This window comes from Pseudomonas sp. AL 58 (assembly GCF_036348395.1).
GTDB lineage: Bacteria > Pseudomonadota > Gammaproteobacteria > Pseudomonadales > Pseudomonadaceae > Aquipseudomonas > Aquipseudomonas defluvii.
On the sequence record NZ_JAZBQR010000003.1, the window covers coordinates 1 to 112,979 of the forward strand.

Genomic DNA, 112,979 nt, shown 5'->3' on the forward strand with positions numbered 1-112,979 from the left:
CCGCTGGTGGTGACTCTGGCCAACGGCCAGACCATTACCATTCCGGTGGGTGAGTCCTCGGGTTCGGTACCGTTCACTGCACCGAACAACGTTCACAACACCAACGCGCCGCTGACCAACAGCATTACCAATGTTGAAGGTGGTAACTACGAAAAAGTAGAAGCTGTTGGTAAGCCGTCCACGACTGTCACCGATGGTCCTGGCACCCAGGATTCGACTGGCCTGAGCGTCAGCGCAACTGGCGAAGTGACTGAAGGCGGCAAGATCGTCTACACCGTATCGCTGACCAACCCGGCCGGCACGGAAATGAAGGTGACCCTGAGCAACAACCAGGTCGTCACCATCGCCGCCGGCGCGAAAGAGGGCAGCATCACCGTTGATGCTCCAGCCGATGACGTCTACAAAGACGGCGAAACGCTGAACGTCACCATCACCGGCAGCACCGGTGGTGACTTCGAAAGCCTGGTGACCAGCCCAGATGCGGCAGTGACCACGGTGACCGACACCATCGACACCACCACCGTGACCCTAACGGCAGAGCCAAGCGTGGCTGAAGGTGGCGTTGTCACCTACACCGCGTCGGTCAACGCCCCGGTTACCGGCACCCCGCTGGTGGTGACCCTGGCCAACGGCCAGACCATTACCATCCCAGTGGGTGAGTCCTCGGGCTCGGTGCCGTTCACTGCACCGAACAACGTTCACAACACCAACGCGCCGCTGACCAACAGCATTACCAATGTTGAAGGTGGTAACTACGAAAAAGTAGAAGCCGTTGGTAAGCCGTCCACGACTGTCACCGATGGTCCAGGCACCCAGGATTCGACTGGCCTGAGCGTCAGCGCAACCGGCGAAGTGACTGAAGGCGGCAAGATCGTCTACACCGCGACCCTGACCAACCCAGCGGGCACCGAAATGAAGGTGACCCTGAGCAACAACCAGGTCATCACCATCGCCGCCGGTGCGAAAGAGGGCAGCATCACCGTTGATGCTCCAGCCGATGACGTCTACAAAGACGGCGAAACGCTGAACGTCACCATCACCGGCAGCACCGGTGGTGACTTCGAAAGCCTGGTGACCAGCCCAGATGCGGCAGTGACTGTCGTCACCGACACCATCGACACCACCACCGTGACCCTGACGGCAGAGCCAAGCGTGGTTGAAGGTGGCGTTGTCACCTACACCGCTTCGGTCAACGCCCCGGTTACCGGTACCCCACTGGTGGTGACCCTGGCCAACGGCCAGACCATCACCATCCCGGTCGGCGAGTCCTCCGGTTCGGTGCCGTTCACCGCGCCGAACAACGTTCACAACACCAACGCACCGCTGACCAACAGCATCACGGACATCAGTGGCGGCAACTACGAGAAAGTAGAAGCCGTTGGTAAGCCGTCCACGACCGTAACCGATGGTCCAGGCACGCAGGATTCGACTGGCCTGAGCGTCAGCGCAACTGGCGAAGTGACTGAAGGCGGCAAGATCGTCTACACCGCGACCCTGACCAACCCGGCCGGCACCGAAATGAAGGTGACCCTGAGCAACAACCAGGTCATCACCATCGCCGCCGGTGCGAAAGAAGGTTCGATCACCGTTGATGCTCCGTCTGATGACGTCTACAAAGACGGCGAGACGCTGAACGTCACGATCACCGGCAGCACCGGTGGTGACTTCGAAAGCCTGGTGACCAGCCCAGATGCGGCAGTGACTGTCGTGACCGATACCATCGACACCACTACCGTGACCCTGAGCGCTACACCCAGCGTGGCCGAAGGTGGCGTTGTCACCTACACCGCGTCGGTCAACGCCCCGGTTACCGGTACCCCGCTGGTGGTGACTCTGGCCAACGGCCAGACCATCACCATCCCGGTGGGTGAGTCGTCGGGTTCGGTACCGTTCACCGCACCGAACAACGTCCACAACACCAACGCACCGCTGACCAACAGCATCACGGACATCAGTGGCGGCAACTACGAGAAAGTAGAAGCCGTTGGTAAGCCGTCCACGACCGTAACCGATGGTCCTGGCACCCAGGATTCGACTGGCCTGAGCGTCAGCGCAACCGGCGAAGTGACTGAAGGCGGCAAGATCGTCTACACCGCGACCCTGACCAACCCTGCCGGCACGGAAATGAAGGTGACCCTGAGCAACAACCAGGTCATCACCATCGCCGCCGGTGCGAAAGAAGGTTCGATCACGGTTGATGCTCCATCCGATGACGTCTACAAAGACGGCGAGACGCTGAACGTTACGATCACCGGCAGCACCGGTGGTGACTTCGAAAGCCTGGTGACCAGCCCAGACGCGGCAGTGACTGTCGTGACCGACACCATCGACACCACCACCGTGACCCTGAGCGCTACACCAAGTGCGGTCGAAGGCGGGCTTGTTGTGTACACCGCAACCGTGACTTCGCCTGTAACCGGTACCCCGGTCACTGTGACCTTGGCTAACGGCCAGACCATCACCATCCCGGTGGGTGAGTTGTCGGGCTCGGTACCTTTCACTGCGCCGAACGATGTGATCAATGGCCACGAGCCGCTGACCAACAGCATCACTGACGTCAGTGGCGGTAACTTCGAGGCGTTGGTTCCTGATGGCAAGTCTGTGACCACCGAGGTCACAGACACTATCGACAACACTAACCTGATTTTGAGTGCGACCGGCTCTGTGGCTGAAGGTGGCAATATCACTTACACCGCATCGCTGAGCAATGCGGCGGATACCCCGGTCACCGTGACATTGTCCAACGGCAAGACGATTGTGATTGCCGCAGGTGAAACGTCAAACAGCATCACCATCGCTGCACCTTCTGATGATGTGCATCTGGATGCAGGGAACGTCAGTGCGTATATCACCGGTGCCACCGGCGGTAACTTTGAGAACCTGTCTTACACCCAGACACCAGCGGTCACCAAGGTCACCGATACCATTGACAGCACCACTGTCAGCATTACCGGCACGAACTCGGTCGTTGAAGGTGGCACTGCCACTTACACCGTGTCGCTGAGCAATCCGCCACTTACGGATGTCATCGTCAAGTTGAGCTACAGCGGCACCGCGGCCAATGGCTCCGACTTCACTGGTGTTGCAACGGTGGTCATCAAAGCGGGCTCCAGCAGCGCAGACTTCAGTATCCCGACCATCAAGGATGCGGCCACTGAAGGCACCGAGAGCTTCACCGTCAAGATCGATTCGGCCAGTGGTGGTCGGTTCGAGAACCTGGTGGTTGATAGCAACGCGGGCAGTGTTACCACGCAGATCTTTGAGCCTGCGCCGATTCTCGACCTGGATGGCAACAACTCCAGTGGCTCGACCGGTGCTGACTACAACGTGACCTTTACTGAAGGTACTACCGGCCCGGGCGTTTCGATTGGCGACGTCGACGTGAAAATCGCCGATGTCGACAGCGACTTCATGATGGGCGCTACTGTCACCTTGACCAACCGTCAGCCAGGCGATCACTTGAACCTGGGTAACAGCGTCAACGGCATCTCCATCAATGCCAACAGCACGGATGGCCAGGTCGTGTTGACCTTGAGCGGTAAGGCGACCCTGGAGGATTACATCCAGGCAATCAAGAACATCAGTTTCACCAACAACTCGGACGACCCGAGCACCACACCACGGGTGATCACGGTTACCGTCACCGATGGCGTCAATACCTCCAACACTGCGACTACGACAGTCAATGTGACGGCGGTCAATGATGCGCCGGTTGCGGCAGGCGGCGCTGTCACTGGTAGTGAAGATGCACCGCTGACTCTGAATTGGAGTGACTTCAATGTTTCCGATGTGGACAGCGCGCTGTCCAGCCAGGGTATTGTCATCACCAAACTGCCGGCCGATGGTGTCTTGCAGTACAAGGATGGCTCGACCTGGAAGACCATGACCGACAGTGATCTCGGCAAGGTCTTCAGCAAGGCTGACATCGACGCCGGCAAGCTGCAGTTCATGCCGGACAAAAACGAGTCAGGCTCCGATGCCTTCAGTGGCAATGGTGTAGGCGACCAAAAGGCCGACTACGCGCAGATCCAATACAAGCCAACTGACGGCCAGACTCAGGGCAGTGAAGCCACGCTGAAAGTGGACATCACCCCTGTAGCAGACAAGCCAGACCTGACCATCGGCGGCAATGGCGTGGCCTCGACTGGCCTGATCAAGGAAGTCTGGAACAACCTCGGTGGTTTGGGCACCAGCGGTAATGGCGCCGATGCCGCAACGCTGAAGTCGGTGATCGATGCCGCGGGCACGCCTAACAGCACCACGATCGCCACTGATGTGGCATCGACCGGCAACGTGAGCCCAGGTGTCGCCACGAAAGTGTCGGGCCTGATCTACCTGGAAGCTGGTAGCACCTACACCTTCAAAGGTGTAGGTGATGACAGCTTGGCAGTGTCGATTGGTGGCAATACCGTGGCTAGCACGACCTGGGGCGCGGGTGGCCAGCTTAATGGCAGCTTCTCACCGACCAAGAGCGGTTACTACACCGTTGATATCTACCACTACAACCAGGCGGGCCCGGGTAGCTACGACGTCAACCTGTCAGTCAATGGCGGCACGGCTGTCGACCTTAGCAGCGCGGGCGTTCCGATCTACACCAGTACTGCGGACCTGACCAACGCCGGCGTTACCCTGTCTGATCTGCACGGCAGCAACGGCGATGGTTACTACGATGGTTACAAACTCAACGAAGGCGCTGAGAACGGCACTGTCAAACTGTCCTCGATCAACACTTCGTTGACCGATACCGATGGTTCTGAGGTGCTGAGCGTCAAGCTGGGTGGTATTCCAGCCGGCTCGGTACTGAGCGATGGTGCAGGCCACACCGTGACCGTCGGTGCTTCCGAGGTGAACGTCACCGGTTGGAACCTGGGCAGCCTGAGCATCAAGCCGCCAGCGTACTACCACGGTACTTTCGACGTTAAAGTCACCTCGACTTCGACCGAAACGGCCAATGGCAGCACTGACTCCCGCGATGGCACCATCAAGGTGACCGTGTATGAGGACAAATACGCTCTCAATAACGGCACCGAAAATAATGACAACTTGTCGGGCACTGACAATAACGACGTTATCGTGGCTGACATCAACGGTCTGCATGTTGTCCAGGGCCAGAACTACAACCTGGCGTTCATTGTCGACACGTCCGGGAGTATGGGTTCATCCGGTATTGATGCCGCACAGAAGGCATTGCAGAACGTGTTCACGACGCTGACCAACAGTGTCAAAGGCGCAGGTGCTGGTGTCGTCAACATTCTGTTGGTGGACTTCTCTGAGCAGGTCAACACCACTATTTCCGTCAACCTCGCCGATAGCTCGGCTCTGACTACCCTGACGGCGGCCCTGCAGAAGTTCTACGCAGGTGGCAACACCAACTATGAGGACGCTTTCAAAACTACGGCCAACTGGTTCCAGACGCTCAAAAACACGGGTGTTACAGGCGAAAACCAGACGTTCTTCATCACCGATGGACAGCCTAACCGGTTCCAGAGTGGTGAGCAGACGGACCCAACGTTCCGGGGATCTTCTTATACGTTGGATGGTGTCCTGGGTTCGTTGAACTACAAACTGGGCGATGTTTTTGACAAGAAGATGGTTGGTGATTACAACCGAATCACGATTGATGCTCAGGGCAACCTCAAGGCCGAGTACTGGACGGGGAAAAAGTGGAGCGCAGACAGCAATGCCTCTGGCCAATTGCATGCTGAGGGCAACGGTACCTATGAACTGTCGTACGTAGCCCAAGAGTCTTGGTATAACAGTGGCGAAACCTACACCAACTCACATGACAGTTATTTGCTGCTTGCCAACCTGTCCAAGGTTGAGGCCATTGGTCTCAAAAGCGGGATTAGCGAGACCGCCCTGGCTCCGTACGACAGTGATGGCAAACCGCAGACCAACATTGACCCAAGCAAACTGGCTGAAGCGATCCTCGGGCATACCGAAGCCACTCAGCCGGGTAACGACACAGTCAACGGTGGTGACGGCAATGACATCCTGTTTGGTGATCTGGTCAGCTTCGACTCGATTACCGGTAACGGTGTCGAGGCCATCCAGGCGTATATCGCGCAGAAAACCGGCCTGAGCCTGGCGGATGTCGATGGCCGCGTAGTGCACCAGTACATCGCTGAGCACACTAGCGAATTCGACGTGTCGCGCACCAACGATGGCAATGACAACCTGTTGGGAGGTGATGGCAACGACATCATCTTTGGTCAGGGCGGTAACGACACCCTTGACGGTGGTAAGGGCAACGACATCCTGTTCGGTGGAAGCGGTACCGACACCTTGATTGGCGGTGAAGGTAATGACTACCTGATCGGCGGCAAGGGTGATGACATCCTGACCGGCGGTAGCGGTGCCGACACCTTCGTCTGGAAGGCCGGTGACGTGGGTAACGATGTGATCAAGGACTTCAAACCTGCCGAAGGTGACCGTCTCGACCTGAGCGATTTGCTGCAAGGCGAGAAGGGCAGCACCATCGACAATTACCTGAAGCTCACGACCGTCGATGGTGTTTCTACACTGCAGGTCAGTTCCGAAGGCAAGCTCAATGCCGCCGGTGGAACGGCCAATGCCGATGTCACCATCAAGTTGGAAGGGGTGAACTGGTCGAACACCACGATCAACTCGTTGATCTCCGGTGCAGACCCGACCATCAAGATCGATCACTCCAACAGCTAATGCCTGTGCCAGCGGCAGCCCTACCCGGGTTGCTGCTGGCCTCGGGCCTTTCCCTATACCGTCTTCGCGGCGCATACTGGTGCGCCGGGCGCTACTGCTCGGCGGGCTTGGCCTATGCTGCTGATGGCGGATATGGACTGACACACACGAGGGGTACCCCATGTTCTACGTGCAACGCGATGCACAGGGCCAATTGCTCCGGGTAGAAGCTGCCGCTTATGCCGACGCTACGGAAACCTTGCCAGCCGACAACGCGGAAATTCAGAAGTGGTTTGCTGACGACGTGCTGGAAGGCAGCCTTCAGCAACTCAAGCAAAGCGACCTGGACATGATCCGGGTACTGGAAGACTTGATCGATGTGCTGACCCGCAAAGGGCTGATCAGCATCACCGACTTGCCAGAAGGCGCCCAAGGCAAGCTGCTGGGGCGCTCCCAGGCACGTATCGCCCTGGGAGGCCTGACCCGCCTGTTGGTCGACGATGAAGACGACGGTGCAGGGCTGATCTGAAATCAGCCCTCGGCTTCAGTCTCCGCGAATATAGTGTTCCAGTTGCTGGATGAGGTCTGCTTGTTCCGCAATGGCTGCCTTGACCAGGTCGCCAATCGACAGCAGGCCCAGCAGCTCACCGTTCTCCACCACCGGCAGGTGACGCAGGTGGCCGTCGGTCATCATGCTCATGCAGGTATCGATGTTCTGATGCGGCCCTACCGTAATCACGGGCGCACTCATGATTGCGCTGACCGGTGTGCCCACCGATGAACGCCCCTTCAGTACCATCTTGCGCGCATAGTCGCGTTCACTGATTACGCCGACCACTTTGCCGCCTTCAACGACGGGCAAGGCACCGACGTTCTTTTCAGCCATCACCCGCAGCGCATCAAGCACCATCTGGTCAGGGGCAATAGTGTGAACCTGCTGATGCTGCTGGGACTTCAATTTCAGGAGCTGTGCCACGGTTTTCATAGGGAGCCCTGCCAAGTGGTGGTAGTGACGATCGATAGCTAAAGAATCGTGCAGTAATCACCACAGGGCAAGGTTGAAAGCGGCATTGGTCCGATTGAAAAGCGTCATTGGCGTAGAGTTCGGATCGTCGGCAGGGCGGTCATTCACAACGTACGCCACTCGACACTTCCAGGCTGGCTTCTTGCAGTGCTGCAGCCACGGCTGCCGCATCATTGGCTGTGTAGACACGGCCGCCGGTATTTTCGGCCGCGCAGTTCGAGCCCGTACTGGCACTGATGTTGACGACATTGATCCGCAGTCGCGGCTGTGCCTGGGCTATCTGACGGGACACCTTGCAGACGCTTTGGCCACAGCTGTCGCTGCCGTCGACAAACATCACAATCACCCCGTCGCGGTCACGACCGTTCATCTGCCGGGCTGCCGCTTCAAGGCTGATGCCCAACCCGGTACCGCCCTTGGCATCGAGTTTCTGGATCAGCTCTGTGAGTTGTGGACGTTTGTCTCGGTCGAATACGCCATGGTCCAGTGGTGCGCGGCAACCGTTGAACGTCACCAGACGCATGTCTATGTCTTTGTCCAGGTTCTCCACCAACGTGCCGAGTGAGTTCTTGGCGACCTCCATACGCGTGACCCGTTGTGGGCCTTTGGACGCAAGGTAATCCTCCAGCAGCGGGACTTTTTGCAGCAGGTCGATGTACCACGGGTCACTTTCTTGTTTGACCCGAATACGGCTGTCCATCGAGCCTGAGGTATCGAGTACCACGGAAAACTCGGCGGCCTGTGAAGGGGTACCTGGAACGCAGGCAAAGGTAGGGCGTCCTGGTGCTACCCACCATTGGTGGATTGAAGGCCACCACGCGTACATCCACCAGAGCGCTGCCAGTAGCAGTAATCCCAGTAACCAGGGCCACATGAGCCAGCGTCGAGGTGGAGACACCGTGCGTGGTGCCGGGGCCGGTTTCGGGGCCGCAGGTTTGGTCGGTGCAGTGACTGGAGCCGGTTTCGGCTTGTGAGCTACAGAGGGAGTCTGCAGCGGGGCCGGTTGCTGACCCCAGCGCACCACCAGTGGCTCGCCATTGACGCTGTAGAGATTGTCGAGGTCGGGTGCCCCGATCAGGCCGCGCAGAGCCTTGGCCGCCTGCTCCTGACCCCGCCGTTCCAGCTCCAGGGCCAGGTGACCCACTGAGGTCTGGCGTTCTTCATAACGCATCAACAACGCTGCCTGCTGTTCACGGTTCAACGTGGCGTAGAGGTGTGGCTGCCCGGCAAGCGCTGACCACCACTCCAGCGCGCCACCCTTACCTTGGCGGGGTATGGCATAGAGGTGAGCAATAGTTGGCGGAAAGTGCTGGTGAATCAACGCTACCGTCTGATCCAGAGCCTGTGCGCTGTCCTGGCTTGCGTGGGCATCGCGGGTTACCCGTTGCATACGTTCATTCCTTACAATCAACAGGCATTAGTCACAATTGGCGCTGCCGGAAACCTCTTGGCTGGCGTCTTGCAGGGCCTTCGCCATTTCCACGGCATTGTTTGCTGAATACACCCGGCCACCGGTGCTGTCAGCGATGCAACTGGCCAGGCTGTTGTTGCTGATGTTGACCAGGTTGACCCGCAACCGTGGTTGTTCTCGGGCAATACGTTGCGCCACGTCGCAAGCGTTTTGGCCACAACCGTCTGCACCATCGACGAACATTACGATTACCCCGTCGCGGTCACGACCATTCATCGTGCGCGCTGCGCTTTCCAGGCTTGCCGTGAGTGCAGTGCCATCGTTGGCCACGAGGCCTTTAATGCCTTGGATCAAGGCCGGGCGTTGGGCAAGACTGAACTGGCCATGGTCGATTGGCGCGCGGCAGCCATCAAAGGTCACGATGCGCATGTCGATGGCCGGGTGCAGGTCGTTCACCATCTGGCTCAACGCGCTCTTGGCCACGTCCATGCGTATTGGGCCTTGGGTTATCCGGGCCAGGCGCTCAGGGTCGGCTCCGTCCTCTTGACCAAGGGTGAAAAACCATTGCTCGTCCTCGAGCGTGGCATCCACGCTCAGTTGCATTGAGCCGGAGGTATCGAGGACTACGGAAAACTCAGGGGGTTGTACCTGTGGGTCTTTAACGCAGGCGAAGTGCTGCGGCTGGGGTGTATTCAGCCAACGTTGCAGGTAAGGCCAGCCAATCCACAGCGCGAGCAGTAGCGATAGCAGCAAGAGTAATGGCAGCAGGAACCAAGGCAACCAGATCCACGTTCGCCGACGCACAATTGGTGCGGCTGCTTGCGGAGTAGGGCCTGGTGCAGGCCTAGGTTCAGGGTCACCCCAGCGCACCAACAGCGGGTAGCCATTGATGCTGTAAAGGTTGTCGAGGTTCGGCGGCCCTACCAGTCGCCGCAGTGCGCTAGCTTCTGTGCCCTGGCCGCGACGTTCCAGTTCGTTGGCCAATTGCGTGACCGCGTCTTGGCGCTGCGCATAGATCTCCAGCAACGCCTGTTGCTCATCGGCGTTGAGTTCGCGGTACTGGCGTGGCTGTCCGGTCAGTTCCGACCACCATTCACGGGCGCCATCGGCGCCTTTTCGTGGCACCGCATAGAGGTGAGCAACGCTGGGTGGAAAATGCTTGGCGATAATCGCTACGGTGTGTTCGAGCGAGGCTAAGCCGTCCTGGCTCGTGCTGGCATCACGGATAACCCGTTGCATGAGGATGTCCTGAAAAGGACCGGCAGCCGAAGCTGCCGGTTATAGGCTTACTCGTAACCGAGGCTTAGCTGGAGGCGACTGACCTGCTGCTGCAGAGCTTTCAGCTCTTGTTTGCGGGCCTCGACCTGGGCGGCGTTGGCCGTGTTGGCAGGGGCGTTCTGCGAGGCTTTCATCCGCTGTTCAAGGCCCGCAATCTGCTGTTGCACGTCGCGCTTGTTGGCATGCCGGGCCTTGAGCGTTGCCAATAGACCATTGAGCGACTTTTCCAGGCTAGCCTGCTGACGTTGTACGGTTGCCAGGTCCTGGCGGGTCGACGTCTGCTGCGCGCTGAGCTGAGCATACACGTCGTTGAACTGACGGTTCTGCTCACGGGCATCGACCAAGGCCTGCTCGCTGTTGCGCACCTGCTCACTGTAACCACCGCCGTAGTCGCAGTTGAGCTTCTTGATCATGCTGACGTCGCTGTCGGAGGCATTGCACTGTGACGCAGTAGTAGCGCATCCGGCCACTGAGAGCAGGGCTAGAACGCAAAAGCTGAGGCGTAGGTACATAGCGTGCTCCTTAGCCCAGGGTAATTGCCGAGCGCTGGCTGTAGAGGCCGTCGACCTCCTGCTGCAGGGCAACGACCTTGTTGTTCATCTTGGCAATTTCTGCCTCGACCTTCTGCACCTCAGCCTGATTGGCGCCGCCTTCTCGCTCAAGCTTGGCGACCTTCTCAAATTCGGTGACACGGGCTTTCATGTTGTTTACGTCTTTGCGCATCAAGGCAATGTTGCTGTCGATGGCGGCAACGTCTTGCTGAGCCTTGGCCTTGTTAACCGTCTTGGCTTGAATATCGCGTTGCAGGGCGGCGATTTGTTGCTTGTCGTCGTTGATCACGCGCTGCAGAGTGTTGGTCCGCTCGGCAACCTTGGCTGTTTCCTGTTGAACATCGGTGGTCATCATCGTCAGGCGCTGGTTGGTGTCGGAGTACTGGGCACGACGCTGATCCAGGTAGTAGTTGGCGCCCATGGCCACGCCACACGCGGCAAGGCCGGCGACGATGGCGCAGGTAGCTTTGTTGCTCGAGTTCGACAGGGTGCAGGCGAGCACGCCACCGGCTGCGGCGACAGCACAGGCCTGATAGCCCGAGGTGGTGAAAAACTTGGCATCGTTGCCGGAGGTCAGCCGTGGGTCTGCGTTGCTGCTTCCACCCAACATTGAGCTACCGGTACCAGCACAACCGCTCAGCACCAGGCTGACTACTACCATCACACTGACCCAAATCCGGGAGATGCCTGCTTTATTGGTATTCACGTTCGCGTTCCTTGACTCGTTGTTGATCAGAGGGTTACGGCCTTGCAGCTGTTGAGCCAGGCTGCAGTGTCGATTTTCTGGGTTTTGAGGAATTCGGCCTGGTTAGCCCAGTGGGTACGTAGGTAAGGCATTAGCTCCTTCAGGTTCTTGTTGGCCTTGAGCGTGCCCTCCAGCACCGGCACTTGCGCTTCCAGCAGGGGCTTGCCATAGAGCGACCCGGACTCCACCAAAGAGCTGGCGTAGTAACGGCTCAGCTTGTGCAAGCGCGTGCTCTGTTCTTCGAGCTTGGTTTTGCGCATGCCGCAGGTGGGGTCTTCTTCGCCGGCCTTGCAGTTGCTGGCATAGTTCTTCTGCAGGAAGTCGAGGTACTGGCCGTCGTCGAGCATCTTGGTACAGAGGAAAGCGCCGAGGTTGAGGCTGGCGCGGATCGCCTGATCGCGAGCTTCCTGCTGTTGCTGGTTGCTCGCCCGCAGCTGGTTTTCTACGGTCTTGAGCTGGTCTTTCAGGCCTTGGTCATCAACCTTCGAGGCGAGGTCTTCCAGGGCTTTCACGGTGCCTTTGTCCTTGGCGTGTCCGGTGGGTTCATCGCCGCCCAGCTTCTTCCAGCTACTCTCAATACTGCTGACGCGTTCGCGAGAGGTCATCGTGGGCGACACTAGCACCAAGCGCATGCCTGTGGTTTTGCTGGTCACCGGGCCTTCGGCGTTGTAGTACGGCTCTTCTTCACGCAGCGCCGTGCGTAGCTCGCCCTCGGCAGTCAGGTAGTTGCCTCCGCGCACCACATAGCCGCCGGCCTGCCCGTGCTGGCGATCCAGTTTGTTCAAGTGAAAGGGTTCAAACATCATCTCGCTGGCGTTGCCAAGCATGTCGTGCAGGCCCAGGGGGTTTGCTTTGAGCAGCCCGCTGAGCTGCAGTTTGCCGTTCGACGACTGGGCGCCAGCAAACCATTCGTAGGCATTCAAACCCTCGGGCATCGGGTAGCGAGCATCGCGAAACTCAGCGGTACCGACCTGCAGCCCACCGCGCGCTGCGTACTCCCATTCGACCTCGGTGGGCAAGCGCAGAAAGCCCTGGGCGCCATCCTCCTTGGGCAGTTTTGCGGCAGCATTGGCGCGCAACCAGCGGTTGTATTTATCGGTTGCTTGCAGTGCATCGAGCCAGCTCAGCGACACCTCCGGCAGGCGCAGCTTGTTCGACGGCGTCGGGCAGGTTTCGTCCGTCAATGCACGGTATTGCAACTGCGTCATTTCATACTTGGCCATCAGGTAGTAGCGCGATTTCTCACCTTTCGCGCTGGTGAAACTACCGGCGATAAAGGCGGGTCGGGTCTGCTCGACATAACCCCACTCGGCACTGTCCTGGCCAATGTTGATTGGGTAGTCGTCTAATGGTCCGGCCAGAGGGATCAGCACCTTGCGAAACACCATCGACCCTTCGCAGGGCATGGGTAGCACTACATCGTCGGTGTCGGGCATGGGGTTATAGTGTTTCTCCTCCCAGGCCGCAGCCGAGGCTTGCATCAGGCAGCCGAAACTCAGGGGCAAGAACAGTAGACGGCCGTAGGCTTTAGAGCTCACGCAGACTCTCCGCAGGTTGAATTCGAATGGCTCGCAGGGCGCCGATCATGGCGACCAGCGCGGCGACTAGGAACGCGAGGAGCAGGGCGGTCAGGCCGTGCCCAAACGTGATGTGGCAGATGAACGTGCCAGTAGCCTGGCTGCTGCCCAGCAAGTGATCGAACAGTACGCTGCCAGCAAAATAGCCAGCGAGGCCGCCGATGTAACCCACAGCGCTGAGCAGCAGTGCCTGCAGCACCACATAGCCGGCCACGGCAAGGCTGCCGAAGCCCAGCAGGCGTAATACTGCGAGGTTACGGCGTTTGCGGTCGATATTGGCCAGGAAGGCACCGACCAGCGAGGCGATGCAACCGATCAGTGCGGCACCGGCAATCACCCCAAAGATCAGCCCCAACACATGGTTGATCGCCTTGACGCTATCGATCTCAGCGAGACGACTGCTGGTTTCCACATGTTGCTCGTTGAGCCAGCGCTCCAACGCTTCGACGTTGTCGATGTCTTTGGCATAGACCCTGGCCCGGGCATAACCAACCTTCACGCTGTCCAGCAGTTGGCCGCTGGTGCTGCCCAGGATCGGCACGCGATAGCCGTCACGGAAGTACTCTAGGTCGAGCAGCAGTTCGGGGCTGACAAAGGCTGCAGGGCGGGTAAAGCGTGCGGGCTCCAGCACGGCCTGCACCTGCAGTGTTTGCTCGCCGCGTTCGTTGACACCGTCCAGACGGCGGGCGACGCGAAGCCGAATGTTGTCGCCGGCCTTGGCGGCCAGGCGTTCAGCTGTACGGGCACTGAGAATGACCTGGTTGCCTTGTACTGCACTCAAAGGCGTGTTGAGTAGTGGGTCGCCGGCTTGGGTGGGAATAATCTCGATGTTATCGGCAAAGCGCCCACGCTCGCCCTGCAGGTCGGCCTGGGTGTTCAGCGAGCGAGTTTGACCAATGGCAAAACCGACTTCCGGGCGCTGGCGCAAGCGTTCCAGCCAGTCGAGGTCGTAATGGCTGCTGCTGAGCATCTTCACTTCAAGGTTGCGCGGGTCGCTCAGCAGTTCCTGTTGCAGTTGGCTGACCACGCCATGCTTGAGCCCGAACAGCAGCAACAGGGGGGCGATCACCGCCATTAGCGAGGCTGCCATGCACAGCGAGACCTTGCGGTCATGCCAGAGATCGGCCACCGAAAGCTGCATCAGCAGCCCCAGCTGTTTAAACCAGGGGTTCAAAGCGTGTTTCTCCTTCCCCATTCACTGCGCACAGTCGCGGTAGGCCGAACTGATCGATCAATGCCCAGTCATGGGACACCACCAACGCGCTGAGGCCCAGCTCGTTGACCAGGCTCAGTAGCAGCTCGAACAGGCGCTGAGCATTGTGTGGGTCCAGTGCGGCGGTGGGCTCATCGGCCAATAGCAGCTGTGGCTCGTGGGCGATGGCGCGCACACAGGCCACGCGCTGGCGCTCACCGATGGACAGGGACTGCGGGTACTTGTCGAGCAACGGCTCAAGGCGCAGGACTTCAATCGCTTTCTCGACGGCACGACTGCGGCTGGAGAGGCCGAGTAGGCGCCGTGGTAACTGGATGTTGTCGCGTACCTTGAGAAACGGCAGAAGGCCACCGTTCTGCAACACGAAACCGAGCTGTCGGGAGCGTAATGCGGCCAGCGCCGGCTGCTGGTTCTCAGCCAGCAACTGGCGTACATCCACCGCCTCACGTCCAAGGCGATAGTGGTTCAGTTGCTGAGGCGCCAGGAGCAAGCCGATGGCTTCCAGCAGGGTGCTCTTGCCGCAGCCGCTCTCGCCGGTAATGGCACGAATTTCACCGTGCTCCAGATGCAGCTCATTGAGCCGCACCCGATGAGCCTGGGCGCCTTCCCCGCGCGCTACCAACAGTCCTTTGATGTCAAGCATGGGGCTCAGGGCATCATTTCGAGCGGTACCGGATAGACGTTATCGCGGCTATCACTACCGGGTGCCAGTGCAACCCAGCGGTCCACGTCGGCGTTGTAACGCTGGTAGTGGCGCAGCTTGGTACTCAGGCTGCGGATAAACTTCTCCTGAGCAAGGCCGTCCCAGCCTTTCCAGGTTTCTTCATCCAGGTTCAGCACGTCGCTGTGGTACGGCAGGTCTTCCAGGTACTCACCCAGCACGCCCAGGTCCGCAACACGGGTGTTGGCACCCTGTTTCAGTTGGTTCGGGTCGGCACCCATGGTGGCGGCTACCGAGCGCAGGCGGGTAAACATCTCGCTGGGCGAGATCATGCCTTCGTTGGCTGCGTCCAGAATCTGCTTGAGTACATCGCTCAAGTCACTGAGCTGAGCTTTGGTCAGCAGCACACGCACATCGGTGGTCGGCAGGTTCTGCTTGATCAGGTCACGGTCGCTGATCCAGGCCTGGAACACGGGTGGTGCTTTGGTTCCGGTGGTTTTACCGAGATAGGCAAGTTGCATGGCATGGCCGATCAGCGCGGCGTCTTCGAGCATTTTCTTTTCGCTCGGATCGGCTTTGGCGTTGGTTGCACTGCCAATGGCGTCTTCGCCCATGTAGGCCGACTTTACCTGTTGGGTAATGGCGGCGGCGAGGCCGTCCACCTTGCGCCCGAATGCATCCACATCGCCAGCGTTAACCGGATAGTAGAGGGAGGTGTTGGTTCCCGGGTAATTCGACAGCGCCCGGTACTGGGCCTCGGCGCTGCTGTGGTTCTTGGCACCGCTTGGGGTTTTCAGGTGCAGGGTATAGAGGGCGACACCAGGGTTGCTGGCCTCGATCTTCACCTGCTCCGCGCCCAAACCAGTACCCGACAGTTTGTCGCTACCGTCGATGGCGCCTGCATCGGTGATCAGCACCACATAACGGGCGCCGAACTGGCTCCAGTCGACCTTGTCCACCGCGTGCATGACGCCGGAGTAGGCGTCTTCGTCGAAGGTGCTGCTGGAGACCTTGGCCTGTTTCAGGTCAGCGACCTTGGCCATGAAGTCGGCACCGTCTTTGACGGTGTTGGGGTCGGCGTACATTTTACTTACGTACTCCAGGCCTGGTACCGCCTTGGTACTGGAACGGTAAGCGACCAGGCCAAACTTGACCTGCTGACCGAGGTTTTCCTTCTCGATCTGCTCATATACGCGCTTGATCGCCTCACGGGTGCGATCAATGTATGGGTCCATGGAGATGGTCGAGTCGATGACGAACACCACCGCCGCGCTGAAGGCCTTGAGTTGGGTCTTGGCATTGCCTGGCGTATTCGCATTCGCCGCAGCGCTACTGCTGGCGTCGGCCTTGCTCACCGAGGCGACATTGAGGATTCGTGTACGGAAACCTTCCTCGGTCATCACTTCTTCGCCACTCAACACCGGCAGCAGGTAGAAGTTCTTCTGCAGGTCGATGAAGTATTCCGGCTCCTGAGCCAACACGCCGGGCGCCTCGCTGCCTTTCTTGAGCTTCGCCCGCAGTGGTGCGACATGACTGACCGGATCGGGGGCGTCCAGAATACCCTCGAGCTGATTGCGCTCCTTGAAGAACAGCAGGCGGTCGCGGTTGGCAGGGTTGGTGAACGCCAGCGTGAGCTGCATTTTCCACTCAACAGTACACTCGCCCGGTAACCAGCCGATGCTCTTACCCTGGGTGTCGGGGCCAACCCGCAACCATTCTCGGTTGTCGACCTGAGCCCGTTCATACACGTAAAAACGGCTGAACGCGGGTTGGGCTGCGCCGCTGGAAGCACCTGCTGCGTCGCTGAGCTGGCAGCTTGGCGTGGTCAGGACGCGTTGAAACAGGGTTTTCTTACCTGCTTGCAGCAGAGGCGTGTCCGCTGCTTGCAAGGCCGGGCTGAGACTCAAGGCCAGCAAGGCAGCCGTCAATCCGCGCAGACGCATACTCATTGTTTGAGCTCCTCAAGACGCGCCTTGGCATCGGCATTGTTCTCGTCGAAGCTAAGGATGGTCTCGTACCAGTAGGCGGCAGTGGCGTTGTCAGGTGCTTTGAAGCACTCGCTGGCCTGGTGGTATTTGGGGTCATATTCGTGGGCGTAGGCTGTGGCGATCTGGACGTCGCCGCCCTGAGCGCGGTTGGCGTACAGGCGCTGGGCGACGCCGCACGTGCTGTTGGCCTTGGCGACGTTGATCACTTCCAGCAGCGCAGTGCTGTCCGGCGCCTGCTGGATGCAGCTCTGCACGAAAGCCAGTTCCGACTGGCTCTTCATGCTTTCCAGCGTGCAAGGCTGCGCGGTTACTGCGGGCTCGACCTGTGCAGGCTTTTCCGGCTCCGCAGGCTTGGGTGCGGCAGGTTCCGGTTGCTGTTTTAGCCACCACCAGGCGCCTGCCGCGATAGCTGCCAGTAGTACCAATAGCAGTACTGGCAACAGCCAGCGGTTCTTTTTCGTCGGCGTTGTGGCTGCCAGAGCTGGCGCCGGGGTAACCACTTCAGGCTCTGTCAGGGGGGCGGCCTGAGCGACCGTCGTCGCCTGGGACGGCGCCTGCTCCTCTACCGGCGCAGTTGCCGGTACCTCCAGCGTGCCGCTGTTTGCGTTTGTCGGGGTGCTCCCTTGCGACAACGAATGCTGCAGGTCCTTGGCCAGCCGCAGTACGGTTTCCTCGCTCAGGCCCGAGCCCTTCAGTTCAATGCGGAACATGGCGTTGTTGCTGAGTTCCAGCAAGGGGTCGAGTAGCTCCGGCCCAATTCGGGTCTCGAAGGCTTGTGCGTCGTCTACGGTTTCCAACTGAGTAATTTGGAACCAGTAGGGGCTGCTACTCCACTGTGCTTCCTTCTGCAGGAAATGTTGGCTTTGGCTGCTTTGTACCGAAAACTCGAGGTTGTCGGTGGTTTCGCTCCAGCCACTGACTCGAACGCGCGCGTGGCCTGGAACGTTGCTGCTCAGTGACAGCACGTCAACTCTGATACCCATGGATTAACTCGCTTCAAATGTGTTCAGCAGGACGGCCAGTTGGCGTCGCTGCTCGGTGGTAATTTCGGGGTCGGCGCCACTCTTGGCGTTTTCCTGGGTAAGCCAGGCCAGCCCCGACAACCAATCCACCAAATAAAGCTGCTCTTGATGCGAGGGCTGTTCAGGCAGCACGGGCAGTTCGCCAACAGCCACCGAGCGGTAGAAACTGAACAACGGCTCGCGAGCACCCAACAGGCTGTTGGGGCGTGCGCTTACGGGTTTGCTCAGCAGGCCGAACCAGGAGATGAAGTCGCGCATTACCAACTGCACGGCCAACACCTGACGCTGCACCATCTGATCGCGGCGGGTGCCGCTTTGGGCGCGACGGGTCACGGCTTCGTCCAATTCTGTGAGGAAGCTCGGGCTACGCACGGCGCTGATCAGCTCCTCGGTGAGGCTGTCGACCACGCTTTTGTTCAACCGCAGGCTGTTGAGCAGCAGTGTGCGTGAACCGAGCTCGCGCATATGCTTGATCCAGGCTTTTAGGGCCGCCCGGGCAAAGCGTTGCTCTGAGGTGAGTCGCCGTGTCAGCGGCTTCGCTGGCGCTGCTACTGGCTCTGCGGCGGGGTTGGCAAACAGGTTGCCAAAATTGATCGCAGGGGCCTTGTTGGCCGGGGCCTTGGCGCTATGCTCCGGCTCTTGTTCTGCATCGTCGTCCAACCCGTCGATGTCATACACACCGCCCAGGTACAGCTCGCGCAATTCGTCGACCGGCAGTTGGAGCTCATGGATCAACTCGCCCAATACATCGGGATCAGCGCCCAACTGGTTGAGGAGCATCTGCGCCTTTTCGCGCTTCTTCTCCAGCACTTTCTCAAAGTCTTCTTCACGCCAGGCGTACAGGCCGTTTTCAAGCAGCTCTGTACGGCACTCTTCCAGTTGCTCTTCGATCCGGGTGAGCTTGAAGTCGATGTTGGCAACGCCCTTGAAGCTGCTGCTGAAACGGCTGATGCCGCCATCATTGAGCTCGAGCATGGCTTTCCAGGCGGTGCCTGGGTCTTTCACATGACGCTGCACAGAAGGGCTGGCGGCGAAGCACTGGCCCAATTGTTCCAGGCGCTGCGTATGTCGATCAGTGAATGCGGTTTCTTCGCCGGTGCCAGCGTCACGCTCGATAAAGGCCGTGTCCAGGCGAGGCTTGCGTACCAGATAGGTGTTGTTGAACGGAGTACTTGCCCAGTCCTTCATCCACTCCTGGGTGCCGAAACGCTCGATCATCGTCAGTTTCATCATGTTCTCGCAGCCTTCGGGCAGTTGCCCTTCGCTCAGGCCGAGTGTGTTGCTGATGAAACCGTCGAGCATGGTCAGGGCCCAGATCAGGCCTGGCTCACGCTGGCCGCGCTCTTTCGGCGTGCGGCCCTGGGTGCGGTGAATCCAGCGGGTGAGCACTGGACCAACACTGACCACTTCGCTTTGCTTGAACGAGCTGGTGCAGAGCACCAGGGCATTCATTTGTTGCGAGTCGGTGTAGCGCTCAAACAGGTAGGCGACCTTGCCCCGCAGGATCAGGGTCGAGGCCGGATTGACTTGCTCGACTGCATCCGGGTCGGCCGCATCCTCGATGCGCAGCAGTTTCTGCCGGGTGCGATAGCCTGGGAAGTCGAGCAAATCGACTTCCTCTACGACCGGGTCTTGCGGACGATTGATCAGACGGAAGGTCATCTCAGCAGTCAGTGCGGCGAGTTGGGCGATGCTCAGGCCCACGCTGCTCTGCAGTTTGCCGTCGCACAATGGCAACACGTTCACCGGCAGGTCGCGATTGGTGCCCAGACGCCCGAGGATATCGACGTTCATGATGCTGTTGGCTTGGGTGTAGACGCCGTTGTCGTCTTTCACCAGTACGCTCAAGGGTGCGAACACGGTCTCGGGGAAGCCCATTTTGTGCAGGCCACCGACCAGTTGTTCGTAGACCTCGGTGAGCAGGTGTTGCTCGCCCCATAGCACAGAAAACAGCTTGGCCCGCTGACGGTAGTTCAACCGTGGTGCCAATTTCATTACGCGCGGCCAGTAAAGCTCACTGAGCTTGCGCACGGACTTTTCGTAGTTGCCTTTCAGGTAGTCCCACAGGGCCACTACATCGTCGGCGGTGACCCCAGGTTGTACCTGTTCATGCTCCTGGCCTTCGAAAGCCTTGAGCACATCCTGAATGCGGGCGTCAGTGAAGGTGTAGTCGAGCTTTTCCTGGTCAAAGTCCTCGAACCAGGCGTTAGCCAGAATCTTAGCCACTTCGATTTCACTGAACAGCTTCAGTTCTACCGGAAAATTGGCATCGGGGCTTGGTTTGGCCCAGCGACTGAAGCGTGTCACAAGCCCTGTAGCCTCTTTGCCGAGGCCAGTGGGGTTTACGTGCTCGATGAAATCAAGGGTCTTGCCGCCGAAGTCGGTTTCCAGGCGGCCACGGCTGTCGGCTGCCAAGGCGGAAATCAGGTACGACTTGCCGGCCTGAGACAGGCCGAAGAAACCGATCACCATCGGTGTGCCGGCGGCGCGCTGCAGGTCTTTGGCTCGGTTGCGTGCCTGGTGCAGCCGGAGGTTGAGGGCATCGCCCTCGGCCTCTACGCTGGCGGCGTTGCCGCGCACCTGTTGAATCCACTCCAGCGCTTCGTTCGCACCTTTGTGAACGGCACCCCAGGCACCCATCAGCTGCTGTTGCTTTGGCGTTAGATTGCTCATTTTCCTTTGACGTTCCCGCTGTCGAGCCAATAGTCACTGTCACTCAGGCTCATGGTCGGCATGGTATTGAGTGAGAGCTCAAGATCCCTTTCAAAATCGAAATCGGCATCCTGGATATTCGATTGCAGCTCAGCGATGACCAGCTTGTCGCTGATCAGGCCCTGCTCCAGCAGTTGGTCCGAAGGCTCGTCCACGGCCAGACGAATGCGCAGCACCGGCGTTTCACCGCCCTTGCCGATGGCGCTTGAGAAGTTACGACTGCCTCTGGCGGTAAAACGCAGCGTGTAGAGTGGCGATGCGGACCAGCGCTCGGCGGCCAGTTGGCGGTAACCCAGGTGCATGTCGCCGCGCATTTCCAGCCACGGCGTACCGCGTTGTTCACCTTCGCCCACGATTGGCAGTTGAATGCGGCCTTTGTCGGAGGTCAGGTTGTGGTAGAGCACGTCACCATGTTTGATAGTGCCGGCGTTATCAATCTGGCCGAAGTGCTTGATGGTCGAGTACGGTTTGAGTGCTGCCGTGCGGAAGTAGAAGTTCGGCACACTGTGCTTGGAGCACAGCAGGCAGATCATTGCTCCCACCGAGGCGGTACTTTTCGGGTCGTCGATCAGGCCGTTTTTGTGGAACGGGTACCAACCACCAGTACGGTAGTTCTGCAGTGGCAGAATGCGCCCCGGTGGCAGTGGCAAGCGCTGGCGAATGAAGGCTTGAATGCCCGGCAGGCGCGACGGGCGGCCGGTCAGCAACAGTGCGTCACAGGGGTAGTGGAAAATCACTTCGCACAGTTCGGCGAGGATCTTGGTGATGTTGATCTGGCCACCGAGGAACGCCGTATGTACCTGTTCGAGGTCAAAAGCGATAGGGGTTTTCAGCAGGTCCAGGGTGCCGTCACGGCCAACATCACGGCGCACGGCGGCATACACGTACTCCAGCACGCTGTCGTTGACAACAGCATCGCCCAGTACTTCTTGCCATGAGCGCTCAACAACCTCCACTGGGGTTTCGGGGTCGTACTGCTCATAGGCTTTGAGCAACGCCAGACCCAGCGGCATGAACACCTGCAGGTTGAGCTGCTGACGCAGAATCCGCTCCTGGGCGCTGGCATCGCCGTTGCCGCACAGGCGCGACATCAGGGCATCCGGGGCATATACCCCGGCGTTCTGCAGCGCCTGCTTGAAACTGGGCAGGATGAACTCTTGAATGACGTCCAGGAGGATGTCGTCGCCCGCGATCTTGAATCCGTCGCGGAAGCGCTGGCTGGGCACAATGTGTACGTTACTGCCTGTGCCGCCGTTGCTGCCACGGTCCAGGTGGTAGTCGGTGATCACCAGATCCGTGGTGCCGCCACCAATGTCGATGGTGGCCAGGGTGATCTGCTCGGTTTCACTTTTGTCCGGGCGCGCCAGGGCGGCGAAAAACTCTTCCGGGTGCCCGGCGAAGTTCTCGTTGACCTCGTTGTACAGGTACACCAGTTGCCCGCAGCTGGCCTCGTCCCATTCAACGCGAATGCTCGGCAGCGGTGTGAGCGGCTTGACCGACTTGTCCTTGAACGGGTTGCTCTCGCCCTCATGCCAGCCAAGACTCTTCCACACCAGGCCGACGGCCTCGTTCATACGGTTGTTGAGGATGCTGCGTTCGGCCTGCGGCATGCCTGGCGGTACGGTGAGGGTGATGCTATTGAGCTGGCGCGGTACCCGCGCATGGCCCTGGCGTGAACGCTGGGCCGGGCTGTTGATCTGCGACAGCGCCTGGGTGACCACTTCGGCCAGCATGAACGTCATCAGGCTGCTGCGGGAATAGCGCGGTGTGAACACCGGCATGTCGTTCTTTGGCGGCAGGTACAGCGCCTGGCCGAGGTCGTTGATCAAGTGCGAGAAAGGTGCGGCGGTCGCCAGCGGCTCCTTGTCGGTTTTGACATACGAAGCGTTGAAGCGCCAGCCATGACCATAGGCCTTCTCATCCCACAGGTAACGTTTCGGGCTGGACAGGCCGGTGGAACCTTCGGTGCCGCGACGGCGGCTGGCCAAGCGTCCGGCCTCGCCGCCGACACGGGCAATCGTGGCCCACTGGAAGGCATTGTGACGGCCGCTCTTGACCGAGAAATGGTCCTTGCCGAAATAGGCCTGGGCAAATTCGACGCGGCTCTCAAAGGCCTGGTTGTAGATCTTCTCGGGCTCACTGAGGTCGCGCAGCTCCAGCACATAGTTGTGCTTCATGCCCGAACCCGACTGGCCATGATCTTCGATCAGAATGCCGCAGGTGCGTGAGTTGCCGACGTCCAGCACCAGGTCCACCGGAATCGGGCGCACAACGCCCAAGGCGTCATTGGCGACGACCTTGATCTCGGGGATTTCGACCTTGGGCTTTTCTGTGCTCTGCTCTGCAGGTGTCGGGCGGCGCAGCAGGCTCAGCAGGTTCAGGTAATGCCCGAGGTGGCGGTTGCCCTTGAGGTCTTTGTCCAGGCGCTCGCGGGTCCAGTCTGCACGGGCTTCGGCATACAGCTCACTGAGCCACTCGCGGATCCAGCTGTGAGTCAGGAACCAGCCGTACTCGCGGGCGCTGCAGGCGATCTTGAAGGCTACACCAGAGCGCACGTCTTCTTCGTTTGGCGCCAGGTAGGCGGTGCCGCTGACGGACGGCATGATACGGCTGTCAAAGGCTAGCGTGAGACGGTGCGTATTGCCGTCAATATCGGGCTCGGCCAGTTTGATCAGGCGCATCCGCGACCAGTTGTTCGGCCCCTCGTCGAAGCGATAGGGCGGCATGAAGCGCAGAAACGGAATGGGCAGCCAGATGCCGTCAAACAGCTTCAGGCTTTCTTCCATGCTCAGTCGGAAGTGGTTGTCTTCGCTGGAGTCGAACTCTACCGGCACGACTTTGTCGGGCTCCGGTTCGTAGAAATCCTTGTATTCCTTGGACCACAACAGGCGCGTAGGTACCAGACCGTTGTTGAGCTGCACGAATTTGCCGGCTTGCTCGCCATCTGGGCCCAGGCGCAGGGCGAAGTCCATAAACTGAATGCCGGTATCGCTGATCAGCGTGACCGTTTCTTCGAACTGGGTGATTTCAGGCAACATCTTCTGCGCTTCTCGTGTTATTGGCCGGCTTGCTTCATCAGCATCGGGAACGCTTCGGTGCCGTAGCTACCGCTGCAGTCGGCGATGTGCTGGGCGCCTGGTTTACAGTTCACTTGGGGCAGGTCATAGCTGCTGCCATCGGCACAGGCGGCCTGACCATCGCTATTGATCGACAGATTGCCGCCGTTCATTGCCGCGACCACCGGAGCGCTGCAACGCACGCCGTCAGAGCGGCTGACCGTGGCGTTACCTTTGCCGTCCTGGAAGTCATATTTCAGACGCAGCGGCTTACCGGTGCCGACTTCCTGGATGCCGGCACCGCTCCAGTCGCCGTTGAGGAAGTTGGCCGTACCGTCTGCGGCATCTGCAGGAATACTCAGTAGCGGCGAAGGCTGGGTGCCTTCCGCAAGCGCCGGTAGTTGTGTCGATGGGGCGTTGGCGGGTGCCCCTGCGCTTGCGGGCGGCGTTTGTGCCGCACCGGTAGATGCCTCGTCCGGCGCTGCTGGTGGCGCAGTGGTGGGCTCCGGCGCGGTGTTGGCGGCGGAGCCTGTACCGGCACCTTCATTGGCTGGTGCAGCTACGCTGCCTGGCGCGGTATTTGGCATGCCCACTGTGCTGCCAGAAACGTTCAGCCCGTTACCCGCTGAGACTGCGCCGCCGGGCAGGGTGACGCCGGGTTGCCCATTCAAGGAGGGCACATTCATAGACGGTACTTCAACCTGCGGCATACCTGGCAAGCCTGGCAGTGCAGCGTTGGGCAGGCAGCCACGCAGGCCAAACAGCAGTAACAGCAGGAGCAACAGCAACAACGGCAGTAACCACCACCAGCGGCGCCACCAGGATGGCTTGGTTGCCTGGCTGAGCAATGGTGCTGCGGCGGGTGCCGCCAGCGGTGCGACCGGTGCTGGTGGTGCCGGCTCGGCAACTTTGGCTGTGCTTGGGTAGAGGCAATGCAGTGGCTGGCGGCTGCGCTCGGCACCCGCGTGGACGAAGCCCCAGAACGTCAGGACTGGCCGACCATCAACCAGGTACACGAAATTCTCGTCGGGAAATGGCACCACGCAGGTCAGCAGCTTGCCGAACACCGTCCGATCACCCTGAGCGCCTGGCTTGCTACCGGGAAGCGGCTGACCGTTGGCATCCAGGCCCAGCAGGTCATTGCTGAGCTCATCGATCTTGCGTTGCAGCACTTCCAGTTGAGCACGGGCGGGTGCCCGTTCTTCTTCGGTTGCGCTGCTCCAGGGGATTACATCACCCGGCCGATCGCTGTACCAATCGATGGTACTGCCGCGCTCGTCGGTTTGCGGAATGGCGAGGTGCTCGACCAGTTCAGGTTGGTCGGGGTTCTTGCGGCGGATAGCCTCGCGCAATTGCAGCGCTGCCCGGTACACCGGTTGGCCTGTTTCTCCTAGTGCGGTGAAATCTTCACTTTTGCCGCTACGTAGCAGTACTCCGCGCATCATCCCTACCTTGATCACTCATCCATAAGTATTTGAGTGCCCCATTGATGGCACTCAAAAAGTGCAGCCACACTAACGGCAAACTCGACACGCCGTCAATTCAAATGGGTGGCAAAGTGCTATTGGCTTGTCTAATGGGTGATTTCACGCTGGAGGGCACGTTTTTCGCGGCCTGGCGCATCCCGGCAGTGTGCTAGCGTGATCGTGTGGCGTGGATCGCCGCGGTCCATAAGTGCCTGTAGACTGCCCGGCATACCCTCTGGTTGACGGTTACGGTTTTCCGATTGTCAGGTCGTCTGTAGATGGCCTTTTCATTGATGCAGCATTAAAAAGGGATAGACGATGAGTCTCTGGGATGAGCTGAAGCAAAAAGCTGTCAACGCCAACCCTGAATTGGCCGCCAAGGCTGCTCAGGCACTGAACAAAGCCAAGGACCTCGCCGTTGAAGCAGGGCAGAAGGCCGCGCCGGTGCTGAAAGAAGCCGGTGAAAAGGCTGCGGCCTATGCTCAGGAAAAAACACCGGTGCTGAAGGCTCAAGCACTCAAGGCCATTGATGATGCCAAGGTTCGGCGCGCCGAACTTCAGGAGCAGGCCAAGCACGACAAAGCCGCCCGCGATGAAATGATCCGGACCATGTACGACATCAGCCTGTCACCCGAAGATGTGAACTTCATCGACGAACCGTTCAACCACTATGGGCGCCAGTTCTACTTCTTCGTCGTGACCGGGCAGGTACTGGACACCCAGAAGCGTAACCAGGTGCACTTGGCCGCTGGCCACTCGCATCACTCCAGCGGTGGTTATCTCATTAATGGCTACGGCTCGACCGGGAGTAGCTCGTCATCGTCCTACGTCAGCAGCCGCAACGTACAAGAGCACGAGTTCTGGGTGAAGTTGCGCGATGGAAAAGAGGCCTGCTTCCAGTTCGCTGACAAGGCCGTGCGGATACGCGAAGGCCAGGACATTACCATGCTGTTTGTTCGAGCGGCGCAGAGCCAGACCGGGGAAATGGTTGCGCTCTACAACCACAGCTCCGCTGAGAATTTCATCATTGCTGCCCCGGCGGAGATCAATCAGATGTTCAACATCTATACGGTTGAGCCCGGTTTCTTCAACAAGAGCGAAGTACTGAGCACGCGTAATCGGCTGCTGATGGAGCTAGAGCGGCGCCTGCAGCAACTGTGCACTTATTCGGCCATACATGGCAAAGCGGCAATTCAGGCCCAGGCGATTGAAGGCGAGCACGAAGCCTGAGTATTGCCCTGCATGAGGTTGCCTGTTTATACAGCGCCTGCACCACTGGCAAGTCGGGTTTCCACTGGTACCCCCAGCATGCATTTCATCCGCCACTCGAATGCCAGGGTCAGGCAGATTGCGGCGCATGCCAACCCCAATGCCAGGCCCCACCAGACACCGACGGCTCCGCCGTCGAGCGGGAAAGCGAAAACCCAGGCGGCAGGTGCACCAATCAGCCAATAGCAGACAAAGCCAATCAGGAAGGTGGTCTTGGCGTCCTTCAGGCCGCGGATTGAGCCCATGGCAATGGTCTGGGTGCCATCGAACAGCTCGAACCAGGCGGCAACCATCAGCAGGCTGACCGCCAATTGAATGACTTCAGCGAACGCCGGATCACCCTGGTCGAGGAACAGCCCGACCAAGGCTTCTGGCAGCAGCCAGAACAACACTGCAAACGCCAGCATCAGCGAGGCGCCAAATCCGATCCCGACTCGCCCGGCATGCCGCGCAGCATGCAGGTTATCGGCACCAAAATGCAGGCCGACCCGCATGGTCACTGCATAGGACAGCCCTGCCGGGATCATGAACGCTGTTGAAACGATCTGCAGGGCAATCTGGTGTGCTGCCAGCTCGGTACTGCCCATGGTGCCCATGCACAGCGCCGCAAAGGCGAACAGCCCGACTTCTACCGTGTAGGTGCCGCCAATCGGCAGGCCAAGCCGCCACAACTCGCTCAAGGCTGGCCAGGATGGCCGGCTCAACCGGTGGCGGATGGCATAGGCGTCATAGGCTGGGTGCCAATGAATATGCAGGGCCAGCGCCACCGCCATACCGGTGGCGACGATGGCCGTGACCAGCCCGATCCCTACCAGCCCGAGTTTTGGCAGGCCGAACAGGCCTTCGATCAGCGCATAGTTGAGCAGGAAGTTGAGCACGGTACCGACCAGGCTGATGACCATCACCGGCGCCGAGCGCCCCAACGCACTGGTGAAACCGCGCAAGGCCATAAAGGTCAGGTAGCCGGGCAGGGCGAAGGGCAACAACAGCAGGAACTGGCTGGAGGCCTCGACGTTGTCTGGTGTCTGGCCGAGCAGCAACAGCACCGGCGACAGGTTCCACAGCACCAATGCGGCAACCAGTGCCATCACCCAACCCAGCCACAAGCCCGCCTGGGTCAGGCGCGTGGCACCTTCGGTATCGCCAGCACCCTTGCGAATCGCGACTAACGTGCCGACAGCGGCAATCACCCCCAGGCAGAAAATCGACACGAAGGAATAGCTCGCGGCACCCAGCCCGCCCCCGGCCAAGGCCTGCGGGCTGATCCTGGCCATCATCAGGGTGTCGGTCAGCAGCATCAGCATGTGTGCCAACTGAGAGGCGATCAGCGGCCCGGCCAGGCGCAGCAACGCCTTGAGTTCTTTAGATGGCACGGCTTGCATGATGATCGTCCTGTTCTCGGGCAAGGTAAGGTGAAGCCATTGATTCTCGTGCTTTGGACGATGCTGCACAAAAGGATAATAACGATCATTGGCATGATTAAAACTCATGCGAGTAAGATCGCTCATCACGTATCGGGGTGTTGTCGGGAGCAGGGTCATGTCACGTCGTTTACCGCCGCTGTATGCACTACGGGCATTCGAGGCAGCCGCCCGGCACAGCTCGTTCACCCGGGCGGCACAGGAGCTCTCGATTACCCAGAGTGCCGTCAGCCGGCACATTCGTACGCTGGAGGATCACTTCGCTTGTCGACTGTTTTTACGCAATGGCCGAACGTTGCAGCTGAGTGAAGCCGCCCGCTTGTTGTTGCCCGGCGTGCGTGAGGGTTTCGCTGCACTGGAGCGGGCTTGCAACACGCTGCGCAGTGAAGACGACATCCTGCGCATGAAAGCGCCATCAACCCTCACCATGCGCTGGCTACTGGCTCGTCTGAGCCGCTTCCGTCATTTACAGCCCGGCAACGAGGTGCAACTGACCAGCGCCTGGATGGATGTCGATCATGTGGATTTCAATCAGGAGCCGTTCGATTGTGCGGTGCTGTTGAGTGATGGTCATTTTCCCCCGGACTGGGAGGTCAACCGTCTGTTCTCCGAGCTGCTGGTACCGGTCGGTTCGCCAGAGCTGCTCAATGACGGCCCTTGGGACGCTGAACGGCTGGCGTCGGTAGAGCTGTTGCACCCGACCCCGGACAAACGCGACTGGCGCAGTTGGCTGGCCTGCATGCACCTCACCGAGCAGATCTCACTCAAGGGCGGTCAGGTGTTCGACACACTGGAGTTGGGCATGATCGCTGCGGCGCGTGGTTATGGCGTATCGATGGGCGACCTGCTGATGGTGGCCGAGGATGTGGCCCAGGGGCGTTTGAGCTTGCCCTGGCCGACGGCGGTGGCCAGTGGTCTGGATTACTACCTGGTATGGCCGAAGACCCGTCCCGGTGGCGAGCGGCTACGACGGCTCAGCGACTTTCTGCAACATGAAGCCCAGGTCATGAACTTGCCGGAAGTGCAGGTACTGAATGCGCTTGAGGCGACGCATCCAGGCTGACCCGTATCGCTGGCAAGCCTGCCCCCACGAAGGGTGCAAGTAGGCGATCTTCGTGGGGGTAGGCAAAGCCGCTCAGCGGTTTACAACGAGGCCAGGTTCAACGCCTCGGCGCAGGCTTGCAGCGAGCGACGCTCACTCTGTGCGTACAGCGCCAATTCATCCTGGACCGACTTGCCCAGTGCCTGCTCGAACGCCTCGCGGTTGGCGTTGCTGCCGTACTGGCTATGGCTGTCATCACCCAGGTTGGACTGGAAGATGCCTGCGGCACTGACCGGCAGAAAGTCCTCGTAGACCAGCGCTTCAAAGTGAATGTGCCCAGCGTCAATCAGCGCGTCCAGCGAGGTCGGTCGTTGCGCGGCATCACGTGCGGCCATGCCCTTTTCAGTCGGGAAGTAGCGGAAGTAGGCCAGGCCTTGTTGACGCATTTGCCCCAGATCGTCCGGGAAGGCCTGGAACTGTTCTGCCAACAGGCTCATGTAGCGCTCAGCGTTCGCTTCTGCGGGGACACCACCTAGGCTTTCGCGTGTGGCATCGAGCAGGCGGTCATACAGTGCGCGCCCTTTGGGCGTCAGTGCGGCGCCGCGTTGTTCAATTTCACCGAAGCGGGCGGTATGGCTGCCACCTGCCGTGGCGTCCTGATCACTGAAGGCAACCTGCTCCTGAAGTGCCTTGAAGCTGGTCTGGCGCAGCAGGATCGGGCAACGCCGGCGTGGTGGGCCTTCGATGACCGCCTTGGGTGGAATGCCCTTGGCCGGCATGCCGACCTGAATGGCGTCGATGTCCAGTGTGCGCGGCGTCAGGTGGTTGATGTGCGGGCCTTTGAAGGCCACCACATCAGCTATCAAACGGTGTTGATCATGCAACTGACGGTACTGCTCGGCGGTGACCGTGGCGGTGTTGTGCCAACGGAAGGTATGCAGTGCCTGCTCGACGAATTCACGGGCATCGACGTCGTTCAGGCCGCCATCACGCTCGAACTGCTCGATCAGGCTCAGCGCTCGCGGGGTGAAGATCTGCCGTTTGGCGAGGATGCCGCGGGCCAGTTCGCGCAACTGCGGGTTGTCGATCAGTTCCAGGCGCAGCAGCGAGGTAAAGACGCGGAACGGGCTGATATGCAGCGACTGTTCGTGGACGGCCCGAAAGGCTGTGGAATGCACTGGCACACCGGCAGGGCTGAGGTCGTAGTAGCCCACCGGCTGCATGCCCATGACTGCGAACAGGCGACCAATGGTGGCCAGCTCTTCAGCCGTGCCCACGCGGATGGCGCCGTGGCGCTCCTGGTCGAGGCGTTCGATTTCGCCGGTCCAGCGCAGGGCTTCGGCGATGTCGGGATGCTGTTGCATCACCTGGTGATTGGTCTCGCTCACCAACTCCAGCAGTGTGCCGTACAGCGGCACCTCCTGTTTGTACATCTGCGACATGGCGGCCGAGAACTGTGCGCGAATACTATCCGGGCTGACGAAATCTTGAGCGGTCATCGAAAGCTTCCTGGTGAAAAGTGCAGGCTTACATGAAAGCGAGGAATGCTGTTCCGACACAAGCGAAAAAAAGTCGAGCCATCATTCCTGAAATTCAGGAAGCGTTGGCGCTCACACGTGTTCGCGAATCCACTCCACCAGGCTGCGTACCTTGGGCACTTCTGCAGCATGTTCGGAGAACGCCAGGAAATACGCGCCGTTGCTTTTCATCGCGTGCTGCCAAGGGACGACCAGCTTGCCCTCGGCCAGCTCCTGAGCCACCAGATAGCGTGGCACCAACGCCACGCCACAACCAGCCTGGGCGGCACTCAGGCACATGTAGAACGTATCGAAGCGCGGCCCGTGATAGCTGTTCGCCGAGTGCAGGTCCTGCTCAAGGAACCACTCGTGCCAGGCTTCGGGGCGCGAGGTGGCTTGCAGCAGCACCAGGTCGGCCACTTCACTGGCATCGTTCAGGGTGCGCCCTTGCAACAGCTCTGGCGAGCAGACCGGCACCATCTCTTCGCCGAACAGTTCGATACAGGTTGCGCCGGGCCATGTGCCCTGGCCAAAGAAAAACACCACATCGGCATTACCCTGAAGCAGGGCAAAGGGCTCCATCTCGTTGCGGATATCCAGGTGAATGTTCGGGTGGCGTTTGCCAAAGCCCTTCAGGTTCGGGATCAGCCAGCGCACGCCGAAACTTGGCTGGGTGGCGACCTTGAGCACCTCGGTCTGTTCGCCATAGGAGAGGATGTAGCGGCTCGACATGTCGACCTGGGTGAGGATCTTGTTCACTTCGGCCAGGTACAGCGCGCCGGCCGGCGTCAATTGCAGACGTCGCCGTATACGCAGGAACAGGTGATGGCGCAGCATGTCCTCCAACTGCGCCACCTGTTTGCTGACGGCGCTTTGGGTCAGGTGCAGCTCTTCGGCCGCGCGGGTAAAGCTCAAATGACGGGCGGCAGCTTCGAAGCATTGCAGGGCGGCCATCGAGGGCACGAGGCGTTTGGACATGGTGTTCTCGTTAATCATTACCTGGCGGAATGATGTGCTGAGTAAAGGTCGTTTGTTGTGCCAGAGTGATCGGATTAATACTGACCTCCGTCATTGAAATCAACTACTCATCGTATGCAGGAGAACAAAAATGGTTGATGGACTGCTTGATCGCCTGGGTGTACCGGCCAGTGCCTACACCAATGGCAACCATCCCATTCACACCCCCATCGATGGCAGCGTCATTGCCTCGGTCCACCTGGAGAGCAAAGCCCAGGTCGTGGGCAAGATCGACCAGGCTGAAAAAGCCTTCCAGGCCTGGCGCAATGTCCCAGCGCCACGCCGTGGCGAGTTGATTCGTCTGTTCGGCGAAGTGCTGCGTGAGCACAAGGCGCAGCTCGGCGAACTGGTGTCTGTCGAAGCGGGCAAGATCACCCAGGAAGGTCTGGGTGAAGTACAGGAAATGATCGACATCTGCGACTTCGCTGTTGGCCTGTCGCGTCAGCTGTACGGTTTGACCATCGCATCCGAACGCCCAGGCCACCATATGCGTGAAACCTGGCACCCGCTGGGTGTGGTCGGCGTGATCAGCGCGTTCAACTTCCCGGTTGCAGTCTGGGCGTGGAACACTGCGCTGGCCCTGGTCTGCGGTAACGCCGTAGTCTGGAAACCGTCGGAGAAGACGCCGCTGACGGCCTTGGCTTGCCAGGCCCTGTTCGAGAAAGCCCTGAAAGCCTTCGGCGATGCACCGGAAGGCCTCAGCCAGTTGATCGTTGGTGACCGTGAAGCGGGCCAGGTACTGGTCGACGACCCACGCGTACCCTTGGTCAGCGCTACCGGCAGCACCCGCATGGGCCGCGAAGTCGGCCCACGTGTGGCCGCGCGTTTCGGTCGCAGCATCCTCGAGCTGGGCGGCAACAACGCCATGATCCTGGCGCCAAGCGCCGACCTGGACCTGGCTGTGCGCGGCATCCTGTTCAGCGCCGTTGGTACTGCCGGCCAGCGTTGCACCACCCTGCGCCGCCTGATCGTGCACCGCTCGATCAAGGACGAGGTGGTCGCACGCGTCAAAGCCGCCTACGGCAAGGTACGTATCGGCGACCCACGCAAGGACAACCTGGTAGGCCCGCTGATCGACAAGCAATCCTTCCAGGCCATGCAGGACGCCCTGGCCCGTGCCCGCGACGAAGGCGGCACGGTATTTGGCGGCGAGCGCCAACTGCAGCAGGACTACCCGAACGCCTACTACGTGGCCCCGGCCATTGTCGAAATGCCGGCCCAGAGTGAAGTCGTGCGTCACGAAACGTTCGCGCCGATTCTGTATGTGCTGGCCTACGACGAGTTCGAAGAAGCCCTGCGCCTGAACAACGAAGTGCCACAAGGCCTGTCCTCGTGCATCTTCACCACCGACCTGCGTGAAGCCGAGCGCTTCCAGAGTGCAGCCGGCAGTGACTGCGGCATCGCCAACGTCAACATCGGCACCAGCGGTGCAGAGATCGGTGGCGCTTTCGGTGGCGAAAAGGAAACGGGCGGTGGCCGTGAGTCGGGTTCCGATTCCTGGAAGGCCTACATGCGTCGTCAGACCAACACCGTGAACTACTCGCGTGAGCTTCCGCTGGCGCAGGGTATTGTGTTCGACTGATAGCCACTCAGGCCCTCGTCGCCGGTAACGCCTGCCTCTAATGGGCGCAGGCCTTGCCGGCGATGGGGTTTCCACCGACTAAAAAGATCAATAAAGCGGAGCCGACCATGACCGACCTGCGTCAAGAGTGTCTATGGGAGTTCGTTACACCGGCGGCGGCCCCGTCTGCCGAGTTGAGCGCGGACATCAAGGCCGATGTGTGCATCATCGGCGGCGGTATTACAGGTTTGTCCGCTGCGATCCATTTGCTCGAGCAAGGCAAGCGCGTGGTGCTGCTGGAGGCCTGGAAGATCGGCCACGGCGGCTCGGGACGCAACGTTGGCCTGGTCAACGCAGGCACCTGGATTCGTCCGGATGACGTTGAAGCGACCCTTGGCCAGCACCAAGGCAGCCGCCTGAACAAGGTACTCGGTGAAGCGCCGGCCGAGGTGTTTGCCACCATCAAGCGTCTGGGCATCGATTGCCAGGCCCGTAACGAAGGCACGCTGCACATGGCACACAATGCCAACGGTGTGGCCGATCTCGAGGCACGGCATGCCCAATGGAGCCGCCGTGGTGCCGACGTCGAGCTGCTCACCGGGGCTCGTTGCCAGGAATACTGCGGTACCGACAAGATTTCCGCCGCGCTGCTCGACCGCCGCGCCGGCACCATCAACCCGATGGGTTACACCCGTGGCCTGGCTGCTGCCGTGGCGCGCCTGGGCGGGCAGATTCATCAGCAGTCCGCAGTTCAGGGGCTGGAGCGCGAAGGCAGCGCCTGGCGGGTCAAGACCGCCAAGGGTTCGGTCTGCGCCGACAAGGTCATCATCTCCACCGGTGCCTACACCGAAGGTGACTGGACCGACCTGCAGCGCAACTTCTTCCGTGGTTACTACTATCAGGTGGCCTCGGTGCCGCTGACCGGTGCCGCAGCGGACAACGTGCTCAAGCATGGTCAGGGGTCCTGGGATACCCGCACCGTGCTCAGCAGCATTCGTCGTGACGATCAGGGCCGTCTGCTACTGGGCAGCCTGGGGCGGGTCGACAACAAACCGACCTGGTTCATCCGCAGCTGGGCCGACCGCATCCAGAGCCATTACTTCCCGCAACTGGGCAAGGTTGAATGGGAAATGCACTGGACCGGTTGTATCGACTTCACCCCCGATCACCTGATGCGGCTGTTCGAGCCGGCCCCGGGCATTGTGGCGGTAACCGGCTACAACGGGCGTGGCAACACCACCGGCACAGTGATTGGCAAGGCGTTCGCCGAGTACCTGCTCAAGGACAACCCGGACGAGCTGCCGATTCCATTCTCGCCGATGAAACCGGTGACGGGCGCTTCGCTGCGTACCGGCTTCTACGAGACCGGGTTCTCGCTGTACCACGCCGGCCAGTGCCTGCGAGTCGTGCTTTAGTGCGGCTTTAGCCAGCTCAGGAAGCCGCCTTTCTTGACCGCAGCCGGTCGCTGTAACAACAGCGACTGGCTGGCTTGCTGACGATGGCGCTGCAACTTGCTCAGCGCGCTTTTCACCTCTTCGCGTTGCTCCAGGCAACTGCGTACGGCGGCTTTCTCGATTCGGTAGAGCAGGCAGTTGGTCAGGCTGCGGAACTCCGCATTGGAGTCGTTACCGTCCAGCAGGCCCTCGGCACCGAGAATTTCCCCCGGCCCCATCCGTCCGGCTTCGACACTGCGCTCCCCGTCGCGAATTGACGCCGAGACCACCCCCGTACCGATCACCAGCAGGTAATCAGAGGCCTCATTGAGCCCCAGAATCACCTGATCGGCCAGGTACTCAACCGGCATCATGCGTTGGCTCAGGCTGTCCTTTTCGTCATCACTCAGCGAGCGAAAAATACGCACATCTTCCAGCAAACTGCGCTGACGGCTCCAGGGCTTGGGCACGGCGTCCGGGTTCCAGTTGACCCCGGCGGCTTCCAGGTGGCGGTGGGCGAGGTCGAACAGGTAATTGCGCACGTCGGTTTTCTTGTCCATGGCCGCGACGAAACCACTGGCCTCGTACTCCACCGACTCCAGGCTGACACTCTTCACCGTGGCCTTGGCTTTGGGCATGGCGAGCAGGGCGCTGGTGCCCTGCAGGGCCTTTTCCAAGGCATCGAGGACGCGTCGCGGGCGAATCTGCGAGGGCACCACGACACTGATCGATACTCCGTGAACATCGTTCGGGCGGCTGAAGTTCAACAGCTTGGCCTTGGCCGCCACCGAGTTCGGAATCACCGCCATACTGCCGTTGGCCGTGAGCAAACGGGTTGCGCGCCAGTCGATATCCAGCACCTTGCCTTCGGTGCCGTCGATCGAGATCCAGTCATCGATTTGATAGGGCCGTGTGGTGTTCAGCACAATGCCGGAGAACACATCGCTCAGGGTGCTCTGCAAGGCCAGGCCGACGATGATCGCCATGGCGCCCGAGGTGGCCAGCAGGCCCTTGACCGGCAACTGCATGACGTAGGCCGCCGCCGCAACGATAGCGATCAGGAAAATGACCGCTCCCAGCACATCCTGCAACAGCCGGCCGGTATGCCCGCTGCGAGCAATCAACATCAACCCGAGCACCACCGTCAACGTACGCGCGGCGAACAGCCACCAGACGATCTCCAGCACGGTTGCCAGTAAATTGCGCGGTGCATCCTCAACCCAAGGGGCCGGTTGCAGTGGGCTCATCCCTGCACTGATCAACACCCAGCTGAACAACAGAAACGCCAGCAAGCGTGCCGCCGTACGCGCATTGCGCCGCTCCGCCGGAATCGCGCGCCAAAGCAGCAGGTCGATCAGCAGCAGGGTCGTGCCGATCAGCAAGGGCCAGTTGTGGATAAGTTCAAACATGCGTGTCTCGGCTCGGTGAGCTGCTGAAAGTAAAGAGCAGAATCCGGGGAAATCCAGAGCGATCTGGGGGAAGCTTGCGTGCGAGAGCATCCGTGAGGTATCTGGCGGTGCGCGGTCTTTGTATCGCTACCAAGCGCTCGCCTTACTGCGTTGCCGGACGATACTGCAGGGCTTCGGCCAGGTGTGTGCGGCTGATCTGTTCGGCCTGCTCCAGGTCTGCGAGGGTGCGTGCGACTTTGAGCAAGCGGTGGGCCGAGCGTAATGACAGGGTCAGGCGTTCACAGGCGCTTTCCAGCCAGCGTTCGTCGGTTGTGGATAACGGGCAATGCATGCGCAGGCCGGGCAGGTCGAGGAAGGCGTTGGCGCAGCCTTGGCGTTGTTGCTGCAGTGCGCGGGCGGCGGCGACCTGGGCGGCAGCGTTGGCGCTGTTGTCGTCACTGTGGACGGTTGGGGCCAGCGCCGTGGCTTCGCGGGCAACGGTCAGGTGCAGGTCGATACGGTCCAGCAGCGGGCCGGAGAGTTTGTTGCGGTAACGCTGGACCTGCTCGCTGCTGCAGCGGCAGCGCCCGTTCGGGTCGCCCAGGTAGCCGCAGGGGCAGGGGTTCATCGCCGCCACCAGTTGGAAGCGCGCCGGGAAACGGATTTTGTCACGAGCCCGGGCGATCACGATTTCGCCCGATTCCAGGGGTTCGCGCAGCACCTCAAGTACACGCCGCTCGAACTCCGGCAGTTCATCGAGAAACAGCACGCCATGATGGGCCAAGGTGATTTCACCGGGTTGCGGTCGGCTGCCACCGCCCACCAGTGCCGCCCCCGAGGCCGAGTGATGTGGGTGGCGAAACGGGCGCTGCGGCCAGCTGTTCAGCGGTACCGGGCTGGCCACCGACTGGATCGCCGCGACCTCCAGCGCTTCCCGCTCGTCCAGTGGTGGCAACAGGCCGGGCAAGCGGCTGGCGAGGAGCGTCTTGCCGGTGCCGGGCGGGCCGCTGAACAGCAGGTTATGCGCCCCGGCTGCGGCCACCAGCAATGCGCGTTTGGCGGCAATCTGGCCTTGCACTTCACTCAGGTCGGGGTAGGGCCGGCTTTGCAGGATCAGGCCGTTGGCGCGGTAAGGCGAGAGCGGCTCCTGAGCGTTGAAATGCCCGACCAGTTCCAGCAGGTGTTCGACGGCGAATACGGTGAGCCCGGAGGCCATGCAGGCTTCTTCGGCATTTTCCTTCGGCACCACCAGCGCCCGTCCGGCATCGCGTGCGGCCAGCGCTGCTGGCAACACACCCTGCACCGGGCGAATCGCCCCGGACAGCGCCAGTTCGCCAAGGCACTCCACGTCATGCAGCGCCATGATGGGGATCTGCCCGTTGGCAGCGAGAATGCCTAGCGCGATGGCCAGGTCGAAGCGTCCGCCATCCTTGGGCAGGTCGGCAGGGGCGAGGTTGAGCGTGATGCGTCGGGCAGGAAACTCCAGGCTGGAGTTGAGTATCGCACTGCGTACCCGGTCTTTGCTTTCCTTGACCGTGGCTTCGGGTAGCCCAACCAGGGTGAGCGTGGGCAGGCCGTTGGCCAGGTGCGCCTCGACGGTAACGGCCGGGGCCAGCACGCCAACCTGGGCGCGGCTGTGAACGATAGCAAGAGACATGTTCGCTCCATGATCAGTACGGGGCCGCGTCCTGCGGCTAAGGCAAGGATAGTGGGGCAGGGCAGGGATGCCGGAGGTAGAGTGATGCTGGAGATTGCGGGGCAGGTAGCGGGTCACGTCTGATACTGGCCCCGAAAAACAAAGAAGGCCATGCATTACTGCATGGCCTTCATTTTTTAAGCGTACCAAGGCGCTACTTTTTGTGTAGCTCCCACGCATCGGCAAACGGCGCCGTGCCTTTGTCGTATGGCTTGAACAGGGTCATGTAGAGCAAGCCGAAGACGATCACGACGGCGGCGGTCAGCAAGATGCCGTAGTTGCTGTACCAAGGCGCCTCCGGGGTACGTGGCCAGGACATGTTGGCGACCGCCAGCAAGCCGTAGACCAGCGCCAGGATGTTCACGATCCAGCCCCAACCGCCAAGGGTGAATTGACCTGCTGGTTTCCAGCCGCGGATTCGAGCGAACAGCGCCCCGCCCACGATCATCTGGAAGGACAGGTAAATGCCAATGGCTGCGAAGCTGACGACGATCGCGATGGCGTTCTCCAAGAAGAAGCCTGCGCAGACGATGAATGCCGGGATCACACCGCAGGTGATCAGTGCAGCCGTTGGCACACGTGTCGTCGGCGAAAGACGCTTGAGTACATTGCTGCCCATGACCATTTCGTCCCGTGCAAAGGAGTAGAGCAACCGGCTGGCGGCAGCCTGCAAGCTCAGTACGCACGACACGAAGGAGATGGTGATGACCGCAGTCACGACGCGCCATCCGGTTGGCCCGAACGCATTGGCCATGATGGTGGACATCGGGTCTTTGTCATCGCCCGAGAGCACCTTGGCGATGTCCGGGACCGCCAGAATCAGTGCCAGTGCCGCAAAAATCGCGGCACCACCACCAATGTAGATGGTCATGCGCATGGCCTTGGGAATGCGTTTGCTCGGGTTGGGGGTTTCTTCCGCGACGTCGCCGCACGCTTCAAAGCCGTAGTAGAGGAACATGCCTGCCAGCGATGCGGTCAGGAATGCGGGCCAGTAGCTGCCGTCGATGCTGATGTCGAAGGTATTGAACAGCACCGAGAACGGCTGGTGACGCTCGAAGATCAGCAGGTAGCCACCGATGACAATGGCGCCCAGCAGTTCGCAGATAAAGCCGAACATGGCCACTTTTGCCAAGAGGCTGGTCCCGCTCAGGTTCAGCACGGTGGCCATTGCGGTGAGCGCCAGTGCGATCAGGGTGTTGGTCACCGGGCTGGGCTCGAAGCCCAGCATGGCGGCTATGTAGGGCCCTGCGCCCAGCGATACGGCAGCAATGGTCACGCACAATGAGACGGAATAGATCCAGCCCACCATCCAGGCCCAGCGCTTGCCCACCAGGCGACGCGCCCACGGATAGACGCCACCTGAGATCGGGAATTGCGAAACGACTTCGCAGAATATCAGGCACACCAGCATTTGCCCGAGACCGACCAGTAAGTACGACCAGAACATTGGCGGCCCGCCCGCCGCCAAACACAGGCCGAACAGCGTATAGACGCCGACCACCGGGGAGAGGTAGGTGAAGCCCAGGGCAAAGTTTTCCCAGAGGCTCATGCTTCTTTCAAAGTTGGACGTGTAGCCAAGCGCCCTTAACTGGGCGGCATCGCTATCAGCCATGGAAAATTCAGAGCTGTTCATGTTGTTGTCCTGAAAAGTGTGTCCTGCCGGCTGTTTTTGCTGTTGTCTTGCTGCCTTACAACTTGATCCAGGTGGCCTTCAGTTCGGTGTACTTGTCGAAGGCATGCAGCGACTTGTCACGGCCATTGCCCGACTGTTTGAAACCACCGAAGGGCGCGGTCATATCGCCGCCGTCGTATTGGTTGATCCAGACGCTACCGGCGCGCAAGGCCTTGGCGGTCAGGTGGGCTTTGGAGATATCGGCGGTCCAGATGGCCGCGGCCAGGCCGTACGGGGTGTCATTGGCGATCCGGATGGCATCGTCGACGTTGTCGAAGGCGATCACCGACAGCACGGGGCCAAAGATCTCTTCCTGAGCGATCTTCATGGCGTTGCTGACGCCGTCGAAGATGGTCGGTTCAACGTAGGTACCACCGGTTTCCTGCAAGATGCGCTTGCCGCCGGCTACCAGTTTGGCGCCCTCGGTATGGCCCGACTCGATGTACGAGAGCACGGTGTTCATCTGCTGGGTGTCGACCAGCGCGCCAACGGTGGTCGCCGGGTCCAGTGGGTTGCCTGGCTTCCAGTACTGGAGGGCCTCGATCACCCGTGGCAGGAAGGCGTCCTTGATCGAACGTTCTACCAGCAGGCGCGAGCCGGCGGTGCACACTTCGCCCTGGTTGAAGGCGATGGCCGCGGCAGCAGACTCGGCAGCGGCTTGCAGGTCCGGGGTATCGGCGAAGACGATGTTCGGGCTTTTGCCGCCGGCTTCGAGCCAGACGCGTTTCATGTTGGATTCGCCAGCATAGATCATCAGTTGCTTGGCGATTTTGGTTGAGCCGGTGAACACCAGTGTGTCGACATCCATGTGCAGGGCCAGCGCCTTGCCGACGGTGTGGCCGAAGCCTGGCAATACGTTCAGCACGCCCGCCGGAATGCCGGCTTCAATCGCCAGCTGGGCAATGCGAATGGCGGTCAGCGGTGATTTTTCCGAGGGTTTGAGGATTACCGAGTTGCCGGTGGCCAAGGCCGGGCCCAGTTTCCAGCAGGCCATCATCAACGGGAAGTTCCACGGCACGATGGCAACCACGACACCGACCGGTTCGCGTGTTACCAGGCCCAATTGATCATGGGGGGTTGCTGCCACTTCGTCGTAGATCTTGTCGATCGCTTCGCCGCTCCAGCTCAGCGCTTGCGCTGCTTGCGGCACATCGACCGCCAGTGAGTCGCTGATCGGCTTGCCCATGTCCAGGGTTTCCAACAGCGCCAACTCGTCGGCGTTGGCCATCAGCAGGTCGGCGAAGCGCACTATGATCTGCTTCCTGTCCGCTGGCGCCATGCGCGACCAGACGCCAGAATTGAACGTGGCGCGAGCAACGCTGACAGCATGGTCGGCGTCGGCGGCCGTGCAACTGGCGACTTTGGTCAGCAGTCGACCGTCGACCGGGCTCAGGCAGTCAAACGTTCCGCCTTCGATCGCGTGGGTGTATTCCCCACCGACAAAGGCCCGCCCTTCTATCTTCAGTTCTCGTGCCCGGGTTTCCCATGTGCTTAGCGTTGGATTCGTCATGATCTGCCATTCCTCTGTGTCGATGCCAATGGCCCCTCAGCGCTATCGGTGAGTCGCGGAGTCGGGCTGCCTAGTAAACATTTAAAACCATATCTTATGAATTTGAGCCTGCCAATTGACCTGTCGTTTTTGCCTAAAAACGACATTTGAGCGACTGATTTTTGTTTGGCTTGTGCATTCCTGTTGAGTTTTTAAGCCGATATGGCTAAAAGAAAACTGGTTTCATATTTTTAGCGGCGAGTAGATGACTCAACTGAACAAAGTGAACCGCCTGTCCCTGTTGCAAGTCAGCCAGGAGGGCAAGCCCGAGGAAGTGGCTCGCCGACTGATCGAGGTCATTGAGCTGGGGCTGATTGGCGAGGGTGAGCAGTTGCCTAGTGAGAGTGAACTGGCGACGCGCTTCGGCGTGGCGACCGTGACATTGCGCGACGCGTTGGCGATTTTGCGTCAGCGGGGTGTTGTTGCAACCAAGCGCGGCAGAAACGGCGGCAGTTTCGTCTGTGCCCCTGTGGAGGTTTCCGATGACTTCCTCAAGGCCAGGCTCAGTGCGATGAGTTCGCTGGAGCTTCGCGACCTGTGCGACGAGCAAATCGCTATTTCGGCTACTGCCGCAGGCTTGGCGGCCAGCCGATCTACCAGTGCCCAGCATCAAAGGCTGGAGCATTTCGTGACGGCGCTCCAAGAGGCCACGACCCGAAGCGAGCTTCGCCGGGCGGATGCACGATTTCATATCGAGGTTGCGGTTGCTGCGCAGTCGGTGCGATTGACGCACGCAGAAATGCGCCTTCAGTCCCAAATGGGCGAGTTGCTATGGATTTCTATGGCGGACGCTCACAAGAGTACGGTCATTGCGGAGCACCGGGCGATCCTGCAAGCCGTGATGGCCGGTGAGTCTAATCTGGCCAGTGCGCTGACAGAGGCTCATGTCAAAGAGGGCATAAAACGCCTGATGGATTTGCGCTACGCACTGCTTGAGCTGCAAGAGGCTACATCACCATGATCACAGTCGAACAAAACGAAGAGCTTCATCAGTGTGCCCAGCGATTGGAAGCGATCTTCTGCACCCTGTTCGAGCAATTGAACAGCTTGGCCGGGGAAGTGGTAACGGTCTGGGAGGCGCTGGATGCCGAAGGGCGGAAGCCGACCTCCAAAGACCTCGCTTTTCTTCAGGCGACCATTGAAGCGCGGCTGTTGGCAAACGACAGCTATATCCACGGGACGGGGGTGGTGCTGGAGCCGGGCGAGCTTGCGGACCAAGAATTGTTTCTTGAGTGGTTCTACCGCCCTTCCAGCGGCAAAGTCGCCCCGATGATGCTGAACTTCAATCGTCAAAGCGAGAGCTTCTACAATTATCAGGGCATGCCTTGGTTTACGCGCCCCAAGCTGACGGGTGAGGCGTCGGTCGAGGGGCCATTCGTGGACCTGTACGGTACAGAGCTTTACATACTGGCCTTCTCCGTTCCGATTGTTGCCAAGGGGCATTTTGTCGGCGTTGCCGCAGCGGATATCGCCCTGCACGAATTCGATCAGTTGCTCACCCGGTGCCTGCTGCGGATGAAGAACGAGGCGTTCATCATCAATGCTGAGGGCCGAATCGTTGCCGCCAATTCGGCCAACTGGTTCGTGGGGAACATCGCCAGCCGCCCTGCGGCCGCCAACGTGCGAAAGCTAGAACCGTTATCGATCGAGTGGTCATTGGTTGAACTGCCAACGCCGCGATAGGTCGTGGCCTACCCTCAACGCACCACTGACACCTGTTTCCGTTTCTACCACAACAGCAACAATCGAAGAGGAAATACCATGCGTCGACTGTCGATACGTCTCGTTAGCCTCCTTTGCATGCTCTTGTTCGCCCAGTTGTCGATTGCAGCGGACAAACAGAGCACCCGGAGCATCATCGATGCTTACATGAGTGCCTGGAACAAGCATGACCCCAATGCGGCGGCGCAGTACTTCGCTGAAAACGGGGAGTTTCTGGATGCGTCCGTAGGGATCCCTCAAGTCGGCCGGGAAACGGCCCGGGATAAAGTCATCAAGCTGTTTATCGATGCCGTGCCGGATTTGAAGTGGCAGATGGTTGGCGAGCCGATCATTGAAGGCGACAACATTGCCTTTGAATGGCAGTTCGATGGCCATAACACCGGTGCCTGGGCACCTGAAACCCCTGCGACCAACAAGCCGTTGAGTTTCAAAGGGGTCAGCTTCATCCGCCTGAAGGATGGCAAGATCGCGACGCAGCATGATTACTACGATGCGTTGTCGTTCAACAAACAGTTGGGCTGGTAAGCGGGCCGCGAGCGGGGCTTGCCAGCATCTACGCGCTGCGTACTCAACTTCGCAGCGCTTAGACGCTATCGCAGGCAAGCCTTGTTCCCACGGAGCAGGCTCGGTGTCAGCCGCTGCGCGTGGGTGATTACTGCTCGGTGGCGGTTTCTACCGGCGGGGTCATCCGCGCTTCCAGTTCCAGCACTTTGGCTTCCAGCGCCTCCAGGCGGGCGCGGGTACGGGCCAGTACCACCATCTGGCTGTCGAACTCTTCGCGGCTGACCAGTTCAAGCTTGCTGAAACCGCTTTGCAGCAGCGCCTTGAACTGGCTTTCCAGTTCACTGCGAGGCTGTGAGGTGTCGCTGCTGAAAAGGCGCGAGGCCTGGTCGCTCAGGGCATCGAGAAAGGCTTTGGGCGCGAGCATGGGCAGTATCCAGAAAATTCCACAAGGCCGGCAGTGTATCACGCAAGGAAACCGGGCTCGCATTGCACACTTTTTGCGCATCGCGGCGCAATGCCGCGCACCGTAGTTGTGCGTCCGAACCTTGCTGGCGAATGGCCAAACTGACCGGGTTGCCGTAAGTCGTTGTAATTGGTGAATTTGTCGGACATGGCAAGGTTTCTGCTTAGACCTCTGTGACCCATGCACCGATGCTGTCGCTGTGACGATGCAGTGCGCAAATGGAGCGAAGGACGTGTTTCGTAAGACGTGGTTTGTGGCGTCGGCTTGAGGATGAGTGGTCGACGACGCGTTACAAAGCCAAGCGCTGCGCTTAGACTTGAGTCGGGTTTGTTTTCCTGGGGCAAGTCCACCAATTCGGGAGAAAGTTTCATGAAGCTAGTCACTGCCATCATCAAGCCGTTCAAATTGGACGACGTGCGCGAGTCGTTGTCTGAAATCGGCGTGCAGGGCATTACCGTTACCGAAGTCAAAGGTTTCGGTCGGCAGAAAGGCCACACCGAGCTGTATCGCGGTGCGGAGTATGTGGTCGATTTCCTGCCCAAAGTGAAGATTGATGTCGCCATTGACGACAAGGATCTGGACCGGGTCATCGAAGCCATCACCAAGGCGGCCAATACCGGCAAGATCGGTGACGGCAAGATCTTTGTGGTGAATCTGGAACAGGCTATCCGTATTCGTACCGGCGAAACCGATACCGACGCGATCTAACAAAAAGCCGCCCCAAACCCAACGCCCCAGGAGATAACATCATGACTCTGCGTCAGTTCGCAGGGCTAGGAGCCCTTTTGTCCCTCGTAATGCCTGGCCTGGCCCTGGCAGAGGACGCAGCACCTGTGCTCAACTCCGGCGATACCGCCTGGATGTTGACCTCTACAGCCTTGGTGCTGTTCATGACCATCCCCGGCCTGGCGCTGTTTTACGGCGGCATGGTGCGGTCCAAGAACGTCCTGTCGGTGATGATGCAGTGTTTCGCGATCACTGGCCTGATCAGCATTCTCTGGGTCGTTTATGGCTACAGCATGGCGTTCGATACCACCGGTATGGAACAGGGCGTAGTCAACTTCAATTCTTTCGTCGGCGGCATGTCCAAGGCGTTCCTCGCCGGTGTGACGCCATCGAGCCTCACCTCCGCGACGGCGTTGTTTCCGGAAGCCGTGTTCATCACCTTCCAGATGACCTTCGCGATCATTACGCCGGCTCTTATTGTCGGTGCCTTTGCCGAGCGCATGAAGTTTTCGGCCATGCTGATCTTCATGGCCATCTGGTTCACCGTGGTCTATGCGCCGATTGCGCACATGGTCTGGAGTGGCAGCGGCGGCCTGATGTGGGACTGGGGCGTGCTGGACTTCGCGGGCGGCACCGTGGTGCATATCAACGCCGGTATCGCCGGCCTGGTGGCTTGCCTGGTGCTGGGCAAGCGTAAAGGCTTCCCGATCACCCCAATGGCGCCCCACAACCTGGGTTACACCCTGATGGGCGCGGCCATGCTCTGGGTCGGCTGGTTCGGCTTCAACGCCGGCTCTGCCGCCGCCGCCAATGGCACCGCCGGTATGGCCATGCTGGTCACCCAGATTGCCACTGCCGCCGCTGCGCTGGGCTGGATGCTTGCCGAGTGGCTGACGCACGGTAAACCAAGCGCTCTGGGTATCGCTTCGGGTGTGGTTGCAGGCTTGGTAGCCATCACCCCGGCCGCTGGCACTGTAGGCCCGATGGGGGCGCTGGTGATCGGCCTGGTGGCTTCGGTGATCTGCTTCTTCTGCGCTACCAGCCTCAAGCGCAAACTGGGCTATGACGACTCGCTGGATGCCTTCGGTGTACACGGTATCGGCGGTATTGTCGGCGCGCTCCTGACCGGTGTGTTTGCCGCGCCTTCCCTGGGTGGTTTCGGCACTGTTGAGGATATCGCTGCGCAAGTCTGGATTCAGGCCAAGGGCGTAGGCTTTACCGTGATTTACACCGCAATCGCCACCTACGTGATCCTCAAGGTTCTGGACCTGGTCATGGGCCTGCGGGTCAACGAAGAAGAAGAGTCGGTCGGCCTCGACCTGGCTCAGCACAACGAGCGTGGTTACGCACTGTAATCGCCAGAAAAAATCTGCCCGGTTCGCCGGGCATTTTTTTGCCTGCGATTTGAGCCGGAAATTACACGCAAACGGTTTCCTCAAATACTTGCGCAGGTACTGCCCTGAAGCGTTTGCCCTTAAGCACAAGACTTACAGGCAACAAGGATATTTAGACACTTTGTTTTTTCCCACAGCACGCTAGAATGCGCGCCGAAGGGTGCTTATCAGTGGTCCGCACACTTCGGTACCCTTTGCTAGGCTTGTCAATGGGCATGCCCATGACGCCAGGGTGGGCCGGCTCGGTGTCGCCGGTGGCTCTTTACTTTTTGTCGGGCTCGGTGTGTGTCGGGCTCGCATGGCGCTTGCCGGTAGGGCGAGCGTTGCAGGTGATGGGGCTTCATCACCTTTGAATTTTGCCCGGCGGCTGCGCTATTTGCGCCGCGGGTCCATAACTAATGTGCTTTTCGCAAGTCATGAGGTAGAACATGAGCGACGACGATCTGGAAAATGATGACCTCGAAGTAGGCGACGAAGACGAAGGCGACGAAGGCCTGGAAGCCGCTGCCGAAGACGTGGCAGACGACGGTGACGACAGTCCCGTACCGGTCGCCAAAGGCAAATCCAAGGCGGCTGTCTCGGTTGACGAGATGCCAAGCATGGAAGCCAAGCAGAAAGAGCGTGATGCCTTGGCCAAGGCCATGGAAGAGTTCCTGGCTCGCGGTGGCAAGGTGCAGGAAGTTGAGCCGAATGTGGTCGCTGACCCGCCCAAGAAGCCGGACAACAAATATGGTAGCCGCCCTATCTGAGTGGTTGTCGTAACAAAAAGCCCGCTGTCGCTGCGGGCTTTTTTGTGTGCGCTGTTTTAGCGCCAGCGGGACAGGATTTCAGGAAGCTGCGACAGGCGCTGGATTTCGGCATCCGGGTGTTGTTCGGCCTCCCAGGTCTTGCCTTGAGGGTTGAACCAGATCGCCCGCAGGCCTGCTTGTTGGGCGCCTGCGATGTCGTCGCCGGGGTGATCGCCAATATGTACCGCCGCACTGGCTTCTACCTGGCCACGGCGAAGGGCTTCCTGGAAGGGCTGCGGGTCGGGTTTGCCGATGCCCAGGTCTTCTGCGCATAAGGTGAACTTGAAATAGTCAGCCAGCCCCAGGCGGCGCACATCGGCGTTGCCGTTGGTGACCACGCCCAAGCTGTAGTGACGGCAGAGCAATTCCAGCACCGGCTGCACTTCCGGGAAAATGTCGATTTGATGGCGGGCATGCAGGAAGACTTCAAAGCCCTCGTTGGCCAGCTCCCGGGCGTGCGCCTCACTGTAGCCAACCTCTTCCAGTGCATGGAACAGCACCCGACGCCGTAGTGCGCTGATGCGGTGCTTGAGCCCCGGTTCGGCCTGTACCAGGCGCTCGCGAATGGCATACAGGTGCTCGACCGGCACGGGGCCCAGGTTGGGGGCATTGGCCGCCAGCCAATCTCGCAGTACGGCTTCGGCGCTGACAATAACCGGGGCGGTGTCCCACAGGGTGTCGTCCAGGTCGAAGGTGATCAGCTCGATACTCATGTGTCGCTGTCCTTACTGCGCTTGGCCCGTGGATGGGCGCTGTCGTAAACCGCAGCCAAGTGTTGGAAGTCCAGGTGAGTGTAGATCTGCGTGGTGGCGATGTCGGCATGGCCGAGCATTTCCTGGACGGCGCGCAGGTCTTGGGAGGACTCCAGCAGGTGGCTGGCAAAAGAGTGCCGCAACATGTGTGGGTGCAGGTTTTGCCCCAGTTCCCTTACGCCGGCGGCCTGTACCCGCAGTTGGATCGCCCGACGGCCAAGGCGACGGCCCTGGCGGGTGACAAACACCGCGCCATCTTCAGGCGCGCTCATGCCGCGCAATTTGAACCACTGTTGCAGGGCCTCGCGTGCTTTGCGGCCCACCGGCAGTACGCGGGTCTTGCTGCCTTTGCCATGCACCTGTACCAGGCCTGCGGCGAGGTCCAGTTGCTCCATGTTCAGGCTGGTCAGCTCCGACAGGCGCAGCCCGGAGGAGTAGAACAACTCCAGGATGGCCTGATCGCGCCGGCCGATGAAGTCGTCTTCAACGGCTCCGTCGAGCAATTGCAGGGCGCGGTCGGTGTCCAGGGTCTTGGGCAGGCGCCGCTCGCCTTTGGGGGCCGACAGACCGGTGGCCGGGTCGTGGCTGCATAACCCTTCACGGTTGAGGTAGCGATAGAAACCGCGCACGGCCGAGAGCATGCGGGCCAGGCTACGTGAGGACTGCCCGTGTTGATGCTGACGGGCAACGAACTGACGCAGCTGTTGGATCTGCAGGTCGTTCCAGCTGTTGATGCCGGCCTTGGCGCAGTACGCCAGGACATTGTCGAGGTCGCTCCGGTAGGCCAGTTGGGTATGCGGTGACACCTGACGTTCGTTACGCAGGTATGCACAGAACGCGTCCAACTGGCGTTGCATGGTCAGCGCACCGAACGCAGGGTTTGCGTGAAGCGTGGAACGACACGGCCCAGGACTTCGGCAATGTAGCCCAGGAACAGGGTGCCGACACTGCTCTTGTAGTGCTGCGGATCTCGGCTGCCGATCGCCAGCACGCCATGCAGGCCCTGATGGTTGAGTACGGCGACGGCGCTGGAGCCGACTTCTTTACGCTGCTCTTCACCGAACAGGAAGTCCAGCTCATGGTCGCGCAGCGAGCCGCTGACGGTCTTGCCGCCGCAGAGCAAGCTGCCAATGGCTTGTTGGGCCTCGGTACTGTTGACCCAGCGGCCCACCGAAGTGGCGTTGTCACTGAACAGTATGAGGCTGACAAACGGCACCTTGAACTCCTGGCGCAGGCTGTCTTCGACGGCCATGACCACTTCCTCGAGGCTGTTGGCATCGAGCAGGTCGAGGATCAAGCGGCGGGTCTTGTCGAACAGGCGGTCATTGTCGCGGGCGACGTCCATCAGCTGTGACAGGCGATGGCGCATCTCGATGTTGCGATCACGCAGGAGCTTGAGCTGGCGCTCGACCAGCGAGACGCTATCGCCACGCTGGTGAGGGACGTGCAGTTCCACCAGCAGTTCATCATGCTCGGTGAAAAATGCCGGGTTGGCGCGCAAGTAGGCGGCCACGGCCTCGGCCCCAAGGGCCGGTGTCATGCCCTGATCGCTCGGGGCGGGGTGTTCGACGGGGGCCTGGGGCTGATCGGTCATGGCTGATACTCACTCATAGACGAACCTGTCCTTCGAAAACGCGCACGGCCGGCCCGGTCATCATCACCGGGTGGCCAGGTCCTGCCCATTCAATCGACAGGCGCCCGCCTGGCAGGTCGATAAGCAGGGGTGAATCCATCCAGCCTTGGCTGATCGCGGCCACTGCAGCAGCGCAGGCGCCGGTACCGCAGGCCTGGGTTTCCCCGGCGCCACGTTCCCAGACCCGCAGTTGTGCGCGGTGCCGATCAATGACCTGGATAAAGCCGACATTCACACGTTGCGGGAAGCGTGGGTGGTGTTCGATCTTCGGCCCCAGGGTATGTACCGGTGCCTGGTTGATGTCATCGACACGCAGCACGGCGTGCGGGTTGCCCATGGAGACGGCGGCCATTTCGACCTGCTGGCCGTCCACATCCACCGAATAGCTCAGGGCTTGTTCGGGGGCCTGGAACGGAATATCGGCCGGGACCAGCCGTGGTGGGCCCATGTCGACACAGATCTGCCCATCGCTACGGACATTGAGCTCAATGACGCCGCTACGGGTTTCGACGCGGATCTGTTTCTTGGCGGTCAGGCGTTTGTCCAGCACGAAGCGGGCGAAGCAACGTGCACCGTTACCGCACTGTTCCACTTCGGAGCCGTCGGCGTTGAAGATCCGGTAGCGAAAGTCCACGTCCGGATTGCTCGGTGCTTCGACGATCAGTAACTGATCGAAGCCGATACCGGTATGCCGGTCGCCCCATTGCTTGGCGTGCTTGGGCAGAATGTGTGCATGCTGGCTGACCAGGTCGAGGACCATGAAGTCATTGCCCAGGCCATGCATTTTGGTAAAACGCAGCAGCATGGGGTTACTCCGGCAACTGGCTTTCGCCTGCGAACAGTTCGGCTACGGTCTCGCGACGACGCACTTCAAAGGCCTTGTCGCCATCGACCAGAACTTCGGCGCAGCGGCCACGGGTGTTGTAGTTTGAGCTCATGACAAAGCCATAGGCACCCGCTGAATGCACAGCCAGCAGGTCGCCCTCGGCCAGGTTCAGTTGACGCGCTTTGGCCAGGAAGTCGCCGGTTTCGCAGATCGGTCCGACCACGTCATAGGTGCGTGGCTCGCCCGCACGCGGCTGCACGGCCGTCACGTCCATCCAGGCTTGATACAGGGCTGGGCGGATCAGGTCGTTCATCGCCGCATCGACGATGGCGAAATCCTTGTGTTCCGTGTGCTTGAGGTACTCGACACGGGTCAGCAGCACGCCGGCATTGGCGACGATGTAACGACCCGGCTCGAAGACCAGGGTCAGGTCACGTTCGCCGACACGCTCGCGTACGGCCTTGATGTAGTCGGCAATAAGCGGTGGCTGTTCGTCGTTGTAACGCACACCAACACCACCACCCAGGTCCAGGTGACGCAGGTGGATGCCACATTCGGCCAGGCGGTCGATCAGCGCCAGCAGGCGGTCGAGTGCGTCGAGGAACGGGGCGAGGGTGGTCAGCTGCGAACCGATATGGCAGTCGACACCCACCACTTCCAGGTTCGGCAGTTGAGCTGCGCGCAGATAGACGGCCTCGGCATCGGCGATGGCAATGCCGAACTTGTTCTCTTTCAGCCCGGTGGAAATGTACGGGTGGGTACCGGCATCGACGTCAGGGTTGACCCGCAGCGAAATCGGCGCGCGTACGCCCATCTCGGCGGCGACGACCTGCAGGCGTTCCAGTTCGTCAGTGGACTCGACGTTGAAGCAGTGTACGCCGACTTCCAGGGCCCGACGCATGTCTTCACGGGTCTTGCCGACGCCGGAGAACACCACGCGGTCGGCGCGTCCGCCAGCGGCCAGGACGCGTTCCAGCTCACCGCCGGAGACGATGTCGAAGCCTGCGCCCAAGCGGGCGAGCACGTTCAGCACGGCCAGGTTGGAGTTCGCCTTGACTGCAAAGCAGACCAGGTGCGATAAGCCTTCCAGGGCATCGGTATAGCTGCGGTAGCGCTCTTCGATATGGGCGCGCGAGTAAACGTACGTCGGCGTTGCGAAGCGCGCGGCGATGGCTGACAGCGCTACGTCTTCCGCGAACAGTTCACCTTCGCGGTAGCTGAAAGCGTCCATGGGATTCCCTTATTGGTGCTGGTGCGATTGCGATTTTTTGCCATCTTTGCTGTCGTCAGGCAGGTACAGAGGACCCTTTTGACCACAGGCGGAGACGAGGCAGGCAACCGCGACGAGCGCCGCGAGGGAGGAGATCAGGCGCTTCATGGCGAAATCCTTTGAAATAAGCAGTATTGCGCCCGAGTATACCGAGCGCCCAGCGCCTTGCCTATGTGGCTTGCCCGCCATCGGACAGGGGCGGTGGTCGGTATCCTTTGCATTCGTCGCGCTGGCCTCGTATCGTGCCCGGCTTGCGCGTGAGCAGAAAATTTCGAGGTTCTTGCAATGAGTTTGAGCGAAGCACGTTTTCATGACCTGGTCGATGCCACCCAGCAGGCGCTGGAAGACCTGTTCGACGAAAGCGGCCTGGACCTGGACATGGAAAATTCGGCCGGTGTCCTGACCATCAAGTTCGATAATGGCAGCCAGTTGATCTTCAGCCGGCAGGAGCCTTTGCGTCAGCTGTGGCTGGCTGCCCGTAGCGGCGGTTTCCATTTCGACTACGACCCGGAAAGCAAGAAGTGGATGTGCGATACCACTGACGAACTGTTGGGCGAAATGCTGGTGCGCATCGTCTTTGAGCAGTCTGGCGAGAAGCTCGACTTCGACGAGATTTGAAATGAGTGTTGCCAGCAAACCGGCCAAGCCGCTGTACAGCAATGTCAGCCCGGCGGTGCCTTCGCCGTGTATCAGCCTGTGCCGGCTCGATGAGCAGAAGGTCTGCCTGGGTTGTTTCCGGCATGTCGAGGATATTCGCCAGTGGCGTTCGGCGGATGACGAGCAGCGTCGTCAGATTTGCCGCGAAGCAGGTGCCCGGCGCACCCAGGCCGAGGCTCGCTGAGCCAGGGCTGCCTGCCTCCCCTCTTGTGTATTTGCCGGGCTGTGGTAGTGTCGAACGTATATCGGCACTGCCGAATTCCTGAAAACCCCGCCCTTGGGCGGGGTTTTTCTTTATATCGCCTAGAAAAAGGAGTCTGACTGGATCATGAGCACCAAGCCTTCCCTTATCCTCACCCGATTGGACGTACAACGTCTTGAGCGTTTGATCGATAGCCTCGACGAAAACGTGCCGGGTGTGCTCGCCTTGCAGGACGAGCTGGACCGCGCCGAGCAGGTGGTCGGTCACGAGGAGGTCCCGGCCGGTGTGGTGACCATGAACTCCCGCGTGCATTGCCGCGAGGAAGCCAGTGGCAAGGACTATCACCTGACCCTGGTCTACCCGAAGGATGCAGGTGCCGAAGGCAGCGTATCGATCCTGGCGCCGATTGGCTGCGCATTGCTGGGCCTGTCGGTCGGCGAGCAGATCGATTGGCCAGCACCGGGCGGCAAGACCCTCAAGCTCAAGCTGCTGGAGGTTGAGTACCAGCCGGAAGCCGCTGGTGACTTTGACCTCTGAACCTGGCTTAGAGCAGGGCCATGGCGTCGTTCAGGCGCGCCTCCAGTTCGTCCTTGTAGCGCAGGTAGCGGATGCTTGAACCTGGGCTTTCAGCGATCAGGTCGGACAGGTCCAGGTCAGTGATGTAGCAGCGGTAGGGCGCAGCTTCACGGCGCTGCTCGACGATCTCGCGCGCAACCATGGCATACAGTTGGTCGCCATGGTCGAGCGCTGAAAATTCCTTTTGATTACAGTACAGCGTGACGTGGGCTGACTCGGTTGCGCTCGTCTGTAGGATCGCCTGTACGTCGTAGAAAAACCTGCCGCTGCTGTCCTGTGGCGCGGGGCGGGGTTCGACCCGGCGCGCTCGGCCTCCGCCCGAGGGCATAATCTGGTAGTAATGGATTGCCAGCGAGCCTTGCGCCAGTGGCCGGCGCGCGTTCTGACGAAAAACCACCGCCTGCAGGAAGCGCTGCAACGGCAGCAGCAGGCTGCTCTCGTCATGCATCGGCAGGCGTTGCTGCCACAACACGTTATGTTCATCCAGCACGTAGACATCGGCCCAGTCATCCCACAGGCGGTAGAACACCTGAAGGGCGTGCGGCTGGCCAAGCGCAAGCACTTGTGCCAGGTCATGCTCCTGCAGTGCATTGGCATCCAGGTGCAGGTGGCTGTAACTGCTCCGCTCCTGGCCCAGATACGCCAGAAGGGCCGCGTGGTCGTTCAGTGTGGCTATTTCGGTTGCGCCAGGTTGCAGGTTGAGCACGTGGGTATGCTGCTGAACCTGAATCAGGTAGCGGTACTCGAGGGGTTGCTCCAGGAGTGCCTGAGCGCTCATGAACACTTCTTCGACACGCAGGGCAATGGCCTGGGCCCGGTTATGACAGAAGCAGCGTACCCTCAAGCGTGGCGCAGGTGCGCCGCGCTCAAGGCTGCTCAGGTAATCGCGCAGGCAGCGCAGCAGGGCATGTTCGCCGTCATAGCGTTGAACCTGCACTTCGTTCCAACTGTTGAGTGTGACCTGGTCGAGGGTCAGTACCAGGTTCTCGCGCACGCCAGCGTAGCTCAGCGAGTCGGTACGCTCGGTGGTCATCAGGATGTTCAGGTCGCGGTGTTGGCGCAGTGGGTCGATGCCGACATTCACCAGCAACAGCACCTCCTCGGCTACGCTGGGTTGCAGCAGGCGTTCCTCACTGACACGGGGCAGTGGCAGGGCTACGCTGTGCTGCAGGCTGCCGAGCAGGTTGAACAGCTCGTACTCGCTCAGGTCGCTGCTGCCTGGATACAGCGCTAGTCGCGTACTGCTGTCGATCACGCCATTGCGATGGGCCCAGGTCAGCAGTTCAAGTAACCCGCGGCACCGTTTGATCGGGGCGAAGTGCTCCCATTCCTGCGGGCCGAGGTTGCCGCTGTAGAGTGTCCATTGAACCCGCTCCGGTGCGTTGCCGGTACTTGATTGGACCAGCGTCAGGGTGTCTTCGGCCAGGTCAGGGGCCACGCCTGGGTTGATGAAGTCGACTTTGCCAGCACGGCGCCCGAAAGCTGCATGCAAGCGTCGGCCAAGCACGTTGAGGTCGCGTTGGTCGATGCGATTGCTCGCCTGTTGGCTGCGTGCGAACTGGTTGAGAAAGCGGTAGCCGTAGTTCAACTCATCGACCAGCACCCGCCGCTCGCTCTCGACCTGACGAACTTTCCATTGGCTGCGGCTGTCGAGCAGGGCCAATTGGCGTTCGTCCCAACCCCATTCCTGGCAAAGGCGTGCAAGCTGCTCGCGTTGCCAGCCACTCACGCGCTGGCGTGCCAGGTTGCTGAGTTTCTTGTTGACCTTCAGGTACAGGCTGCGTCGCACCAGCTCCAGCCGTTGGCTGTCGCCGCTGGCCTTCAGGTAGCGCTCGATGCGCCGGTAAACCATCACGTAGGGGTCGAGTTCGTCTGGGTCCAGGCGGTTGGCGAACACGGCCTGTTTGAACTGCAGGCTGAGGCAGTGTACCTGTGGATGCTCGCTGGCATAGGCTTCGGTCAGTAGCAGTTTAAGTACAGATTTGTAGGGCGACTCAATCCCTTTGTACAACTGCCAGAGCCCGGCACCGATGAACTCGCCGGCCGGGATATGGGCCAGATGGCCAAGATCCAGAACCTCTTCTTCGCGGACAAACCGTTTGGACAGCAGCGTGCGGGTGAATTCGGCATAGCGCGCTTCTTCGTGCACAGGTACCAGCCACCAAAGCGGTGTGCGGCCGGCCAGCCAGATGGCGGTGCGGTAGAACTCATCAAGTAGCAGGTAATGCTGAGTGGTGCCGCAATCTTCCGAACTGAGCCTGGTGTTGCGTTCGCCCTGAACGAATCGCTGCGGGTCGATCAGGAACATGTGTGCTTCGGCGCCCTGGCTGGCGGCCCAGATCTCCAGCAACGTGCACTTCTTGCGCAGCTCGGCCAGGGCGGTGTCGTCCAGGTCGCAAGCGTGGCATACCCACACATCCATGTCGCTTTGTTCGGCCTGGGCCAGGGTGCCGAGGCTGCCCATCAGGAACAGCCCATGAATGGGGCGTGGCGGGTTGCCATGGCGAGGCCTGTAGCTGAACGAGCGCGTCAGGCGCTGCGCTTCAGCCAACTGCTGTGCATCGGGCTCGTAACCGGAGACACCCGCTGGGGTAGAGCCTGAGACATAGCCGGGAAACAGTGGGTGATTGACGTGGAAGAGCAGCGGTAGCAGGTTAAGGACGAGTTGCTGTCTGCTCGACAAACCGTCCATTGCGCGTGCCAGGCGACCTTCGTTCAGGCGCAGAAAACGCGCGCGCAACTGATTGAGCACCTTGCGGTCGATGCCTGCATCCAGGTCCGGGCGGATTTCATAGGGGTGGTTCATTATGGATTCAAACCGGCCTACAGGCTCGACAAGGGAACGTCAGTTAGCACTGGCGAGTTTAGCCCTAGTAATGCAGTCGGTTTAAGCCGTATTTGGTTTTTGACGCCATTTTTTCGTGGGCGGTGCAGCGTCGTGTACGGCCCGAAGGTCGTGCAAGACGCTGGCGCGTGAGGCTTGCCGGTGAAGGTGTCGGCGGGTATTCAGGCTGTTTCGGTCACGTTAAGGATGGTCAGCAGCTGCTGTGCATGCTCGGCGGCGTCCAGGCCCAGGCTGGTCAGGTAACCGCCATCGGGTTGGGTGATCAGTTCCTTGTCATGCAGGCGTTTGGCGGCGGCAATGGCTTGGGGCGCTGCCGTCTTGGTGTGAATTTTCAGGCCTTCCTGGGTATTGGCCAGGTTGAACAGTGCAAGTATTTCCAGTTCGGCAACCAACTCGGGGGTAAATGACATAGGTACTCCGACATTTCCTGAATTTGCGGTTGGCACCTTGGTAACGGATGCCTGGCTTTGGAGTGTAGTTCAGTCTTTTTCCGGCGGTAGTTCGGGCAGTGCGCGCAGGGCAGTTTCGTACCATTCGGTGTTGAATGCACGGTCTTCATCGAGCATGGCGTCAATCTCGATAGCCAGTACATGAGCCATCAGGTTGAGAATTTCTTCGCGCTCATAGCCCACCAGCGTCAGCTTGTTGAAAGCCGCCTTGGCGGCCGGTGGCTCACCGGACTCGATCTGATTCTCGATGGCCTGGGTCAGGGTGGCTTCGGCGAAGGCTTCTTCGTCGTCGCTGTCGATTTTGTTCTGTTCGCTCATGGTGATTCCTCGCGTTGAGCTTGCAGTTTGCCATGAGCGCACAGGTCATGTCGCAGTATCGACACGATCCATGATGCTGGTCAGTCCAGGCCAATCGTTCTATAACACCCCGGGCCAACTCCTTACGGCCTGGAGGCTGTTTTCATGCTCAAGCTTCATGGTTTTGCAGTCAGCAACTACTACAACATGGTCAAACTGGCACTGCTGGAAAAGGGCCTGCCCTTTGAAGAGGTGCCGTTCAACGGTGGCCAGAGCGATGACGCTCTGCAGGTCAGCCCGCGCGGCAAGGTCCCGGTACTGGAAACCGAGCACGGCTTTATCAGTGAGACCAGCGTGATCCTCGAGTACATCGAGCAGGTGCATCCTGAGCATGCCTTGCTGCCTGCCGAGGCCTATGCGCGTGCCAAGGTGCGCGAGCTGGCCAAGGAAATCGAGCTGTATATCGAACTGCCGGCACGGGCTTGTTACCCCGAGGTGTTTTTCGGCATGCAGGTGGACGCGGTCATCAAGGAAAAGGCCAAGGGCGAACTGTTGGCGGGGCTTGATACCCTCAAGCGCAACGGCGTGTTCTCGCCTTACGTTGCTGGTAACACGCTGACTCTGGCCGACCTGTATTTCTTCTACAGTGTCGATCTGGCGCGCGGTGTCGGCCTCAAGATATTTGGTCAGGACTTGCTGGAAGACTTCCCGCAGGCCAAGGCGCTGTTCGCCCGGCTCAAGGAGAGCCCGCATGTGCAGAAGATCGCAGCGGACAAGGAAGCGCAGATGCCCGCCTTCCTCGAGATGATTCGCAGCGGCAAGCGCTGAGTTGAAACAGGCTCGCCGTGCTGCCCGGCGAGCCTGTATCGAGGCTTAACGGCTGGCCAGCAGGGCCTTGCCGCGTTGCACCGCAGCCCGTACCTGGGCTGGAGCGGTACCGCCAATGTGGTTACGGGCGTTGACCGAGCCTTCCAGGGTCAGGACGGCAAATACGTCTTGCTCGATCTGGTCGCTGAACTGGCGCAGTTCGTCCAGGCTCATTTCCGCCAGGTCCTTGCCGGTGTCGACGCCGTATTTCACTGCATGGCCGACGATTTCGTGGCAGTCACGGAACGGCAGGCCGCGCCGTACCAGGTAATCAGCCAGGTCGGTGGCGGTGGAGAAGCCGCGCAGTGCGGCTTCGCGCATGATCGCATGACGCGGCTTGATGGCCGGGATCATGTCGGCGAAGGCCCGCAGTGAGTCGCGCAGGGTGTCGGCGGCATCGAACAGCGGCTCTTTGTCTTCCTGGTTGTCCTTGTTGTAGGCCAGTGGCTGGCCTTTCATCAGGGTCAGCAGGCCGGTCAGGGCGCCGAATACACGGCCGCTCTTGCCGCGCACCAGCTCTGGCACGTCCGGGTTTTTCTTTTGCGGCATGATCGAGCTGCCGGTGCAGAAGCGGTCAGGCAGGTCGATGAACTGGAATTGCGCACTGGTCCACAGCACCAGCTCTTCGGAGAAGCGCGACAGGTGCATCATCGCCAGGCTGGCGGCAGCGCAGAATTCAATGGCGAAGTCGCGGTCAGAGACGCCGTCCAGCGAGTTGCCGGCCACGGCTTCAAAGCCCAGCAGCTGGCAGGTCAGTTCACGGTCGATCGGGTAGGTGGTACCGGCCAGTGCGGCACTGCCCAGCGGCATGCGGTTGGTGCGCTTGCGGCAGTCGACCAGGCGCTCGTAGTCACGGCTGAGCATCTCGAACCAGGCCAGCAGGTGGTGGCCGAAGGTCACCGGTTGCGCGGTCTGCAGGTGCGTGAAACCCGGCATGATGGTTTCCGCTTCGCGCTCGGCTTGCTCCAGCAGGCCTTGTTGCAGGCGGGTGATCTCAGCGAGGATCAGGTCGATTTCGTCACGCAGCCACAGACGGATATCGGTGGCGACCTGGTCGTTACGGCTACGCCCGGTGTGCAGCTTCTTGCCGGTGATACCGATGCGATCGGTCAGGCGCGCCTCGATGTTCATGTGAACGTCTTCGAGGTCGATGCGCCAGTCGAAGTTGCCGGCTTCGATTTCGCTCTGGATGGTTTTCAGCCCGTCGATGATGCTGTCGCGCTCGGCATCGGTGAGAACGCCGACCTTCGCCAACATGGTGGCGTGGGCGATCGAACCCATGATGTCGTGGCGATACAGGCGCTGGTCGAAGTTGACGGAAGCGGTGAAGCGGGCGACGAAAGCGTCGACGGGCTCACTGAAGCGGCCGCCCCAGGACTGGTTGGTCTTGTCAGTGCTCATGGATTCGCTCGTTGAAGGCGTGAACGGGAAAAGTGGCGCCGATAATAGCAGGATTGGCAGCATTGACGGCGTTCGGCGGTCGGCATAAATGGGTGATCGAGGTTCTGGCTGGCGCCGTTGAAGGTGTGTTCTTGACAGGATATTTGGCGAATGAACGGCAGCGTTCCGGCAACCGTCTACAGTTGGACTGAGGATTGGCATCTTTACTGCCGACCCAGTGAATTTTTAGCCATCGTGCGAGTCTGAGCGTGGATCGCCGTGACGGTCGTCACTTCACCTGTCTACGCTATCCTTGTGCGAGACTCACGCAGGAATCCAGCGCAATATGAATGTCCTGATCGTTGATGACGAACCCCAAGCCCGCGAACGCTTGAGCCGCATGCTCGGCGAGCTTGAGGGCTATACCGTGCTGGAGCCTAGCGCCACCAATGGTGAAGAGGCCCTGGCACTGATCGACAGCCTTAAACCCGATGTCGTCCTGCTCGACATTCGTATGCCAGGCCTGGATGGCCTGCAGGTGGCAGGTCGCTTGTGCGAGCGTGAAGCACCACCGGCGGTGGTGTTCTGTACGGCGGATGATGAGTTCGCGGTAAACGTATTCAAAGACAGCACCCTGGGCTGCCTGATCAAGCCGGTACGCGCCGAGGAGTTGCGGGACAGCTTGCGCAGGGCAGAGCGTCCCAGCCGGGTGCAGTTGGCGGCGTTGACGCGCCCGGCCGCTGAGAGCGGCATCGGGCCTCGCAGTCACATCAGTGCGAGAACCCGCAAAGGCATCGAAATGATCCCGCTGGATCAGGTCATTTACTTCATCGCCGATCACAAATACGTCACCCTGCGCCATGAGTCCGGCGAAGTCTTGCTGGATGAACCACTCAAGGCCCTTGAGGATGAGTTCGGTGACCGCTTTGTCCGTATCCACCGCAATGCGTTGGTCGCGCGTAACCGTATTGAACGCCTGCAGCGCACGCCGCTAGGGCATTTCCAGCTTTATCTGAAAGGGCTCAATGGCGATGCGCTGGTGGTCAGCCGTCGGCATGTGGCGGGCGTGCGCAAGATGATGCAGCAGCTCTAAAGGACAGTGCTGGAGCGAATCGTGCCAAGGACGGCGACCTTATCCGATAATTTAGATCTGCTAGCGCGTTGGACTGAGCTGTTATCATCCGTAGCAACTCTCTCGTACGGATCGTTCCATGTCCACTCGCGAAATCCGCATTGCCACCCGCAAAAGTGCCCTTGCCCTCTGGCAGGCTGAATATGTCAAAGCCCGTCTAGAGGAAGCCCATCCCGGCCTGCTGGTGACGCTGGTGCCAATGGTCAGCCGCGGTGACAAGCTGCTTGACTCACCGCTGTCGAAGATTGGCGGCAAGGGCCTGTTCGTCAAGGAACTGGAAACTGCACTGCTTGAGCGCGAAGCCGACATTGCGGTGCACTCGATGAAAGACGTGCCCATGGACTTCCCCGAAGGCCTGGGCCTGTATTGCATCTGCGAGCGCGAAGACCCGCGCGACGCGTTTGTTTCCAACACCTTCCCAAACCTCGAAAGCCTGCCGGCGGGCAGCGTGGTCGGTACCTCCAGCCTGCGCCGTCAGGCACAGTTGCTGGCGCGTCGCCCCGACCTGCAAATCCGCTTCCTGCGGGGCAACGTCAATACCCGCCTGGCCAAGCTCGATGCGGGTGAGTACGACGCGATCATCCTGGCGGCTGCCGGCTTGATCCGCCTCGGCTTTGAAGACCGTATCAGCTCTACCATCAGTGTCGATGACAGCCTGCCCGCCGGCGGCCAAGGTGCCGTGGGGATCGAATGCCGCAGTGCCGACAGTGAAATCCATGCGTTGCTGGCGCCGCTGCACCATCGCGACACCGCCGACCGTGTCAGCGCCGAGCGGGCGTTGAACAAGCACCTCAACGGCGGTTGTCAGGTACCGATTGCCTGTTATGCCGTGCTTGAAGGTGATCAGCTATGGCTGCGCGGCCTGGTAGGTCAACCCAGCGGTGGCACGTTGCTCAACGCCGAAGCGCGTGCGCCACGCGCCGATGCCGAGGCGCTGGGTGTTCGGGTCGCCGAAGACCTGCTCAAGCAGGGGGCCGGTGAGATCCTCAAGGCTGTTTATGGCGAGGCCGGTCACCCGTGAGCAGCTGGCGTCTGCTGCTTACGCGGCCGGCCGAAGATGGTGCAGCGCTGGCGCAAACGCTAGCGCAGAGCGGCGTCTTCAGCAGCAGTTTGCCTTTGCTGGAAATCGAACCACTGGCGCTTGATGCCGCGCAGCGCAGCACGGTGGCCCACCTGGATCGCTACTGTGCGGTTATCGTCGTGAGCAAACCGGCGGCGCGCCTGGGCTTGGCGCAGCTTGATCACTACTGGCCGCAACCGCCGCAGCAAGCCTGGTTCACGGTCGGCGCTGCTTCGGCGCAGATTCTGGAAGCGCATGGCCGGGAGGTGCATTACCCCCGCACTGGCGATGACAGCGAGGCACTTTTGCAGTTGCCCGCCTTGCATGAGGCGATTAACCGGCCCGATGCGCGTGTATTGATCATGCGCGGTGAGGGCGGGCGTGAGTTGTTGGCCGAGCGTTTGGCCGAACAAGGTGCTAGTGTCGACTACCTCGAATTGTACCGACGTTGCCTGCCTGTCTACCCGCCGTCGGCATTGCAGCGGCGTGTCGAGGAAGAGCGTTTGAATGGCCTGGTGGTCAGCAGCGGCCAAGGGTTTGAACATTTGCAGCAATTGGCCGGCGAGGACTGGCCGCAGTTGGCGCGGTTGCCTATTTTTGTGCCGAGCCCTCGGGTGGCAGCCCAGGCCCGTGCAGCCGGTGCCCTGAATGTAATAGATTGTCGCGGTGCCAATGCCGCGGCCTTGCTGGCGGCGTTGCGGGAAACTCCTGCACCTGCCCTCTAAGGCGCTAAGCTGATTGGCGACGTGCCTCAATGCAAAGGATGGATACGTGAGCGAAACTGTCTTGCCCAACGATGAAGTGCAGTCGGCGCCCGAGGCGCCAGAACAAACGCCTGCCGCAGCGGCAAAGCGCGGCGGTAATGGTTTGGCGATTCTCGCGCTGTTGCTGGGTGCCGCGGGTGTAGCCGTGGGGGGCTGGGGCGTATGGCAAGTACGTCAGCTTCAAGGCGCCGATCAGGCCCAGGGCGAACACTTGCAAGCGCTGAACACCTTGGCCGAGGCTCTGCAAACACGTGAGCAGCAGCTTTCGGCGCAGCTTGCCGGCCTGCCACCGGCCGCCGAGCTGGAAGACCGTCGCCGCCTGGTCGCGCAGTTGCAGGGCGACCAGCAACGCTTGAGTCAGCGCCTGGAAAGTGTGTTGGGGGCGAGCCGCAAAGACTGGCGGCTGGCAGAGGCCGAGCACCTGTTGCGTCTGGCCAGCCTGCGTTTGTCGGCGTTGCAGGACATTGCCAGTGCCCGCGCCCTGGTTCAGGGTGCTGATGACATTCTGCGTGAGCAAAGCGACCCGGGTGCTTTCGCCGCCCGCGAGCAGTTGGCCAATAGCCTGGCCGCACTGCACAGCGTAGAGCAGCCAGACCGTACCGGGCTGTTCCTGCAATTGGCCGCGCTGCGTGATCAAGTGGTGCAGTTGAGCGCACTGGCCCCAGACTTCCAGGTCAAGGCTGAAGGCGATTCAGCCTTGATCGCCGATGGTGATGGCGCAAGCCGTTGGTCGCAGTGGTGGGACAAGATTTCCCGCTACATTCGCATCGATTTCAATGCCGATGAAAACATCCGGCCATTGTTGGCCGGGCAGGCGCTGAATCAGGTTCGTCTGGCCTTGAGCCTGACGCTTGAGCAAGCCCAGTGGGCTGCGCTCAATGGCGAGCCGAAAGTGTATGCCCAGGCGCTGGCAGAAGCGCGCAGCGTGCTGCTGGCCAACTTCAACCCTGATCATGCACAAAGCCGGATCATGCTTGAGCGTTTGCAGGCCTTGGCTGACGCGCCGGTATCGGTTGTCACGCCGGATCTGGCGCAAAGTCTGAGTGCGGTTCAGGCGTATATCGAGCGTCGTCATCTGCCTGCCGAAGAAGTGCCAGCCGGCAAGGCAACTGAGGAGGCGCGCCCATGAAGCGTGTCTACCTGTTGACGGTCGTGGCGATTGCGGTGGCCGCGCTGGTAGGTATCGGCATGGCACACCACAGTGGCTACGTGTTGATTTCCTACGGCAACTTCTTCCGCTATGAGTCCAGTGTGTGGGCAACGCTGGCGGTATTGCTTGGGGTGTGGCTGCTGTTTTTGCTTGTTCGCTACCTGCTCAGTGTGGTGTTCGTCTCGGGTGGGGTGGTCAACCCATGGTCTCGGCGTAACCGCGACCGGCGTACTCGCCTGGCCATCGAACAGGGCCAACTGGATCTGGCCGAAGGCCGTTGGGCCAGCGCCCAGCGCAACCTGCACCGTGCCGCCGAAGCTGAGCGTCAGCCCTTGCTCTACTACCTCGGTGCTGCCCGTGCTGCCAACGAACTTGGCCGTACCGAAGACTGCGACAACCTGCTGGAGCGTGCCCTGGAGCGTCAGCCCCAGGCCGAACTGGCCATCGCCCTGAGTCATGCCCAGTTGCAAACCGACCGTGGCGACCTCGATGGAGCGTTGGAGACCCTGCAAGCCATGCATGATCGCCATCCGCACAGTGTTCAGGTGCTGCGCCAGTTGCAACGCCTGCATCGACAGCGCGGCGACTGGTCTGCTTTGATCCGTTTGTTTCCGGCCTTGCGCAAGGAAAAAGCCCTGCCGGCTGCCGAGCTGAGCGAGTTGGAGCAGCGCGCCTGGGGTGAGAACCTGTCACTGGCAGCCCGCCGTGAAAACGACGACCAGACCGGGCTTCAATCATTGGCGCGTGCCTGGGAACAGTTGACCTCGGCGCAGCGCCAGGAGCCGCAACTGGTGCTGGCCTACGCCGAGCAACTGCGCCAGTTGGGTGCCGAGGCTCAGGCTGAAAAGGCGTTGCGTACGGCGCTCAAACGTCAGTACGAGAGCCATCTCGCCCGTCTTTATGGGCTGGTCCGGGGTGAAGATCCTGTACGTCAGTTGCAGACAGCCGAAGGCTGGTTGAAGCTGCACCCTGATGACCCAAGCCTGTTGTTGACCCTCGGTCGTCTGTGCCTGCAAAACCGCCTGTGGGGTAAGGCACGTGACTACCTGGAAAGCAGCCTGAACCTGCAGCGTAACCCCGAGACCTGTGCCGAGCTGGCGCGTTTGCTGGCGGGGTTGGGTGATACCGAGCGCAGCAATCAGTTGTTTCAGGAAGGCTTGGTGCTGCTGGACGAGCGTCTGCTGGCGCTCCCCTTGCCTGAGGGTGTTCGCAGCTAGCAACACTGTGTGCAGGCCCGCCTGGCACGGCGGGTCTGTACGACTGGGTAATTATTCCTACGGCATGTGGTTTATTGTGCCTTCGGCGGCCTCTCGCCAGTCCCTTCTGGTTTGCCGTACTTTCTGCTTTTTGTTGGCGAAGAGTCCCGAAGGGCTCGTATTGAAAGGGGTTGTGGCTTTCCTCTACCGTTGATGCCCCTTCATTCCGCTCTTGGAATTCTTCATGCCGTTGGTTCGTTTGCGCTCCTTGTTCCTCCTGGCCTTTGTGGCATCGCTGGCCATATTGGGGGGGACGTTCTACCTGGAGTTAGGTCTCGGCCTGGTGCCGTGTCCCTTGTGCCTGAGCCAGCGCATCCTGCTGTCGTTGTTCGCCATTGTCTGTCTGGGCGCGTTACTGCAGCGACCACGACTGCGCGGGCTGTGTCGCTACGCTGCTGTGGCCTTGGTGTGTGCCGTGCTCGGGGTCTTGCTGGCGGCCCGGCATATCTGGCTGCAAAGTGCTTCATTCGTGCCTGAAATGGAGTGTCATCCGCCCTTGGGCTACCTGGTCTACACACGGTCCTGGAGTCAGGTGCTGGAGGCCATGCTGCTGGGGAGCCCGGACTGCGTGCGAATCAGTTGGACCTTCATGGACCTGAGTGTTCCTGAATGGAGCCTGCTGGCGTTCATGGTCTTGACGCTTTTTACCCTGACCGTGACGTTTGTTGGCCTGCGTATACGGATGGCCCGTAGGCGAATGGCACGCCTCTGACCCCTTGGCAGCATGCTCGGCAGTATCGCAAGTCGCTGATTCGATTGACCTGGAACAGCTTTGTAGATGAGCGGCGCTACGTCGCAGGATTAAACACTTGTATGAACTTTGTCGCCTGCGTACCTTGAAGGCATGGGCGCACGGGAATAATCTCCCCAGCACGCAGACAAAAAAACTACGCTATGCCGGTTTGCTGCTTTCAACCGGTCACAACAATGCGTGACGCGGTGTAGTGCAGCACGACCCTGAAGGGAAGAGATCGCCATGCTCGATAGTTGTCAGAATGCTCAGGAACGCTGGGGTGGGGTTCATCGGCTGATTGACCGCTGGCTGGAGGAGCGGGCGGAGCTGGTGGAAGCCTTCCGTAAGCTGCGCGATGCAAAGCCGGCCTTCGCCGACAAGGACATGAATCGGGATTTCTGTGCGGTGCTGGTGGACTATGTGTCGGCCTGGCACTTCGAGGTGCAGGAGCAACTGGTCAGCGAGGCCAAGGCTTTTGGTGATAACCGCAGCCTGGAGTTGGCCGAACAGATCAGCCCGCGTATCGACGACATTACCCAGATTGCCCTTGCCTTTAACGATCACTGCGACAAAGGCAACTGCAACGACCCCGAGCGTTTCGCCAAGAAACTCCAGGAACTGGGCGGCCTGTTGCATGAGCGTTTTGAGCTGGAAGACTGCCTGATCGAGGTGCTGCACAACGCGCACAAGGAAGAGGGCGCGGTTCAGGCCTGAACCGTCAATTTGCTACGCCGAGCAGTTCAATCTCGAACGTCAGAGGCGTGTACGGCGCAATCAAGTCCCCTGCACCTTCAGCGCCATATGCGAGCGCTGAAGGAATGACCAGCCGCCATTTTGAGCCTGTCGCCATCTGCGGCAAGCTCACCTGCCACCCTTCAATCACGCTGTTCAGGCTGAACCACTGCGGTTGTTCGCTTCGGTCGAAGACCGTACCGTCTGGAAGTGTGCCGACATAGCGAACCTGAACCTTGCCGCCGCTGGTGGGCTTGGCCCCAGTGCCTGCTACCAGCTCGCTGACCAGGACACCTTCCGGCAACTCTCGTACGCCGGCCCTGGCACGTTCAGTGGCCATGAAGCGGCGTTCAACTCCGAGTAGCTGTTCGCTCTGCGCCTGTGCTGCGGCGTCGTTGGCCTGGGCATCGTGCTGGCTGAGCAGTGCCTCCATGCGCGCTTTACTCAGGGCCAGTGGCTTGTTCTGATAGGCCTGTTGCAGGCCGTCGATCAATGCCTTGAGCTGCAGGTCCGGGACCTCTTCGCGTAGCCGTTCTCCGAGGCTGGCGCCCAGGCTGTAAGCAAGGTCATGAGCGTCGTTGGCATTGCCATCTGCCTGCGCCATGGCCGGTGACAGCAAGACAAGAAACGGCAGTAGAAAGTAGCGCGGCATGGCAAGGGTCCAGGTTTCGGAGAAGCACAATTATGCCAGCCTGAAGGTATTGTCCAAGGCTTTATCGGCAGTGTTTCCAGTAGCATCTACACTTGCCTCCAGCGGCAACGATACGCACTTTGCCCAGGCATGCAACGCGGCGCATCCATTACGGTCAACATGCCCTAGCGGCGATAGCAGCAGAAGACTAGTATGAGCCGCAACTACATCAGCCAGGAGGTAAGCCATGTCGGCCAATAAGAAGCCAGTAAGTACGCCGTTACACCTGCTCCATCAACTCTCCAGCAGCCTGCTTGAGCATTTGGAAAACGCCTGCTCGCAAGCGCTGGCTGATGCAGAAAAACTGTTGGCCAAGTTGGAAAAACAACGTGGCAAGGCACAGGAAAAACTTCATAAAGCGCGCCTCAAACTTCAGGACGCTGCCACTGCAGGCAAGGCCAAGGCACAGAACAAGGCCAAGAATGCCGTAGCGGAGCTTGAGGAGTTGCTCGATGCATTGAAGGAGCGTCAGGCACAAACCCGCACCTATATCCTTGAGCTCAAGCGCGATGCTCAGGAAAGCCTGAAGCTTGCCCAGGGCGTGGGCAAAGTAAAAGAGGCTGCCAGCAAAGTCCTGACCCTGCGTAGCGACAAGGCAGCGGTTACCGCTACCGCCGCCAGCAAACCGACCACTGCCAAAGCAGTTGCCAAACCGGCTGCAACCAAAGCGCCGGCCAAACCTGCGACCGTCAAGGCACCTGCCCGAGCTGCAGCCAAGCCAGCCACCGCTGCGAAGGCCCCGGCCAAACCTGCCGCTAAAACTGCTGCTGCCAAGCCTGCTGCGGTCAAAGCCCCCGCTCGCGCTGCTGCCAAACCAGCCGCTGCTGCCAAGGCGCCTGCTCGCGCTGCTGCCAAGCCTGCCGCTGCTGCCAAGCCGGCTGCTAAACCTGCCGCCGCCAAGGCGCCAGTCAAGGCCGCTGCCAAACCAGCTGCCGCTGCGAAAGCCCCAGCCAAACCAGCCGCGGCCAAGGCTCCAGTTCGGGCGGCTGCTAAACCCGCTGCGAAAGCCCCAGCCAAGCCTGTCGCTGCCAAGCCTGCAAGTCCGGCCACGCCAGCACCAGCCGCCGCTGCACAACCGGCTGCACCTGCAAGCCCGGTAGTCCCTGCTGCTCAGTCGCCGTCGACCGCGTCTTGAGTGCTTGCTGCCGCGACGCGTAGCTTCTGCAACGCGTCGCGGTACGCCTTAACGCCATCCGGCGACAGTCGTTCCAGCCAATCCGACTCAGTCACTTCTGCGACTGGCCACGCCAGCGAGGCCGCTTGCAGGCGCTCTAGCAGCTCGCGTTCAGCGGCCAACTCCAGTGCCTTGAGTTGTTCGCGCAGGCGAGCCTGCGCTGGGTCCAGGCTTGCTGCTTCGCGCCATTGCTGGCGCAGTGAGCGTAGTGGCGTCACCACCTGGCGGTGCCAGGGTTCGGCCAACTGTTGCAACTGTGCCACGCGGGAGGCATCGGGCTTTACACCACGGGCTTCCAGCCAGGTAGCACAGAGCAGCAGGCAGACATTCCCCCCCTGGTCCTGCAGGCTCAGGCAGGCCGCTTCCACCCCCGGACGGGCATAGAGGCTCACGGCAAAATTCCACAGGTCGGTGTACATGGTCCCACTCGCGCCAGTTGGCGGCGAAGCTGGTAGACTTCGCGGCCATTATGATCAGACTATCGAACCTCACTTTACAGCGTGGTCCACAGCGCCTGCTAGAAGGCGCTGAGCTCACCCTGCACCCCGGCCAGAAAGCCGGCCTGATCGGCGCCAATGGTGCCGGTAAATCCAGCCTGTTCGCATTGCTGCGCGGTGAGCTGACGCCCGACGCCGGTAACTGTCAGCTGCCGGGCGATTGGCGCATCGCGCACATGCGTCAGGAGGTCGATACCCTCGAGCGCCTGGCCGTGGACTATGTGCTCGATGGTGATGAGCGCCTGCGCACCATCCAGCGCGATCTGGAGGCAGCGGAGTCGGCTCACGACGGTACCGCTGTGGCCCGCCTGCATATCGAGCTCGACAGTGCCGACGGTTACACGGCTGATGCCCGTGCCCGCAAGTTGCTGGCGGGCCTTGGCTTCAGCAATGAGCAGATGGAACGCCGGGTAGGTGACTTCTCCGGTGGCTGGCGGATGCGCCTGAACCTGGCGCAGGCGCTGATGTGCCCGTCCGATCTGTTGCTGCTCGACGAACCGACCAACCACCTTGACCTGGATGCGATCCTTTGGCTGGAAGACTGGCTCAAGGGTTACCCCGGCACCTTGCTGTTGATCTCCCACGACCGCGATTTCCTTGATGCGGTGGTCGACCATGTGGCCCATGTCGAGCAGTGCAAACTGACCCTCTACCGGGGTGGTTACAGCGCGTTCGAGCGTGCCCGTGCCGAACGCCTGGCGCAGCAACAGCAGGCCTATGAGAAGCAACAGGCCCAACGTGCGCACATGGAGAAGTACATCGCCCGGTTCAAGGCACAGGCCACCAAGGCCCGTCAGGCACAAAGCCGGATCAAGGCCCTGGAGCGGATGGAGGAGTTGTCGGCGGCCCATGTCGACTCGCCGTTCGACTTCACCTTCCGCGAATCAGAGAAAATCTCCAGCCCCTTGCTCGACCTTTCTGAAGCGCGGCTGGGCTATGGCGATAAAACCATTCTGGAGAAGGTCAAGCTGCAGTTGGCGCCAGGTGCGCGCATCGGCTTGCTTGGCCCTAACGGTGCGGGCAAGTCGACCCTGATCAAGAACCTCGCAGGCGAGCTTGAGCCGCTGGCTGGACGCCTGGTGCGCGGTGAGAACCTGGTGGTGGGCTACTTCGCCCAGCACCAGCTCGACTCGCTGGACAGCAAAGCCAGCCCATTGCTGCACCTGCAACGCCTGGCACCGACCGAGCGTGAGCAGACCTTGCGCGACTTCCTGGGTGGTTTCGACTTCCGTGGTGGTCGACTCGACGAGCCGGTACTGAATTTTTCCGGTGGCGAGAAAGCCCGCTTGGCGCTGGCGTTGATTGCCTGGGAGCGGCCGAACCTCCTGCTGCTCGACGAACCGACCAACCATTTGGACCTGGAAATGCGCCTGGCGTTGACCATGGCGTTGCAGGAGTTCAGCGGTGCAGTGTTGGTGGTATCCCACGACCGTCACCTGCTCAAGAGCACCACCGACGAGTTCCTGCTGGTGGCCGACGGCAAGGTCGACACCTTCGATGGAGACCTGGACGACTACACCCGCTGGCTGGCGGAGTACCGTCAGCGTAATGCCCCGGTCAGCAGTGCACCGGCCAACGCCGACAAGACCGACAAGAAAGCCCAGCGTCAGGCGGCGGCAGCGCTGCGTCAGCAGTTGGCGCCGCACAAGCGCGAAGCGGAAAAGCTCGAGCGTGAGCTGGGCACCGTGCATGAGCAGTTGGCGAAAGTCGAAGCCAGCCTCGGCGACAGTGCCCTTTACGAAGCTGCCCGCAAGGATGAGTTGCGTGAGCTGCTGGCCCGCCAGGCCCAGCTCAAGGGCCGTGAGGCCGAGCTGGAGGAGGCCTGGATGGAGGCGCTGGAAGTGCTGGAGACCATGCAGGCGGAGCTGGAGGCACTGTCGTGATGGCGGCGTTGCGACAGTTGCTGCCGGTGGAGTGGATCGAGCCCTTGTGGCTCGGTTTGCAGATCCTGCTGATCCTGGTCGCGGCCTTTTTCCTGCAGCGTGTGGTCGCACGCTGTTTGAGCCGGCTGGCGCAACGCTACCCGTTGCCGCCAGAGTTGATAATGCCGCTGCGCGGTGGCCTGCGCTGGCTGATCATGGGCAGCGCACTGATTGTCGTGCTGGAGCGTCTGGGCGTGTCGGCCACCGTGCTCTGGACCGCACTGTCGGGGTTTGTCGCCGTCGCAGCGGTCGCGTTCTTTGCCATGTGGAGTGTGCTGTCCAACCTGCTCTGCGCGGTGCTGATCTTCACCGTTGGGCCGTTCCGTCTGGGTGATGTGGTCGAGCTGGTGGACACCACTGACAAGCCGGGTGTCAAAGGCCGTGTCATTGCCATCAACCTGTTGTTCACCACGCTGGTCGAGCTGCCCGAGACTGGCGGTGCACTGGTGCAGGTGCCCAACAGCCAGTTCTTCCAGAAGTCGGTACGGCGTTGGCGCGGCGCTGATGCGCTACCGTTGGTGGGTGAGGACGCGCCGAAGGGCAACTGATCGGCGGTCAAAAAAACCGTGGCGTTTTTTCCAGCGGCGCATTAGCGTTGGGCTTTGTACTAGAGTCCCCGCTGAGGTGTGTCATGTCGCTGGAAACATGGTTGGCGTTCTTTGTTGCATGTTGGGTGATTAGCCTGTCTCCGGGCGCTGGCGCCATTGCCTCGATGTCCTGTGGCCTGCAGTATGGCTTCTGGCGGGGCTACTGGAATGCGCTGGGCCTGCAATTGGGGTTGATCATGCAGATTGCGATCATCGCCGCGGGCGTGGGGGCGGTGCTGGCGGCATCCGCCACGGCCTTCCAGTTCATCAAGTGGTTCGGGGTCTGCTACCTGGTCTACCTGGCCGTCAAACAATGGCGTGCATTGCCCGCCGACCTCAGTGACAACGCCGCCGTGCGGCCGATTGGCAAGCCACTGAGCCTGGTGTTCCGCGGTTTTCTGGTGAACATCAGCAACCCCAAGGCGCTGGTCTTCATGCTGGCGGTACTGCCACAGTTCATTAACCCGCACCTGGACCTGCTGCCGCAGTACCTGATCATCACGGCCACCATGGTCGCGGTCGACCTGCTGGTCATGGCGGGTTACACCGGCTTGGCGGCACGGGTGCTGCGCTTGCTCCGTACTCCGAAGCAGCAGCGGCGCATGAACCGTACCTTTGCCGGCTTGTTCGTGGGCGCTGCTGCGCTGCTGGCGACCCTGCGTCGGGCGACGGTCTGAGTTCCGGGCGCCAACTGCCCCGGTAGAAACAAGAAAGGCGACCCCAGGGTCGCCTTTCTTGTTGTTTAGCGCAGGATCTGCGCCGGTTCGTCCGGCGGCAGGTTGTTGCGCATCGGGCGCCGCTCGTGTTCCGGCATTGCCTGGCCAAGCTGCTCGCTCAGTTGCCGAGCCACATCCATGCCCAGCTCCTTGGAGACTTCACGGACCACACGTGGCCGGTTCAGGGTGACCCGCACATCGTCACCATTGACCAGCTTGGTGTCCTGGCCTTCGCCCATGGCGGTAAACGCCGAGGTAATTTCGAAGGTTTTGGTGTTGATCAGGCTGAAGTCGGCGACCAGGGTCAGGCCGAGCACTGCGGAGTAACTGTCAGTGCGATCCAGCGAGGTGATATCACGCTGGAAGTCGATGTCCGACAAGGTGCCGAACAGCACATAGTCAGCACCCTTGAAATTACCGTTCTTGATCCGTTTGATGACGTCGTAGACGTCTTCTTTGGCCTTGGCGGTATAGGGTGTGCCTTGTACCAGCTGAAACATTCCGGTCTTGAGAATCTCACCCTTGATGTCACCGCTGAACTTGCGCAGTTCGGTCTGCTCGACGTAGCTCTGGCTGCTCTCGTACTCGTTGTAGCTCGACGAGCTGTTGGCCGAGTACATGCTTGCGTTGGAGCTCTGTTGCGCGGAAACGGTGTGGATGTATTCCTCCACACGTTCCTGATAGGCGAGGTCGGTGACCGCGACTTTAGGGGCCGCGTGTGCGCTGAACGCACACGCCAGGCCGAGGCTTGCAATCCATGCACGCATTGCTTAGCGCTCCGTGGTCTTACGGATTTCTTTTTCGTCCATCCACTCGGCCAGACCGCTTTCGACGTCGATCAATTGCAGGCTGAACTTGTAGAAGACGTCCTTGTAGTCGCTGCTGCGTTTGACGATCGAGCTGATCGAGCCTTCCAGACGGTACTTGGCCGCGATCATGTTGCCGGTCTTGGCCACGGTGTTTTTCTTGTACAGACCGCTCTGGTTCTGCAGTTTCAGTTGGTCGACCTGGCTTTGCATCTGGGTGTTGTCGCTGGCGAAGCGCGCAGTGCCGGACTTCATCAACTGGGTCTTGATCGATGTGGTGATTTCGCGGGTATCAATGTACTCGCTGGTCTTGTTCTTCACATCGTAGACCTGCACGACAGGACGGCCTTGAAGGATGCCGGACTGGGCCAGCGACCGGGTCATGCTCTCGGCGATCATTTGCAGGTCAGTGGAGCCGAACTCGTTGGTGACCAGTTCGACGGCCTTGCTGTCACCGTAGCCAATGTTCTTGCCACCCAGAACAGGGGAGTTGTTGGCGCAACCGCTGGCCAGGGCTACGACAACGGCGAGGATCGAAAAACGTGCGAACATAAAATGGATCTCCTGAAAATCGAATTACTGCGACTGGACTTCGAGACGGAAGTCGGTGGCTTGTGGCACGGGCGCGATGGCCGGCAGAATGCTGGATTGCGACCCGTACAGGGTCAGGGTTTTCCAGCCTTCTTCGTCGGCTACAGGGAAGCCATCGTTACCCAGCCAGGCAAAGCGGTAGAACATCGCCTTGTTGCTGCTACTGGTGTTGTTCAGTGACACCTTGACGGTGAGAAAGCCGTTCTCGCGGGCAACCCGCATCTGGCCGACTTCAATGTTTTTCAACTTGCCCATGACCACGACTTTACTGGCGGCGCTGCCGGGTGCTGGTGGCGGCGGGGTCGCGCAGCCGGCCAGCAGGGCAACGGTGGTCAAGGCTGCGAGGAGTTTGATTCGCATGGCGCTTCCTTTGGGTTACTTGATGCTGGCGACAGCCTGGGCAGCGGTGTTCGGGATGACTTGGGTAGCCGGGCCGCCGGCGTAGACCTGGCTGCCGACCACGCGCAGGGTCACGACCTGATAGGGCCGCTCGATTTTGACTTTGACCTGTGTGCCGCCCAGGTTCGAAGGCAGGCTCAGGGTGTGCTCGCCCTGGCTCATGCGTACGCGGACCACTTGGGTATCGTCTGGCAGGGTGCGCCAGGTGCGGGTGTCGGCACCTTCGACGACAGCCGAGGCGATGCCGACGGCCAGACCGGCCAGCGGGTTGGTGTCGTTGAGCTGCTTCTGGGCGACGCCGCGGCTGATCGCACGCACGCTGGTGCGCAGGATGATACCGGGCATGTCATCGCGCAGTGCGCGGCGAGACATGGCGGTGGTGCTGTTCAGGGCCGTCAGCTCAAGGGTGTTGCGGTCCAGCCCGATTTGCGAAAACCGCGGCGTGGAAGTGTCTTCCTTGATGATCGGGAAGGAGAGCGGGGTGATCACCAGATTACCGCTGATGGGCAGTGGCAACGGCACGCGAATCGAGTCACGGGCTGGCGCCAGACCGCTTTGCACCACGATCAGCACGTCACTGTCGTTGTTTTTGGTCGCAGGCTTGTCCAGGTCGAGAAGCGCCTGCTCCAACAGTGGGGTGTTCGGGCGCAATTCGGCAGCCTTGCGGTAGCCTGGCGCGGCCAGACCACGTTCGCCCAAGGCTTCATAGACGTAACCGGACAGGTAGTGGCTGAAGGCACTCTGGTAGCTGTTTTTCAAACCGACCACTTCTGGCGCGTCGAGCGCGGCAACCGGATAACCCTGCAGGTCTTTGTACTCGGTCTTGATGCCTTCTTTCTCGGCGTCTTCTTCGCGCTTGAGGTATTCCTTGTCGCGCAGTTCGGCAATGACCGCTTCACGCTCGTGGGTCTTCTTGATTTCGGTACGGGCAGCATCGAAGTCATTCAGGGCCAGCAGGTTCAGCGCCATCTGGGTGCTGAGCATGACTTTTTCGTAGTCGTAGCCTTCATAACGGCGCACCTTGTCATTGACCAGGTAGCTGCCGAACTGGGCCAGGTACTTGCCGGTGTCCAGCTTTACCGACTCTTCCCATTTGAACACGACATTGTCGGCCTGGTGCCACGCCTGTTGGCTGGCCGCCAGATCGCCTTTGGAGCGCAGCAGTTCGCCTTTCTCGAAGTAGTAGAGCAGGTCCTTGTCTTCGCCTTTATTGTTTTTTTCCAACAAAGCGAGGGCCGCATCGACGTTGCCACTGCTCAAGTGTTGGTTGGTTTGTTGGAGTTCACTGTCGTAGTTGCGAAAAGCCGCGCAACCAGTGAGTTGGACGATCGCACAGAGTGATGCGACGGTAAGGACACGGGATGCCATCTGAAACCTTCTTCCCTGATCAATGAAGAGCCACAACAGGCGGGAGGCTGTTATCCCTTTGAACGGCTAGTTCCAAATCCTCATTAACAGAGGAGCCTAAATTTCCATTCGCTATATGAAATGGCGCGGCATTATAAGCGCAATTTGCTGGCTAACTAATGGCGTTTTGACTCGGGATCTTCCTGTTTTGCCATCAGAGAATACGACCCGACGGGCGGCGGATTACACGCAGGGCGTTTACCACCTGATTTTGTGACAATTTTTTTCAAGGCAGACCTTCGCAAGCCTTGAGTGTGAATCAATGGAAGTGAACAATGTAATGCCACGCATTCTTGTTCGAGATTCGCTCATGACTTCCCGCTTCCGTTTGCTTGCCTGGTTGCTTTGGCCAGTGTTGGCGTTGAGCAGCACCTCTCTGTTTGCCGGTACGGTTGAGGGCGCCGCCCAGGCATTGCACCTACTCGATTACATTGGCGCCGATTACCCGGCAACCGTTGAGGCAGGGAAGGTGGTAGACCCTTCTGAGTACCGTGAGCAGCTTGAATTCCTGGGGGTGTTGCAGGGTTTGATCAGTGCGCTGCCGCAGCGCCCTGAGCGCCAGGCACTGGAGCAGGGTGTGGCGCAATTGCGTGAGGCGGTCAGCCAGCGTGAGGAAGCAACCGTGGTGGCCACTCAGGCCCGGCAATTGGGGGCTCAGTTGGCGGCGGCGTATGAGGTAAGCCAGGCACCGGTCATCACGCCTGACCCTGTTCGTGGCGCCCCGTTGTATGCCCAGCATTGTGCTGTCTGTCACGGTGACAACGGTGTGGGTGACGGCCCGGCAGGTGTAGGCCTGACGCCGCCGCCCGCCAACCTGACCAGCAGCGAGCGGCTGGACCGGTTGAGCCTGTTTGACCTCTACAACACCCTCGGCCTGGGTATCGAAGGCACGGACATGCCGTCGTTTGCCGATCAGCTTGATGAGCGTCAGCGTTGGGATTTGGCTGCCTACATCGCAGGTTTCACCGCCGACCCGGCCAAGGCCAAGAGTGACAGGAAATTCAACCTCGCTGATCTGGCGCGGCATACCCCTCTGGAGGTCCAGGCCAACGAAGGGGCTGATGCCGTCGCCGTGTTCCGCGCCCAGCGAGCCCAGCCGCCGCAGGTGCAGCGTGGCGCCTCACAACTGTTGGGTTATACCGCCAGTACGCTGGACAAGAGCCTGGCAGCTTACCGGGCCGGTGATCGCGAACAGGCCTACGACCTTTCCGTTGCCGCCTACCTGGAAGGCTTCGAACTGGTCGAAAGCTCGCTCGATAACCTCGACACCAACGCGCGCAAGGACACCGAGCGGGCGTTGATGGCCTACCGGCAGTCGCTGCAGGACGGTTTGCCAGTGGCTCAGGCTGCCCAGAAGCTTGAGGTTGCCAAGAGCAAGCTGGCCAAAGCCGAAGAACTGCTCGGTGGCGGTGGCCTGAGTCAGTCGTTGAGCTTTGTTTCCGGTCTGTTGATTCTGCTGCGCGAGGGCCTGGAGGCCATTCTGGTGTTGGCCTCTGTCATTGCCTTTTTGCGCAACACCGGCCAGGCCGCAGCGGTGCGCGGGGTGAACATTGGTTGGGGGCTGGCGTTGCTGGCGGGGTTGGCAACCTGGGCATTGGCCGCCTATGTGATTGATGTCAGCGGCGCCCAGCGCGAACTGCTTGAAGGCTGCACGGCACTGTTTGCCAGTGTGATGGTGCTCTGGCTTGGCGTGTGGATGCATGATCGCCGTCATGCGGCTGCCTGGCAGGATTACATCAAGAGCAGCCTGGTCAGTGGCGGTGGGCGTTTTGGCTTTGCCTTGCTGGCATTCTTTTCGGTTTACCGCGAGCTGTTTGAGGTCGTGCTGTTTTACGAAACCCTCTGGCTGCAAGCGGGCCCGGCGGGCCACAACGCGGTGCTGGCCGGTGGGGCCACGGCACTGGTGCTGTTGGTTGGTTTGGCCTGGGTGATTCTGCGTGGCTCGGCGAAGCTGCCGTTGGCCCTGTTCTTCAGCATCAATGCCGGCCTGCTCTGCGCCCTTTCGGTAGTGTTTGCCGGGCATGGGGTCAAGGCGCTGCAAGAGGCCGGTGTCTTCGGTACTCGGCCTGTGGCGTTCTTTGAGTTCGACTGGCTGGGCATTCACGCTGACGCCTATTCGCTGGCGGCTCAGGCTGTGGCGCTGCTGGCGGTTGCGACACTGTATGGGCGCAGCCGCCTGGCTGAAAAGCGCCGGGTGCAGGTCGGTTGATTTGAAGCCGGGCAGGCGAGCAGGGATACTGTTCGCCTGTTCTTCCGGAAAATATAACCATGCGTGTCTGGATCGATGCCGATGCCTGCCCCAAGGCAGCCAAGGATCAGGTCGTCAAATTCGCCCTCAAGCGCCAACTCGAGGTGGTGCTGGTCGCTGGGCAAAGCCAGATCAAGCCCGCGTTTGCGTGTGTCAGGCTGATCGTGGTGCCGAGTGGTCCGGATGCTGCCGACGATTACCTCGTCGAACATGCGGTCCCCGGCGAGTTGGTGATTTGCAGCGATGTGCCGTTGGCCGATCGCCTGATCAAGAAGGGTGTCGCCGCGCTCGACCCACGTGGGCGTGAGTTTGACCCACACAACATGGGCGAGCGCCTGGCGGTGCGTAACCTGTTTACCGATCTGCGTGAGCAGGGCCAGGTGGGGGGTGGCCAGGCGCCTTACGGTGATCGCGAGAAGCAGGCATTCGCCAACTCGCTGGACCGCATCCTCACGCGCCTGGCACGCGAGTTCCCGGGGTAGGGCGACTCAGTCGTCCTGCGAGGCCAGCTCCAGCACCCGGTCCACCAGCTTGTTGATACCCGCGGCTGCTTCGCTGATCGATTGGGCCAGCATGTAGGCCGGGGTGCTTACCAGCTTGCGTGCAGTGTCTTCGACGATCTCATCGACCGGGCATTCCTGGTGGGTGCCGCCCATTTTTTCGATCGCTGCGCGGGTGCCGGCATCGTTGCCGATGGTGCAGATCACTCCCGGGCCATAGATCTTGGCTGCCAGGGCCGGCGAAATGCAGATCAGCCCCACCGGTTTACCGGCTTCGGCGAACGCTTCGGCCACGGCCAGCACGTCTGGGTGCACGCTGCAGCCCGCGCCTTCGGTGGCAAAATTCGACAGGTTCTTTGCTGCCCCGAAACCACCAGGCACGATCAGGGCATCGAAGTCCTTGGCATCGGCCTCTTGCAGGTCCTTGATACTGCCGCGGGCAATGCGAGCCGACTCCACCAGCACGTTACGCGACTCGGGCATCGTTTCGCCGGTCAGGTGGTTGATCACATGCATCTGGGCAATGTTGGGTGCAAAGCACTGCACCTGGGCGCCGCGCTGATCGAGGCGCAACAGGGTGATCACGCTTTCGTGGATTTCCGCACCGTCGTAGACGCCGCAGCCGGACAGAATTACTGCAACTTTTTTAGTCATGCTTACTCCTCCCGATTCGAGGCGCTAAATGTCCTCTAATTTGGCAGTTGTCGCCATAGGGATTCCAGCGAACCCGGCCTAATCTGGGTGAACAATCTGACGGTGGACGGGCCATGGACTTCATCCTCTATGCGGTGCCTTTTTTCTTTGTGCTGATTGCGCTGGAGCTGCTGGCCGACCATTGGCGGGGCATGCGCAATTACCGCGTGGCCGATGCTATCAATAGTCTCAGCACAGGTGTGCTGTCGACCACCAGTGGTTTGCTGACCAAGGGCGTTGGCTTGGTAACGTACGCCGTGGCCTGGGAGCATCTGGCGCTGTTTGCCCTGCCTGCCGAGCGCTTCTGGGTGTGGGGGCTGGCCTTTGTTGGCTATGACTTCTGTTACTACTGGCTGCACCGCTTCGGGCATGAGCGCAATGTGCTCTGGGCGGCACATTCGGTGCACCACCAGAGCGAGGACTACAACCTGTCCACTGCTTTGCGCCAGACCAGTACCGGCTTCATTTTCTCCTGGATCTTCTATTTGCCGTTGGCTGTCCTGGGCGTGCCACCGCTGGTATTTGTCAGCGTCGCGGCGCTGAACCTGCTGTACCAGTTCTGGGTGCATACCCGGCATATTCCCAAGCTCGGCTGGTTTGAGTGGGTGTTTGTTACACCGTCCAATCACCGTGTACACCATGCTCAGAACCCTGTGTACCTGGACCGTAACTATGGTGGTGTGTTCATTTTCTGGGATCGCCTGTTCGGCACGTTCTGTGAGGAAGACGACAAGGAACCGGTTGTTTTCGGTGTGACCACGCCCCTGGCCAGTTGGAACCCGCTTTGGGCCAACCTGCAGGTTTATGCGCAGTTGTGGGCAGACGCCCGGCGCGCTGAGCGCTGGTGGGACGCGGTGCGAATCTGGTTCATGCCGACTGGCTGGCGCCCGGTCGATGTGGCTCGGCGTTATCCGCATGCCAAGCAGGACCTGAGTCGTTTCCAGAAGTTCGAGGTCCCGTTGGGCTGGCCAATGCAACTGTACGGGGTGGTGCAGTTTGCCGTTTACGTCGCCTTTGGCAGCTACCTGCTGGCGCAGGGTGAGCAGTTGTCGCTGGCGGCGCTTGGCCTGGGCTGGTGCCTGACGGCGTTGGGTTTGTATGCACTGGGCGCCGTGCTGGAGAATCGGCCCTGGGCCTTTCGGCTGGAATGCGCGCGGTTGCTACTGAATCTGCCGGCCATGGCGCTGGCCGGGCAGGTGGGGTTATGGGCTGTTACGACGCCGGGGTGGCTCATGCTGCTCGCTTACAGCGGCGTCAGTGTCCTCGCCCTGATCGGCCTCCACACCAGCCGCCATATTGGCTTGCACCGCGTCAGCCGCTTCTTTCCTGGCAATACGAGCGGCCCTGAAGCGCCGACGCAGCCACAACACGCCACCAAGCAGCAGCAAACCGCCGAGCACCCATAGTTCGTAACGCTTCACGTTACCCAACAGGCCTTCGAGGATGGCCCCGAAGTGGTACGCAGCTGCGCCCAGTGCCGCAGCCCAGATGGCGGCACCGAGGCCATTTAGTAGCAGGTAGCGGCGTGGCGGGTAGCCGGACAGGCCAATGGCCACTGGCATGACGGTACGCAAACCGTAGACAAAGCGGAAACTGAGTACCCAGATGTCCGGGTGACGGCGAATATGTTCCAGTGCGCGGTCGCCCATCAGTTGCCAGCGCGGCTTGCGCGCCAGCAGCTTGCGCCCATGCCGGCGGCCCATGAAGTACCAGAGCTGGTCGCCGGCGTAGCTGCCGAAGAAAGCAACTAACACCACCAGATTGATGTCCATATATCCGCGGAACGCAAGGAATCCGGCAAGCACCAAAATGGTCTCACCTTCAAAAAAGGTACCGAGAAAAAGGGCAAAGTAGCCGAAATCCTGTAGGAATTGTTGGAGCATTTTCTGGGAGCTGGGCGAAATGAACGCGCAGCCTACCCCTTCGAGCGCGTTCGGGAAAGTGTCCAAATGTGTCTCGACGTGAACATTTCCTACAAGGACAATGTCTGCGTCCTCAAGTCGCAGGGTTGCCCATAGCTGTCATACACGCGTCATAATGGCTGCTTATAACTGTCGCGCTCGCCCGCCTGCGCGGGCTCAGGAGTCTGCCGTGAGCTTTACCCCCGCTAACCGTTTGTTTCCTGCCACCCGCCTGCGTCGCAACCGTCGCGATGATTTTTCCCGTCGTCTGGTTCGCGAAAATGTTCTGACTGTCGATGATTTGATCCTGCCGGTATTCGTGCTGGACGGCGAGAATCGCCGTGAAGAAGTCGCGTCGATGCCCGGTGTCGAGCGTCTGAGCATCGACCTGCTGCTCGAGGCAGCCGACGAATGGGTCAAGCTGGGCATTCCGGCGCTGGCGCTGTTCCCGGTCACGCCGGCCGAGAAGAAGTCGCTGGACGCTGCCGAGGCCTGGAACCCCGAGGGTATTGCCCAGCGTGCAACCCGTGCATTGCGCGCACGTTTCCCTGAGCTGGGTGTGATCACCGACGTCGCGCTGGACCCGTTCACGACCCATGGTCAGGACGGCATCCTCGACGAAGAAGGTTATGTGCAGAACGACATCACCGTCGATGCCCTGGTGCGTCAGGCACTGTCCCATGCCGAAGCGGGTGCACAGGTGGTTGCGCCCTCTGACATGATGGACGGTCGTATCCAGGCGATTCGCGAGGCGCTGGAGCTGGCCGGTCACGTCAATGTGCGGATCATGGCTTATTCGGCCAAGTACGCCAGCGCCTATTACGGCCCGTTCCGCGATGCGGTCGGGTCGGCACTTAACTTGGGCAAGGCCAACAAGGCCTCCTATCAGATGGATCCTGCCAACAGCAACGAAGCCTTGCATGAGGTGGCCGCCGACCTGGCCGAAGGTGCTGATATGGTAATGGTCAAGCCCGGCATGCCATATCTGGATATCCTTTATCGGGTCAAGGAAGAGTTCAAGGTTCCGACCTTCGTCTACCAGGTCAGTGGCGAGTACGCCATGCACATGGCAGCCATTCAGAATGGCTGGCTCAGCGAAGGGGTTATCCTTGAGTCGCTCACCGCTTTCAAACGAGCAGGTGCTGATGGCATCCTGACTTATTTCGCTGTTCGCGCTGCTCAATTGATGAGAGGGCAGTAACGCCCTTCAGGAACGCTAGATGAATAACGAAGTGCTTAATGACGCTGCTATGAAGGATGCCCAGCCAGTGCCTGAGCCGATGGTAGAAACACCGCCAGAGCCGGCAGCGGTTCTGGCACCTGTGGTGGAAGCGCCCGTGGTCGAGGCCCCTGTGGTGGCCGCTGCCCCGGCAATCGCCATTCCGGGCCTGGACGACAGTAGCCTGTATATCCATCGGGAACTGTCGCAACTGCAGTTCAACATTCGAGTGCTGGAACAGGCGCTGGACGAGTCCTATCCACTCTTGGAGCGGCTCAAGTTCCTGCTGATCTTCTCCAGTAACCTGGATGAGTTCTTCGAAATTCGTGTAGCGGGCCTGAAAAAGCAAATTACCTTTGCCCGTGAACAGGCGGGTGCCGATGGCCTGCAGCCGCATCAGGCGCTGGCGCTCATCAGCGAGCTGGTTCACGGTGAAGTCGACCGCCAGTATGCGATCCTCAATGACGTGTTGCTGCCGGAGCTGGAGAAGCACCAGATCCGCTTCATCCGCCGTCGCTACTGGAACACCAAGCTCAAGACCTGGGTACGGCGCTACTTCCGCGACGAGATCGCTCCGATCATTACACCGATCGGTCTCGACCCGACGCACCCGTTCCCGTTGCTGGTGAACAAGAGCCTGAACTTCATTGTCGAGCTTGAAGGGATTGACGCCTTTGGTCGCGATTCCGGCCTGGCGATCATCCCGGCACCGCGTTTGCTGCCGCGAGTCATCAAGGTGCCGGAAGACGTCGGCGGCCCGGGCGACAACTATGTGTTCCTCTCGTCGATGATTCATGCCCACGCCGATGACCTGTTTCAGGGCATGAAGGTGAAGGGCTGCTATCAGTTCCGACTAACCCGAAACGCCGACCTGGCGCTCGATTCCGAGGACGTCGAAGACTTGGCGCGGGCCCTGCGTGGCGAGCTGTTCTCGCGTCGTTACGGCGATGCGGTACGTCTGGAAGTGGTCGATACCTGTCCCAAGCACCTGTCGGATTACCTGCTCAAGCAGTTCAGCCTGAGCGAGAGCGAGCTGTACCGGGTCAATGGGCCGGTCAACTTGACCCGACTGTTCAGCATTACCGGCCTGGATAGCCATCCTGAGTTGCAATACAAGCCGTTCACTCCGGCCATCCCCAAGCTGTTGCAGAACAGCGAGAATATTTTCAGCGTGGTCAGCAAGCAGGACATTCTCCTGATGCACCCCTTCGAGTCGTTCACTCCGGTGGTCGATCTGTTGCGCCAGGCCGCCAAGGACCCTCATGTCCTGGCCGTGCGCCAGACGCTTTACCGCAGTGGGGCCAACTCGGAAATTGTTGACGCGCTGGTCGACGCGGCGCGTAACGGCAAGGAGGTCACAGCGGTGATCGAATTGCGCGCGCGTTTCGATGAAGAGTCAAACCTGCAGATGGCCAGCCGCCTGCAGGCCGCAGGTGCTGTGGTGATCTACGGTGTGGTCGGTTTCAAGACCCACGCCAAGATGATGCTGATCCTGCGCCGCGAAGCCGGTGAGATCGTCCGCTACGCGCACTTGGGTACGGGTAACTACCATGCTGCCAACGCCCGCCTGTACACCGACTACAGCCTGCTGACCTCTGACGATGCCCTCTGCGAAGACGTCGGCAAGCTGTTCAGCCAGTTGATCGGCATGGGCAAGACCCTGCGCATGAAGAAGCTGCTGCACGCGCCGTTTACCCTGAAAAAGGGCATGCTCGACATGATCGCGCGTGAAACCCAGTTTGCCCTCGACGGCAAGCCGGCGCACATCATCGCCAAGTTCAACTCGCTGACCGATCCGAAGATCATCCGTGCGTTGTACAAGGCAAGCCAGTCCGGGGTGCGTATCGATCTCGTGGTGCGCGGCATGTGCTGCCTTCGCCCAGGTATCGCCGGTGTGTCGCATAACATCCATGTGCGCTCGATCATCGGTCGCTTCCTTGAGCACACGCGGGTGTTCTACTTCCTTAATGGTGGCGAGGAGCAGATGTTCCTTTCCAGTGCCGACTGGATGGAGCGCAACCTCGACAAGCGTGTGGAGACCTGTTTCCCGGTCGAGGGCAAGAAGCTGATCCTGCGGGTGAAAAAGGAGCTGGAAGGCTACCTGACCGACAACACCCACGCCTGGATTCTGCAGTCGGACGGCCGCTACGTACGCAGCATGCCAACCGGCAACCAGAACCCGCGCAGTGCCCAGGCGACTCTGCTTGAGCGCCTGAGCAACCCGGTCCTCAGCGTACGCTGAGGACGAAGCCGACCCGGGCCAGCCACTCCGCCTCAAGGGCGAAGTCGGCCTGGGTCAGCTGGTTCTGCTCCAGCCAGCCCTTCGGGAACTCCACGTCGAGGCTATCGCCTGCGGCATGCAGGGTGACTTGCGGCATCTGTTGAGTACCACGGATGTGGTGGAACAGGATGGCAAAGCGCAGCAGCACGCACAGACGAATCAGCTTGACGCCGTCGTCGCCGAACTCGGCAAACTTGTCCTTGGGAATATTGCGCCGGTGACCGCGTACCAGTAGCGCCAGCATTTGCTGGTCTTCGCGGGAAAACCCGGCCAGGTCCGAGTGCTCGATCAGGTAGGCGCCGTGCTTGTGGTAGTGATAGTGGGCGATATCCAGGCCCACCTCATGTACCTTGGCTGCCCAGCTCAGCAGTTCACGCCAGATGCCGTCTTCCAGATCCCAGGCCGCCGCTACCTGATCGAAGGCATGCAGGGCCTTGCGCTCGACGCGCGCGGCCTGGCCTTGATCGACGTGGTAGCGCTCCATCAGCGAGCCGAGCGTGCGTTCACGCACGTCTTCGTGATGATGGCGGCCCAGCAGGTCGTACAGCACGCCTTCGCGCAGGGCACCTTCGCAGTGATCCATGCGCTGCAGTTCCAGGGCGTCGAAGATGGCTTCGAGGATGGCAAGGCCGGCCGGGAAGATGGTCCGGCGATCTGGCTTGATCCCTTCAAAGTCGATTTTCTCGACATCACCGAGCTTGAACAGCTTGCGCTTGAGCCACGCCAACCCTTCGGCATTAACCTCGCCCGAGCCCTGGCCGCCTGATTTCAGGGCCAGGCCAATGGCGCGGATGGTGCCGGACGAGCCAATGGCTTCATCCCAGGTCAGGCGGTGCAAGGCGTTCTCGATGCTCATCAGCTCCAGCCGTGCTGCCGTGTAGGCCTGGGCATAACGAGCGGGCGTGATCTTGCCGTCGCGGAAGTAGCGCTGCGTGAAGCTGACACAGCCCATTTGCAGGCTTTCGCGCAGCAGCGGCTCGAAGCGCTGGCCAATGATGAATTCGGTACTGCCGCCGCCGATATCGGCAACCAGGCGCTTACCCGGCGTATCGGCCAGGGTGTGGGAGACGCCCAGGTAAATCAGGCGGGCTTCTTCGCGACCGGAAATGACTTCGACCGGGTGGCCGAGAATGGCCTCGGCACGGCGGATGAACTCACCGCGGTTGCGGGCCTCGCGCAGGGCGTTGGTACCGACGATACGTACGGCGCCGTCAGGCATACCGTTGATAAGCTGGGCAAAGCGCTTGAGGCAATCGAGCCCGCGCTGCATGGATTCTTCGCTGAGCTGGCGCTCTTCATTGATGCCGGCGGCCAGCTGAACCTTTTCACCGAGCCGCTCAAGAATGCGGATCTCGCTGTGGATGGCCTTGGCGACGACCATATGAAAACTGTTGGAGCCCAGGTCGATAGCAGCGATCAAGGACAGGTTCTTGGCTGTGGTTTGCGGCATGATCATGGGTTCTCGGTCTTTAACCCGCCAATCCTGACATGATCCATCGCTGACGCCAACGCGCAGTGTAGGAAGGCTTGATATGGCGCAGGTTGCACGGGGGAATGTGACGTTGTTGTGACAAATCGATATGCAAAGTCATCCACAACTATAGTTACACTCAATCGCCTGCGACTTCCTGTCCGCCATCTGGGCGGCTATGATGGGCGACGTTTTTTTGCTTACGACCTTGGAGACTTCCATGAGCAGCGATCTTATCAAACACGTCACTGACGCCAGCTTCGAGCAGGAAGTGCTGAAGGCTGAGGGCCCAGTGCTGGTGGACTACTGGGCTGAATGGTGCGGCCCTTGCAAAATGATCGCTCCAGTGCTGGACGACATCGCCGCCACTTATGAGGGCAAACTGACCGTCGCCAAGCTGAACATCGACGAAAACCAGGAAACGCCAGCCAAGCACGGCGTGCGTGGTATTCCTACCCTTATGCTGTTCAAAAACGGCAACGTCGAGGCCACCAAGGTCGGCGCACTGTCGAAGTCTCAGCTGGCGGCCTTCCTGGACGCCAATATCTGAGTCAAAAAAGCCCCGCATTTGTCGGGGCTTTTCTTTGCTCGGTGACTAGACGCCAGAAAAAGCAAGTGGTACATTCGGCCTCGCACTGTTTCTTCGGTGCCCTCTGCACGCCGTCGCCGACGCATCCCCAATTCGAATCAGTACGCGATCCTGTCGCCTTCTTTGCGGCGCGGCTTCATTAAGCCAGAAGCTTAATTCTCCCTTCTTACATGATTACGTCACTCCCCTTATGAACCTGACTGAACTCAAGCAAAAGCCGATTACCGATCTGCTCGAAATGGCCGAACAGATGGGCATAGAAAATATGGCCCGTTCGCGCAAGCAAGATGTGATTTTCTCCCTGTTGAAAAAGCATGCGAAAAGCGGCGAGGAAATCTCCGGTGATGGCGTGCTGGAGATTCTCCAGGACGGTTTCGGTTTCCTGCGTTCGGCGGATGCCTCTTACCTGGCCGGCCCTGACGATATCTACGTTTCGCCTAGCCAGATCCGCCGCTTCAACCTGCGCACCGGTGACACCATCGTTGGCAAGATCCGCCCACCGAAAGAAGGTGAGCGTTACTTCGCACTGTTGAAAGTCGACACCATCAACTTCGACCGTCCAGAAAACGCGAAGAACAAGATCCTGTTTGAAAACCTGACGCCGTTGTTCCCGAACGTGCGCCTGAAGATGGAAGCCGGTAACGGTTCCACCGAAGACCTTACTGGCCGGGTCATTGACCTCTGCGCGCCAATTGGTAAAGGTCAGCGCGGCCTGATCGTCGCACCGCCAAAAGCGGGCAAGACCATCATGCTGCAGAACATCGCGGCCAACATCACCCGTAACAACCCCGAGTGCCACCTGATCGTTCTGCTGATCGACGAGCGCCCGGAAGAAGTGACCGAAATGCAGCGCACGGTGCGTGGCGAAGTGGTTGCCTCGACCTTCGACGAGCCGCCAACCCGCCACGTACAAGTGGCTGAAATGGTGATCGAGAAGGCCAAGCGCCTGGTCGAGCACAAGAAGGATGTAGTCATCCTGCTCGACTCCATCACCCGTCTGGCCCGTGCCTACAACACCGTCATCCCGAGCTCCGGCAAGGTACTGACCGGTGGTGTCGATGCCCACGCCCTGGAGAAGCCAAAGCGTTTCTTCGGTGCTGCGCGTAACATCGAGGAAGGCGGTTCGCTGACCATCATCGCCACTGCGTTGGTTGAAACCGGTTCGAAGATGGACGAAGTGATCTACGAAGAGTTCAAGGGCACCGGTAACATGGAACTGCCTCTGGACCGCAAGATCGCTGAAAAACGCGTCTTCCCGGCCATCAACATCAACCGTTCCGGTACTCGCCGCGAAGAGCTGTTGACCGCCGACGACGAACTGCAGCGCATGTGGATTCTGCGCAAGCTGCTGCACCCGATGGACGAAGTTGCGGCCATTGAGTTCTTGATCGATAAGCTCAAGCAGACCAAGACCAACGACGAGTTCTTCCTCTCGATGAAGCGCAAGTAAATTCGAGCAGGTCGCAAGAGCCGGGGAAACCCGGCTTTTTGCTATCTGCACATTGGCTATTCTGGCCGACCGGGTATAAGGCTACACTTTGCCACCCCGTCCGATACGGCCAACATGAGGCTTACGCATGCAGTATCGCGATTTGCGCGACTTTATCCGCGGCCTGGAACAGCGTGGCGAACTCAAGCGCATCCAGGTTCCGATTTCTCCTGTCCTGGAAATGACCGAAGTCTGCGACCGCACCCTGCGGGCCAAAGGCCCGGCCCTGCTCTTCGAGCGACCTACCGGGCATGATATTCCGGTGCTTGGCAACCTGTTTGGCACGCCTGAGCGCGTGGCCATGGGCATGGGTGCCGAGTCGGTCAGCGAGCTGCGCGAAATCGGCAAGTTGCTGGCTTTCCTCAAGGAGCCAGAGCCACCGAAAGGCTTGAAGGACGCCTGGTCGAAACTGCCGATCTTCAAGAAGGTCGTGTCGATGGCACCCAAGGTCGTCAAAGACGCGGTCTGCCAGGAAGTGGTTATCGAGGGTGATGATGTCGACCTGGGCATGCTGCCGGTGCAGACCTGCTGGCCAGGCGACGTCGCGCCGCTGATTACCTGGGGCCTGACGGTTACCCGTGGGCCTAACAAGGATCGCCAGAACCTCGGCATCTATCGTCAGCAGGTGATTGGCCGCAACAAGGTCATCATGCGCTGGTTGAGCCACCGAGGCGGTGCGCTCGACTACCGTGAGTGGTGCGATAAGAACCCGGGTAAGCCATTTCCGGTGGCGGTGGCCTTGGGCGCTGACCCGGCAACCATTCTCGGCGCTGTGACCCCGGTTCCCGACACCCTCTCCGAATACGCCTTTGCCGGCCTGCTGCGGGGCAACCGCACCGAGCTGGTCAAATGCCGTGGCAGTGATCTGCAAGTGCCGGCGAGCGCCGAGATCATCCTGGAAGGGGTGATTCATCCTGGTGAAATGGCCCCAGAGGGGCCTTATGGCGACCATACCGGCTATTACAACGAAGTCGACAGCTTCCCGGTGTTTACCGTCGAGCGAATCACCCACCGGACCAAGCCGATCTACCACAGCACCTATACCGGGCGGCCGCCGGATGAGCCCGCGATTCTCGGTGTGGCACTCAACGAAGTGTTCGTCCCGATCCTGCAGAAGCAGTTTCCGGAGATCACCGACTTCTACCTGCCGCCGGAAGGCTGTTCCTACCGCATGGCGGTAGTGACCATGAAGAAGCAGTACCCGGGGCATGCCAAGCGGGTGATGTTGGGTGTGTGGTCGTTTTTGCGACAGTTCATGTACACCAAATTCGTTATCGTCACTGATGATGACATCAATGCCCGCGACTGGAATGACGTGATCTGGGCCATTACCACGCGCATGGACCCCAAGCGCGACACGGTGATGATCGACAACACGCCAATCGATTACCTGGATTTCGCTTCGCCGATCTCCGGGCTGGGTTCGAAGATGGGCCTGGACGCAACCCATAAGTGGCCAGGCGAGACCACCCGTGAGTGGGGCCGCGTCATCGTCAAGGATGAGGCTGTCACACGGCGAATCGATGAGTTGTGGAACCAGTTGGGAATAGACTGATGCAGGTAACGTTGCAGCCTTCCGGTGCGGTATTGACGATCAAGCCCGGAGAACGGATTCTGGAAGCGGCGCAGCGTCTCGGTTACGACTGCCCACAGAGCTGTCGCAATGGCAACTGCCATGTCTGCGCCGCACTGCTGGTTGACGGTCGTGTGCGCCAGGAAGGGCAGGTGCGTGATCACGGCGAACTGTTCACTTGTATTGCCGAACCCCTCGAGGATTGCACCTTGCTATGGGACGGTGTGTTGGCGCTGGGCGAGCTGCCAGTGCGCAAGCTGGCTTGCCAGGTGAGTGAGTGTGTCGAGCTTGGCGGTGACGTCTGGCGCGTGCGCCTGCGTGCGCCTGCCGGCAAGCCACCGCGCTATCACGCTGGGCAGTACCTGATGATCGAGCGGGAAAACGGCGAGAAATCGGCTTTTTCCCTGGCCTCGGCGCCACATTGTGGGCGTGATCTGGAGTTGCACGTGCTGGCCCGTGAGAACAGTGCGCGTGATTTGATTGCCCAACTGCAGCGTCAGGGCATGGCCCGTGTTGAGCTGCCGTTCGGTGATACGCACTTGGCCGAGTTGCCGGAAGGCCCGTTAGTGTTGATCGCTGCAGGCACCGGTATGGCGCAGATGCACAGCCTGATCGAGCATTGCCGCGCGCAAGGTTTCAAGTACCCGGTGCACCTGTACTGGGGTGTGCGTCGTCCAGAAGATTTCTACGCGCTTGAGCACTGGGACGAGTGGCAGCAGCTACCTAACCTGTACCTGCACAAGGTCGTCAGTGACCTGTGTGGCTGGGAGGGGCGCTGCGGCCTGTTGCACGAAGCCGTGTGTGAAGACATTACCGAACTGACTTCGGTACAGGTCTACGCCAGCGGTTCGCCGGCCATGATCTATGCCACGCTCGATGCTTTGGTGAGTGCCGGCATGGATGCGCATCAAATGCGTGCCGATGTCTTCGCCTATGCGCCGCGAAACGGCTAACGGGATCAAGGCGCGCTGCAACAGCGCGCCTTACTAACTAACCGTTATTGTCGCTTGCCATTATGAAAGGCCATTGTTGCAGGGGCTGAAATTAACTTTCGCGGCACTTGCAAGTGTCTGCTATTACTTGCTGAAACACTTGTACAGCGGCTCTTTCAGACCGTTTGAGGGCTTGTTTTTCGTGGGCTATCTACCGTACGGTAACTGCACGGACTGTGTATTTGTTTTAGAGTGAGTTACCTAATTAACTCACGGGGAATTCTGGCGACGGCTATGTCGGCAATTGAAACTGCATCTGTGAATGTGGCGTATCCTCCCTTGCTTGATTTCGGGTCGCAATTGACTCAAGAGCAACTTCTGCACTCGGTTCATCGCACCATGGCCTTGCATCAAGGGGGGCCGGTCTGGCTATTTGCCTACGGTTCGTTGATCTGGCGTCCAGAGTGCTCCGCCGAGGAGCGGCGTCGGGCGCGGGTGCATGGTTATCATCGCGGCCTCTACCTGTGGTCCCATGAGCACCGTGGCACGCCGGAGTGCCCAGGGCTGGTCTTTGGCCTGGACCGCGGCGGCTCCTGCAGCGGGTTTGCCTACCGTCTGCCGGAAGAGCATCTGCACGATTCGTTGCTGGCGCTCTGGCAGCGAGAAATGCCCTATCCGGCCTATCGGCCACATTGGCTGAGTTGCCGACTGGATGACGGCAGCAAGGTTCAGGCACTGGGTTTTGTCCTGGAGCGGCACTTGCCGTGTTACGCCGGCAATCTGCCGGATACGTTGCTCAGCCAGATCTTTGCCCAGGCCAAGGGGCGGTATGGCAGCACCCGCGACTATGTCGAGCAGACCCTGAACGCCCTGCGCAGCCATGCCATGCCCGATCGCAATCTGGAAGCACGCTTTCGTCGCTGTCATTCCCGCGAGGTGTAGGGGCCAGCAAGGCTGGCCTTTACCGACTTGTTGGTCGCAGGGCTGTCAGGGCTCCGGTGTCAGATGCAATATGCTTTTCGCCGGGATCACCCCCATTTGCGCCCGCTGGTACTTCCCGTCCATGTAATCCCGGGCCTGGTCGGCATAGTGGGTATCGAACAACACGCCACTTTGCCCAACCGGGTTGATGCTCAAGGACTGGCCTGCATCGGCAAAGTCGATCAGGCGGCGTGTCGAGGGGCCATAGGTCACCGGCCATGGTGCCGGGCCAATCTTCGCCGAGAAGTTGTTCGGCACTTCATGGCTGCCTGGGGCATTGAACGGCCCTACGTTAAACAGCCTGTCCAGCGGTTTCTGTTGGCCCAGCGGGTGGCCGTGAGTCAGGGTGTGTGCTTTGCCCCATTGCCAGCTTGCCGGGTCGCTGCCAAGGGTTTTGCGCAGGTGCGCCAGGCTGTTATGCCAGGCTTGGACAACAGCATCCTTGCGGTTGCCACGTTCGTTGCTGCCTCTATGCTCCCACCACGGCGAGTCAGGGTCAGCGGCCAGGCGCGGTAGCGCTGCGTCAATGACGCGGGTCGAGATCAGGGTGTCAAACCACAGATCGCCCAGCTCATCGTGCAGGGCGGCGCGGCTCAGCTCATAGAGGAATTGGTTGAACACGGTGGCGCTGATCGAGTCCAGCGGATAGTCGCCAGGCCAGGCGGCCAGTTGCTCGACCAGTTCCTTTTCCTGTTCCCCCTCGGCGACTTCTCGCAGTACCGACAACAGCGGTGCGAGGGTGCGCGGGCCATAGCCGGTGGTGGTGCCCAACTGCAATGCCTGGCTGTTGTGTATATCCCATTGGGTCTGGTCGGTTGCAAGGTGGTGGGCCAGCTGTTGACCACGGTCGGCCGGGTTGTAATAGCCGGGAATGGGCATGCCGGTCGGTGACTGTGGCTGGGCATTGGCCGAGACGATATAACCGCTGGCCGGGTTTTCCTGTTGGGGGTTGGCGCTGAACGGGTAGAAGCCGAGCTTGTCGGCTTGTGCACTGCTGCCATCGAGGATGAATGCCGGGTTGACGCCCTCCGGACGGATCGGCAACCGGGCGGCGGCCCACCAGCCGATGTCGCCACGGGCATTCGCCCAGACCAGGTTCAGGCCTGGCGCGTGGATCTTCGCGGCAGCGCTGCGCATTTTGTCCCGGGTATTGGCGCGGTTGATTTCGTAGAAACCATCCAGTATCGGGTTTTCACTTTCGAGAAACGTCCACCACATGGCGATCGGGGTGGTGCTGGCGGTTTTGCCTAGCACGTCGTTGACGATTGGCCCATGCGGTGAGCTGCGCAGTGCGAGGGTCACCGGGTGTTCGCCCTTGACCATGATCTGCTCTTCGCTACGTGTCAGCGCTTGCCATTGGCCGTTGATACGAACCTCATTGGGCTGTGTCGGGTTGACCTGTTCGGCGATCAAGTCGAGGTCGTCGTTCTGGAACATGGTCAGGCTCCAGCCGAACTCGCGGTTATGCCCCAGCGAGGCAAAGGGGTTCAGCGCCTGGTGGTAGCCGTACAGATTGAAGCCGGGTGCGGACAGCTCGGCTTCGTACCACACGGCTGGCACGGCAAAACTGATATGCGGGTCGCCTGCCAGCAGCGGCATACCGCTACGGGTGTGGCTACCGGCCACGGCCCAGGCGTTACTGCCTTCGAATTGCGGGATACCCGCGTCAAACAGTGCCTGCTGGCTGCGTTGGGCTAGCAGGTTGAGGCTTTGCCAGTCGGCGGCAGCGAGCTTCGGTGCTGCCTGTACCGCGCCTTCAGGGTGCCAGTCCAGGTCGAAGATTTTCAGGTAGTCCGGGCCCAGTTGGTCGCGGATATAGGTGAGCACCGGTTCGGTCCTGAAGGCGGCAGCAAAGCTGTACGCCATGTAGCCGGCGATGCTCAGGGTGTCCTCGGCCGTAAAGGGGCGTGGCGTGATACCCAGTATGTCGAACTCTATCGGTTTGGGGTGGGAGGCCTGCCAGGCGTTAACGCCGTCCAGGTAGGCTTGCAGGGCTATCCAGGCGGGCGATTGTTTGTCCTGACGGCTCACCATCAGTTTGGCCTGGTCGCGGATGCGCAGGCTGCGGAACAGCGTGTCGGTTGGCACCAGTTTCGGCCCGAGCACCTCGGCCAGTTCACCTCTGGCCAGACGGCGCATGATTTCCATCTGGAACAGGCGGTCCTGGGCATGTACGTAACCCAGTGCTCGGTAAAGGTCGGTCTCGTTACGCGCTCGGATATGCGGTACGCCACGCTCGTCATAGCGCACGCTGACGGGTGCTTGCAGGTTGGCCAGTGTTACCTCGCCCTGACGTTGCGGCAACTTGCTCTGTACATACCAGAAGCCACCGGCGGCCAGTGCCGTGAGGGTGACGGCGAGTAAGCTCAGGCTGCGTTTCATCGAGACTCCTTGTGTGGGGCGAGTGACGGCTTCAACAACGGGCGCGTGTGTTTTCGGACAGAGGATAGACGTTGCAAAGGCCACCCATCGGCCAGGGGTGGGTGAGAAATCAGGTGCCCCATGGGCAGTAGCAGCCCACTGCCAAGGTATGCGTGGCGCTGACTGAGCGTCCTTGGCTCAGTGCCTGCAGAATCGGCTCGATGAAGCTGTTGTTCGAATTGCAGGTCGCGCCTTCGCTGTAAGGGCCGAAATAGGCCAGCTTGCCGTCTCGGTCCCAGATCGCCACGGCTGGGCTGGCGGGCAGCTGTTCAGCGCCTGGCAGTGTCGGCAAGGGCTTCAGGGCGCTCAGGTTGGGCGGCAGCTGGCCGCGGCTGCCTGCTTTCTGTACTGCATAGAAGGCTACGCCTTGGGGCGCAAAATGTGCGATCAACTCACTCAGGTGCTGTTGGTTGCCAACATTGCACGGGCAGGCCGGGTCCCAGAAGTGCACCACGCGGATCGGCCCGGGGCCGGCGAGGTTGGCAGGCAGGTGCAGGTTGTCACCGGAAAACAGTGCGGACTGGTTGTCGAACGTGCGCAGGTAGCGGCTCTGGAAGCTGTCATAGGCCCACCACAGGATGGCTGCGCAAAGCAGCAGGGTCAGGCCGGTTAACAGCGTTTTTGCACGTGGTCGAGGCATGTCCATGGGTCCACAAAAGGGCGCATAGCTTGCCATGCCAGTGACGACAGATGAATATCGTGGATCAATCCTTTGTTTTTGTGCCTGGATGCCCGCTATGTCCGCTTCGTTCCAGCCAGATGCTTTGCGCGCCAGCTTGCAGCCGCTATCGGCTCGTCAGCCGCTGTCAGCGCAGGCGGCGGCGTATCAGCACTTTTATGGTCTGGACCTGCCGGCGCGCCCGGTACCGGTGGAGCGCTGGTTGGGGCGATTCCAGGTGGCCGGCTATGACGTGGTCGGCCAGGTCTGGCTGGCGCCGGCCCCGGTGGCGACACTGATCCTGTTGCACGGCTTCTACGACCATATGGGCTTGTACCGGCATGTCATCGACTGGGCGCTGGACCAGGGCTTCAGTGTGATTGCCTGTGACCTGCCCGGGCATGGCCTGTCCAGTGGCGAGCGGGCCAGTATCGATGACTTTGCGGTGTATCAACAGGTGCTTGAGGCCTTGTTCGCGCAAGCGGCCGCACTAGGCCTGCCACAGCCCTGGCACCTGTGCGGGCAAAGTACGGGCGGCGCCATCGTGATCGACCATGTACTGAATCACGGCGATGACAGCCCGATCCAGGGCCGGGTGATTTTGCTGGCACCGCTGGTGCGACCTCGCGCCTGGGGCTGGTCGAGGTTCAGCTACTACCTGTTGCGACCGTTCGTGAAGGGCATTGAGCGGCGTTTCAGCGAGAACACCAACGACCCGACGTTTCTGCCGTTCCTGCTGGCAGACCCCTTGCAGCCGCGGCGTTTGCCCACGGCCTGGGTTGGAGCACTGATTGAATGGGTCAAGCGTATCGAGGCGGCGCCGCCGAGTACGCGTCGGCCGCTGATCATTCAGGGGCAGTCGGACATGACCGTTGACTGGCCGCATAACCTGTTGGTGCTACGGGAGAAATTCGCCCAGCCTCAGGTGCTGATGCTGCCCGAGGCGCGACACCACCTGGCCAATGAACTGCCGACGATTCGCCAGCGCTACTTCGCGTTCATTGGCGAGCACCTTACTTGAGGTCGGCGCTGTTCTGGCCGACTGCCAGGCCGGCACGAATCGCCGCGAGGGCGGCCTTGTAGTAGGCCTGACCTTCTGCAGACTCGGCGAAACTGGCGAACTCTTCCAGCTCCGGGTCCGACAGGTCGCGGTAGACGTAGAGCAGGGTGTTGTTCAGGTCGTTGCCGATCTGCTCCATCAGCCGTGCGCGCTGGCCGTCAAGCATGCCCTGAGCCTGAGCACCACCGAGCAGTCCCGGAATCATCTGGCTGAGGCTGTCCGCCGCCACGCCGGCAATCGCCAGGCTGACTTCGGCACCGGCTTCGCGGGCCGGCAGGGCCTTGGCCAGGTGACCAATGATCAACAGGCGGGTATCGCTGGCCTGAATACGCGGCAAGCCCTTGGCATTCTTGGCCAATTGGTCGCGGCGCGTGGCCAGCAGCTCGGCAGCGACGATCTTGCGTCCCAGCGGCGACTGGAAAAACGCCAGGGCTGGTGTCGGATTGCTCAGGTTGGCGCGTAACTGGGCTGCGGCACGCGCGTCTACAGCCTTTGGCTCGAAACGCTGGTTGCTGTTGTTGACCAATGCTTGAAACACCGCAGGCGGCAGGCTGTTTTGGTAGCGCTGCTGGGCGGCATCGAGGGCATCGGTAAAGTGGGCGCGCTGCTCAGGCCAGCCGGCGACCTTGTAGAGTTGGTCGAGGCTGTCTGCCCAGACAGGCATGGTGCAGCTCAATAGCAGCAGAAAAAACAAACGACGCATTAAAGACTCCTGTCGGCAGAGCGCTATTGTCCGTGGCTTGGCGGGCCTTTGTCGAGACGCGATGTGTTCTGTCAGCCAAGTGGCGCTGTCGATTTTTTTGGCAGATAGATACTATGCGCGGCATGCGCATATCCTCTGATCACCCACTGTTGTTACGTATCGTTGATGACCTGGCCAGCCATGGCTGGTCGCAGCAGAATATTTTCCTGCCAGAAACCCTGACGCGGGCGCTGGCGGCTGAGTGCCGCAAGCGTGAGACCGAGGGTGATCTAGCCCCGGCAGCCGTCGGGCGCGGCGCCAGCCAGGAGGTTCGCGAGGGCATTCGCGGCGACCATATCCAGTGGATCGAGCCCGGTGAGTCCGAGGCTTGCGATCAGTACCTGGGGGTGATGGACAGCCTGCGCGAGGCAATGAACCGCAGCTTGTTCCTTGGGCTTGAGGACTTTGAATGCCACTTTGCGTTCTATCCGCCAGGTGCGTTCTATCGCCAGCACCTGGACCGCTTCCGCGACGATGACCGACGTATGGTGTCGGCGGTGCTTTACCTCAATGAAGCCTGGCTGCCAGAGAACGGCGGACAACTGCGCATGAGCCTCAAGGGTGGGGTCGAGCATGATGTACAGCCAACTGGCGGTTGCCTGGTGGTGTTCCTCTCCGGGGACATTCCCCATGAGGTGCTGCCGGCCACTCGTGATCGCCTGTCCCTGACGGGCTGGTTTCGCCGACGCGGCAACGAGCCGTTCTGACATGCACAAGGTGTTGGTCAGTGCCTGCCTGCTCGGCCAGCCGGTGCGTTATGACGGTCGTGCCAGCGGGTATCCGGATTGCCTGCTGCAATGGCAACGGCAAGGTCGTGTCGTGCCCTTGTGCCCCGAGGTGGCAGGTGGTTTGCCGACACCGCGGCCACCTGCGGAAATCCCCGGAGGCCAGGGCGCTGCCGTACTTGAGGGGCGTGTAGTGGTCGTGAACGTCGATGGCGAGGATGTCAGTACGGCCTTTTTGGCCGGTGCCGAGCGGGCATTGCAGCTGGTGCGGCAACACGGCATCCATATTGCCGTGCTCAAGTCTGGTAGCCCGTCCTGTGGCAATGCCCTGACCTATGACGGCACGTTCAGTGGCACCAAGGTGCCGGGCGAGGGTGTTACCACGGCACTGCTGCGCCGCGAGGGCGTTCAGGTCTTCAGCGAGCTGGAGCTGGACGCCGCATTACAGGCATTGAATGCGCTTGAGGCTTAAGGCTTAAGGCTTCGGCGGTTTGCTGGCATCCATCCCGAACCATTTTTCCGACATCGCGCTCAACCGACCATCGTTCTTGATGCGCTGCAGTGCGCTGTCCAGAGCGCTGTGGAAAGCCGGGTTACCCTTCTGGAAGGGAATCGCCAGGTTGAGCACAGGGCCGACAGTTGCACCTTCGGTAACGGGCAGTTTGCTGTCGCGCACGGCATAGGGCACCAGCAAACGATCACTGATGACGGCGTCGATCTGATCGTCGGCCATGTCCTTTATGGGCTGGTGCGTATCCGGATAGCCGCGCAGGTCTACGCCTTCAATGACGCGCGCCTGTTCGGCAAACTGGCTGCCCTGAACGAAGCCCAGGGTGTGCCCCTTCAGGGCATCAAGGGTTGTCAGTGGGCGTTTTTCTTCCTTGCGCACGATAAGTTGGGCGCTGGAGTAGCTGTAGGGCGCGCTGAAATCCAGGCGATCCTTGAGCTCAGGGGTTGCGCTGATCTGATTGAGGGCGATGTCGTATTTGCCGCTTTCCACGCCCATGATCAGGTCGGTGGCGTCGGTCACGATAAACGAGGCGTTGACGTCCAGTTCATTTGCCAGGGCGCGTCCCAGTTCAATCTCGAAGCCGCTCAGTTGGTCATTGTCCTTGAAATTGAACGGTGGGTTGGATGCCTGGACGGCAATGCGCAGTTCGTTGCGGTCGTTAACGTCGTCGATCAGTTCCGCGTGCGCTGCTGTACTGAGCAGGGCTGCAAGCAATACCCCTATGGTCAAACGCATTGTTGCCCCTGTTTTATTTTGGCAGTTGAAGATCGGTTCGCCGCGACTTTATGCAAATGCTGCGGTCGAACGCCACCTAGGACCTTGGTCGGTAGTGGATGTTAGACGTTTCCTACAAAATATTTTGTAGGAAGACAGACAAACACAGACCGTTCCAATTGATCTATGGTTACTGGCTGCTGCCGCACTATTTTGCAGCCTCTGTTAGTGAAGTAAATCACAGGAGTAGTGAATGAAAAGCCTGATTTCGTGTGCAGCTATTGCTGGTCTGCTAATGGGCGTCTCCGTTCTGGCAGCAGCCGAGGGCCTGAAAAGCCAGGAACCACCTGCAGGGGCCAAGGTTTCCATTCTGTCCCCTGCCGATGGGGCTACGGTGGACAAGACCTTTACCGTCAAGTTTGGTATCGAAGGCATGGCGCTCAAGCCTGCCGGCGATGATACCCCGCACACCGGTCACCACCACCTGTTGGTCGACGTGAGCAAAGAGCCTGCTGCTGACCAGGTGCTGCCAGCCACGGTGTTGCCGGCCGACAATCAGCCGCTGCCGCCGGGTGAGCATGTTGTTCATTTCGGTAAGGCGCAGACTGAAACCCAGATCACCTTGACGCCAGGCAAGCACACGCTGCAACTGGTGCTGGGCGACAAGTTCCACGTGCCATTCAAGCCGAGTGTTGAATCGAAGAAGATCACAGTGACCGTCAAGTAAACACGGCACACAAAAAAAGGGAGGCCATCAGGGCCTCCCTTTTTTATGCCGCAGGATGCTTAGAACAGAACGCGGGAACGGATGGTGCCCTTGATCTGTTGCAGTTTTTCCTGGGCCAGGTCGGAGTACTCGGCATCTACGTCGATAACCACGTAACCCACCTTCTCGTTGGTCTGCAGGAACTGACCGGAGATGTTGATGGCGTTTTCGGCGAAGACCTTGTTGATCTCGCTGAGAACACCCGGGATGTTTTGGTGGATGTGCAGCAGACGGTGCTTGCCTGGGTGGGCCGGAAGGGCCACTTCAGGGAAGTTGACCGAGGATACCGACGTACCGTTGTCGCTGTACTTGACCAGCTTTTCTGCCACTTCCAGGCCGATGTTGGCCTGCGCTTCGGCAGTCGAGCCACCGATGTGCGGGGTCAGGATGACGTTGTCCAGGCCGCGCAGCGGGCTTTCGAACTCTTCATCGTTGGAGCGTGGCTCGACCGGGAACACGTCGATGGCGGCGCCGATCAGGTGCTTGTCCTTGATGGCCGCAGCCAGGTGGTCCAGTTCGACCACGGTGCCACGGGCGGCGTTGATCAGGATGCCGCCTTTCTTGATGGCGCGAATTTCCTTCTCGCCGATCATCCACTGGGTGGCTGCGGTTTCTGGAACGTGCAGCGAGACGATGTCGCACATGCCCAGCAGCTCGTGCAGGTTGTTCACCTGAGTGGCGTTACCCAGCGGCAGCTTGGTGATGGTGTCGTAGAAGTAAACCTGCATGCCCAGGCCTTCAGCCAGGACCGACAGTTGGGTGCCGATCGAGCCGTAGCCGACGATACCCAGCTTCTTGCCACGGATCTCGAAGGAGTTGGCCGCGCTCTTGATCCAGCCACCACGGTGGCAGGACGCGTTCTTCTCCGGGATGCCGCGTAGCAGCAGGATGGCCTCGGCCAGTACCAGTTCGGCAACGGAACGGGTGTTGGAGTAAGGTGCGTTGAACACGGCGATACCGCGTTCGCGAGCCGCGTTGAGGTCGACCTGGTTGGTACCAATGCAGAAACAGCCGACAGCGACCAGTTTCTTGGCGCAGTCGAAAACCTCTTCGGTCAGCTGAGTGCGCGAGCGGATACCGATGAAGTGAGCATCGGCGATCTTTTCCTTCAGATCGGCGTCGGGCAGAGAGCCGGTGAGGTACTCAATGTTGGTGTACCCGGCGGCCTTAAGGACGTCCACGGCAGTTTGGTGGACGCCTTCGAGGAGAAGGAACTTGATCTTGCTCTTATCGAGAGAAGTCTTGCTCATCTGCGTAAACCTGTGTCCCGGAGAAAAAATGGCAGGGAAGAGAAGCTGTCGCAGATCGGCCTGAAGCACGATTAGCGGGGGGCATATGCTAGCATAACGACCCCTTGATACGCCCATCCCTGGCACGTGAAGAGTCCTCAGGGTGACTATGAATTGTTCGAGAGTTCTATCGATGACCAATCCTGCGCTGATTGATGAGCTGTTGACTCTGGTTGAACCTGGCAAGGTACTGACCGACGCTGCTTCCCTCGATACGTACGGCAAGGATTGGACCAAACATTTTGCGCCGGCACCGCTGGCCATCGTGTTTCCTAAGAGCATCGAACAGGTACAGGCCATCGTCCGCTGGGCCAACCAGCGCAAGGTTGCGCTGGTGCCGTCGGGCGGGCGAACCGGGCTTTCCGCCGCAGCCGTGGCGGCCAATGGCGAAGTGGTAGTGGCCTTCGACTACATGAACCAGATTCTCGGTTTCAACGCCGGTGATCGTACGGTCGTCTGCCAGCCTGGGGTGATTACCGCGCAACTGCAGCAGTTCGCGGCAGACCAGGGGTTGTACTACCCGGTTGACTTTGCTTCAGCAGGATCAAGCCAGATTGGTGGCAATATCGGCACCAATGCCGGCGGTATCAAGGTTATTCGCTACGGCATGACCCGTAATTGGGTGGCTGGCCTGAAAGTCGTCACCGGCAAGGGCGACCTGCTTGAGTTGAACAAGGACTTGATCAAGAACGCCACCGGTTACGATTTGCGTCAGTTGTTCATTGGGGCTGAAGGCACTCTGGGCTTTGTGGTTGAAGCCACGATGCGCCTGGACCGCGCGCCGAAGAACCTCACCGCGATGGTCCTGGGCACCCCGGACTTCGACTCGATCATGCCGGTGCTTCATGCTTTCCAGGGCAAGCTGGACCTCACCGCCTTTGAGTTCTTCTCCGACAAGGCCCTGGCCAAGATCATGGCGCGTGGCGATGTGCCTGCACCCTTTGACACCGACTGCCCGTTCTATGCCTTGCTGGAGTTCGAGGCGAGCACCGAAGAGGTGGCCAACGACGCCCTGGCAACCTTCGAGCACTGTGTGGAGCAAGGCTGGGTGATCGACGGCGTGATGAGCCAGAGCGAGCAACAACTGAAAAACCTCTGGAAACTGCGTGAGTACATCTCCGAGACCATCTCGCACTGGACGCCCTACAAGAACGACATTTCGGTCACCGTATCGAAAGTGCCGGCGTTCTTGAAGGATATCGATGCGATTGTCGGCGAACACTACCCTGATTTTGAAGTCGTCTGGTATGGCCACATCGGCGACGGCAATTTGCACCTGAACATCCTCAAGCCGGAAAACCTGAGTAAGGACGAGTTCTTCGCCAAGTGCGCTACCGTCAACAAATGGGTTTTCGAAACGGTAGAGAAGTACAACGGCTCGATTTCTGCCGAGCACGGTGTTGGCATGACCAAGCGCGACTACCTGACCTACAGCCGTTCGCCCGTGGAAATCGAGTACATGAAGGCGGTTAAGGCCGCCTTCGACCCGAATGGGATCATGAACCCGGGCAAGATCTTCCCGGTCGAGTGACGCGTTTCCCCAAAAAGTGATTAACAGCGCCAGGAGTCGGCAATGAGCTACCAGCACCAGTATCTAGACGGCACGCGTATTCACTTCCCGTTGGGCAAGGTGGTGTGCATTGGCCGTAATTACGCCGAACATGCCAAGGAACTGAATAACCCGGTACCGACTGAACCCTTGTTGTTCATCAAGCCCGGCAGTTGTGTCGTGCCGCTCGAGGGTGGTTTCAAGATCCCCACCGAACGTGGCTCGGTGCACTACGAGGCGGAAATCGCCGTGTTGCTGGGCAAGTCGCTGTCGACCCAGCCCGACGAAGAAGAAGTGCTCGATGCGATCTCCGGCTTCGCCCCGGCACTGGACCTGACCCTGCGTGACGTCCAGTCCAAACTGAAGGAAAAGGGTTTGCCCTGGGAATTGGCCAAGTCGTTCGATGGTGCCTGCGTTCTGGCGCCGTTCGTGCCGGCCAGTACCTTCGAGGACCTGACCGATATCGGCATTCGTCTGAGCATCAATGGCGAGGTACGCCAGGATGGCAACAGCGAGCTGATGCTTAATCCGATTGTTCCGATGATCCAGTACATGGCGGCACAGTTTTCCCTGCAGGCCGGTGATGTGATCCTCACCGGTACGCCAGCAGGCGTCGGCCCGCTGAATCAGGGGGACGAACTGGTGCTGGAGCTGCCTGGCATCAGCCGTTTCGAAAGCAAGGTACTCTGAGCGCCGGTACGCTGGACCTGTGTGGCAGTCGTAATGGCTGCCACCTGCTTTATCGTTACAGTCAGCCTGCTTTTACCGATTTTTTCACAAGTCATCCGGATAATGCCTGCGCATTGGTTCACGTGAACCTGCCGGTGCTGTGCTATTAAATCGGTAAAAAACAAGCAGGAATCCTCGATGACCACACCGTTTCCTTCCGGCGATTCTCTGCCGTCTGTGCGCAAGCGTCCTTTAATGTTGCGTTGGTCGACCTGGTTGGCGACTGCGGCGGTCATCGGCTATGGCGTGGCCTATGCCATGCATTGGGATGATCGTGGCCTGCTCTGGATCAAAGAGCGTTTCGAGAGCCCGGCAGAACAACGGGCTAGCGTCTGGTTGCCGGACTACCACGCCGACATTGATGCCAAGGTGCTGCCTGGCATGGAAGATGACGAAGCTTCAGATGTCTCCTACGACCCGCAAACCAAAACCCTGTTCGCGGTGATGGGCAAGAACCCGTTCCTGGTTCAACTGACGCTGGACGGTGATGTGCTGCGCAAAATGCCCCTTAATGGCTGGAGCAACCCCGAGGGGGTTGCCGTGCTGGAGGGTGGGCGCATGGCAATTGTTGATGAGCGCGATCATACCGTGACCATCATCCGGGTCGATGCCGATACCAAGGCACTGAACAGCGCCGACTTCCCGCAATACGACCTTGGGCCGTCGAAGAATCAGAACAAGGCGTTCGAGGGGGTTGCCTGGGAGCCAAAACGCCAACGGTTGGTGTTGGGTGAGGAGCGGCCACCAAAGTTGTTCACCTGGAGTAGCGATGGTTCGGGCCAATTGAGCGGTCAGAAACAGTCGCTGTCCAGCGACGAACTCGATCTGCGCAATGTATCTGCCCTTGGCATCGATCCACGTACGGGCCATATGCTGGTGCTGTCGGCCGACTCCAACATGTTGCTCGAGCTGGATCAGCAGGGCCAACAGGTCAGCTTCATGACCCTGCAGGGCGGCTTCAACGGTTTGCAAAAGCGTATTCCACGGGCTGAAGGGGTTGCCATGGATGAGCAGGGCACGCTGTATATGGTCAGCGAGCCGAACCTGTTCTATCGCTTCCGCAAGCACTAAGCGTGCTTGCCCTGGTGCTTTAAGCTTCGATTCAGGTGGGTATGGTTAGCTTTAGGTCGATTTTTGTTGAGTCTGCCTGAATGCGACGTTTTATCCGTTTACCTCTGCTTGCTTTGCTTATCAGCCTGTCGGCCCTTTCTTTGTTGGCTTTGGCGGCGCACGAGTATCGATTGCTCGAGCGCGGTTGGTTCAACCTCAAGACCTGGTGGCAGCCGGTCGAGCACGGTATTGGCCTGGATCGCTATCAGGTCGTACTTGAAGCCAAGCCTATCGAGGGGCTGGACGATGACCTCTCTGCACTGACCTACGACCCTGATCGTAAAAGCCTGTTCAGTGTCACCAACAAGCGTTCAGAACTGATAGAGCTGTCGCTGGATGGCGTCATCGTGAGGCGCTTGCCGTTGATTGGTTTCGGCGACCCGGAAGCCGTTGAGTATGTCGGGCCTGGCAGCTATGTCATCACCGACGAGCGCCAACAGCGGCTGATCCTTGTTCAACTGAATGATGACACCCGCGTGCTGGATGCCAGTACCGCTGAGCAGCTGTCTCTGGGGGTTGGTCTGAACGGCAACAAAGGGTTCGAGGGTTTGGCCTATGACTCGGCAGGCAAGCGTCTGTTCGTGGCCAAGGAGCGCGACCCGATGTTGATCTACGAGGTGCAGGGGTTCCCTCATGAGGGCGACGGGCAGCCTTATTCCGTGCATGTAGTGCAGGATCGCCAGCGTGATTCACGGTTGTTCATGCGTGATTTGTCGAGCCTGGTGTTCGATGAGCGCAGCGGCCATTTGCTGGCCTTGTCGGACGAATCGAAACTGGTACTGGAGCTGGATACTGAAGGGAAACCGTTGAACAGCTTGTCTCTGCACAAGGGTTTTCAAGGGCTGCAGCAGAGCGTGCCGCAGGCAGAAGGTATTGCCCTGGACGATGCCGGGACGCTCTACCTGGTCAGTGAACCCAACCTGTTCTACATCTTCAAGAAGCAACCGGCCCCGTAAACGACCATCGTTGGGGGCCGGCCCGCTTGACGGGTGTATCAGTTACGCAGTGTTTTTACGCCTTCCGGGGTACCCAGCAGTAGCAGATCGGCAGGGCGCGCGGCGAACAGACCATTGGTGACGACACCAACGATGGCGTTGATCTGGCTTTCCAGTTCCACCGGGTTGGTGATCTGCAGGTTGTACACATCGAGGATGATGTTGCCGTTGTCGGTTACCACGCCTTCGCGGTACACCGGGTCGCCGCCCAGTTTGACCAGTTGGCGGGCAACGTGACTGCGGGCCATCGGGATCACTTCCACTGGCAGCGGGAAGGCGCCCAGTACCGGAACCAGCTTGCTGGCGTCAGCGATGCAGATGAAGGTCTTGGCTACGGCGGCAACGATCTTCTCGCGGGTCAGTGCAGCGCCGCCGCCCTTGATCAGGGCCAGGTGCTCGTTGCTTTCGTCGGCACCGTCGACATAGAACTCCAACTCGCTGACGGTGTTCAGCTCATACACCGGAATGCCATGGCCTTTCAGGCGCGCAGCAGTGGCTTCGGAACTGGCAACGGCACCGTCGAAGGCACCTTTGTGCTTGGCCAGGGCGTCGATGAAGCAGTTGGCGGTCGAGCCGGTGCCGACGCCGACGATGCTCTTGTCATCGAGCTTGGGCAGAATGAAATCGACAGCGGCCTGGGCGACAGCCTGTTTGAGTTGGTCCTGGGTCATGCGGGCTCCGAAGCGGGGAGGAGTATCTGAGGTTGCCTAGTATAACGGCTAAAACCCCAGGCTGGCGGTGGTCGCCCGACAGGGCGCTGGGGTAGACTCCCAGGCCTTGTCCCAGCCGCCCAGTGATGCTTTCCCGATGCTCGAACAGTACGTCAAGAAGATCCTCACCTCGCGCGTCTATGACGTCGCTGTCGAAACGCCATTGCAACGTGCCGGGCAGCTGAGCAAGCGCTTGGGCAATACCGTGCTGCTCAAGCGCGAAGACCTGCAGCCGGTGTTCTCCTTCAAGATTCGTGGCGCCTACAACAAGCTGGCCCAACTGACCCCCGAGGAACTCGCCCGTGGCGTGGTCACCGCGTCGGCGGGTAACCATGCCCAGGGTGTAGCACTTGCGGCGAAGGAGTTGGGCATCAAGGCAACCATCGTCATGCCCAAGACCACGCCCGAGATCAAGGTCGAAGGTGTGCGCTCGCGTGGCGGCAAGGTTGTGCTGCATGGCGATTCCTTTCCCGAAGCGCTGGCCTATTCGCTGAAACTGGTCGATGAGAAGGGCTTCGTCTACATCCACCCCTACGACGACCCGCACACCATCGCAGGCCAAGGCACCGTGGCCATGGAGATTCTGCGCCAGCACCCGGGCCAGTTGGACGCGATCTTCGTTCCGGTCGGTGGTGGTGGCCTGATTGCCGGTATCGCGGCCTACGTGAAGTACCTGCGCCCGGAGATCAAGGTGATCGGCGTCGAGCCGGATGACTCAAATTGCCTGCAAGCCGCCATGGCTGCGGGTGAGCGCGTGGTATTGCCGCAGGTCGGGTTGTTCGCCGATGGCGTGGCAGTTGCGCAAATCGGCCAGTACACCTTTGAGATCTGCAAAGACTACGTCGACGAGGTCATTACCGTCAGTACTGACGAGATCTGTGCGGCGATCAAGGATATTTACGACGATACCCGCTCGATCACCGAACCTGCGGGCGCCCTCGGTGTGGCGGGCATCAAGAAATACGTCGAACTGCGCGGTGTCAGCGGCCAGACGCTGGTGGCCATCGACTCCGGTGCCAACGTCAACTTCGACCGCCTGCGCCATGTGGCCGAGCGCGCCGAGCTGGGGGAAGGGCGTGAGGCAATCATTGCCGTGACCATCCCTGAGCAGCCGGGCAGCTTCAAGGCGTTTTGCGAGGCCATTGGCAAGCGCCAGATCACCGAGTTCAACTACCGTTACCACGCCGAGGGCGAAGCCCATATTTTTGTTGGCGTGCAGACCCATCCTGACACCGACCCGCGCAGCGCCTTGCTGCAAAGCCTGAGTGAGCAGGGCTTCCCGGTGCTCGACCTGACCGACAACGAACTGGCCAAGTTGCATATCCGGCACATGGTCGGAGGTCATGCGGCGGGTGTCAGCAACGAAATGGTGCTGCGCTTCGAGTTCCCGGAGCGTCCGGGTGCGCTGTTCAACTTCCTCAACAAGCTGGGTGGGCGCTGGAACATCTCGATGTTCCATTACCGTAACCACGGTGCGGCCGACGGCCGTGTGGTTGCAGGTTTGCAGGTGCCGGACGAAGAGCGCCATCTGGTGCCCGCAGCGCTGGCCAAGATCGGCTACCCCTACTGGGATGAAACCGAGAACCCGGCGTACCGGCTGTTCCTCGGCTGAGGCTGCTACGCTCAAGACGGTGCTTTGATGGGGTGGGATGCTTTCGTATGGAAACTTTAAGCGTGATGAAAATGTTGCATGGCCTGGCGACGGCGTTGTCGCTGGGGTGTGCATTGGGGCTGGTGTTCCAGGCGTGGCGTCAGCGCGCCAATACGGTAGCCGGCCCTGCGACGAGCCTGCAGCGGCCCTGGTTGTTCGTCTGGATTCTGATGGGCCTGAGCCTGTTCAGCCTGCCCTTCAGTGGCTGGTGGCTGGTGCACCTGATTGGTTGGCCGCTGGAACAGGCCTGGCTGCTTGGCGGGGCCGTACTCTACCTGCTGGGGTGCGTGTGCTGGTTGCTGCTGGTGGGGCGATTGGGCAAGGCCACAGCCAGTCGACGCTCGGTCGTGATACTGGCAGCGCTGAGCGCGGTTATTTTCCTCAGCATCATCGGCCTGATGGTCGCTAAACCGGTGTAATCGTCGCGCCTGTCGCCAGCACACCCTGTACCACTTGGGTGCAGGACGTGCTGGCGATTGATTGCCTTCAGCCCTTAGTCACGCAGGCTGATGACTCTCCAGCCACGCTTTTCGGCTTCGGCGCGCAGGTTCGGGTCCGGGTCGACTGCAATCGGGTGTTCGACCGCTTCCAGCAGCGCCAGGTCGTTCATCGAGTCGCTGTAGAAATGGCTGCCTTCCAGGCTGAAGCCGTTTTCCAGCAGCCAGCGATTAAGGCGTGTCACTTTGCCTTCACGGAAACACGGTATATCGGTACTGCGCCCGCTGTAACGGCCATCAATCATCTCGCATTCGGTGGCCAGCAGGGTTTGTACGCCCAAGCGCTTGGCAATCGGGCCGGTGATGAAACGGTTGGTGGCGGTGATGATCACCAGCTTGTCGCCTGCGCTACGGTGTTCTTCCAGCAGTTCAAGGGCTTTGGGCAGGATGATCGGCTCAACGCAGTCGCGCATGAAATCGCGGTGCCATTCGTCGAGTTGCGCCATTTCGGTTCTGGCGAGGATTTCCAGGCTGAAGTTCAGGTAGTCGTTCAGATTCAGCTTGCCGGCCAGGTAGTCCTGATAGAAGGCATCGTTGCGGTTCTGGTACTCGACAGGGTCGAGAATGCCGCGCTCGCAGAGGTAATCGCCCCATGCGTGATCGCTGTCACCGCCAAGGAGAGTATTGTCCAGATCGAATAAAGCCAGGCGCATTGCAGTCACTCGCATAACATCTGAAAAGTCCTTAAGAATACGGACTTTTCACATCGATGCACATAAGGTCCGCAGGCGCGTTGCTGGCCTTGTGGGCTTTGTGGAACAATGCGGGGACATGCGTTTGCGAGGTTGCTGCCGTGATCGACCCCGATGGTTTTCGCCCCAATGTCGGGATCATTCTGACGAATGATGCCGGGCAGGTGCTATGGGCTCGTCGTATCAACCAGGATGCCTGGCAGTTTCCCCAGGGCGGGATCAACCCCGAGGAAACACCAGAAGAGGCCTTGTACCGCGAGCTGAACGAAGAAGTGGGGCTTGAACGACATGATGTTGAAATTCTTGCCTGCACCCGTGGCTGGTTGCGTTATCGTTTACCCCAACGCCTGGTGCGTACCCACAGCCAACCGCTGTGTATCGGCCAGAAACAGAAATGGTTTCTCCTGCGCCTGGTGTCCAATGAGCAGCGAGTGCGGATGGATTTGACCGGGAAACCGGAGTTCGATGGCTGGCGTTGGGTCAGTTATTGGTACCCGCTGGGCCAGGTGGTGACATTCAAGCGCGAGGTTTACCGCCGCGCTCTCAAAGAGCTTGCACCGCGCCTGTTGGCGCGCGACTGACGACGGAGTTCGACCCCGAGCCATGCTCAATACGCTGCGCAAGATCGTCCAGGAAGTTAACTCCGCCAAGGATCTGAAAACGGCGTTGGGGATTATTGTCTTGCGCGTCAAAGAGGCCATGGGCAGTCAGGTCTGCTCGGTCTACTTGCTTGACCCGGAAACCAACCGCTTCGTCCTGATGGCCACAGAGGGCCTGAACAAACGGTCTATCGGCAAGGTCAGCATGGCCCCCAACGAAGGCCTGGTCGGCCTCGTGGGCACCCGTGAAGAGCCGCTGAACCTCGAAAACGCCGCCGATCACCCGCGTTATCGCTACTTTGCCGAAACCGGCGAAGAACGCTTTGCCTCGTTCCTCGGGGCGCCGATCATCCACCACCGTCGGGTGGTTGGTGTTCTGGTTATCCAGCAAAAAGAGCGCCGTCAGTTCGATGAGGGCGAAGAAGCCTTCCTCGTGACCATGAGCGCACAGCTTGCCGGGGTTATCGCCCATGCCGAGGCGACGGGCTCGATCCGTGGCCTGGGCCGCCAGGGCAAAGGTATCCAGGAAGCCAAATTCGTCGGTGTGCCGGGTTCGCCGGGTGCAGCGGTCGGTACCGCCGTGGTCATGCTGCCGCCGGCCGACCTCGACGTCGTTCCGGACAAGACCGTCACGGACATCGACGCCGAACTGAGCCTGTTCAACAACGCCCTTGAAGGCGTGCGCAACGACATGCGCACCCTCTCGGCCAAGCTGGCTACCCAGTTGCGCCCAGAAGAGCGGGCGTTGTTCGACGTCTACCTGATGATGCTCGAAGACGCTGCCCTGGGCGGTGAAGTCGTGCAGGTGATCAAGACCGGCCAATGGGCCCAGGGCGCCTTGCGCCAAGTGGTCGGCGAGCACGTCAGCCGTTTCGAGCTGATGGACGACGACTACCTGCGGGAGAGGGCTTCCGACGTGAAGGATCTGGGCCGGCGACTGCTGGCCTACCTGCAGGAGGCCCGCCAGCAGACGCTGGTCTATCCCGACAACACGATTCTGGTCAGCGAAGAACTGACCCCTGCCATGCTTGGCGAAGTGCCTGAGGGCAAGCTTGCGGGCCTGGTCTCGGTATTGGGTTCGGGTAACTCCCACGTTGCGATCCTGGCCCGGGCCATGGGTATTCCGACGGTCATGGGCCTGGTCGACCTGCCGTACTCCAAGGTCGACGGCATTCAGATGATCGTCGACGGCTACCACGGCGAGGTCTACACCAACCCCAGCGAGGTACTGCGCAAGCAGTATGCCGAGGTGGTGGAAGAGGAGCGCCAGTTGGCTCAGGGGCTCGACGCCCTGCGCGAGCTGCCGTGCATCACTACCGACGGCCATCGCATGCCGCTGTGGGTGAACACCGGCCTGCTTGCCGATGTCGCCCGCGCCCAGCAGCGCGGTGCCGAGGGTGTCGGCCTGTACCGCACCGAAGTCCCGTTCATGATCAACCAGCGCTTCCCCAGCGAGAAGGAACAGCTGGCGATCTACCGCGAGCAACTGGCGGCGTTTCATCCGCAGCCTGTGACCATGCGCAGCCTGGACATCGGCGGCGACAAGGCCTTGTCCTATTTCCCGATCAAGGAAGACAACCCCTTCCTCGGCTGGCGCGGTATCCGCGTGACCCTCGACCACCCGGAAATCTTCCTGGTGCAGACCCGCGCCATGCTCAAGGCCAGCGAAGGGTTGAACAACCTGCGCATTCTGCTGCCGATGATTTCCGGTATTCATGAGCTGGAAGAGGCCTTGCACCTGATCCACCGCGCCTGGGGCGAAGTGCGTGATGAAGGCACCGATGTGCCGATGCCGCCGGTGGGGGTGATGATCGAGATTCCTGCGGCGGTCTACCAGACCCGCGAACTGGCTCGCATGGTGGACTTCCTGTCGGTCGGCTCCAACGACCTGACCCAGTATCTGTTGGCCGTCGACCGCAACAACCCGCGGGTTGCCGACCTGTACGACTACCTGCACCCGGCGGTGCTGCAAGCGTTGCAGAATGTAGTCAACGACGCTCATGCCGAAGGCAAGCCGGTGAGTATCTGCGGTGAGATGGCCGGTGATCCGGCGGCGGCGGTGCTGCTCATGGCCATGGGCTTTGACAGCCTGTCGATGAACGCCACCAACCTGCCCAAGGTGAAGTGGATGCTGCGTCAGATCAGCCTGAGCCAGTCCAAGGACTTGTTGGCCCAGGCCATGAAGATCGACAACCCGCAAGTTATCCACAGCTCGCTGCAATTGGCCCTGAAGAACCTGGGCCTGGCGCGGATGATCAACCCGGCGTCGCCGAAGACCTTGTAGGGGCTGCTACGCCGCGTCACCGCTACAACCTTGCGCGGTGCCTGTCTCTCAGGCACCGCGCATTTCATAGGTTCGCATTTCATAGGTTCATAGCGTCATAGGTGCAATGCCACCTCGCCCAAATGCCCGCCAAAGGGCCCGAAGCTGCGCTCTACCAACTGCCGCGAACCATCCGCCGACACCAGCAGCACCGTGCTGGCCCGTGTGCCGTAGCTCTGGCTGGCAATGAACACACTCGACAGCAGCCGCTCCGTGGCCATGCCTACGCCGGTTTCCGGCAGTTCGCTCTCTGCCGCCTGTTGGCCATCGGCCAGCAACGTCAACAATGCCTCGGGCTGAGGCTCATGCAATTGAGCCTGCAGTGCAGCACGGGCCTTGAGCAACTTGGGCCAGGGTGTGTCGAGCCCGGCATTGGAAAGGCCATAGACGCCGGTATCCAGCAGCCTAGGGGTGGCCTCCCGCGCACTCAAGTACGCCAACTGTTGCCCATCGCTCAGCAGCAAATTGAAGCCGCTGTACTCCGAGGCACGGTTGGCCACCTGATCCAGATAGGCCTCGATAGGCTGCGTCCCGGTCAGAAACCCCGACACCAACTCGCCCCGTGAGCGCTGGCCCAGAGGCTGGTCGGGGTCGCGGATGTTGGTCAGTGCGGCGAAGCGACCGGCAGGGCCGACGCCCAGCCAGGTGCCACCGGCTTCCAGGTCGCGGCCGGCATACACCCCTGGCGCATCGGCCCAATGGCTGAGCGGTTGGGCAGGGCGGGCATAGAATTCATCGCGGTTGGCGGCAACGATCAGCGGCTGGGGATGCCCCGGTCGCCAGGCAAAAACGATCAGGCACATGGCTGGACTTTCCTGGGTTTTCACTCACTGTAACAGAGCCTTCTCTGCGAGCCACTGGAGCCATTACCCCGGCTTCCGTTACCATGCCGGACAGAATTTTCCGGGGGCGACAATGGAATTCCTGCTCTATCTAGTGCTGGGTGCCTGTGCAGGCGTGCTGGCCGGGCTGTTCGGCGTTGGTGGCGGCATCATTATCGTGCCGGTATTGGTCTTCAGTTTCACCGCGCAGGGCTTTGACGCTTCGGTATTGACCCATCTGGCGGTCGGCACCTCATTGGCGACCATCGTCTTCACCTCGGTCAATGCCATTCGCGAACACCATCGCAAAGGCGCGGTGCAGTGGCCGATCTTCATCTGGATGACCCTTGGGATCCTGATCGGCGCCGGCATTGGTGCGAAAACCGCCTCGGCGATCCAGGGCCCGAACCTGCAAAAGATCATTGGTGTGTTCGCCCTGATCATTGCCCTGCAGATGGCGCTGGACCTCAAGCCCAAGGCCAGCCGCAGTATCCCTGGCAAAGCCGGCCTTACCGCTGCCGGCAGTGTGATCGGCTGGGCCTCGGCGATCTTCGGCATTGGCGGCGGCTCGCTGACCGTGCCGTTTTTGACCTGGCGCAGCCTGCCGATGCAGCAGGCGGTGGCGACTTCATCGGCCTGCGGCTTCCCGATTGCCCTGGCCAGTGCGCTAAGTTTCATGGTTCTGGGCTGGCACGACCCGTTGTTGCCAGCGCATAGTCTCGGGTTCGTGTATTTGCCGGCGCTGTTGGGTATTGCCCTGACCAGTATGTTTTTTGCCCGTTTTGGTGCGCGGCTGGCCCACAAGCTGTCGCCCCGCCTGCTGAAACGGCTGTTTGCCGCACTGTTGTTTTGTGTCGGCCTGAGCTTTTTGCTTTAAGAATAGAGGACGTTTGATGCTGCCTTATCCGAATATCGACCCCGTGGCCGTGGCCATCGGGCCGCTGAAAATCCACTGGTACGGCCTGATGTACCTGATCGGCATCGGCGGCGCCTGGCTGCTGGCATCGCGCCGGTTGAAGCGTTTCGACCCGACCTGGAGCCGCGAAAAGCTTTCCGACCTGGTGTTCTGGCTGTCCATGGGGGTGATTGTCGGTGGCCGCCTGGGGTATGTACTGTTCTATGACCTGAGTGCGTACCTGGCCAATCCCGCGTTGATTTTCGAAGTCTGGAAGGGCGGCATGTCGTTCCATGGCGGCTTTATCGGCGTCATGCTGGCGGCACTGTGGTTCGGCAAGCGCAACAACAAGTCGTTCTTTGAGCTGATGGACTTCGTTGCACCGCTGGTACCGATTGGCCTGGGTGCGGGGCGTATCGGCAACTTCATCAACGGCGAATTGTGGGGCAAGGCGACCGATGTGCCGTGGGCCATGGTCTTCCCGCCCTTCAGTGATCCAGCACAATTGCCGCGCCATCCGTCGCAGCTTTACCAGTTTGCACTGGAAGGTGTGGCATTGTTCCTGGTTCTCTGGCTGTATTCGCGCAAACCACGCCCGACGATGGCCATCTCCGGTATGTTCGCGCTGTTCTACGGCATCTTCCGCTTCATCGTCGAGTTCGTCCGCGTGCCCGATGCGCAACTGGGCTACATCGCGTTTGGTTGGTTGACCATGGGCCAACTGCTTTGCGTACCAATGATCCTCGGTGGTATCGGGTTGATCTGGTGGGCCTATCGCCGCGCGCCGACCGCCAAGGGCGCTGCGCTTTAAATGTGTAAGGCAGGGGTGCGCCTCTGCCTGTTTTGAAACAGGTAAGTCATGAAGCAATATCTAGAACTGGTCGCCCACGTGATCAAGCACGGCACCCTGCAGGGCAACCGTACCGGCATCCGCACCATCAGCTTCCCCGGTGCCATGCTGCGTTTCGACCTGCAGGAGGGCTTCCCGGCCATCACCACCCGCCGCCTGGCGTTCAAGTCAGCCATTGGCGAGATGGTCGGTTTCCTGCGCGGGGTGAAGAACGCTGCGCAGTTCCGCGAACTGGGCTGCAAGGTCTGGGACCAGAACGCCAACGAGAATGCGCAGTGGCTGGCCAACCCGTTCCGTCAGGGCGCCGACGACCTGGGTGAAATCTACGGCGTGCAATGGCGCCAGTGGCCGGCGTACAAGCGTATTGCGCTGAGTAACCCGGCTGCCATCGCGCTCGCTCAAAGCCAGGGCTTCCAGACGATTGCCGAAGCCGAGGAAGACGGTGAGGCGTTTGTGGTGCTGTACAAGGCCATTGACCAGATTCGCCAGTGCGTCGACACCATCATCAATGACCCAGGCAGCCGACGCATCCTGTTCCACGGCTGGAACTGTGCCCAGCTTGACGAGATGGCTCTGCCGCCGTGCCACTTGCTGTACCAGTTCCACCCGAATGTCGAGACCAAGGAAATTTCCCTGACCCTCTACATCCGCTCCAACGACCTGGGCCTTGGCACACCGTTCAACCTCACCGAAGGCGCCGCACTGCTGTCGCTGGTGGGCCGTCTGACCGGTTACACGCCACGCTGGTTCACTTACTTCATTGGCGATGCGCACGTCTATGAGAACCACCTGGACATGCTCAACGAGCAGCTCAAGCGCGAACCACTGGCCGCGCCGAAGCTGGTGATCTCCGACCGTGTGCCGGAATTCGCCAAGACGGGTATTTACCAGCCCGAGT

The 112,979-nt window shown here is 60.3% G+C and carries 98 protein-coding genes and 3 pseudogenes (1 of these 101 running past the window's edge); 53 read left to right on the top strand and 48 right to left on the bottom strand.

The annotated features are described in order from the left end of the window. The coding region (locus tag UIA24_RS03075; protein WP_442963001.1) for an immunoglobulin-like domain-containing protein at nucleotides 1–6,681 on the top strand (6,681 nt) is incomplete at its 5' end. A 160-nt stretch (nucleotides 6,682–6,841) separates the two neighbouring features. Further along, complete coding sequence (locus UIA24_RS03080; protein ID WP_065759807.1) at nucleotides 6,842–7,189, top strand: tryptophan synthase subunit beta; 348 nt, start codon at nucleotides 6,842–6,844, stop codon at nucleotides 7,187–7,189. 15 nt (nucleotides 7,190–7,204) lie between these two features. On the opposite strand, the gene UIA24_RS03085 is transcribed toward UIA24_RS03080, so the two are convergent. The 13 genes from UIA24_RS03085 to UIA24_RS03145 form a co-directional block, all read right to left on the bottom strand. After that, on the bottom strand, nucleotides 7,205–7,645 hold the full coding sequence (locus tag UIA24_RS03085) for a CBS domain-containing protein (RefSeq protein WP_065759806.1): 441 nt from the start codon (nucleotides 7,643–7,645) through the stop codon (nucleotides 7,205–7,207). Nucleotides 7,646–7,784: 139 nt separating this feature from the next. Continuing rightward, a complete protein-coding gene (locus UIA24_RS03090) occupies nucleotides 7,785–9,074 on the bottom strand; it encodes a VWA domain-containing protein (protein WP_102053490.1) in 1,290 nt (429 codons plus the stop codon). A gap of 27 nt (nucleotides 9,075–9,101) precedes the next feature. Further along, nucleotides 9,102–10,334 carry a vWA domain-containing protein gene (locus tag UIA24_RS03095; RefSeq protein WP_102053489.1) on the bottom strand — a complete coding sequence of 411 codons (1,233 nt, stop codon included), beginning with the start codon at nucleotides 10,332–10,334 and terminating at the stop codon, nucleotides 9,102–9,104. 47 nt (nucleotides 10,335–10,381) lie between these two features. Then, nucleotides 10,382–10,885 carry a hypothetical protein gene (locus UIA24_RS03100; protein WP_330522168.1) on the bottom strand — a complete coding sequence of 168 codons (504 nt, stop codon included), beginning with the start codon at nucleotides 10,883–10,885 and terminating at the stop codon, nucleotides 10,382–10,384. A 10-nt stretch (nucleotides 10,886–10,895) separates the two neighbouring features. Next, on the bottom strand, nucleotides 10,896–11,585 hold the full coding sequence (locus UIA24_RS03105) for a hypothetical protein (RefSeq protein ID WP_099776497.1): 690 nt from the start codon (nucleotides 11,583–11,585) through the stop codon (nucleotides 10,896–10,898). Nucleotides 11,586–11,656: 71 nt separating this feature from the next. Continuing rightward, nucleotides 11,657–13,207, bottom strand: coding sequence for a formylglycine-generating enzyme family protein (locus tag UIA24_RS03110; protein WP_065759802.1), 1,551 nt, complete (start codon nucleotides 13,205–13,207; stop codon nucleotides 11,657–11,659). Then, nucleotides 13,197–14,420 carry an ABC transporter permease gene (locus UIA24_RS03115; protein WP_065759801.1) on the bottom strand — a complete coding sequence of 408 codons (1,224 nt, stop codon included), beginning with the start codon at nucleotides 14,418–14,420 and terminating at the stop codon, nucleotides 13,197–13,199. Before UIA24_RS03115 ends, UIA24_RS03110 begins: the two co-directional genes overlap by 11 nt. Next, complete coding sequence (locus tag UIA24_RS03120) at nucleotides 14,404–15,102, bottom strand: ABC transporter ATP-binding protein (RefSeq protein ID WP_065759800.1); 699 nt, start codon at nucleotides 15,100–15,102, stop codon at nucleotides 14,404–14,406. Before UIA24_RS03120 ends, UIA24_RS03115 begins: the two co-directional genes overlap by 17 nt. Before the next feature lie 5 nt (nucleotides 15,103–15,107). Continuing rightward, on the bottom strand, nucleotides 15,108–17,063 hold the full coding sequence (locus UIA24_RS03125) for a vWA domain-containing protein (RefSeq protein WP_065759809.1): 1,956 nt from the start codon (nucleotides 17,061–17,063) through the stop codon (nucleotides 15,108–15,110). Between the two features lie 2 nt (nucleotides 17,064–17,065). Beyond that, nucleotides 17,066–18,091, bottom strand: coding sequence for a hypothetical protein (locus tag UIA24_RS03130; protein ID WP_330522169.1), 1,026 nt, complete (start codon nucleotides 18,089–18,091; stop codon nucleotides 17,066–17,068). Between the two features lie 3 nt (nucleotides 18,092–18,094). Continuing rightward, on the bottom strand, nucleotides 18,095–20,803 hold the full coding sequence (locus UIA24_RS03135) for a putative virulence factor (protein WP_065759798.1): 2,709 nt from the start codon (nucleotides 20,801–20,803) through the stop codon (nucleotides 18,095–18,097). Next, the gene (locus UIA24_RS03140) at nucleotides 20,800–23,880 is read right to left on the bottom strand and encodes a virulence factor SrfB (protein WP_065759797.1); all 3,081 of its coding nucleotides are present in this window, start codon (nucleotides 23,878–23,880) and stop codon (nucleotides 20,800–20,802) included. Before UIA24_RS03140 ends, UIA24_RS03135 begins: the two co-directional genes overlap by 4 nt. Nucleotides 23,881–23,897: 17 nt before the next feature. Further along, nucleotides 23,898–25,340 (bottom strand): SrfA family protein, encoded by a 1,443-nt coding sequence (locus tag UIA24_RS03145; RefSeq protein ID WP_102053485.1) that lies wholly within the window; start codon nucleotides 25,338–25,340, stop codon nucleotides 23,898–23,900. 342 nt (nucleotides 25,341–25,682) lie between these two features. Here UIA24_RS03145 and UIA24_RS03150 point away from each other — a divergent pair, with 342 nt between their 5' ends. Continuing rightward, on the top strand, nucleotides 25,683–26,594 hold the full coding sequence (locus tag UIA24_RS03150) for a hypothetical protein (RefSeq protein ID WP_065759795.1): 912 nt from the start codon (nucleotides 25,683–25,685) through the stop codon (nucleotides 26,592–26,594). Nucleotides 26,595–26,620: 26 nt separating this feature from the next. Here the strand turns inward: UIA24_RS03150 and UIA24_RS03155 are convergent, their stop codons facing one another. Next, a complete protein-coding gene (locus tag UIA24_RS03155; protein WP_330522170.1) occupies nucleotides 26,621–28,015 on the bottom strand; it encodes a NorM family multidrug efflux MATE transporter in 1,395 nt (464 codons plus the stop codon). Between the two features lie 157 nt (nucleotides 28,016–28,172). On the opposite strand from UIA24_RS03155, the gene UIA24_RS03160 reads away from it, so the two are divergent. Then, nucleotides 28,173–29,117, top strand: a complete 945-nt coding sequence (locus UIA24_RS03160) for a LysR substrate-binding domain-containing protein (protein ID WP_330522171.1) — start codon at nucleotides 28,173–28,175, stop codon at nucleotides 29,115–29,117. An 80-nt stretch (nucleotides 29,118–29,197) separates the two neighbouring features. On the opposite strand, the gene hglS is transcribed toward UIA24_RS03160, so the two are convergent. Together hglS and UIA24_RS03170 are read right to left on the bottom strand one after the other, a co-directional pair. Next, on the bottom strand, nucleotides 29,198–30,595 hold the full coding sequence (gene hglS / locus UIA24_RS03165; protein WP_065759792.1) for a 2-oxoadipate dioxygenase/decarboxylase HglS: 1,398 nt from the start codon (nucleotides 30,593–30,595) through the stop codon (nucleotides 29,198–29,200). 111 nt (nucleotides 30,596–30,706) lie between these two features. Continuing rightward, nucleotides 30,707–31,591, bottom strand: a complete 885-nt coding sequence (locus UIA24_RS03170; RefSeq protein ID WP_065759791.1) for a LysR substrate-binding domain-containing protein — start codon at nucleotides 31,589–31,591, stop codon at nucleotides 30,707–30,709. A gap of 130 nt (nucleotides 31,592–31,721) precedes the next feature. Between UIA24_RS03170 and amaB the strand changes: the two genes are divergently transcribed. Both amaB and amaA read left to right on the top strand, forming a co-directional pair. Then, nucleotides 31,722–33,212 carry an L-piperidine-6-carboxylate dehydrogenase gene (amaB, locus tag UIA24_RS03175; RefSeq protein WP_065759790.1) on the top strand — a complete coding sequence of 497 codons (1,491 nt, stop codon included), beginning with the start codon at nucleotides 31,722–31,724 and terminating at the stop codon, nucleotides 33,210–33,212. Between the two features lie 107 nt (nucleotides 33,213–33,319). Next, nucleotides 33,320–34,606, top strand: a complete 1,287-nt coding sequence (amaA, locus tag UIA24_RS03180; protein WP_330522172.1) for an L-pipecolate oxidase — start codon at nucleotides 33,320–33,322, stop codon at nucleotides 34,604–34,606. Here amaA and UIA24_RS03185 read toward each other — a convergent pair. The 4 genes from UIA24_RS03185 to UIA24_RS03200 form a co-directional block, all read right to left on the bottom strand. Further along, on the bottom strand, nucleotides 34,603–36,033 hold the full coding sequence (locus UIA24_RS03185; protein ID WP_330522173.1) for a mechanosensitive ion channel family protein: 1,431 nt from the start codon (nucleotides 36,031–36,033) through the stop codon (nucleotides 34,603–34,605). The genes amaA and UIA24_RS03185 overlap by 4 nt on opposite strands. 142 nt (nucleotides 36,034–36,175) lie before the next feature. Then, nucleotides 36,176–37,669: a YifB family Mg chelatase-like AAA ATPase gene (locus UIA24_RS03190; RefSeq protein ID WP_330522174.1), complete on the bottom strand. Its 1,494-nt coding sequence runs from the start codon at nucleotides 37,667–37,669 to the stop codon at nucleotides 36,176–36,178. A 193-nt stretch (nucleotides 37,670–37,862) separates the two neighbouring features. Further along, nucleotides 37,863–39,341, bottom strand: a complete 1,479-nt coding sequence (locus UIA24_RS03195; RefSeq protein WP_065758065.1) for an APC family permease — start codon at nucleotides 39,339–39,341, stop codon at nucleotides 37,863–37,865. Nucleotides 39,342–39,396: 55 nt separating this feature from the next. Further along, a complete protein-coding gene (locus UIA24_RS03200) occupies nucleotides 39,397–40,890 on the bottom strand; it encodes an aldehyde dehydrogenase (RefSeq protein WP_330522176.1) in 1,494 nt (497 codons plus the stop codon). A 244-nt stretch (nucleotides 40,891–41,134) separates the two neighbouring features. Here UIA24_RS03200 and UIA24_RS03205 point away from each other — a divergent pair, with 244 nt between their 5' ends. From UIA24_RS03205 to UIA24_RS03215, 3 genes are all read left to right on the top strand, one after another. Continuing rightward, a complete protein-coding gene (locus UIA24_RS03205; protein ID WP_102053477.1) occupies nucleotides 41,135–41,890 on the top strand; it encodes a FadR/GntR family transcriptional regulator in 756 nt (251 codons plus the stop codon). Next, nucleotides 41,887–42,612, top strand: coding sequence for a cache domain-containing protein (locus UIA24_RS03210; protein WP_099773276.1), 726 nt, complete (start codon nucleotides 41,887–41,889; stop codon nucleotides 42,610–42,612). The genes UIA24_RS03205 and UIA24_RS03210 overlap by 4 nt, the downstream gene beginning before the upstream one ends. Before the next feature lie 78 nt (nucleotides 42,613–42,690). After that, nucleotides 42,691–43,176 carry an ester cyclase gene (locus tag UIA24_RS03215; RefSeq protein WP_330522177.1) on the top strand — a complete coding sequence of 162 codons (486 nt, stop codon included), beginning with the start codon at nucleotides 42,691–42,693 and terminating at the stop codon, nucleotides 43,174–43,176. Nucleotides 43,177–43,303: 127 nt separating this feature from the next. Here UIA24_RS03215 and UIA24_RS03220 read toward each other — a convergent pair whose 3' ends face one another. Next, nucleotides 43,304–43,579, bottom strand: coding sequence for an accessory factor UbiK family protein (locus tag UIA24_RS03220; protein WP_065758058.1), 276 nt, complete (start codon nucleotides 43,577–43,579; stop codon nucleotides 43,304–43,306). Between the two features lie 408 nt (nucleotides 43,580–43,987). Here UIA24_RS03220 and glnK point away from each other — a divergent pair, with 408 nt between their 5' ends. The 3 genes from glnK to sutA all read left to right on the top strand — a co-directional run bounded on the left by glnK (nucleotide 43,988) and on the right by sutA (nucleotide 46,487). After that, nucleotides 43,988–44,326, top strand: coding sequence for a P-II family nitrogen regulator (glnK, locus tag UIA24_RS03225; RefSeq protein WP_002555808.1), 339 nt, complete (start codon nucleotides 43,988–43,990; stop codon nucleotides 44,324–44,326). Between the two features lie 41 nt (nucleotides 44,327–44,367). After that, complete coding sequence (locus UIA24_RS03230; protein WP_065758057.1) at nucleotides 44,368–45,699, top strand: ammonium transporter; 1,332 nt, start codon at nucleotides 44,368–44,370, stop codon at nucleotides 45,697–45,699. Between the two features lie 467 nt (nucleotides 45,700–46,166). Further along, the gene (sutA, locus tag UIA24_RS03235) at nucleotides 46,167–46,487 is read left to right on the top strand and encodes a transcriptional regulator SutA (RefSeq protein WP_099773278.1); all 321 of its coding nucleotides are present in this window, start codon (nucleotides 46,167–46,169) and stop codon (nucleotides 46,485–46,487) included. Between the two features lie 56 nt (nucleotides 46,488–46,543). On the opposite strand, the gene UIA24_RS03240 is transcribed toward sutA, so the two are convergent. The 6 genes and pseudogenes from UIA24_RS03240 to lptM all read right to left on the bottom strand — a co-directional run. After that, nucleotides 46,544–47,239, bottom strand: a complete 696-nt coding sequence (locus tag UIA24_RS03240; protein WP_065758055.1) for an HAD family hydrolase — start codon at nucleotides 47,237–47,239, stop codon at nucleotides 46,544–46,546. Continuing rightward, nucleotides 47,236–48,135 (bottom strand): tyrosine recombinase XerC, encoded by a 900-nt coding sequence (gene xerC / locus UIA24_RS03245; RefSeq protein WP_065758054.1) that lies wholly within the window; start codon nucleotides 48,133–48,135, stop codon nucleotides 47,236–47,238. The genes UIA24_RS03240 and xerC overlap by 4 nt, the downstream gene beginning before the upstream one ends. Before the next feature lie 2 nt (nucleotides 48,136–48,137). Next, nucleotides 48,138–48,872 (bottom strand): DUF484 family protein, encoded by a 735-nt coding sequence (locus UIA24_RS03250; RefSeq protein WP_065758053.1) that lies wholly within the window; start codon nucleotides 48,870–48,872, stop codon nucleotides 48,138–48,140. A gap of 13 nt (nucleotides 48,873–48,885) precedes the next feature. After that, nucleotides 48,886–49,716, bottom strand: coding sequence for a diaminopimelate epimerase (dapF, locus tag UIA24_RS03255; protein WP_065758052.1), 831 nt, complete (start codon nucleotides 49,714–49,716; stop codon nucleotides 48,886–48,888). 4 nt (nucleotides 49,717–49,720) lie between these two features. Next, nucleotides 49,721–50,968 (bottom strand): diaminopimelate decarboxylase, encoded by a 1,248-nt coding sequence (gene lysA, locus UIA24_RS03260; protein ID WP_330522180.1) that lies wholly within the window; start codon nucleotides 50,966–50,968, stop codon nucleotides 49,721–49,723. A 12-nt stretch (nucleotides 50,969–50,980) separates the two neighbouring features. Then, nucleotides 50,981–51,115 (bottom strand): annotated as a pseudogene (lptM, locus tag UIA24_RS03265) (LPS translocon maturation chaperone LptM); the annotation flags it as partial. Between the two features lie 177 nt (nucleotides 51,116–51,292). On the opposite strand from lptM, the gene cyaY reads away from it, so the two are divergent. The 3 genes from cyaY to rnk all read left to right on the top strand — a co-directional run bounded on the left by cyaY (nucleotide 51,293) and on the right by rnk (nucleotide 52,403). Next, nucleotides 51,293–51,625, top strand: a complete 333-nt coding sequence (gene cyaY / locus UIA24_RS03270; RefSeq protein WP_065758050.1) for an iron donor protein CyaY — start codon at nucleotides 51,293–51,295, stop codon at nucleotides 51,623–51,625. A 1-nt stretch (nucleotide 51,626) separates the two neighbouring features. After that, complete coding sequence (locus UIA24_RS03275; protein ID WP_065758049.1) at nucleotides 51,627–51,848, top strand: DUF1289 domain-containing protein; 222 nt, start codon at nucleotides 51,627–51,629, stop codon at nucleotides 51,846–51,848. A gap of 144 nt (nucleotides 51,849–51,992) precedes the next feature. Next, nucleotides 51,993–52,403, top strand: coding sequence for a nucleoside diphosphate kinase regulator (rnk, locus tag UIA24_RS03280; RefSeq protein WP_065758048.1), 411 nt, complete (start codon nucleotides 51,993–51,995; stop codon nucleotides 52,401–52,403). 7 nt (nucleotides 52,404–52,410) lie between these two features. On the opposite strand, the gene UIA24_RS03285 is transcribed toward rnk, so the two are convergent. The 3 genes from UIA24_RS03285 to UIA24_RS03295 form a co-directional block, all read right to left on the bottom strand. Further along, nucleotides 52,411–55,248, bottom strand: a complete 2,838-nt coding sequence (locus UIA24_RS03285) for a class I adenylate cyclase (protein WP_330522182.1) — start codon at nucleotides 55,246–55,248, stop codon at nucleotides 52,411–52,413. A 200-nt stretch (nucleotides 55,249–55,448) separates the two neighbouring features. After that, nucleotides 55,449–55,697: a TIGR02647 family protein gene (locus UIA24_RS03290; protein WP_065758046.1), complete on the bottom strand. Its 249-nt coding sequence runs from the start codon at nucleotides 55,695–55,697 to the stop codon at nucleotides 55,449–55,451. 69 nt (nucleotides 55,698–55,766) lie between these two features. Further along, entirely contained in the window at nucleotides 55,767–56,054 is a 288-nt protein-coding gene (locus UIA24_RS03295; RefSeq protein WP_330522183.1) for a hypothetical protein, read from the bottom strand. Nucleotides 56,055–56,198: 144 nt separating this feature from the next. Between UIA24_RS03295 and UIA24_RS03300 the strand changes: the two genes are divergently transcribed. After that, nucleotides 56,199–56,861, top strand: a complete 663-nt coding sequence (locus UIA24_RS03300; RefSeq protein ID WP_330522184.1) for a glutathione S-transferase family protein — start codon at nucleotides 56,199–56,201, stop codon at nucleotides 56,859–56,861. Nucleotides 56,862–56,906: 45 nt separating this feature from the next. Here the strand turns inward: UIA24_RS03300 and argH are convergent, their stop codons facing one another. Continuing rightward, nucleotides 56,907–58,301: an argininosuccinate lyase gene (gene argH, locus UIA24_RS03305; protein WP_065758043.1), complete on the bottom strand. Its 1,395-nt coding sequence runs from the start codon at nucleotides 58,299–58,301 to the stop codon at nucleotides 56,907–56,909. Between the two features lie 221 nt (nucleotides 58,302–58,522). Between argH and UIA24_RS03310 the strand changes: the two are divergent. From UIA24_RS03310 to UIA24_RS03345, 8 genes and pseudogenes are all read left to right on the top strand, one after another. Then, nucleotides 58,523–58,630, top strand: a pseudogene (locus tag UIA24_RS03310) (sensor histidine kinase); the annotation flags it as partial. After that, nucleotides 58,627–59,373, top strand: a complete 747-nt coding sequence (locus UIA24_RS03315; protein ID WP_065758042.1) for a LytR/AlgR family response regulator transcription factor — start codon at nucleotides 58,627–58,629, stop codon at nucleotides 59,371–59,373. The pseudogene UIA24_RS03310 and the gene UIA24_RS03315, both read left to right, overlap by 4 nt. 118 nt (nucleotides 59,374–59,491) lie before the next feature. Beyond that, nucleotides 59,492–60,433 carry a hydroxymethylbilane synthase gene (gene hemC / locus UIA24_RS03320; RefSeq protein ID WP_065758041.1) on the top strand — a complete coding sequence of 314 codons (942 nt, stop codon included), beginning with the start codon at nucleotides 59,492–59,494 and terminating at the stop codon, nucleotides 60,431–60,433. After that, entirely contained in the window at nucleotides 60,430–61,197 is a 768-nt protein-coding gene (locus tag UIA24_RS03325; protein WP_330522185.1) for a uroporphyrinogen-III synthase, read from the top strand. Before hemC ends, UIA24_RS03325 begins: the two co-directional genes overlap by 4 nt. A 46-nt stretch (nucleotides 61,198–61,243) precedes the next feature. Then, nucleotides 61,244–62,365: a uroporphyrinogen-III C-methyltransferase gene (locus UIA24_RS03330; RefSeq protein ID WP_099773285.1), complete on the top strand. Its 1,122-nt coding sequence runs from the start codon at nucleotides 61,244–61,246 to the stop codon at nucleotides 62,363–62,365. Continuing rightward, nucleotides 62,362–63,603 (top strand): heme biosynthesis HemY N-terminal domain-containing protein, encoded by a 1,242-nt coding sequence (locus UIA24_RS03335; protein ID WP_099773286.1) that lies wholly within the window; start codon nucleotides 62,362–62,364, stop codon nucleotides 63,601–63,603. The genes UIA24_RS03330 and UIA24_RS03335 overlap by 4 nt, the downstream gene beginning before the upstream one ends. 223 nt (nucleotides 63,604–63,826) lie before the next feature. Next, nucleotides 63,827–64,354, top strand: a complete 528-nt coding sequence (locus tag UIA24_RS03340; protein WP_099773287.1) for a disulfide bond formation protein B — start codon at nucleotides 63,827–63,829, stop codon at nucleotides 64,352–64,354. A gap of 264 nt (nucleotides 64,355–64,618) precedes the next feature. Further along, the gene (locus UIA24_RS03345; protein WP_065758036.1) at nucleotides 64,619–65,089 is read left to right on the top strand and encodes an Rsd/AlgQ family anti-sigma factor; all 471 of its coding nucleotides are present in this window, start codon (nucleotides 64,619–64,621) and stop codon (nucleotides 65,087–65,089) included. A gap of 4 nt (nucleotides 65,090–65,093) precedes the next feature. Here UIA24_RS03345 and UIA24_RS03350 read toward each other — a convergent pair whose 3' ends face one another. Beyond that, nucleotides 65,094–65,759, bottom strand: coding sequence for an FKBP-type peptidyl-prolyl cis-trans isomerase (locus UIA24_RS03350; RefSeq protein WP_330522186.1), 666 nt, complete (start codon nucleotides 65,757–65,759; stop codon nucleotides 65,094–65,096). Nucleotides 65,760–65,985: 226 nt separating this feature from the next. On the opposite strand from UIA24_RS03350, the gene UIA24_RS03355 reads away from it, so the two are divergent. After that, complete coding sequence (locus tag UIA24_RS03355; protein ID WP_330522187.1) at nucleotides 65,986–66,933, top strand: AlgP family protein; 948 nt, start codon at nucleotides 65,986–65,988, stop codon at nucleotides 66,931–66,933. Here the strand turns inward: UIA24_RS03355 and UIA24_RS03360 are convergent. Further along, nucleotides 66,909–67,391 (bottom strand): TIGR02444 family protein, encoded by a 483-nt coding sequence (locus UIA24_RS03360; RefSeq protein ID WP_330522188.1) that lies wholly within the window; start codon nucleotides 67,389–67,391, stop codon nucleotides 66,909–66,911. The genes UIA24_RS03355 and UIA24_RS03360 overlap by 25 nt on opposite strands. A 50-nt stretch (nucleotides 67,392–67,441) precedes the next feature. Here UIA24_RS03360 and UIA24_RS03365 point away from each other — a divergent pair, with 50 nt between their 5' ends. The 3 genes from UIA24_RS03365 (at nucleotide 67,442) to UIA24_RS03375 (ending at nucleotide 70,655) form a co-directional block, all read left to right on the top strand. Next, complete coding sequence (locus UIA24_RS03365; protein ID WP_102053249.1) at nucleotides 67,442–69,352, top strand: ATP-binding cassette domain-containing protein; 1,911 nt, start codon at nucleotides 67,442–67,444, stop codon at nucleotides 69,350–69,352. Continuing rightward, complete coding sequence (locus UIA24_RS03370) at nucleotides 69,352–69,939, top strand: mechanosensitive ion channel family protein (RefSeq protein ID WP_065758032.1); 588 nt, start codon at nucleotides 69,352–69,354, stop codon at nucleotides 69,937–69,939. Before UIA24_RS03365 ends, UIA24_RS03370 begins: the two co-directional genes overlap by 1 nt. An 83-nt stretch (nucleotides 69,940–70,022) precedes the next feature. Continuing rightward, entirely contained in the window at nucleotides 70,023–70,655 is a 633-nt protein-coding gene (locus tag UIA24_RS03375; protein WP_099773292.1) for a LysE family transporter, read from the top strand. A 65-nt stretch (nucleotides 70,656–70,720) separates the two neighbouring features. Here the strand turns inward: UIA24_RS03375 and UIA24_RS03380 are convergent, their stop codons facing one another. From UIA24_RS03380 to UIA24_RS03395, 4 genes are read right to left on the bottom strand one after another with little or no spacing between them, the layout of a single operon-like run. After that, entirely contained in the window at nucleotides 70,721–71,461 is a 741-nt protein-coding gene (locus tag UIA24_RS03380; RefSeq protein WP_065758030.1) for a penicillin-binding protein activator LpoB, read from the bottom strand. Between the two features lie 3 nt (nucleotides 71,462–71,464). Then, nucleotides 71,465–72,052, bottom strand: a complete 588-nt coding sequence (gene lpoB, locus UIA24_RS03385) for a penicillin-binding protein activator LpoB (protein ID WP_065758029.1) — start codon at nucleotides 72,050–72,052, stop codon at nucleotides 71,465–71,467. A 24-nt stretch (nucleotides 72,053–72,076) separates the two neighbouring features. Next, on the bottom strand, nucleotides 72,077–72,451 hold the full coding sequence (locus UIA24_RS03390; RefSeq protein ID WP_065758028.1) for a YcfL family protein: 375 nt from the start codon (nucleotides 72,449–72,451) through the stop codon (nucleotides 72,077–72,079). 15 nt (nucleotides 72,452–72,466) lie between these two features. Next, complete coding sequence (locus tag UIA24_RS03395) at nucleotides 72,467–73,858, bottom strand: COG3014 family protein (protein WP_330522189.1); 1,392 nt, start codon at nucleotides 73,856–73,858, stop codon at nucleotides 72,467–72,469. Nucleotides 73,859–74,207: 349 nt separating this feature from the next. On the opposite strand from UIA24_RS03395, the gene UIA24_RS03400 reads away from it, so the two are divergent. Further along, nucleotides 74,208–76,106: a cytochrome c/FTR1 family iron permease gene (locus tag UIA24_RS03400; RefSeq protein ID WP_099776503.1), complete on the top strand. Its 1,899-nt coding sequence runs from the start codon at nucleotides 74,208–74,210 to the stop codon at nucleotides 76,104–76,106. Between the two features lie 59 nt (nucleotides 76,107–76,165). Continuing rightward, nucleotides 76,166–76,627, top strand: coding sequence for a YaiI/YqxD family protein (locus UIA24_RS03405; protein ID WP_065758026.1), 462 nt, complete (start codon nucleotides 76,166–76,168; stop codon nucleotides 76,625–76,627). A 6-nt stretch (nucleotides 76,628–76,633) separates the two neighbouring features. On the opposite strand, the gene elbB is transcribed toward UIA24_RS03405, so the two are convergent. Beyond that, nucleotides 76,634–77,299, bottom strand: coding sequence for an isoprenoid biosynthesis glyoxalase ElbB (gene elbB, locus UIA24_RS03410; protein WP_099773294.1), 666 nt, complete (start codon nucleotides 77,297–77,299; stop codon nucleotides 76,634–76,636). 191 nt (nucleotides 77,300–77,490) lie between these two features. Here elbB and UIA24_RS03415 point away from each other — a divergent pair. After that, a pseudogene (locus tag UIA24_RS03415) lies at nucleotides 77,491–78,039 on the top strand (sterol desaturase family protein); the annotation flags it as partial. Nucleotides 78,040–78,540: 501 nt separating this feature from the next. Here the strand turns inward: UIA24_RS03415 and UIA24_RS03420 are convergent. Next, nucleotides 78,541–79,221: a DedA family protein gene (locus UIA24_RS03420; RefSeq protein WP_330522190.1), complete on the bottom strand. Its 681-nt coding sequence runs from the start codon at nucleotides 79,219–79,221 to the stop codon at nucleotides 78,541–78,543. A gap of 208 nt (nucleotides 79,222–79,429) precedes the next feature. Here UIA24_RS03420 and hemB point away from each other — a divergent pair, with 208 nt between their 5' ends. Then, on the top strand, nucleotides 79,430–80,440 hold the full coding sequence (gene hemB / locus UIA24_RS03425; protein ID WP_065758023.1) for a porphobilinogen synthase: 1,011 nt from the start codon (nucleotides 79,430–79,432) through the stop codon (nucleotides 80,438–80,440). 19 nt (nucleotides 80,441–80,459) lie between these two features. Further along, nucleotides 80,460–82,700, top strand: a complete 2,241-nt coding sequence (gene ppk1 / locus UIA24_RS03430) for a polyphosphate kinase 1 (RefSeq protein WP_065758022.1) — start codon at nucleotides 80,460–80,462, stop codon at nucleotides 82,698–82,700. Here ppk1 and ppx read toward each other — a convergent pair. After that, nucleotides 82,687–84,189 (bottom strand): exopolyphosphatase, encoded by a 1,503-nt coding sequence (gene ppx / locus UIA24_RS03435; protein ID WP_065758070.1) that lies wholly within the window; start codon nucleotides 84,187–84,189, stop codon nucleotides 82,687–82,689. The genes ppk1 and ppx overlap by 14 nt on opposite strands. Before the next feature lie 241 nt (nucleotides 84,190–84,430). Here ppx and trxA point away from each other — a divergent pair, with 241 nt between their 5' ends. The 5 genes from trxA to UIA24_RS03460 all read left to right on the top strand — a co-directional run bounded on the left by trxA (nucleotide 84,431) and on the right by UIA24_RS03460 (nucleotide 89,735). Next, nucleotides 84,431–84,760 (top strand): thioredoxin TrxA, encoded by a 330-nt coding sequence (trxA, locus tag UIA24_RS03440; protein WP_099773297.1) that lies wholly within the window; start codon nucleotides 84,431–84,433, stop codon nucleotides 84,758–84,760. A gap of 229 nt (nucleotides 84,761–84,989) precedes the next feature. Further along, entirely contained in the window at nucleotides 84,990–86,249 is a 1,260-nt protein-coding gene (rho, locus tag UIA24_RS03445; protein WP_065758020.1) for a transcription termination factor Rho, read from the top strand. A gap of 127 nt (nucleotides 86,250–86,376) precedes the next feature. Beyond that, entirely contained in the window at nucleotides 86,377–87,843 is a 1,467-nt protein-coding gene (gene ubiD, locus UIA24_RS03450; RefSeq protein WP_099773298.1) for a 4-hydroxy-3-polyprenylbenzoate decarboxylase, read from the top strand. Further along, a complete protein-coding gene (locus UIA24_RS03455) occupies nucleotides 87,843–88,814 on the top strand; it encodes a CDP-6-deoxy-delta-3,4-glucoseen reductase (protein WP_065758018.1) in 972 nt (323 codons plus the stop codon). Before ubiD ends, UIA24_RS03455 begins: the two co-directional genes overlap by 1 nt. Nucleotides 88,815–89,087: 273 nt before the next feature. Continuing rightward, a complete protein-coding gene (locus UIA24_RS03460) occupies nucleotides 89,088–89,735 on the top strand; it encodes a gamma-glutamylcyclotransferase (RefSeq protein WP_099773300.1) in 648 nt (215 codons plus the stop codon). A 45-nt stretch (nucleotides 89,736–89,780) separates the two neighbouring features. On the opposite strand, the gene UIA24_RS03465 is transcribed toward UIA24_RS03460, so the two are convergent. Both UIA24_RS03465 and UIA24_RS03470 read right to left on the bottom strand, forming a co-directional pair. After that, on the bottom strand, nucleotides 89,781–92,156 hold the full coding sequence (locus tag UIA24_RS03465) for a penicillin acylase family protein (RefSeq protein ID WP_330522192.1): 2,376 nt from the start codon (nucleotides 92,154–92,156) through the stop codon (nucleotides 89,781–89,783). Between the two features lie 109 nt (nucleotides 92,157–92,265). Beyond that, nucleotides 92,266–92,835, bottom strand: a complete 570-nt coding sequence (locus UIA24_RS03470) for a DUF6436 domain-containing protein (RefSeq protein WP_330522193.1) — start codon at nucleotides 92,833–92,835, stop codon at nucleotides 92,266–92,268. A 97-nt stretch (nucleotides 92,836–92,932) separates the two neighbouring features. Here UIA24_RS03470 and UIA24_RS03475 point away from each other — a divergent pair, with 97 nt between their 5' ends. Next, nucleotides 92,933–93,874 carry an alpha/beta hydrolase gene (locus UIA24_RS03475; protein ID WP_065758014.1) on the top strand — a complete coding sequence of 314 codons (942 nt, stop codon included), beginning with the start codon at nucleotides 92,933–92,935 and terminating at the stop codon, nucleotides 93,872–93,874. Here the strand turns inward: UIA24_RS03475 and UIA24_RS03480 are convergent. Next, a complete protein-coding gene (locus UIA24_RS03480) occupies nucleotides 93,867–94,616 on the bottom strand; it encodes a DUF2059 domain-containing protein (protein WP_330522194.1) in 750 nt (249 codons plus the stop codon). The two genes, UIA24_RS03475 and UIA24_RS03480, sit on opposite strands and share 8 nt — an antisense overlap. Nucleotides 94,617–94,729: 113 nt before the next feature. Here UIA24_RS03480 and UIA24_RS03485 point away from each other — a divergent pair, with 113 nt between their 5' ends. Both UIA24_RS03485 and UIA24_RS03490 read left to right on the top strand, forming a co-directional pair. Beyond that, complete coding sequence (locus tag UIA24_RS03485) at nucleotides 94,730–95,362, top strand: 2OG-Fe(II) oxygenase (RefSeq protein ID WP_330522195.1); 633 nt, start codon at nucleotides 94,730–94,732, stop codon at nucleotides 95,360–95,362. Nucleotide 95,363: 1 nt separating this feature from the next. Continuing rightward, nucleotides 95,364–95,852 (top strand): DUF523 domain-containing protein, encoded by a 489-nt coding sequence (locus UIA24_RS03490; protein ID WP_330522196.1) that lies wholly within the window; start codon nucleotides 95,364–95,366, stop codon nucleotides 95,850–95,852. A 3-nt stretch (nucleotides 95,853–95,855) separates the two neighbouring features. Here the strand turns inward: UIA24_RS03490 and UIA24_RS03495 are convergent, their stop codons facing one another. Continuing rightward, nucleotides 95,856–96,626: a transporter substrate-binding domain-containing protein gene (locus tag UIA24_RS03495; protein WP_065758010.1), complete on the bottom strand. Its 771-nt coding sequence runs from the start codon at nucleotides 96,624–96,626 to the stop codon at nucleotides 95,856–95,858. Nucleotides 96,627–96,858: 232 nt separating this feature from the next. On the opposite strand from UIA24_RS03495, the gene UIA24_RS03500 reads away from it, so the two are divergent. After that, on the top strand, nucleotides 96,859–97,332 hold the full coding sequence (locus UIA24_RS03500) for a DUF4399 domain-containing protein (protein ID WP_330522197.1): 474 nt from the start codon (nucleotides 96,859–96,861) through the stop codon (nucleotides 97,330–97,332). 59 nt (nucleotides 97,333–97,391) lie between these two features. Here the strand turns inward: UIA24_RS03500 and serA are convergent, their stop codons facing one another. Beyond that, on the bottom strand, nucleotides 97,392–98,621 hold the full coding sequence (gene serA / locus UIA24_RS03505) for a phosphoglycerate dehydrogenase (RefSeq protein WP_065758008.1): 1,230 nt from the start codon (nucleotides 98,619–98,621) through the stop codon (nucleotides 97,392–97,394). Nucleotides 98,622–98,793: 172 nt separating this feature from the next. Between serA and UIA24_RS03510 the strand changes: the two genes are divergently transcribed. The 4 genes from UIA24_RS03510 to UIA24_RS03525 all read left to right on the top strand — a co-directional run bounded on the left by UIA24_RS03510 (nucleotide 98,794) and on the right by UIA24_RS03525 (nucleotide 103,004). Beyond that, nucleotides 98,794–100,191, top strand: coding sequence for an FAD-binding oxidoreductase (locus UIA24_RS03510; RefSeq protein WP_330522199.1), 1,398 nt, complete (start codon nucleotides 98,794–98,796; stop codon nucleotides 100,189–100,191). 42 nt (nucleotides 100,192–100,233) lie between these two features. After that, on the top strand, nucleotides 100,234–100,899 hold the full coding sequence (locus UIA24_RS03515) for a fumarylacetoacetate hydrolase family protein (RefSeq protein WP_065758006.1): 666 nt from the start codon (nucleotides 100,234–100,236) through the stop codon (nucleotides 100,897–100,899). 234 nt (nucleotides 100,900–101,133) lie between these two features. Next, nucleotides 101,134–102,009 (top strand): SdiA-regulated domain-containing protein, encoded by an 876-nt coding sequence (locus UIA24_RS03520; protein WP_442963003.1) that lies wholly within the window; start codon nucleotides 101,134–101,136, stop codon nucleotides 102,007–102,009. Between the two features lie 80 nt (nucleotides 102,010–102,089). After that, entirely contained in the window at nucleotides 102,090–103,004 is a 915-nt protein-coding gene (locus UIA24_RS03525) for an SdiA-regulated domain-containing protein (protein ID WP_099773306.1), read from the top strand. 38 nt (nucleotides 103,005–103,042) lie between these two features. On the opposite strand, the gene rpiA is transcribed toward UIA24_RS03525, so the two are convergent. Beyond that, nucleotides 103,043–103,714, bottom strand: coding sequence for a ribose-5-phosphate isomerase RpiA (gene rpiA, locus UIA24_RS03530; protein WP_099773307.1), 672 nt, complete (start codon nucleotides 103,712–103,714; stop codon nucleotides 103,043–103,045). Between the two features lie 136 nt (nucleotides 103,715–103,850). Here rpiA and ilvA point away from each other — a divergent pair, with 136 nt between their 5' ends. Together ilvA and UIA24_RS03540 are read left to right on the top strand one after the other, a co-directional pair. After that, the gene (gene ilvA / locus UIA24_RS03535; RefSeq protein WP_065758002.1) at nucleotides 103,851–105,365 is read left to right on the top strand and encodes a threonine ammonia-lyase, biosynthetic; all 1,515 of its coding nucleotides are present in this window, start codon (nucleotides 103,851–103,853) and stop codon (nucleotides 105,363–105,365) included. Between the two features lie 47 nt (nucleotides 105,366–105,412). Next, a complete protein-coding gene (locus tag UIA24_RS03540) occupies nucleotides 105,413–105,823 on the top strand; it encodes a DUF2269 family protein (RefSeq protein WP_065758001.1) in 411 nt (136 codons plus the stop codon). A 74-nt stretch (nucleotides 105,824–105,897) separates the two neighbouring features. On the opposite strand, the gene UIA24_RS03545 is transcribed toward UIA24_RS03540, so the two are convergent. Beyond that, entirely contained in the window at nucleotides 105,898–106,554 is a 657-nt protein-coding gene (locus UIA24_RS03545) for an HAD family hydrolase (protein ID WP_065758000.1), read from the bottom strand. Between the two features lie 140 nt (nucleotides 106,555–106,694). On the opposite strand from UIA24_RS03545, the gene UIA24_RS03550 reads away from it, so the two are divergent. Together UIA24_RS03550 and ptsP are read left to right on the top strand one after the other, a co-directional pair. After that, entirely contained in the window at nucleotides 106,695–107,174 is a 480-nt protein-coding gene (locus tag UIA24_RS03550; protein ID WP_065757999.1) for an RNA pyrophosphohydrolase, read from the top strand. 22 nt (nucleotides 107,175–107,196) lie between these two features. Further along, on the top strand, nucleotides 107,197–109,476 hold the full coding sequence (gene ptsP / locus UIA24_RS03555) for a phosphoenolpyruvate--protein phosphotransferase (protein WP_065757998.1): 2,280 nt from the start codon (nucleotides 107,197–107,199) through the stop codon (nucleotides 109,474–109,476). 95 nt (nucleotides 109,477–109,571) lie between these two features. On the opposite strand, the gene UIA24_RS03560 is transcribed toward ptsP, so the two are convergent. After that, nucleotides 109,572–110,318, bottom strand: a complete 747-nt coding sequence (locus UIA24_RS03560) for an NRDE family protein (protein ID WP_330522201.1) — start codon at nucleotides 110,316–110,318, stop codon at nucleotides 109,572–109,574. A 112-nt stretch (nucleotides 110,319–110,430) separates the two neighbouring features. Here UIA24_RS03560 and UIA24_RS03565 point away from each other — a divergent pair, with 112 nt between their 5' ends. The 3 genes in view from UIA24_RS03565 to UIA24_RS03575 are tightly spaced (at most 48 nt apart) and all read left to right on the top strand, a layout consistent with a single transcriptional unit that may run on beyond the window. Continuing rightward, nucleotides 110,431–111,213 carry a sulfite exporter TauE/SafE family protein gene (locus UIA24_RS03565; protein ID WP_099773310.1) on the top strand — a complete coding sequence of 261 codons (783 nt, stop codon included), beginning with the start codon at nucleotides 110,431–110,433 and terminating at the stop codon, nucleotides 111,211–111,213. A gap of 16 nt (nucleotides 111,214–111,229) precedes the next feature. Continuing rightward, entirely contained in the window at nucleotides 111,230–112,042 is an 813-nt protein-coding gene (gene lgt / locus UIA24_RS03570; RefSeq protein ID WP_102053227.1) for a prolipoprotein diacylglyceryl transferase, read from the top strand. Between the two features lie 48 nt (nucleotides 112,043–112,090). Beyond that, a protein-coding gene (locus tag UIA24_RS03575) for a thymidylate synthase (RefSeq protein WP_330522202.1) crosses the window boundary here: on the top strand, nucleotides 112,091–112,979 show its 5' portion. Its footprint extends 83 nt past the window's final position; 889 of the gene's 972 nt are visible here — the first part of the coding sequence; it begins with the start codon at nucleotides 112,091–112,093; the stop codon falls past the right edge of the window.

What these genes read in the sequence shown, in the direction of transcription:
- UIA24_RS03080 (WP_065759807.1), top strand. Translation starts at nt 6,842, where the DNA reads ATGTTCTACGTGCAACGCGATGCACAGGGCCAATTGCTCCGGGTAGAA.
- UIA24_RS03085 (WP_065759806.1), bottom strand. Translation starts at nt 7,645, where the DNA reads ATGAAAACCGTGGCACAGCTCCTGAAATTGAAGTCCCAGCAGCATCAG.
- UIA24_RS03090 (WP_102053490.1), bottom strand. Translation starts at nt 9,074, where the DNA reads ATGCAACGGGTAACCCGCGATGCCCACGCAAGCCAGGACAGCGCACAG.
- UIA24_RS03095 (WP_102053489.1), bottom strand. Translation starts at nt 10,334, where the DNA reads ATGCAACGGGTTATCCGTGATGCCAGCACGAGCCAGGACGGCTTAGCC.
- UIA24_RS03100 (WP_330522168.1), bottom strand. Translation starts at nt 10,885, where the DNA reads ATGTACCTACGCCTCAGCTTTTGCGTTCTAGCCCTGCTCTCAGTGGCC.
- UIA24_RS03105 (WP_099776497.1), bottom strand. Translation starts at nt 11,585, where the DNA reads ATGGTAGTAGTCAGCCTGGTGCTGAGCGGTTGTGCTGGTACCGGTAGC.
- UIA24_RS03120 (WP_065759800.1), bottom strand. Translation starts at nt 15,102, where the DNA reads ATGCTTGACATCAAAGGACTGTTGGTAGCGCGCGGGGAAGGCGCCCAG.
- UIA24_RS03125 (WP_065759809.1), bottom strand. Translation starts at nt 17,063, where the DNA reads ATGCGTCTGCGCGGATTGACGGCTGCCTTGCTGGCCTTGAGTCTCAGC.
- UIA24_RS03130 (WP_330522169.1), bottom strand. Translation starts at nt 18,091, where the DNA reads ATGGGTATCAGAGTTGACGTGCTGTCACTGAGCAGCAACGTTCCAGGC.
- UIA24_RS03135 (WP_065759798.1), bottom strand. Translation starts at nt 20,803, where the DNA reads ATGAGCAATCTAACGCCAAAGCAACAGCAGCTGATGGGTGCCTGGGGT.
- UIA24_RS03140 (WP_065759797.1), bottom strand. Translation starts at nt 23,880, where the DNA reads ATGTTGCCTGAAATCACCCAGTTCGAAGAAACGGTCACGCTGATCAGC.
- UIA24_RS03145 (WP_102053485.1), bottom strand. Translation starts at nt 25,340, where the DNA reads ATGCGCGGAGTACTGCTACGTAGCGGCAAAAGTGAAGATTTCACCGCA.
- UIA24_RS03150 (WP_065759795.1), top strand. Translation starts at nt 25,683, where the DNA reads ATGAGTCTCTGGGATGAGCTGAAGCAAAAAGCTGTCAACGCCAACCCT.
- UIA24_RS03155 (WP_330522170.1), bottom strand. Translation starts at nt 28,015, where the DNA reads ATGCAAGCCGTGCCATCTAAAGAACTCAAGGCGTTGCTGCGCCTGGCC.
- UIA24_RS03160 (WP_330522171.1), top strand. Translation starts at nt 28,173, where the DNA reads ATGTCACGTCGTTTACCGCCGCTGTATGCACTACGGGCATTCGAGGCA.
- hglS (WP_065759792.1), bottom strand. Translation starts at nt 30,595, where the DNA reads ATGACCGCTCAAGATTTCGTCAGCCCGGATAGTATTCGCGCACAGTTC.
- UIA24_RS03170 (WP_065759791.1), bottom strand. Translation starts at nt 31,591, where the DNA reads ATGTCCAAACGCCTCGTGCCCTCGATGGCCGCCCTGCAATGCTTCGAA.
- amaB (WP_065759790.1), top strand. Translation starts at nt 31,722, where the DNA reads ATGGTTGATGGACTGCTTGATCGCCTGGGTGTACCGGCCAGTGCCTAC.
- amaA (WP_330522172.1), top strand. Translation starts at nt 33,320, where the DNA reads ATGACCGACCTGCGTCAAGAGTGTCTATGGGAGTTCGTTACACCGGCG.
- UIA24_RS03185 (WP_330522173.1), bottom strand. Translation starts at nt 36,033, where the DNA reads ATGTTTGAACTTATCCACAACTGGCCCTTGCTGATCGGCACGACCCTG.
- UIA24_RS03190 (WP_330522174.1), bottom strand. Translation starts at nt 37,669, where the DNA reads ATGTCTCTTGCTATCGTTCACAGCCGCGCCCAGGTTGGCGTGCTGGCC.
- UIA24_RS03195 (WP_065758065.1), bottom strand. Translation starts at nt 39,341, where the DNA reads ATGAACAGCTCTGAATTTTCCATGGCTGATAGCGATGCCGCCCAGTTA.
- UIA24_RS03200 (WP_330522176.1), bottom strand. Translation starts at nt 40,890, where the DNA reads ATGACGAATCCAACGCTAAGCACATGGGAAACCCGGGCACGAGAACTG.
- UIA24_RS03205 (WP_102053477.1), top strand. Translation starts at nt 41,135, where the DNA reads ATGACTCAACTGAACAAAGTGAACCGCCTGTCCCTGTTGCAAGTCAGC.
- UIA24_RS03210 (WP_099773276.1), top strand. Translation starts at nt 41,887, where the DNA reads ATGATCACAGTCGAACAAAACGAAGAGCTTCATCAGTGTGCCCAGCGA.
- UIA24_RS03215 (WP_330522177.1), top strand. Translation starts at nt 42,691, where the DNA reads ATGCGTCGACTGTCGATACGTCTCGTTAGCCTCCTTTGCATGCTCTTG.
- UIA24_RS03220 (WP_065758058.1), bottom strand. Translation starts at nt 43,579, where the DNA reads ATGCTCGCGCCCAAAGCCTTTCTCGATGCCCTGAGCGACCAGGCCTCG.
- glnK (WP_002555808.1), top strand. Translation starts at nt 43,988, where the DNA reads ATGAAGCTAGTCACTGCCATCATCAAGCCGTTCAAATTGGACGACGTG.
- UIA24_RS03230 (WP_065758057.1), top strand. Translation starts at nt 44,368, where the DNA reads ATGACTCTGCGTCAGTTCGCAGGGCTAGGAGCCCTTTTGTCCCTCGTA.
- sutA (WP_099773278.1), top strand. Translation starts at nt 46,167, where the DNA reads ATGAGCGACGACGATCTGGAAAATGATGACCTCGAAGTAGGCGACGAA.
- UIA24_RS03240 (WP_065758055.1), bottom strand. Translation starts at nt 47,239, where the DNA reads ATGAGTATCGAGCTGATCACCTTCGACCTGGACGACACCCTGTGGGAC.
- xerC (WP_065758054.1), bottom strand. Translation starts at nt 48,135, where the DNA reads ATGCAACGCCAGTTGGACGCGTTCTGTGCATACCTGCGTAACGAACGT.
- UIA24_RS03250 (WP_065758053.1), bottom strand. Translation starts at nt 48,872, where the DNA reads ATGACCGATCAGCCCCAGGCCCCCGTCGAACACCCCGCCCCGAGCGAT.
- dapF (WP_065758052.1), bottom strand. Translation starts at nt 49,716, where the DNA reads ATGCTGCTGCGTTTTACCAAAATGCATGGCCTGGGCAATGACTTCATG.
- lysA (WP_330522180.1), bottom strand. Translation starts at nt 50,968, where the DNA reads ATGGACGCTTTCAGCTACCGCGAAGGTGAACTGTTCGCGGAAGACGTA.
- cyaY (WP_065758050.1), top strand. Translation starts at nt 51,293, where the DNA reads ATGAGTTTGAGCGAAGCACGTTTTCATGACCTGGTCGATGCCACCCAG.
- UIA24_RS03275 (WP_065758049.1), top strand. Translation starts at nt 51,627, where the DNA reads ATGAGTGTTGCCAGCAAACCGGCCAAGCCGCTGTACAGCAATGTCAGC.
- rnk (WP_065758048.1), top strand. Translation starts at nt 51,993, where the DNA reads ATGAGCACCAAGCCTTCCCTTATCCTCACCCGATTGGACGTACAACGT.
- UIA24_RS03285 (WP_330522182.1), bottom strand. Translation starts at nt 55,248, where the DNA reads ATGAACCACCCCTATGAAATCCGCCCGGACCTGGATGCAGGCATCGAC.
- UIA24_RS03290 (WP_065758046.1), bottom strand. Translation starts at nt 55,697, where the DNA reads ATGTCATTTACCCCCGAGTTGGTTGCCGAACTGGAAATACTTGCACTG.
- UIA24_RS03295 (WP_330522183.1), bottom strand. Translation starts at nt 56,054, where the DNA reads ATGAGCGAACAGAACAAAATCGACAGCGACGACGAAGAAGCCTTCGCC.
- UIA24_RS03300 (WP_330522184.1), top strand. Translation starts at nt 56,199, where the DNA reads ATGCTCAAGCTTCATGGTTTTGCAGTCAGCAACTACTACAACATGGTC.
- argH (WP_065758043.1), bottom strand. Translation starts at nt 58,301, where the DNA reads ATGAGCACTGACAAGACCAACCAGTCCTGGGGCGGCCGCTTCAGTGAG.
- UIA24_RS03315 (WP_065758042.1), top strand. Translation starts at nt 58,627, where the DNA reads ATGAATGTCCTGATCGTTGATGACGAACCCCAAGCCCGCGAACGCTTG.
- hemC (WP_065758041.1), top strand. Translation starts at nt 59,492, where the DNA reads ATGTCCACTCGCGAAATCCGCATTGCCACCCGCAAAAGTGCCCTTGCC.
- UIA24_RS03335 (WP_099773286.1), top strand. Translation starts at nt 62,362, where the DNA reads ATGAAGCGTGTCTACCTGTTGACGGTCGTGGCGATTGCGGTGGCCGCG.
- UIA24_RS03340 (WP_099773287.1), top strand. Translation starts at nt 63,827, where the DNA reads ATGCCGTTGGTTCGTTTGCGCTCCTTGTTCCTCCTGGCCTTTGTGGCA.
- UIA24_RS03345 (WP_065758036.1), top strand. Translation starts at nt 64,619, where the DNA reads ATGCTCGATAGTTGTCAGAATGCTCAGGAACGCTGGGGTGGGGTTCAT.
- UIA24_RS03350 (WP_330522186.1), bottom strand. Translation starts at nt 65,759, where the DNA reads ATGCCGCGCTACTTTCTACTGCCGTTTCTTGTCTTGCTGTCACCGGCC.
- UIA24_RS03355 (WP_330522187.1), top strand. Translation starts at nt 65,986, where the DNA reads ATGTCGGCCAATAAGAAGCCAGTAAGTACGCCGTTACACCTGCTCCAT.
- UIA24_RS03360 (WP_330522188.1), bottom strand. Translation starts at nt 67,391, where the DNA reads ATGTACACCGACCTGTGGAATTTTGCCGTGAGCCTCTATGCCCGTCCG.
- UIA24_RS03365 (WP_102053249.1), top strand. Translation starts at nt 67,442, where the DNA reads ATGATCAGACTATCGAACCTCACTTTACAGCGTGGTCCACAGCGCCTG.
- UIA24_RS03370 (WP_065758032.1), top strand. Translation starts at nt 69,352, where the DNA reads ATGGCGGCGTTGCGACAGTTGCTGCCGGTGGAGTGGATCGAGCCCTTG.
- UIA24_RS03375 (WP_099773292.1), top strand. Translation starts at nt 70,023, where the DNA reads ATGTCGCTGGAAACATGGTTGGCGTTCTTTGTTGCATGTTGGGTGATT.
- UIA24_RS03380 (WP_065758030.1), bottom strand. Translation starts at nt 71,461, where the DNA reads ATGCGTGCATGGATTGCAAGCCTCGGCCTGGCGTGTGCGTTCAGCGCA.
- lpoB (WP_065758029.1), bottom strand. Translation starts at nt 72,052, where the DNA reads ATGTTCGCACGTTTTTCGATCCTCGCCGTTGTCGTAGCCCTGGCCAGC.
- UIA24_RS03390 (WP_065758028.1), bottom strand. Translation starts at nt 72,451, where the DNA reads ATGCGAATCAAACTCCTCGCAGCCTTGACCACCGTTGCCCTGCTGGCC.
- UIA24_RS03395 (WP_330522189.1), bottom strand. Translation starts at nt 73,858, where the DNA reads ATGGCATCCCGTGTCCTTACCGTCGCATCACTCTGTGCGATCGTCCAA.
- UIA24_RS03400 (WP_099776503.1), top strand. Translation starts at nt 74,208, where the DNA reads ATGACTTCCCGCTTCCGTTTGCTTGCCTGGTTGCTTTGGCCAGTGTTG.
- UIA24_RS03405 (WP_065758026.1), top strand. Translation starts at nt 76,166, where the DNA reads ATGCGTGTCTGGATCGATGCCGATGCCTGCCCCAAGGCAGCCAAGGAT.
- elbB (WP_099773294.1), bottom strand. Translation starts at nt 77,299, where the DNA reads ATGACTAAAAAAGTTGCAGTAATTCTGTCCGGCTGCGGCGTCTACGAC.
- UIA24_RS03420 (WP_330522190.1), bottom strand. Translation starts at nt 79,221, where the DNA reads ATGCTCCAACAATTCCTACAGGATTTCGGCTACTTTGCCCTTTTTCTC.
- ppk1 (WP_065758022.1), top strand. Translation starts at nt 80,460, where the DNA reads ATGAATAACGAAGTGCTTAATGACGCTGCTATGAAGGATGCCCAGCCA.
- ppx (WP_065758070.1), bottom strand. Translation starts at nt 84,189, where the DNA reads ATGCCGCAAACCACAGCCAAGAACCTGTCCTTGATCGCTGCTATCGAC.
- trxA (WP_099773297.1), top strand. Translation starts at nt 84,431, where the DNA reads ATGAGCAGCGATCTTATCAAACACGTCACTGACGCCAGCTTCGAGCAG.
- rho (WP_065758020.1), top strand. Translation starts at nt 84,990, where the DNA reads ATGAACCTGACTGAACTCAAGCAAAAGCCGATTACCGATCTGCTCGAA.
- ubiD (WP_099773298.1), top strand. Translation starts at nt 86,377, where the DNA reads ATGCAGTATCGCGATTTGCGCGACTTTATCCGCGGCCTGGAACAGCGT.
- UIA24_RS03455 (WP_065758018.1), top strand. Translation starts at nt 87,843, where the DNA reads ATGCAGGTAACGTTGCAGCCTTCCGGTGCGGTATTGACGATCAAGCCC.
- UIA24_RS03460 (WP_099773300.1), top strand. Translation starts at nt 89,088, where the DNA reads ATGTCGGCAATTGAAACTGCATCTGTGAATGTGGCGTATCCTCCCTTG.
- UIA24_RS03465 (WP_330522192.1), bottom strand. Translation starts at nt 92,156, where the DNA reads ATGAAACGCAGCCTGAGCTTACTCGCCGTCACCCTCACGGCACTGGCC.
- UIA24_RS03470 (WP_330522193.1), bottom strand. Translation starts at nt 92,835, where the DNA reads ATGCCTCGACCACGTGCAAAAACGCTGTTAACCGGCCTGACCCTGCTG.
- UIA24_RS03475 (WP_065758014.1), top strand. Translation starts at nt 92,933, where the DNA reads ATGTCCGCTTCGTTCCAGCCAGATGCTTTGCGCGCCAGCTTGCAGCCG.
- UIA24_RS03480 (WP_330522194.1), bottom strand. Translation starts at nt 94,616, where the DNA reads ATGCGTCGTTTGTTTTTTCTGCTGCTATTGAGCTGCACCATGCCTGTC.
- UIA24_RS03485 (WP_330522195.1), top strand. Translation starts at nt 94,730, where the DNA reads ATGCGCGGCATGCGCATATCCTCTGATCACCCACTGTTGTTACGTATC.
- UIA24_RS03490 (WP_330522196.1), top strand. Translation starts at nt 95,364, where the DNA reads ATGCACAAGGTGTTGGTCAGTGCCTGCCTGCTCGGCCAGCCGGTGCGT.
- UIA24_RS03495 (WP_065758010.1), bottom strand. Translation starts at nt 96,626, where the DNA reads ATGCGTTTGACCATAGGGGTATTGCTTGCAGCCCTGCTCAGTACAGCA.
- UIA24_RS03500 (WP_330522197.1), top strand. Translation starts at nt 96,859, where the DNA reads ATGAAAAGCCTGATTTCGTGTGCAGCTATTGCTGGTCTGCTAATGGGC.
- serA (WP_065758008.1), bottom strand. Translation starts at nt 98,621, where the DNA reads ATGAGCAAGACTTCTCTCGATAAGAGCAAGATCAAGTTCCTTCTCCTC.
- UIA24_RS03510 (WP_330522199.1), top strand. Translation starts at nt 98,794, where the DNA reads ATGACCAATCCTGCGCTGATTGATGAGCTGTTGACTCTGGTTGAACCT.
- UIA24_RS03515 (WP_065758006.1), top strand. Translation starts at nt 100,234, where the DNA reads ATGAGCTACCAGCACCAGTATCTAGACGGCACGCGTATTCACTTCCCG.
- UIA24_RS03520 (WP_442963003.1), top strand. Translation starts at nt 101,134, where the DNA reads ATGTTGCGTTGGTCGACCTGGTTGGCGACTGCGGCGGTCATCGGCTAT.
- UIA24_RS03525 (WP_099773306.1), top strand. Translation starts at nt 102,090, where the DNA reads ATGCGACGTTTTATCCGTTTACCTCTGCTTGCTTTGCTTATCAGCCTG.
- rpiA (WP_099773307.1), bottom strand. Translation starts at nt 103,714, where the DNA reads ATGACCCAGGACCAACTCAAACAGGCTGTCGCCCAGGCCGCTGTCGAT.
- ilvA (WP_065758002.1), top strand. Translation starts at nt 103,851, where the DNA reads ATGCTCGAACAGTACGTCAAGAAGATCCTCACCTCGCGCGTCTATGAC.
- UIA24_RS03540 (WP_065758001.1), top strand. Translation starts at nt 105,413, where the DNA reads ATGGAAACTTTAAGCGTGATGAAAATGTTGCATGGCCTGGCGACGGCG.
- UIA24_RS03545 (WP_065758000.1), bottom strand. Translation starts at nt 106,554, where the DNA reads ATGCGCCTGGCTTTATTCGATCTGGACAATACTCTCCTTGGCGGTGAC.
- ptsP (WP_065757998.1), top strand. Translation starts at nt 107,197, where the DNA reads ATGCTCAATACGCTGCGCAAGATCGTCCAGGAAGTTAACTCCGCCAAG.
- UIA24_RS03560 (WP_330522201.1), bottom strand. Translation starts at nt 110,318, where the DNA reads ATGTGCCTGATCGTTTTTGCCTGGCGACCGGGGCATCCCCAGCCGCTG.
- UIA24_RS03565 (WP_099773310.1), top strand. Translation starts at nt 110,431, where the DNA reads ATGGAATTCCTGCTCTATCTAGTGCTGGGTGCCTGTGCAGGCGTGCTG.
- lgt (WP_102053227.1), top strand. Translation starts at nt 111,230, where the DNA reads ATGCTGCCTTATCCGAATATCGACCCCGTGGCCGTGGCCATCGGGCCG.